This window comes from Pseudomonas sp. EB271-G4-1, from assembly GCF_058791355.1.
Window position 1 is genome coordinate 1 of the sequence record NZ_JBYTEO010000032.1, and the last position, 81,924, is coordinate 81,924.

Below are 81,924 nucleotides of genomic sequence, written 5' to 3' on the forward strand. Positions count from 1 at the left end.
GCCGAAAACTGCGTAACTCATTGTTTACCAAGGAGTTTTCCGTTTCGACTGCGCCGGAAGTGGGGCGAATTATAGGCCCCTGAAATCCGTCGTCAACCCTTTGTTACAGGTTTATTCAGATTTGAGCGTAATACGCGCAAATGCCTTCTTGCCGGCCTGGCAAACGTGGGTCGCTCCCAGTACGTATATAAAGGAGCGATCGACCACCTCGCCATCGATACGCACACCACCGGAACCGAGCAGATCACGCGCCACAGCCGAGTTCTTCACCAGGCCAGCCTTATTAAGGACGGCGGCGATCGGCATATCTTCGGCTGCAGTCAATTCGATTTCAGGCAGATCGTCCGGGAGCTCGCCATCCTTCATACGATTACCTGCCGCACGATGAGCGTTGGCCGCAGCCTCCTCACCATGGAAGCGGGCAACGATCTCTTCAGCCAGCTTGATCTTGATGTCACGCGGATTGGCGCCCGCCTCGACTTCAGAACGGAAGGCATTGATCTCATCCATGGAACGGAAGCTGAGCAGCTCGAAGTAACGCCACATCAACGCATCCGGAATGGAGACCAGCTTGCTGTACATCACTCCCGGCGCCTCCTGGATACCGACGTAGTTGCCCAGGGACTTGGACATCTTCTTCACGCCATCCAGACCTTCAAGCAGGGGCATGGTCAGAATGCACTGGGCTTCCTGACCGTAACCACGCTGCAACTCACGCCCCATCAACAGGTTGAACTTCTGATCGGTGCCGCCGAGCTCGACATCCGCGCGCAAGGCAACCGAGTCGTAACCCTGGACAAGCGGATAAAGGAACTCATGGATGGCGATCGGCTGATTGGTCGTGTAGCGCTTGTCGAAATCATCGCGCTCGAGCATGCGAGCCACAGTGTACTGCGAAGTCAGGCGGATGAAGTCGGCGGGGCCCATCTGATCCATCCAGGTGGAGTTGAATGCCACTTCAGTCCTGGCCGGATCGAGAATCTTGAACACCTGGGTCTTGTAGGTCTCGGCATTTTCGAGAACCTGCTCACGAGTCAGCGGAGGACGCGTTGCACTCTTGCCGCTCGGATCGCCAATCATCCCGGTGAAGTCGCCAATCAGGAAGATCACCTGGTGACCCAATTCCTGGAACTGGCGCAGCTTATTGATAAGCACGGTGTGGCCCAGGTGCAAATCCGGGGCGGTCGGATCGAAGCCGGCCTTGATACGTAGCGGTTGGCCACGCTTGAGTTTTTCGATCAGCTCGGACTCGACCAACAGTTCTTCCGCACCACGTTTAATCAGCGCTAGCTGCTCTTCAACCGACTTCATAACAGACCCGCAAGGCTCGAATTCAAAGGGGACCAACCATACAAGATCGCGCGTCAAATACAAAGTTCGGCCGGCACAATGACGCCAATCCGCTGACAGAGCGTCCACGGACTTGCTTCAGGGATGATTTGGTTATATTTTATACAGTTATTTCATCTTCATCATGTCATTCATCTTTTCCAATTCATCTTTTTCAAAGTCAAAACACTACTTATGACCAAAGAATCGTCTAAAGCGCCACCGCTTTACCCGAAAACCCACCTGCTCGCAGCCAGTGGCATCGCCGCCCTGCTGAGCCTGGCGCTTCTGGTATTTCCTTCCAGTGATGTAGAAGCCAAAAAGACAACCCTGAGCCTTGAACTGGAAAGCCCTGCCGAACAACTGACACAAGAACAAGACGCTGCCCACGCCGTCCAAGCCACAAATGAGCCGGTCGAGTCTCCTTTTGCACAGATCGAAGACAGCCCCCAGGAGCCGCAGGAAACTGCTCAAGCGGCTCCCGCTCCTGCAGCGGTACCTGCACCGGTTGCAGAAGAAAAGAAGGCGCCAAGTCACAGGGAAGTGATCGTCAGCAAAGGCGATACGCTCTCCACGCTGTTCGCAAAAGTCGGCCTTCCAGCCACTTCAGTGCATGACTTGCTGGCCAGCGACAAACAGGCCAAGCAGTTCAGTCAGCTCAAGCATGGGCAGAAACTCGAATTCGAACTGGGTCCGGACGGCCAGCTGACCAGCCTGCATAGCAAGGTCAGCGACCTCGAAACCATCACCCTGACCAAGAACGACAAGGGTTACAGCTTCAACCGCACGACCGCCAAACCCACCGTGCGTTCCGCCTACGTACATGGCGTGATCAACAGCTCGTTGTCACAGTCCGCTGCGCGTGCAGGCCTGTCGCATAGCCTGACCATGGACATGGCCAGCGTGTTTGGCTACGACGTCGACTTTGCCCAGGATATTCGCCAGGGCGACCAGTTCGACGTGATCTATGAACAGAAAGTGGTCAACGGCAAAGCGGTCGGCAACGGTCCGATCCTGTCCGCACGCTTCACCAACCGCGGCAAGACCTACACCGCCGTGCGCTACACCGACAAGCAAGGCAACAGCAGCTATTACACGGCTGATGGCAACAGCATGCGCAAGGCATTCATCCGCACCCCGGTGGATTTCGCCCGCATCAGCTCGAAATTCTCCATGGGCCGCAAACACCCGATCCTGAATAAGATCCGCGCCCACAAAGGCGTGGACTACGCGGCACCGCGTGGTACGCCAATCAAGGCGGCTGGTGATGGTAAAGTACTACTGGCAGGTCGCCGCGGCGGTTACGGCAACACGGTCATTCTGCAGCACGGCAATACCTACCGCACGCTGTACGGCCACATGCAAGGCTTCGCCAAAGGCGTCAAGACCGGAGGAACAGTCAAGCAAGGCCAGGTCATCGGCTACATCGGTACTACCGGCCTTTCCACTGGCCCGCATTTGCATTACGAATTCCAGGTCAATGGCGTACACGTCGATCCGCTGGGCCAGAAAGTAGCGATGGCCGATCCGATTTCCAAAGCTGAACGCGCACGCTTCCTGGCGCAGAGCCAACCACTGATGGCCCGCATGGACCAGGAAAGAGCCACCCAGCTAGCTTCGGCCAAGCGCTAGGCCATGGCGCTCTATATAGGTGTGATGTCCGGGACCAGCCTTGATGGCCTGGACATAGCGCTGATCGAGCAAGCCCCGGCGATCAGGCTGATTGCCACCCACTACATCCCGATGCCCGACTCACTGCGCGCCGAGCTGCTTGGCTTGTGCGCCAGCGGTCCGGACGAGATCGCCCGCTCCGCCATTGCCCAACAGAACTGGGTGAAACTGGCAGCGCAGGGTGTTAACGCCCTCCTTGCCCAGCAGCACCTCAAGCCTGACGACATTCGCGCGATTGGCAGTCACGGCCAGACCATTCGCCATGAACCCGCACGCGGCTTCACGGTGCAAATCGGTAATCCGGCCCTGCTGACCGAGCTGACCGGCATCACGGTGGTCAGTGATTTCCGCAGCCGCGACGTTGCCGCTGGCGGGCAAGGCGCACCGCTGGTTCCAGCCTTTCACGAAGCACTTTTTGAAGAGCAGCCTGGCAACCGCGCCGTGCTGAACGTGGGTGGTTTCAGCAACCTCAGCCTGATTGAACCCGGCAAGCCTGTCGCAGGTTTCGACTGCGGCCCGGGAAACGTGTTGCTGGACGCCTGGATTCAGCAACGGCGCGGGGACAACTTTGACCGTGATGGCCAATGGGCTGCCAGCGGCAAAGTCGAACCAGTACTGTTGAAGGCACTGCTCAGCGACCCCTTCTTTGTAACAAAGGGTCCGAAGAGTACCGGCCGCGAAGTCTTCAACCTGCCATGGCTGACCCGGCATCTGGCAGCGCTGCCAGCCTTCGCGGCCGAGGACGTCCAGGCAACGCTGCTGGAACTGACGGCATTGACCATCGTCGAATCGCTGCGCAGTGCCCAGGCCGATACTCAGGAGCTGCTGGTCTGCGGTGGGGGCGCGCACAATGCTGCACTCATGAAGCGCCTGGCCAGCCTGCTACCAGATGCGACCGTCAGCAGCACCGCCACTCACGGCGTAGACCCTGACTGGGTCGAAGCCATGGCTTTCGCCTGGTTGGCTCACTGCTGCCTGGAAGGTATCGCGGCCAATCGCCCGAGCGTCACCGGTGCCCGTGGGCTGCGCGTACTTGGCGCCATCTACCCTGCATAGTTAAATGCCGGACAGCAAAACGCCGCAGGGCCCTGAGGCCATGCGGCGTTTTGATGATTCAGATGCGCTGATCAGATCGAGAACGAAGAGCCACAGCCACAGGTGGTGGTAGCGTTCGGATTCTTGATGACGAAACGCGAGCCTTCCAGACCTTCCTGATAATCCACCTCGGCTCCTGCCAGGTACTGGAAGCTCATCGGATCGACAACCAGACTCACACCTTCGCGCTCAACGATGGTGTCGTCATCGGCCACTTCCTCATCAAAAGTGAAGCCGTACTGAAAACCTGAACAACCGCCGCCCGTAACGAATACGCGCAGCTTCAAGCGATCATTCCCCTCTTCATCGACCAGGCTCTTCACCTTGTGCGCGGCACCGTGGGTGAATTGCAAAGCCGTGGGGGTGAAGGATTCGACGCTCATGCTGACTATCTCCCGGCGTTAAGCCGTCATATTGCGTGATGACGCGCATTATCCGCTTCTCCTAGAAAAGCGGTCAACTATTGTTATGGTATATCAAGCAACCCAGTCGCTCGGCCGGAAATGCAAAAAGGCCCGTTCAACGGGCCTTTTGCTGAGTGCAATATAGCCTTACGGCAACATGCCCGCGTGGGACAAGCCCAGACGTTCGTCCAGCCCGAACAGGATGTTCATGTTCTGCACGGCCTGACCCGACGCGCCTTTGACCAGGTTGTCGATCACCGACAGCACGACCACCAGATCGCCGTCCTGAGGGCGGTGCACGGCAATACGGCACACGTTGGCGCCTCGCACGCTGCGGGTTTCCGGATGGCTGCCGGCAGGCATGACATCGACGAACGGCTCGTTCGCATAACGTTTTTCAAACAGCGCCTGCAGGTCCACCGAGCGATCCACGACGGTCGCGTAGAGCGTGGAGTGGATGCCACGGATCATCGGGGTCAGGTGCGGCACGAAGGTCAGGCTAACGTCCTTGCCCGCCGCACGACGCAAACCCTGGCGAATTTCCGGCAGGTGGCGATGCCCTTTGACTGCGTAAGCCTTCATGCTTTCCGATGTCTCGGAGTACAGCGAACCCACAGCAGCACCACGACCGGCACCGCTGACGCCGGACTTGCAGTCGGCGATCAGGCGCGAAGCATCGGCCAGGCCCGCTTCGAGCAATGGCAGGAAACCCAACTGCGTAGCGGTCGGGTAGCAACCCGGCACAGCGATCAGGCGCGCCTTCTTGATCTGCTCGCGATTGACTTCCGGCAGGCCATAGACCGCTTCATCCAACAGTTCAGGAGCACCGTGTGGCTGGCCGTACCATTTCGCCCACTCATCAGCGTCTTGCAGGCGGAAGTCCGCAGACAGGTCGATGACCTTGGTGCCGGCTGCCAGCAATTCACCCGCCAGGGCATGCGCTACGCCGTGAGGGGTGGCGAAGAACACTACGTCGCAAGCGCCCAGGGTCTTGATGTCCGGGACACTGAACGCCAGGCCGTCGTAGTGGCCTCGCAGGTTCGGGTACATGTCGGCCACGGCCAGGCCGGCCTCGGATCGGGAAGTGATCACCACCACTTCAGCTTGCGGATGTTGTGCCAACAGACGCAACAGTTCGACACCGGTGTAACCCGTGCCGCCGACGATACCGACCTTGACCATAAACCTGCCCTCAACGAACCCACTGGAAAGCCGTCGATAATAGGGCCCGTATCGTCCTGCGACAACCGGCAAGGTGACGTGCGGAGCCTCAAGCCTCTACTATCCGGTTACCGTGAACCTGGGAATAACCAAAAATGCTTTATCTGTGGCTCAAAGCTTTCCACATCATCAGCGTCGTGTGCTGGTTTGCCGGCCTGTTCTACCTGCCGCGCCTGTTCGTCTACCACGCCCAAAGCGAAGACACCATCAGCAAGGAGCGCTTCAGCATCATGGAGCGCAAGTTGTACCGGGGCATCATGGGACCGGCGATGATCGCCACGCTGATCTTCGGTGGCTGGCTCATCTACCTCAATCCAGGCATCTTCAGCCAGGGTGGCTGGATACACGCCAAACTGACCTTGGTCGTGTTGCTGATCGGCTACCACCATATGTGCGGCGCGCAGGTAAAGCGCTTTGCCCGTGGCGAAAATACCCGCAGCCATGTCTTTTATCGCTGGTTCAATGAAGTGCCGGTTCTGATATTGCTGGCGATCGTAATTCTGGTCGTCGTTCGGCCGTTCTAAATCCAATAGTTATCACTCACCGGGGTACTTCAAATGTCGCTGCCCGCTCTGCTTGAACAACGCTTGCGCTTGCCCGTAGTGGCCGCGCCGATGTTCCTGATTTCCAACCCGCAACTGGTGCTTGCCTGCTGTCGCAACGGCGTAGTGGGCAGTTTTCCAGCGCTGAATCAACGCGAGAGCAGTGGTTTCAAGGCTTGGCTGGAGGAAATCGAGGCGCAGCTGGCGACTCTGGAAAACCCTGCGCCCTACGCGGTGAACCTGATTGTGCACAACAGCAATCCGCGCTTGCAGGCGGACCTGGATATCTGCATCGAACACGAAGTGCCGATCGTGATCACCAGCCTGGGCGCCGTTAAGGAAGTAGTCGATGCGGTCCACGGCTATGGCGGCCTGGTTTTCCATGATGTGACGACCCGTCGTCATGCCGAGAAAGCCGCCGAGGCGGGTGTGGACGGGCTGATTGCCGTCGCAGCGGGTGCCGGCGGACATGCTGGCACCTGGAGCCCGTTCTCGCTGATCGCCGAAATCCGCCAGTTTTTCGACAAGACGCTACTGCTGGCCGGGTGCCTGAACCACGGCCACGAAATTCTCGCAGCACAATTGCTCGGTGCGGACCTGGCCTACTTCGGCACACGATTTATCGGTACCACTGAAAGTCACGCGCCTGACGCCTACAAAGAGATGCTGCTGACGTCCAGAGCCGCCGATATCATCCATACTCCAGCAGTGTCGGGGGTACCGGCAAGCTTCATGCGCCAAAGCCTGGAGGCCGCCGGATTCGACACGGCAGCGCTGCAAAACAAGGGAGAGGTCAATTTCGGCTCCAAACTCAAACCCATCAGCGATGAAGCCAAAGCCTGGAAAACTGTGTGGTCCGCGGGCCAGGGCGTCGGTGAAATCGATGACTTGCCAAGCGTCGAACAATTGATCGCACGTCTCGACGCCGAGTACCGCAAGGCACAGGAGCAAGCAGAGCAACTGCGCCAACACTGGCCGCGCTGAGCAACCACTCAAGCAGCGGCTGGCCATTCGTATCGATGACTTGCGACAAGGACGCCTGGGCAATGAACGAAAACCATTACAAGATCGTGTTTGACGGCACTTTGTTGCCGGGGGTTGATATCAACACGGCTAAACTCAATCTCGCTGCGCTGTACAAGAGCGACGTCAGCTCTATCGAGCGCCTGTTCAATGGTCGACCGATAGCATTAAAGAGCAACCTGTCACAAGCTGATGCACAGGCCTATCTTCAAGCCCTGAGGAACACCGGTGTCGATGCCCGGATCGAGGCGCAACCTACGATCGAGCCAGACTTGGCCGATGTTCACGATCCTGTCTCTGCAGCGCCGCCCCAGTCCCCGTATTCGCCACCCCAGGCAAGCCTCGGCGAAAGACTGCCGGAGTTCGCCGTACTCAAACCCTTCGGCGTCGAAGGTCGCATCGGGCGCCTGCGTTTTCTGGCGTGGACGATGGTGCTGAGCCTGGTGACCCTTCCCGTTGTCGGCGTGTTTGCGCTCATCGGCCTGGGTCTGGTCAGTGGCAACTCCACCACCGGACTGATCATCGGCGGCATCTTCGCCTTCTTCCTGTTCTTGGCGTTCGTGGTGATCAGTGTTCTGTTCACCATTCAGCGTTTGCACGATATAGGCTGGTCGGGCTGGCTCTGGCTCCTGAACCTGGTTCCGTTCGTAGGCAGTTTCTTCCCGCTGGTGATCATGGTCATGCCAGGCAACATCGGCGCGAACCGCTATGGCCCGCCTCCCCCGCCCAACAGCACGGCGGTCAAGGTTTTGTGCGCGTTGTGGATTGTGTTTATCGGGTTATTTACCGTCGGTGCAATGGTGGGTGGAATCTCGGCAATCCAGCAAGAGTATGAAGACACCCTCGAAAGCAGCTACCAAAGCGGCTCGATGACCACTGACGAAATCGATGTCGAAGTCGAACCGCAAGCAAATTCGCCAGCCGAGGCAGCCGAAGAAGCCCCGCCCCCTGTAGACTCTGCGAAAGAATGAACAGCGCTCCCCGCCCGTGACACCTGCGTCGCGGCGCGGAGCTGTTGCGATGGAGAATGGCATGACCCGTTACGCTCTGATCACTGGCGCTTCCAGCGGCATCGGCCTGGCGATGGCTGAAGCGCTGGCCCGGCGCGGCCGCAGCCTGATTCTGGTGGCTCGACAGCGTGATCAGCTGGAAAGCATTGCGATTGAACTGACCCAACGTTTTGGCGTGGAAGTGTTGTTCCGTGCCTGCGATCTGGGCGAGCCACTGCGCCTGTCGGGCTTCCTGCTGGAACTGGAGGAAGGTGACCGGCAAATCGACCTGCTGGTCAACTGCGCCGGCATTGGCACTTGCGGCCCGTTCCTGGCTCAAGACTGGATGACCGAACAGGATTTGATTGAAGTGAACATTCTGGCACTCACTCGCCTGTGCCATGCCATCGGTAACAGCATGGCGTTACAGGGTGGCGGTCAAATTCTGAACGTCGCTTCGGTCGCGGCGTTCCAGCCCGGGCCGTGGATGAGCACTTACTACGCGAGCAAGGCCTATGTACTGCACTTTTCCGAAGCCCTGCGCGTCGAGCTGAAAAAATGCGCGGTCAAGGTCTCGGTGCTCTGCCCCGGCCCGACTCGCACGGCGTTTTTCCGCACCGCGCAACTGAACGACGACAAACTGTCCAACAGTAAAATGCTGATGAGTCCGGAGGAAGTCGCGCTCTATACCGTGCGAGCCCTGGAGAAAAATCGCGCAATCATTATTCCGGGGCGACGCAACCGCTGGTTCGCCACCCTGCCCCGGTTCGGCTCGCGCTGGCTGATCAGGACGATCACCGGCATGGTCATCAAGGCTCACTGCCCGCGCTGAAGGTAAAACACTGGGCGGGTACACCCGGCATGGGTACACTCGGGCCAGCCCAAACAACGGAGAAAACAGCTGTGGATACTCTGTTCACCAAGATCATCAACCGGGAAATCCCGGCGAAGATCATTTACGAGGACGACCAGGTACTGGCCTTCCACGATATCGCCCCGCAGGCACCGGTGCACTTCCTGGTGGTCCCGAAGAAGCCGGTACGTACCCTAAACGACCTGACCGAGGACGACAAGGCCCTGGCTGGACACATCCTGTTCACCGCCCAGCGCCTGGCCCTGGAACTGGGTTGCGAAAAAGGTTTCCGAGTTGTCATGAACTGCAATGAAGAAGGTGGGCAGACTGTCTATCACATTCATATGCATGTACTGGGACAGCGTCAGATGCACTGGCCGCCGGGCTGATTCAATACACACTCCCGTAGGAGCCAGGCTTGCCGGCGATGACGTCATTGAGATCGCCATCGCCGGCAAGCCTGGGTCCTACAAGGCGAGCCTGCGTCGAAATGACCCAACGCAAACCTTCCCCGGCCGATTGGGTTAAACTGGCCGCCGAGATTCCTCCGGAGGTCAGCATGACTACCCAACGTCACTACTCGCCAATTGATCGCCTTCTGCTGCAAGCCGATGCCGCGATGCGGACCCTGCTGCCCTTCAGCGGCCAGCCCTACCGTCCGTCGCCGGCCATTGTACAGCCCGATGCGAAATTGAGCGATGAAGACACTCGCCACGTTGCCGGGCTGATGCGCATCAACCATACCGGTGAAGTCTGCGCCCAGGCGCTGTACCAAGGGCAGGCCCTGACTGCCAAGCTGCCGCAAGTGCGCATCGCGATGGAGCACGCCGCCGAAGAAGAAGTCGACCATCTGGCGTGGTGTGAGCAACGCATCCATCAATTGGGTAGCCACACCAGCATTCTCAATCCGCTGTTTTATGGCATGTCGTTCGGGATAGGCGCTGTTGCAGGCCTGATCAGCGACAAAGTCAGCCTGGGTTTTGTCGCAGCGACAGAAGATCAGGTGTGCAAGCACTTGAATGAACACCTGGAGCAACTGCCGGCCGAGGATGAAAAATCCCGGGCGATTCTCGAGCAGATGCGCATCGATGAAGAACAGCATGCCGAAAGCGCACTGGAGGCTGGCGGCTTTCGCTTTCCGGCACCGGTAAAGTTCGGGATGAGCTTGATGGCCAAGGTCATGACCAAGAGTACTTATCGGATCTGACCGGCTGCACCGGAAACAAAAAAGGCGACGGCCCTGAGGCAGTCGCCTTTTTTTGATCTCGATTCAACCCAGCTCGATGATCTCGTAGTCGTGGGTGATCTCTACACCTGCCGCACCGAGCATGATCGAAGCCGAGCAATATTTTTCAGCGGACAGTTCGATAGCGCGCTTGACCTGCGCTTCCTTCAGGCCACGCCCCTTGACCACAAAATGCATGTGGATCTTGGTGAAAACCTTCGGATCTTCAGTCGCACGCTCAGCTTCAAGGAACGCCTCGCAGCTCTCGACCGCCTGACGGGACTTCTTGAGGATGCTGACCACATCGAAATTGCTGCAACCGCCGACACCCAGCAGGAGCATTTCCATCGGCCGGACACCCAGGTTACGGCCGCCGGCATCGGGCGGACCGTCCATGACCACGACATGACCGCTGCCGGATTCGCCGAGGAACATGGCTTCGCCAGCCCATTGGATGCGTGCCTTCATCGCCAAGACTCCACTGTCTAAAAAAGGGTCGCCAGCTTAGCACAGGCCCCTTGGTTGACAGTGATTGGCGTCCTAGGACATAACCATCAGCGCTGTAGGTAAAATCTCGAATATTGCAAGAAGTGTCTGGTAAGCTGGCGCCAATTCGCTGGCGCTCGGCCAGCTGAGCCGCAATGTCCGCAATTCATAAAAAACCCAACACACCGTGCAGTCTTTTCGGGATACAACCATGGTTGCTATTGCCCCCACCCTCAAGATGAAAAACCTCGACAAGCTGTTGATGCATTGCCAGCGCCGTCGCTATCAGGCCAAGAGCAACATCATTTGCGCCGGTGACCGCTCGGAGACGCTGTTCTTCATCATCAAGGGTTCGGTCACCATCCTGATCGAAGACGACGACGGTCGGGAAATGATCATCGCCTACCTGAACGCCGGGGATTTTTTCGGCGAGTTGGGGCTGTTTGAGCAGGCCGGTCACGAACAGGAACGCAGCGCCTGGGTGCGGGCAAAGGCCGAATGCGAAGTAGCGGAAATCAGCTACGCGAAATTCCGCGAATTGTCGCAGCAGGACCCGGACATTCTTTACGTACTAAGCGGACAGATCGCACAACGCCTGCGCAACACCACCCGCAAGGTCGGTGACCTGGCGTTCTTCGACGTCACCGGTCGCGTCGCCCGCTGCCTGCTTGAACTGTGCAAGCAGCCAGATGCCATGACCCATCCCGATGGCATGCAGATCAAGGTGACCCGTCAGGAAATCGGACGGATCGTTGGCTGCTCCCGGGAGATGGTCGGACGTGTGCTCAAGGATCTGGAGGAGCGCAACCTGGTGGATGTCAAAGGCAAGACCATGGTGGTCTTCGGTACGCGCTGAGTTCGTAAATCTAGCCGTTGAACATGTGCCCAAGCATTCGACGGTAGAGTTCATCAAGGCGTTCCATTGCATCCGGCGCGGTGAACTTCTCATGCAAGGCGATGTGGCTTTCAGCGCGCACCCGTTGCTCCAGACCGCAGGCCTCATTAAAGCGATTGACCGCCGCGACCATCGATTCGCGCTCGTTATCCAGCAACATCGCACCATGAACCAGCCCTACTGGACGCTGACCACCTTGGCTCTGGCGCCAGCGCTGGGCAGTACCAACCATCTTGCGCCCATCCAGATTGACGTTGAAGCGGCCATCACAGAAGGCACCGTCGATTTCGCCCAGGGACGAAGTGCCCCCCAGCTCATCCAGCAACTGGCAGATCGGATCACATAGACGCCGGTAGCCGGTCTCGATACGGTTCAGATCCCCTTCGCTACGCGGTGGCGCGTAAACCAGAGCGATGTTGAGGGTTGTCGCTGATTGCGGAACGGGTTCACCACCGGTATCGCGCAACAGCACCGGCCAGCCTGCAGCGGCGGAGACTTCGCAGGCGTGTTCGAAACCTGGCAAGCGATTCAAGCGGCGCGGCATTACCAATGCCTGGTCGCTGGGCTGCCAGAACAGCAGCCCAAATTCCGCGTCGCCAGCACAGACCGAGGCCAGCAGATCCTGCTCGGCCTGAAGGCCGCCTTCGATGGTCAGAGAAACAGGTGAGGTCACAAGGTACTCCGTAAGACAAAAAGTCTGTGGTGTTTCTTATGCCGCTATCGCGAGCAGGCTCGCTCCCACAGTCGATTGTGGTTACCCTCAAACCCTGTAGGAGCAAGCTTGCTCGCGATGCTTTTCAGTCGAGAGTCGAACCGCTGACAGGAATGCCGCGCTCAGGGAAGAACAGTCGTTGCAGTTCAGTGCCCGGATTTTCGGCGCGCATGAACGCCTCGCCAACCAGGAACGCGTAGACATCGCTGATTTCCATCAACTCGACATCAGCGCGATTGAGGATGCCGCTTTCAGTGATCACCAGACGATCTCGCGGGATACGCGGCAACAGGTCGAGGGTGGTTTCCAGGCTAACCTCGAAGGTGTGCAGGTTGCGGTTGTTGATGCCGACCAGCGGCGTGTCGAGGGTTTTCAAGGCCCGCTCCAGCTCATCGCCATCGTGGACTTCCACCAGCACATCAAGGTTGACGCTTTTGGCCACGGCCGCCAGCTCGGCCATTTTCACGTCGTCCAGCGCGGAGACGATCAACAGCACGCAGTCGGCGCCAAGGGCACGGGCTTCGACGATCTGGTACGGATCGATCATGAAGTCCTTGCGAATGACCGGCAGTGTGCACGCCGCGCGGGCCTGCTGCAGGTACAGGTCAGCGCCCTGGAAATAATCAATATCGGTAAGCACCGACAGACAGGTCGCGCCGCCCTTCTCGTAGCTCTTGGCAATATCGGCAGGAACGAAGTTCTCGCGGATCACGCCTTTGCTCGGCGAAGCCTTCTTGATTTCAGCAATGACTGCAGGCTCTTTCAGCTTGGCCTGAGCCAGCAAAGCCTTGGCAAAACCACGGGGTGCATCGGCCGCCTTGGCCAGACTTTCCAGCTCGGCGAGGCTGACGCGAGCGCTACGCTCGACAACTTCCTCGGCTTTGCGCGCCAGAATGTTTTCCAAAACCGTCGGTACACTCATCCCTCATTCTCCACTTTGAATACCGCGGTAAACGCACCCAGTTCTTCGAGTTTTTCCCGAGCAAGGCCGGTGTGCAGCGCATCGTGCGCCAAGGCAACGCCTTCTTTCAGGCTGCTGGCATGGTCAGCCGCGTACAGCGCGGCACCAGCATTGAGCATGATCATCTCGGCAGCTTTCTGACCGTTTTCGGTCTTTCGCTTGCCCAGGGCGTCGCGAATCAGCTCCAGGGAGGCCGCCGGGCTTTCCACCGCCAGGCCATGCAGGCTCTGGCTTTTCATGCCCAGGTCTTCCGGTTCGACCCAATATTCAGTGATCTGATCGTTTTTCAGTTCCGCGACAAAGGTCGGTGCTGCCAGGCTGAATTCGTCCAGACCATCCTTCGAATGCACCACCAGCACATGTTTGCTGCCCAAACGCTGCAACACTTCAGCAAGCGGCCGGCACAACGCCTGGGTGAATACACCCACTACCTGATGTTTCACACCGGCCGGATTCGTAAGCGGGCCAAGCATGTTGAACAGAGTGCGCAAGCCAAGCTCCTTGCGCGGGCCGGCGGCATATTTCATGGCACTGTGATGAGTCTGGGCAAACATGAAGCCGATGCCGACGTTATCGATGCAGCGCGCCACCTGGACCGGGGTCAGGTTCAGGTAGATGCCGGCTGCCTCCAGCAAATCGGCACTGCCGCTTTTACCCGAGACCGCGCGGTTGCCGTGCTTGGCCACCGTGCAACCGGCCGCCGCGACCACAAAGGATGACGCAGTCGACACGTTGAAGATGTTGGCACCGTCACCGCCAGTACCGACCACATCGACCACGCCGTCGAGGGTCTTGAGTTCGACCGTGTCTGCCAGTTCACGCATGACCGACACCGCGCCGACGATTTCGTCGATGCTTTCGCTCTTCATGCGCATGGCCATCATGAACGCGCCGATCTGCGCGTCCGTGCATTGACCGGTCATGATTTCGCGCATCACGTCGCGCATTTCATCGGTGCTGAGGTCGAGCTGTTCGACGATACGGCCCAGGGCTGTCTTGATGTTCATGAAAGGTCCTTAGCGCGTGCCGCCGGTTTGTTTGAGGAAGTTAGCGAACAACTCGTGTCCCTGTTCGGTAAGAATCGACTCAGGGTGGAACTGCACGCCTTCGATGTTCAGGGTCTTGTGGCGCAGGCCCATGATCTCGTCGACCGAACCATCTTCCAGTTGGGTCCAGGCGGTCAGCTCGAGGCAATCAGGCAGGGTTTCGCGCTTGACGATCAATGAATGATAGCGGGTAACCGTCAGCGGCATGTTCAGGCCTTCGAAGACACCTTTGTCTTCATGGAACACCGGGCTGGTCTTGCCGTGCATGACCTGGCGCGCGCGAACCACATCGCCACCAAAGGCCTGGCCGATGGACTGATGGCCCAGGCAGACACCGAGGATCGGCAGTTTGCCGGCGAAATGCTTGATCACATCAATCGAGACGCCGGCTTCAGTTGGAGTGCAAGGACCGGGAGAAACGACGATGCGCTCAGGATTGAGGGCTTCGATTTCGGCGACGGTAAGTTCATCGTTGCGCACGACTTTGACCTGGGAGCCCAGCTCACCAAGGTATTGCACAACGTTGTAGGTAAAAGAGTCGTAGTTATCGATCATCAGCAACATGGCGTTAAGAACCTCTTGAATTCACTGACTTGATTCAGCCTTCGAATGATTTACCCGCAGCGTCCTGCACTTTGGCGGACGCTGGATTCGCGCAGCAAAGCGGTGTGTCTGACGGGTAAAGAAGGCAAAGCGGTAAAGATCCGGCCGGGCCGGCAGAAGGATTCAGGCGCGCCAACGCCAGCGGGCGTGTGCCTTGATGACTTGATCCAGGAGTTTGCTGACGATCAACACGGGGAAGGTCTCATTTATACGTCTTGGCACAGTAACTTAGCTGGGCAGAGCGTGCAATATGGGGCGATCGAAGCAAGTGAAACATTCGGCAAGTTCGCGCCGAATGGCATGAGGTTCTATAGTTTTTTGGCACTGTCGTTTACCCCACTAAAACAAGAAACAAACGGACTTGCTCATGATCAGACAGACGCTGTTTGCACCGCTTGCCGGTTGCTTGCTCGCCTTGGCTTACGCTCAGGCGATTGCGGCGCCCAATCCTTACTCCAACTTCATCGTCTTCGGTGACAGCCTCAACGATGCGGGGCAGTTTACCGACGCGGGCGGCCCTCCCGGTTCGACTCTGCGCTTCACCAACCGGGTAGGGCCGACTTATCAGGACGGCAGTGGCGAAGTCTATTCCGCCAACTCAACCCAGTTGTTCGGGGGCAGGCTTGGCTTCTCAGCGGACCAGACTGCCGCTTCGACTTCAGCCGCACGCGCCGTCCAGGGCCTGCCAGACGGTAACAACTGGGCCGTCGGCGGCTACCGCACCGACCAGATCCTCGATTCAATCACCACGTTATCCGCCACCGGCGAACGTGCACGAGCGGGCTATTTGCCGACCAACAACTTGCGCGCCGATCCGAACGCGCTGTATTACCTCTCCGGCGGCGGTAACGACTTTCTTCAGGGACGTGTGCAAAGTGGCGCCCAGGCGAATGCCGCGGCGGACCGACTGGCCAACAGCGTTCAGGTTCTGCAAACAGCCGGCGCCCGCTACATCATGGTCTGGCTGTTGCCTGACCTGGGCTTGACCCCTGCCATCAATGGCAGCCCTCTGCAGGGACCGACCTCGCAACTGAGCGCGGCCTTCAACCGGCAACTGGTCACTCGACTGGCGGGCATCGATGCCGAAATCATCCCGCTGAACATTCCACTGTTGCTGCAGGAAACCTTCGCCGATCCCGCGCGATTCGGTTTTGCCACCGGGCAGAACCTGACCGCGACTTGCTTCAGCGGCGACGGCTGCACCGAAAACGCCGCCTTTGGCATCAACAGCGCCACCCCCGACCCCAGCAAGCTGGTTTATAACGACGGGGTTCATCCGACCGAAGCCGGGCAAAAGCTGGTGTCCGACTACGCCTATTCCTTACTCGCTGCACCCTGGGAACTGACGCTGCTGCCGGAAATGGCCCACGCCACGCTACGCGCGCATCAGGATGAACTGCGTAGCCAATGGCAATCCGACTGGGAAAGCTGGCAGGCGGTCGGCCAATGGCGGGCCATTGTGGCCGGGGGCGGCCAGCACCTCGATGTGGACCATCAAAGCAGCGGCGCCGATGCCGATGGCAACGGCTACAGCTTGAACATCGGCGGCAGCTATCGCCTCAATGAAGCCTGGCGAGTAGGTGTGGCGGCAGGCTTCTATCGCCAGAACCTGGAGGCAGGCAACAACGATTCGGACTACAAACTCAACAGCTACCTGGCCACGGTATTCGCCCAGTTCCAGCAGAACCGTTGGTGGGCCGATGCCGCATTGACCGGCGGCAAGCTGGATTACGACAATCTCAAACGCAAATTTGATCTAGGCGCGGGTGAGGGTGCGGAGAAAGGCGACACCGATGGCTATCTCTGGGCCTTCAGCACACGCCTGGGCTATGACATAGCGCAGCCGGGCAGTGAGTGGCACCTGTCGCCGTTCATCAGTGCCGATTACGCCAAAGTGGAAGTCGACGGTTATTCGGAAAATACCAGTCGCTCCACGGCGCTGACCTTTGATGATCAGAAACGCGATTCGAAACGTCTCGGCGCCGGGCTTCAGGGTAAGTATCAGATCACCTCGCAGACCCAGGTGTTTGGCGAATATGCCTACGAGCGTGAGTATGAAGATGACGTACAGAAGGTGAACATCGCCCTCAATAGCTTGCCGTCACTCGATTTCACGCTTGCTGGCTATACACCGCAGAGCCACTTGAACCGCGTGAGCCTGGGCGTCAGCCACAAGTTGACGGCCGATCTGGCGCTGCGTGGCGGGTATACGTTGCGCAAGGATGATGACTATACCCAGCAAGGCATTAACGTGGGCGTTGCGCTGGACTTCTGATCAAGCAAACAGCCAACATAAAAAACGCGGCGCCTTTACGGGCGCCGCGTTTTTTTTATGCTGGTGAAGCCATTGTGGGAGCGAGCCTGCTCGCGATAGCGGTGGATCAGGCTAAATCAAAGTTGGCTGTGCCGGCTCCTTCGCGAGCAGGCTCGCTCCCACATTGTTAGTGGCGAACTCAGGCGTCCGGGGTTTGTTCCGCCAGGGCCACTGCACGGAACATCGCGCGTCGTTTGTTCAGGGTTTCTTCCCATTCCAACGCTGGCACCGAGTCGGCAACGATGCCGCCACCGGCCTGCACATGCAGCTCGCCGTTCTTGATCACCGCCGTACGGATCGCAATGGCGGTGTCCATGTTGCCGTTCCAGGCGAAGTAGCCGACGGCGCCGCCGTAGACACCGCGCTTGACCGGTTCCAATTCGTCGATGATTTCCATCGCACGAATCTTCGGTGCGCCAGACAAGGTGCCCGCCGGCAGAATCGCCCTCAGTGCGTCCATGGCCGTCAGGCCGGCCTTCAATTGGCCGGTGACGTTGGACACGATGTGCATCACGTTGGAGTAACGCTCGATGACCATTTTCTCGGTGAGTTTCACCGAACCGATTTCAGATACGCGACCCGTGTCGTTACGACCGAGGTCGATCAGCATCAGGTGCTCGGCAATTTCCTTGTCGTCCGACAGCAGGTCCTTTTCCAGTGCCACATCGGCCTCTTCGTTGGCCCCGCGTGGACGGGTGCCGGCGATCGGGCGCACGGTGATCAGATTGTCTTCGACCCGCACCAGCACTTCTGGCGAACTGCCGACAACGTGGAAGTCGCCGAAGTTGAAGAAGTACATGTAAGGCGTCGGGTTGAAGCAGCGCAGCGCTCGGTAAAGATCGATGGGGGCTGCCTTGAAGTCGATCGACATGCGCTGGGACGGCACGACCTGCATGCAGTCACCGGCCAGGATGTATTCCTTGATGGTGTCGACGGCTTTTTCGTAATCGTTCTGGGTGAAACTGGAACGGAACACCGGATCGGCTGACTGCTGCTTGCTGAAGTCCAGGCCACGGCGCGGGGTAATTGGCTGGCGGAGTTTTTCCAGCAACTCTTCCAGGCGCGTGCGGCCTTGCTCGAAGGCGTCTTCCTGGGCCGGATCGGCCAGGACGATTGCATGCATCTTGCCGGCGAGGTTATCGAACACCACCACCGCGTCGGACACCATCAGCAGAATGTCCGGCACGCCCAACGGGTCCGGGTTCGGGCATTTGCCCAGACGCTTTTCCACATAACGCACGCAGTCATAACCGAAGTAGCCCACCAGGCCGCCGTTGAAGCGCGGCAAACCGGCAATCGTCGGCACGTTGTAACGGGCCTTGAAGGTTTCGACGAAGGCCAGTGGGTCTTCTACATCGTGGCTTTCAGTCTCGACACCGTCGATGGTCACGCTGACGTGATGGTCGTGCACCCGCAGCACAGTGCGGCACGGCAGGCCGATGATCGAGTAACGACCCCACTTCTCGCCACCCTGTACGGACTCCAGCAAATAGGAGTTGGGCTCGTCGGCCAGTTTCAGGTAGATCGATAGCGGCGTATCGAAGTCGGCCAGGGTTTCGCAAGCAAGCGGGATGCGGTTATAGCCGGCAGCGGCCAAACGCAGGAATTCTTCGCGGATCATGAGGTGCCTCGTGGCTTGAGGATCAAACAGTCAGGTATGCAAACGCGCCGGACAACCGGCAAGGATCAGTCAGGCGCGCCAACGCCAGCGGGCCAGGGCCTTGATGACTTTCATCCAGAGTTTGCGAGTGACCACCACGATGGCGTTTCCAGAAGGGGGTTGGACAGCGTCGGCCAACGTTATCTCAGCGGCCGGGTCCAGGCAACCGCGAATTAGCTTGCGCAGGTCGTCGATCACCAGTGCCGGTGACTCTTCGGCAATCGGCCGGCCGTGGTTGTAGCCGTAGCTCAAGGCCACGCACTTGACCCCCGCCGCTTTCGCCGCCTGTACATCACTGCGCGAGTCGCCGACGAACAAGGATTGCGAGGCCGGGATATTGGCCATCTTCATTACGAAAAACAGCGCAGCCGGGTCGGGTTTTTTCTGTGGCAGGGTGTCGCCGCCAATGATCCACTTGAAATATCGGCCGATTTTCATCTGATCCAGCAGCGGCGCGACGAAGCGCTCCGGCTTGTTGGTAATCAGCGCCATCTCGACGCCCTGCTTTTGCAGCCATTTAAGCGTATCGCGCACACCGGGGTAGACCACGGTCAACCCATGGCTATCGGCATACGCCTGCATGAAAATCTCCAGCGCGCTGTCGGCCTCGGCGTCATCGACCTTCGAGTGGTCGATACCGCCGGCCAGGGCACGGCGCACCAGCACCGGCGCGCCATTACCCACCCATTCACGCACCGCTTCGATACCGGCCGGTGCTCGACCGAGCTTGAGCAGCATCTTGTCCACCGCCACCGCCAGGTCCGGGACCGAGTCGACCAAGGTGCCATCCAGGTCGAACATCACCAGTCGAGGCAGGGTTCCGGGAAACAGCTGCTCAAAGCCACTCATGGGCGGGCCAGCGCCAGTTCGGAACGCATTTTTTCAATCACTTCCTGGTAGTTCGGTGCATTGAAGATCGCCGAACCAGCAACGAAGGTATCAGCACCTGCCGCAGCGATTTCACGAATGTTGTTCACGTTGACGCCACCGTCGATTTCCAGGCGAATGTCACGACCCGACGCGTCGATCAGCGCCCGCGCCTCACGCAGCTTGTCGAGGGTGCCAGGGATGAACTTTTGCCCGCCAAAGCCCGGGTTGACGCTCATCAGCAGGATCATGTCGACCTTGTCCATCACGTACTTGAGCACGTCCAGCGGCGTTGCCGGGTTGAACACCAGGCCCGACTTGCAACCGCCCTCACGGATCAGTTGCAGGGAGCGGTCGATGTGCTGGGTAGCCTCCGGGTGGAAGGTGATGTAGGTCGCGCCGGCTTCGATGAAGTCACCGACGATGCGGTCCACCGGGCTGACCATCAGGTGCGCGTCGATCGGCGCGGTCACGCCGTACTTGCGCAGCGCCGAGCAGACCATCGGGCCGATGGTCAGGTTCGGCACGTAGTGGTTGTCCATGACATCGAAGTGCACGAAGTCGGCGCCGGCGGCCAGGACGTTGTCCACTTCTTCGCCCAGGCGGGCGAAGTCGGCGGAAAGAATCGACGGAGCAATTACGAAGGGCTGCATGACGCACCTTTTCTGAGCAGAATCACGATGGCGCGCATTGTATACCTCATGCTTTGGCCCGCGCACCGAAAGCGCGATGATCAGTAGGCCGCCCGGTAGATTTTCTCGATATCGACAGCACTCAACCGGCGCGGATTGTTGCGCATCAGGCGCTCGATCCCTGCTGCCTCCACGGCCATCGCCGCAATCGCATCCTCGGGAACCCCGACACTGCGCAGGCCTTGGGGGATTTCCACCGCCGCGCACAACGCGGTCATGGCCTCTACAGCTTTGTCGGCCGCTTCATTGGCGCTCAGATGAGCCGTCCTCACCCCCATGGCTTCGGCGATATCCTGCATGCGTTCAATGCAGGCCATCTTGTTCCAGGTCATGACATGGGACAGCAGCAAGGCATTGCTCACGCCATGGGCGATATTGAAGCGCCCTCCCAAGGGATACGCCAGCGCATGCACCGCACCCACCCCGGCATTACCGAATGCCATGCCCGCCATCAGGCTCGCGGTGGCCATGTCTTCACGGGCCTGCAGGTTGGACGGGTTGGCGTAGGCCTTGGGCAGCGCCTTGGCGATCAGTTTTATGGCGCCGATGGCCAGGGCGTCGGTAATCGGCGAGGCATTGACCGACAGATAGGATTCGATGGCATGCACCAGCGCATCGACGCCGCTGGCCGCCGTGACCCCGCGCGGACAAGTCAGCGTCATCTGCGGGCTTACCAATGCCACGTCCGGCAACAAGTAATCGCTGACGATGCCTTTCTTCAACTGCGCGACCTTGTCGGAAAGGATCGCCACGTTGGTGACTTCCGAACCGGTGCCGGCCGTGGTGGGGATGGCGATCAGTGGCGGGCCTTTGCGTGGCACCTGGTCAACCCCGAACAAATCTTCGAGGGCGCCGTGGTAACCGGCGTAGGCCGCCACGCTTTTAGCGATGTCGATGGCACTCCCACCGCCCAGGCCAATCAAGCCGTCATGCCCCCCATCGCGATAAACCCGCATGCAGTCTTCGACGATGGCGATTTCCGGGTCCGGCAACACCCGGTCAAAAATCTCATAAGTGCGCCCCCCAAGCTGGGCCAGCGCCAGCTCTACCGTGCCGGACTTGACCAAGGCAGCGTCGGTGACGATCAGCGGGTGGTCGATGTCCAGGCGCATCAGCTCGACGGACAACTGCTCGATGGCCGCTGCGCCGGTGATCAGTTTGTGGGCGATCTTGAAGGAGGAAAGACTCATGTGCGCAGCCTCTTATGGATGTGGGAGCTGGGCACAAGAGTAGCTGGGGTTTGGGGGTTGGCTGATATTCAGGTAGTGAATGAACCATGCTCGCGAATCAGCACAAAAACAACGGTGGGAGCGAGCCTGCTCGCGAAGACGGCTGAGTGCTCGACATTTGAGTCGACTGACACTCCGCTTTCGCGAGCAGGCTCGCTCCCACAGTGGATCGGTGTGAAGTTTTAGACCTGCGCAGTACGCAGTTTCTCGCTGCGCCCACGCAGCCACTCCAGGGTCAGGAGCAGGATCACCGAGAAGGCGATCAGCAGCGTCGCGGCGGCGGCGATGGTCGGGCTGAGGTTTTCGCGGATACCGCTGAACATCTGCCGTGGCAAAGTCGCTTGCTCGGGGCCGGCGAGGAACAGCGTCACCACCACCTCATCGAAGGAAGTGGCGAAGGCAAACAAAGCACCGGAAATCACCCCGGGCGCAATCAACGGCAAAGTCACCCGACGGAACGCCGTCAGCGGCGAAGCGCCGAGGCTGGCCGCCGCGCGCACCAGGTTCTGGTTAAACCCTTGCAAAGTCGCCGACACGGTGATGATCACGAACGGCACGCCCAACACCGCATGCACCACAATCAGCGAAAAGAAGCTGTTGCCCAGGCCCAACGGCGCAAAGAACAGATAGCTGGCCACACCAATGATCACCACGGGCACCACCATCGGCGAAATGACCAGCGCCATCACCAGCGGTTTACCGGGGAAGTCGCCACGGGTCAGGCCGATGGCCGCCAGCGTACCGAACACCATGGCCAGCACCGTAGCGGCCGGCGCGACGATGATGCTGTTCTTCAGGGCGCGCATCCATTCCGCCGAGGCGAAAAAGTCGTGATACCACTGCAGCGAGAAGCCTTGCAGCGGGTACACCAGGAAACTGCCGGAGTTGAACGACAGCGGGATGATCACCAGCACCGGCAGGATCAGGAACAACAGAATCAAGCCGCAGAGAATCCGCAAGCTGTAGAACCACACCCGCTCGATGGGCGACATATAAGGACTCAGCATTTCATTCTCCCCTTAGCTCAGGCGCAGGCGACTGGCGCCCACCAGCCAGCTGTAAATCAGATAAAGCACCACGGTCGCCAGGAGCAACAGGCCACCGAGTGCGGTCGCCATGCCCCAGTTGATGCTGGTGTTGGTGTAGAAGGCGACGAAGTAGCTGACCATCTGATCGTTCGGGCTGCCCAGCAACGCCGGGGTGATGTAGTAGCCGATGGCGAGGATGAACACCAACAGGCAACCGGCGCCGACACCGGCATAGGTTTGCGGGAAGTACACCCGCCAGAAGCTGGCGAATGGATGGCACCCCAGGGAAATCGCCGCACGCATGTAGGTCGGCGAGATGCCTTTCATCACGCTGTAGATCGGCAGGATCATGAACGGCAGCAGGATGTGCACCATCGAGATGTAGACACCGACGCGGTTGAACACCAGCTCCAGCGGCTTATCAATGATGCCCATGGCCATCAGGCCGCTGTTGATCAAGCCACCCGATTGCAGCAATACGATCCACGCGGCAACCCGAACCAGGATCGAGGTCCAGAACGGTAGCAGCACCAGAATCATCAGCAGGTTGCTCTGGCGCGATGGCAGGTTCGCCAACAGGTAAGCCAGGGGATACGCGAGTACCAGGCAGATCACGGTGATGATCAGGCCCATCCAGAAAGTGCGGGCAAAGATGTCGAGGTAGATCGCCTGGTCCGGTGTGGCCGGGGCAATTTCGCCGAGGTCGTCGATGCGGTGATCGACCGCGGCCAGCAGATAGTACGGCGTAATGTTGCTGGTATTGCGGCGTACGGCTTGCCAGTAGGCCGGGTCACCCCAGCGCTCGTCGAGACCTTCCAGCGCTTCTTTATAAGAGGCCGGTTCAGCGGCGAACGGCAAGGCGCGGGCGGTTTTGGTCAGCAGGCTACGATAGCCGGCCAACTCCATGTTCAAGCGCTTGGACAAATCGCCCAGGGTCTGATTCTTGCGCGCTTCGGCGAGGTCTTCGCTGGCCGCCTTGTAGACCGGTTCGGCAGGCAGGCCTCGGCCGTCCCAACTGGCGATGGCCGCCACGGTGCGCGGCATGCCACCGACCACTTCCGGGTTACCCACGCTTTTGTAGAGCAGCGCCACGATTGGCACCAGGAACACCAGCAACAGGAACAGCACCAGCGGCGCGATCAACGCCTGGGCCTTCCAGCGGTTGACCCGCTCGGCGTGCTTGAGCCGCTGCTTCAAGGTGGGGTCAGTGCCCGCGTTCACGGGAACGGCGATAGCCATGGCGTACTCCGGAAATCTTTGGATGGGCGGCATCAAACAGCGCGATGCCGCATTACATCAATGTTCTTGAACCATTCACTGGCCCCTGTAGGAGCTGGCGCAGCCTGCGATCTTTTGGCGGCTTAGAGACCGCTGAAGATCAAAAGATCGCAGCCTTCGGCAGCTCCTACAGCATAAGCCCGCGCTGCGGTCTTACTTCGCAGCCCAGGAATTGAAGCGCTGTTCCAGTTGCTCGCCGTTGTCAGCCCAGAAGCTGACGTCGATCTGTACCTGGTTGGCGATGTTTTCCGGGGTGGTCGGCATGTCCTTCAGGACATCCTTGGCCAGCAACGGTACGGCCTGGGTATTGGCCGGGCCGTAGGCGATGTTTTCCGAGTAGGTCTTCTGCTGCTGTGGTTGTACCGAGAAGGCGATGAATTTCTTCGCCGCTTCCGCACGCTTGGCATCCAGACCTTTTGGGATGGCCCATGCGTCGAAGTCGTAGATACCGCCGTTCCACACCACTTTCAGGTTGCTTTCTTTCTGCACGGCGGCGATGCGGCCGTTGTAGGCCGAGCTCATGACCACGTCACCGGAAGCGAGGTATTGCGGCGGTTGTGCGCCAGCTTCCCACCACTGGATGTTGGGCTTGAGTTCGTCGAGTTTCTTGAACGCGCGATCCTGTCCATCTTTACCGGCCAGCACTTTGTAGACGTCTTTTGGCGCAACGCCGTCAGCCATCAGTGCGAACTCCAGGGTGTACTTGGCGCCTTTACGCAGGCCTCGCTTGCCTGGGAATTGCTTGGTGTCCCAGAAATCCGCCCAGCTGGTCGGCGCGGTCTTCAGTTTGTCGGCGTTGTAGGCCAACACGGTCGACCACACGAAGAAACCTACGCCGCATGGCTGGATAGCGCCTTTGACGTAGTCCTCGGTCTTGCCGAACAGGGCCGGGTCGAGTTGCTCGAACATGTCTTCGTCGCAACCACGGGACAGTTCTGGTGATTCGACTTCTACCAGATCCCAGGACACGCTCTTGGTGTCGACCATGGCCTTGACCTTGGCCATCTCACCGTTGTATTCGCCCGCCACGATCTTGCCGTTGCCTGCCGCTTCCCACGGTGCGTAGAAGGCTTTGACCTGCGCCGCCTTGTTCGCCCCGCCAAAGGACACCACGGTCAGGTCCGGGCCAGCTGCCATTGCGCTTGCTGCCCCCATCATGCCCAGTGCCAGAGCGGTGAATTTCAGGGATCTCAACATTTATTGTTCTCTCCACGTGCAGGGTTTGTGTTGTTGAAGCCGGGGCGATCAGTTCGCCTCTAGAATGGGATCGAGCGCGCGAACGTGTTCGACCTGCCAGCCAAGCGGAACCACGTCACCGACCGCGAGCGCAGGATCGAGCTCGGCAATCGGTTGTTTCACGAAGAAGTCGGTCTTGCCACAGACCTCCAGGCGAACCCGGACGTGGTCGCCCAGATAGATGAATTCCGCTACCCGTCCCGAGAAGCGGTTGATGCAAGACTCGCTGGAGCCATTGAGACTCACGCGTTCCGGGCGAATGGACAAGGTCACCGGTTCACCGGTCTTGCCGACGTTCACCGCCAGGGCTTCAACTTTTTCACCACGGCCCAGTTCGACCACGCAACGGTCGCCGGTCTGGCTGTGCAGACGGCCGTTAAGACGGTTGTTTTCGCCAATGAAGTTGGCGACGAAGGTGTTTTTCGGCTCTTCATACAACGTACGTGGAGGCGCGATCTGCTGGATCTCGCCCTGATGGAAAACGGCCACACGATCGGACATGGTCAGGGCTTCGCCCTGGTCGTGGGTCACGTAGACCACGGTCACACCCAGACGCTGGTGCAGGTGCTTGATTTCCATCTGCATGTGTTCGCGCAACTGTTTATCCAGTGCGCCGAGGGGTTCGTCCATCAGCACCAGTTGCGGCTCGAACACCAGTGCGCGGGCCAGCGCCACGCGCTGCTGCTGGCCACCGGACAGTTGTGCCGGATAACGCTGGGCAAAGGCATCGAGCTGCACCATGCTCAGGACTTTCTTGACCTTATCGCTGACGTCGCTTTTGTTCAGCCCGCGCACAGTCAGAGGGAACGCCAGGTTCTCGGCAACCGTCATGTGCGGGAACAACGCATAGTTCTGGAAGACCATGCCGATGTCACGCTTGTGCGGCGGCACGTTGTTGATGGCGCGTCCGGCCAGCAGGATCTCACCTGCTGTCGGAGTTTCGAAACCGGCGAGCATCATCAGGCTGGTGGTTTTGCCGGAGCCTGAGGGGCCGAGCAAGGTGAGGAATTCGCCTTTGCGAATGTCCACGTTGAGGTCCTTGACGATCAGGTTCTCGCCATCGTAGCTCTTCTGCACTCCACGAAAGCTGACCAGAACATCATTGGCCCCTGCGCTTGAATCGACCTGGCTCATACCCACACCTTTGTTGTTGATGACTGCTGTGGACTAAGCCTAGTGGACGCTGGGACCTGCGCAAATCGGGGGGCAAGAGAGAATCGCCTCAGCCATATGGAAGGCTGGGGGTAGGGATTGCCCTACAAGGATGGCGCGCTTTGGCAAGCGCAGCGGCGAGCGGTGAGCTGCACGCCGCAAGAACGAGCAATAGCGGTTGATCAGGCATGTCGCAAATGGACATGGCGACGCGCGCAGGGGGTGGGGGTGTTTTTCAGAGGAGCTTGTGTTCCATCGCGTACTTCACCAGCTCCGCCAGCGAGGTGATATTGAGTTTCTGCATCAACCGCGCCTTGTGGGTACTGATGGTTTTGCTACTCAACGCCAGTTGCTGGGCAATGTCGTTGACGTTGGCGCCCTGGGCCAGGCGTTCGAACACCGAAAACTCACGCTCCGAGAGCAGTGAGTGCAGCGGCCGCGAATCGGTCAGGCCGACTTCGAAGACCATTCGGTCGGCCAGGTCCGGATCGATATAGCGCCCTCCCGCTGCCACCCGGCGGATGGCCGTCAGCAACAGCGCCGGATCACTGTCCTTGGTGGCATAGCCTGCCGCACCGACTTTCAAGGCCCGTGCCGCCATTTGTGCCTCGTCATGCATCGACAACACCAGGATCACCGGCGGATTGTTCAAGGCACGGATCCGCGGGATCGCCTCAAGGCCGTTGACACCCGGCATGGAGATATCCAGCAGCACCACTTCGCAGGGCACATGCCGCAAGGTTTCGAGCAGCTGTTCGCCATTGCTCGCCTCCCCCACCACCAGCAGGTCCTTGGCCAGGCCGATCAATTGCTTGATGCCTTCGCGGACAATGGTGTGGTCTTCGGCAACCAGTACACGGATCACTTACGTCTCCTTATCCAAGGGTACTCGCACAGTCAGGGTCGTGCCCTCACCCGGCTCACTCTCAAGGGACAGTTGCCCGCCCATGATCAACACCCGCTCGCGCATGCCGACCAACCCAAAGGATGTTGGCCTGCCGCTTTCGGCGACAAATCCTACGCCATCATCGCTGACGGTCAGGCACAACTCGTCGCCTTCAAGAGTAAGTGTCAGTTCGACAGTATGCGCCTGGGCGTGGCGCATGACATTGGTCAGCGCTTCCTGAAGTATACGAAACAGGCCGATGGCCTTGGCATCACTGAGCACGGGCAAGTTTTCCGGCACCTGTACCAGGCACGGAATCTGCGTACGCGCCTCAAACCGGCGTGCCTGCCATTCGATGGCCGAGGCTATCCCGGCATCGAGGATCGGTGGCCGCAACGCCGTCGCCACATCGCGTACCAGCTGGAACAGCTGTGCGATCAAACGCTTCATGCTGTTCAGGCGCTCGTTCAATCCGGGGTCGAGTTGCGCATAAGCCAGCTCGCACATGGACGTTTCCAGCTTGAGCACCGTCAACATCTGGCCCAATTCGTCGTGAACTTCCCGGGCAATGCGCGCCTTCTCCTCTTCGCGCACGCTTTCAAGGTGCGCCGACAATTCGCGCAGTTGCTCACGCGAGCTCGCCAGTTCCAGTTCGATGCGCTTGCTCTCGCTGATGTCCCAGACAATGCCATCCCAAACGTAGGCGCCGCCCTCGAGTCGACGGGTTATCGCCTTGATTTCCGCCCAGCGTTGTTCCCCCTGACGCGTAAGGATCCGCCCTTGCCAGGACCAGTCGCTGTCAGTGTCCAGCGCACGATCCTGGGTCTGGTGATAGCTGGCCTTGTCGTCCGGATGCACCAGGCTGCGCAGGCCTTTGTCACGATGGGCCAGGGTCGCTGGCGAGTAACCCACCAGGCTCTCGCTGCCCTCACTGATGTAGGCAAAGTCGATCTGGCCGGTCACCGGCGCCCGTTCCAGGCGAAAGACCAGGCCCGGCACATTCGCCGCGATCCCTTGCAAGCGTGCTTCACTTTCCTGCAACGCCGCCAGGGCGCGACGACGTTCAGTGACATCGGTCAGGTAGACCACCAGGTACTCGCCATCGCGAAAGCGCAAAAAACTCAGGGAGACATCGGCCGGCAGGATGCTGCCATCGGCCCGCAGGCAATTGGATTCAAAACTTTGCGGCGCGTCGTCGCTGGCCCTGGCGCGCTTCCACAGGTTCAACCAGCGATCCATGTGCAGTTCGGGTTCGAACTCGATCAATGGCCGGTCGATAATCCCTCCGGGCGGATAGCCCAGCATGGTTTCGGCAGCGCGGTTGGCGTAGCGCACGTGGCTGTCCCAATTCACCCAGAGAATGCCGACGGTACTCTGGTCGATGGAAAACTGCGTGAGCCGCAGGGCCTCTTCACTGGCGGCACGCAGGGCAATGTCTGCCTGCGCCGCCGCCAGTCGTTGCTCCAGACTGTGCTGCTGGCGTCGTTGCCAGAACACGATGGCCATGGCGCTGAGCGCCAGTACCAACAGCAGCAGGCAGAGGTTTTGCCAGAATCCCGGGGATTCGGTGAGCCGCGGGTACTTGGGTTGCAGCCACTGGTTGTGCAGCGCCTCCAGGTCCTTCGCCGGGATCGCCCGCAGCGCGCTTTCGACAATGCCGGCCAGCTCCGGCAGGTCGCGACGCGTGGCCACCCGCAGCAGCTGTGGCAAGCCGATATCACCGACCACCACCAGCCCGGAGAACTCCGGTTCAACGGACAATCGCCCCAATTGTGCCTCGTCGACCACCGCGTAGGCGGCTTGCTGGCTTAGCAACAGTTGCAAGGCCTGGCGTTCGGCCGGTACACCCTGCAGGTTCAAATGCGGATAGTTTCCACGCAGGTAGTCGGCGGTGGCACTGGGCATGCGCACGGCGACGCGGGTTTGGCTGTCGAGTTTTTCCAGCTCAACCGCCCCAGTGCTTTTCTGGTCGCTGACCACCAGCTGTGGCACCCGCATGTACGGATCGGAAAACTGCCAGAGGCGCAGGCCGCCAGGGGTCTGGGTCAGCCCCGGGGCGAGATCGATTTCGCCGGCGCGAGCGGCCGCCTCCAATTGCTCGAGATCGGGAAAGTTGCGCCAGCTCAGTTCGACCTTGAGCGACTTGGCCAGCCACTTCATCAGCTCGACATTGACCCCGGACAGGCGCTGCAAGCGGCGGTCGTACTGGGCGTAGGGCGCTTGCAACACCAGTCCCACCCGCAAATCGCCCTGCTGCGCCAACCACTGTTGCTGGCCTGCCGACAATGGCGCGACATGCGCCGGTGGCGCTACCGCCGCCCAGCCCATCAAGGGCAACCACAAACAGCCGATAACCCACAGGCAGCGAAAACGCATCATCGAACTCTCACACACTGACAAAGACTGACCAACCCATTAGGCTGCCGGAATAACTTCTGGCCTGGAATATCCAATGCTCCCTGTCTACCGCCTGGCACTGCCAGCATTGTGCCTGTCGCTGGTCCTGCCATGGGCTTTTTCCGTTGAAGCAGCCGACCCGACGCCTGCCGCGGCAGAAACCCCCTCCGAAACAAAACCACTCGAACGCCAGCCGTTGCCTGAGCGTAGTCAGGAAGAAGCCATTGCACTGGAGCGAAAAATTCCGCGCCAGGAACAACAGCAATTGCAAGCAGGCTCCGATACGTTCCTGGCCCTGTGGAAGGCGGCCAATACCGCCGACCCCAAAGGTGCGGTCATTATCATTCCTGGCGCTGGCGAAACCGTTGACTGGCCGCAAGCAATCGGCCCGCTGCGCCGCCAATTACCGGATGCCCAATGGAGCAGCCTGAGTATCACCCTGCCTGATTTGCAAAGCGAAGCCATGACGCCGCGCGGGGTGCAAGCCACTCCAGCAGCCAAAGCGCCAGACGTCGGCAGCAAAGACTCGACCACCGCAGCGCCCATCGAACAGGCCGCGGGCGGCGAAGCCGAGGTGGCGGACAAGGCCGTCGCCGAAACGCCTGACGAGCAGAGCAAGGCTGACGCCGAGCGAATCTTCGCCCGCATCGACGCAGCCATCGCTTTTGCTGAACAGCAAAGTGCTCGCAGCATGGTGCTGCTGGGACATGGTACGGGCGCCTATTGGGCTGCGCGGTATTTGAGCGAGAGGCAGACGGCGCAGGTCGAGCGCTTCGTCATGGTCGCCGCGCAGACACCGAACAAAGCGCTCCCTGAACTGGACGAACTCGCGCCAACCCTCAAGCTGCCCACCGTCGACTTCTTCTATATGGACAAGCCGCTGGACCGCAACGCGGCGCTGGCCCGCCTGCAGGCCAGCAAACGCCTGAAGACTTCGGCCTTCAGCCAGGTCTCGCTCAAGGCCTTGCCAGGCAATAACAAGGCACAACAGGAACAATTGGTGCGCCGGGTGCGGGGCTGGTTGAATCCACAGAATGCGTCGAACTGATGGACTGAGTCGCCCCATTCTCGGGGCGACGCAACGCTTCGCTGCTAACGAAAGTCCCGCCGTTGACGAATCAGCGTATAGGCGTTGTGCAGCTCGCGCGTCTTATCGGTGGCCTCTCGAACCTGCGACGCCGTTGCACCACTGCCGGCAATCTTGTCCGGGTGATGACGACTGAGCAGGCGTCGATAGGCGCGCTTGATCTGGGCGGGCTCACTGGTGGCAGTTACACCCAACAGCCGCAAAGCGTCCTGATAGGTTGTCACGCTGCTGACCAACGGACGATGCTGTGGCTCGTAATCGGCCGCCAACGCCCTGACCTGCCGTTCGGACCACCCCAGCCAATTACCCCACTGAAAGAGCAGCTCACGCTCGCGATTGCCCGCATGCCCATCAGCCCAAACCATCCGCCAACAAGCGCGCAAGACCCCTTCTGCCGCATAGGGTTGAGACCTTAGCCTGCGCAAATGGCCACGCAACCGGTCACTGCCCGACTTGCCACGATTGAACGCGGCAATCGCCCGGCGCTGTGCCGATTCGGACATTTCCAGGGCACGCATCTCCGCGCGAGCCTGCTGGATATGCCCCTCCACGACCCGTCCATCACACTTGGCCAGGCGTCCCAGCAACACAAACAACAACTCGTCGTTGCGCAGGACAGATCGCCCTCCGAGCTTTTCGCGCAAATGCGCCAGGCTTTGCAGGTGCAGGTGCCGATCCAGCACCTGCCCCAACAAGGCGCCAAGCATGGCACCCGGAATGCTGGCGATGGCAAACCCCACTCCGGTTCCGATCAGCGTCCCTGGCCACAGCATGTCAGCGGCTCGCTTCGATCAGGGTTTCAGCTTCGGCCAGGCGCTCGTGAGTGCCGACATCGACCCAATGCCCCCTCAGGTGTTCGCCGCTCACTAGCCCGTCTGCCATAGCCTTGCGCAATAGCGGCGCGAGCTTGAACGCTCCTGCCGAGCAGCCATCGAACAACTGTGGATGCAGCACGGCGATACCGCTGTAGGTCAGGGTTGCGGTGTCCGGCTGACCGTCCCGGACCTGGCCGTCGCTCAGGCTGAAGTCTCCGGCGAGATGATGGGGCGGGTTGTCGGCCAGCACCAGATGCGCCAGCCCGGTAATGGGTTGATGCAGCACGCTGAAGTCGTAGTCGGTCCAGATGTCACCGTTGACCACCAGGAAAGCTTCGTCACCCAACAAAGGCAAGGCGCGGAAGATTCCGCCACCGGTCTCCAGGGGTTCACCTTCGGCCGAGTAGCGAATGCTCACGCCGTAGCGCGAGCCATCGCCCAGATAGTCTTCGATCTGCTGGCCCAGCCAGGCATGATTGATCACGATCTCGGTAAAACCTGCCGCCGCCAGGGCTCGCAGGTGATACTCGATCAGCGGCACGCCACCGGCGCGCACCAGCGGCTTGGGCGTGGTCAGGGTCAAGGGACGCATGCGCTCGCCCTTGCCTGCCGCCAGAATCATCGCCTTCATGCGGTCACTCCGGCACGCAGGCTGGCCAGCAATACATCCAGCCCAGCCAGTTCAGGACGACGCGCAATCACTGCATCTATATAGGCAAAGAAGCGTGGTACATCGCCCAGGTAGCGCGGTTTGCCGTCGCGGTGGCAAATGCGGGCGAAGATACCGATCACTTTCAAGTGACGCTGCACGCCCATCAGGTCGCTGGCGCGCAGGAAGTCTTCGAAGTCTGGCTGCACCGGAATGTCCAGCGCAGCCGCTTGCTGCCAGTAATTTTCCAGCCAGCCGCGCACGCGCTCCTCGGGCCAACTGAGGAAGGCATCCTTGAACAGGCAGGTTACGTCATAGGTGACAGGACCATAGACGGCGTCCTGGAAATCCAGCACGCCCGGGTTGGGTTCGCTGAGCATCAGGTTGCGTGGCATGTAGTCGCGATGAACCAGGACCTTCGGCTGGGCCAGGGCACTGTCGATCAACAGATCGCTGACCTGCTGCCAGAGCACTTGCTGCGCCGCATCGAACTCGACGCCCAACTCATGCTTGACGTACCACTCGGGAAACAATTGCAGCTCGCGTCGCAACAGCGCCACGTCGTAACTCGGCAATGGCGCAACCATCGGCAATTGCTGGAACGCCAGTAGCGCTTGCAGGGCATCGTTGAACAAATTGTCGGCGTTTTCGCTGTCGATCACGTCCAGGTAGGTCTGGTTGCCCAGGTCATTGAGCAAAAGAAATCCGCGCTCAAGGTCTTCGGCGTAGATTTTCGGCACATTTATCCCGGATTTCGCCAGCAGAAAAGCGATATCCACGAAAGGCTTGCAGTTTTCCTGGGGCGGAGGTGCGTCCATCACGATCAAGCTATGACCTGCACCCTCCCACCGAAAATAGCGCCGAAAACTCGCGTCGCTACTTGCCGCAGTCAACGTGGCCGGGGGTACGGCACCCCATCCATGTTGTGCAAAAAGAATTGCCAATTGCTCATCGAGCCAAACTTTCAGGTGTTGCAAACGTATATCTTGGTCAGGCATTGCAAGGGTCTCCGACGGCGCTAGCCGTCAAGCGGGTCATGCTTTATTATCCAGCATCTTTTTCAGACCATCGAGAGGCGTGCGGCCCACACCGCGGGCAGATGGCACGCAGGAAGCCCGGACTATTAAGATGGCATTGAAATCCCCCGCGTTTCGTAAAAAATTTCCGTTGTTGATGACCGGCAGTTTGCTGGCTCTGCAACCCTTGGCCAGCCCTTTCGTGGTCGCCGCGGAACAGTATGACTGCTCGGTCTCCGCTTCGGGTGCCTGGAATTGTGCGCCAAAATCGCCGGCGGCTGCATTGCCACCGCGTCCAGTCCACGAGGGCAGCGCAGTCTCCGCCACCGGCGAGTCACCCGCCGAAACGGGCGCCAGCGAAGACACGGGGGCCAAACCTGCACTGGTCACCGAATCCAAAGGCCGTGGCCTGAAGTCGCGTAGCGCAGACTACAGCCACCTCGACTGGGTTCCGCGCGAGCAGCTCACTGCAGCACAATTGGCCGAAACCGGTCCTTACTGCTCTGGTTCCTATATCGAACCGATTCGTCCTGGCATGAATGACAAGACGAATAAAAGTGACGCCCCGACCTTTGTCGGCGCCAAAGCCTCCCGCTACAAGCAGGATGAGCAGGTCGCCAGCCTGGCCGGTGACGTGGTCATGCGCCAGGGCAGCATGCAGGTCGAAGCCGATGAAGCCAACCTTTACCAGGCCGAGAGCCGTGGCGAGCTGAGCGGCAACGTGCGCATTCGCGACAACGGTGCACTGATCGTAGGTGACCACGCCGACGTGCAGCTCGATACCGGTGAAGCCAAGATCGACAACGCCGAATACGTGATGCACAAATCGCGTATCCGCGGTAACGCGCTGTACGCCAAGCGTGCCGAGAACGCGATCATCCGCCTCAAGGATGGCACGTACACCACGTGCGAACCGAACAGCAACGCCTGGCAACTCAAGGGTAACAACATCACCTTGAACCCGGCGACCGGCTTCGGTACCGCGACCAACGTGACACTGCGGGTCAAGGACATTCCGGTCCTGTACACGCCGTATATCTACTTCCCGATCGACGACCGCCGTCAATCCGGCTTCCTGCCGCCGACCATCGGCACCGGCACCGATACCGGTTTCCTTCTGGTTACGCCGTACTACTTCAACCTGGCTCCAAACTACGATGCCACGTTGTACCCACGCTACATGAGCGATCGCGGCCTGTTGATGGAAGGCGAATTCCGCTACCTGACCAAGTCCAGCGAAGGTCAGTTCGGCGCGGCGTACCTCAATGATGAGAACGACGATCGTAAGCTGCAGACCGATTACGATAAAACCCGCTACATGTACAACTGGCAGCACAAGGGTGGTCTTGATTCGCGTGTCCTGACCCAGGTCGATTACACCAAGATCAGCGACCCTTATTACTTCCAGGATCTGCAGACCGACCAGATTGGCGTGAAGAGCGCCGACTACGTCAACCAGCAGGGTGCTGTTACCTACCGCGGCGACAGTTACACCGCCCGCGTGAATGCCCAGGCCTATCAACTGGCGACTGTGTCGAACATCACCCCGTATGACCGTTTGCCGCAGATCACCTTCAACGGTGCGCTACCGGATCGTCCAGGTGGTCTGAATTTCACCTATGACACTGAGCTTGTGCGGTTCGATCGGGATTTGAAGAACGGCGACTACACCGATGAAGACGGCAATGTTGAGCCGCGCCTCGACCAAAACGTTCAAGGCCTGGCCCGTGCCAATGGCGATCGCCTCAACCTTGCGCCAGCGGTCAGCTTCCCGATGGAGGCGAGCTACGGCTTCCTGACGCCTAAACTCAAGTACCAGTACACGCAGTACCAACTGGACCTGGACAGCATCGGCAAAAGCCAGATTGCCGCGCAGAGTGCAGAACAGGACCGGCTCAATGGCACGTTCGACAGCAACCAGAACCGTGGTGTGCCAATCGCCAGCATCGACAGCGGCCTGTATTTCGATCGCAAGACCAACTGGTTTGGCAAGAACTATAACCAGACCCTCGAACCACGCCTGTTCTACCTCTACGTACCCGAGAAGGACCAGGAAGACATTCCGGTATTCGACACCAGCGAATACACCTTCAGCTATGCATCGCTGTTCCGTGACAACCGTTTCTCTGGCTCCGATCGTGTCGGCGACGAGAACAAACTGTCCCTGGGCGTGACCAGTCGCTGGATCGAAGAAAACGGCTTCGAACGCCAACGCATCAGCGTCGGCCAGGCCCTCTACTTCAAGGACCGCGAAGTCCAGCTGCCGGGCATCGATGCAAAAACCCGCGAAGATGCGCACTCTGACGTCTCTCCTTATGCGCTGGAGTACGAATACCGCTGGAACCGCGACTGGCGGACCACGGCCGACTACAACTGGGACCCGGACAGCCGCAGCCCTCGTTCGGGCAGCGCGATGTTCCACTACCAGCCTGAGGACAACCCGAACAAGGTCATCAACGCCGGCTATCGCTATCGCAATGACCAGGTTCGTTACGACCAGAACTCCGGTACATGGCAGGTCGGCGGCGGTGACTATGGCACCCCGGGCCAACCTGGCTACGTGAAGGACTACTACAAGATCGAACAGCACGACTTCTCGGTGATCTGGCCTGTCGTGCCGCAATGGAACGTCATCAGCCGCTGGCAGTACGACTACAACCGCAACCGTACCCTGGAAGCCTTCGGTGGCTTCGAGTACGACAACTGCTGCTGGAAACTGCGCCTGATCAACCGTTACTGGGTCGATTATGACGAAACCAGTCAAGACGCCCCGGAAAACGAAAAAGGCGACCATGGCGTCTTCCTCCAAATTGTTCTGAAGGGACTCGGCGGCCTCACTGGCTCCAAAGTAGAGAGTTTCCTCGACAAAGGCATCCAAGGTTATCGTGAACGTGAAGACCAAGCTTTCTGATTGTCTGCGCCCGCTGTTGCTGGGCGCGCTGTTCCTGGGTACCGCGGCCAACGCCGCGGTACAGTCCATCGATAAAGTGGTGGCCATTGTCGACAACGACGTGGTCATGCAGAGCCAACTGGACCAACGGGTCCATGAAGTCCAGCAAACCATCGCCAAGCGCGGCACCGCCGTGCCACCGGCCAGCGTATTGGAGCAACAGGTGCTTGAGCGCCTGATCGTCGAGAACCTGCAACTGCAGATCGGCGAGCGCTCCGGCATCCGCATTACCGATGAAGAACTGAACCAGGCCGTCGGCACGATTGCCCAGCGCAACAACATGTCGGTCGAGCAGTTCCGCGCCGCCCTGACGCGTGACGGCCTGTCCTACGACGACGCACGTGACCAGATTCGCCGCGAAATGGTCATCAGCCGTGTGCGTCAGCGCCGCGTTGCCGAACGCATCCAGGTCTCCGAACAGGAAGTGAAGAACTTCCTGGCCTCGGATCTTGGCAAAATGCAGCTGTCCGAAGAATTCCGCCTGGCCAACATCCTGATTCCTACGCCGGAAAGCGCCAACTCCGACGCCATCCAGAATGCCGCCAAGCAGGCCGACGCGGTTTACCAGCAGCTCAAGCAAGGCGCTGACTTCGGTCAGCTGGCAATCGCCAAGTCCGCCAGCGAAACCGCACTGGAAGGTGGCGACATGGGCTGGCGTAAAGCCGCTCAACTGCCGCCACCCTTCGATCGCCTGCTGAGCACCATGGCTGTGGGCGACATCACCCAACCGATGCGCACGCCGGGGGGCTTCATCATCCTGAAGATCACCGACAAGCGTGGCGGTGAGGCGCAAGTGCGTGACGAAGTGCACGTACGCCACATCCTGGTCAAACCAAGCCCAATCCGTGACGAAGCAAAGACCAAGGCCCTGGCCGAGTCGCTCTACGCCCGCATCGAAGCAGGCGAAGATTTCGGCGAACTGGCGAAAAGCTTCTCGGAAGATCCGGGTTCCGCCCTCAATGGCGGCGACCTGAACTGGATCGACCCGAATGTACTGGTTCCGGAGTTCCGCGAAGTGATGGCCAAGACCCCGCAAGGTCAGCTGTCCAAGCCATTCCAGACCCAATACGGCTGGCACGTGCTGGAAGTCCTTGGTCGTCGCGCCACCGACAGCACGACCCAGGCTCGCGAACAGCAAGCAATGACCGTGCTGCGTAATCGCAAGTACGACGAAGAGCTGCAAACCTGGCTGCGTCAGATCCGTGACGAAGCGTATGTGGAAATCAAACTCCCTGGCGCCGACCAGGCAGCACAGTGAAACCCAAGCGTTTCGCGCTGACACCCGGCGAACCGGCCGGCATAGGTCCCGACCTGTGCCTGCTGCTCGCCGCGCACGCCCAGCCACACCCCCTGATAGCCATTACCAGCCGCGACCTGCTCCTTGAGCGGGCCGCGCAGTTGGGCGTGGCTGTCGATGTGCTGCCCGTCACGCCGGACAACTGGCCGGATGCTCCCGCTCCCGCCAACAGCCTGTATGTGTGGGATACACCGCTCAATGCCAAGGTGGTCGCCGGGCAACTGGACAAGGCCAACGCCGCTTTCGTCCTGGAAACCCTCACCCGCGCTGGCCAGGGCTGCCTGGACGGGCATTTTGCCGGCATGATCACCGCTCCGGTGCACAAAGGCGTAATCAATGAATCCGGTATCGCTTTTTCCGGGCACACGGAATTCCTCGCCGACCTGACCCATACCGCGCAAGTGGTCATGATGCTCGCCACCCGTGGTCTGCGCGTGGCGCTGGTCACCACCCACCTGCCGCTGCGCGAGATTGCCGATGCGATCACGCCGGAGCGTCTGGAGCGGGTGACGCGAATCCTGCACACCGACCTGAAAGAAAAATTCGGCATCGCCCAGCCACGCATCCTGGTCTGTGGGCTCAACCCCCATGCCGGTGAAGGCGGACACCTGGGCCATGAAGAAATCGATATCATCGAACCCACACTAGAGCGCCTTCGCGGCGAAGGCATGGACCTACGCGGCCCGCTGCCCGCCGACACTCTGTTTACCCCCAAATATCTGGAGCACTGCGATGCAGTGCTGGCGATGTACCACGACCAGGGCCTGCCTGTGCTGAAATACAAAGGCTTTGGCGCAGCAGTCAATGTGACTCTCGGCTTGCCGATCATCCGCACCTCGGTCGACCACGGCACCGCCCTGGACCTGGCCGGTAGCGGCAAGATCGACACCGGCAGCCTGCAAGTCGCCCTGGAAACCGCCTACCAGATGGCCGAGACCCGTTTATGACCGAGCAATACCAACACAAGGCGCGCAAGCGCTTTGGCCAGAACTTTCTGCACGACGCCGGCGTTATCGACCGCATCCTGCGCTCCATCCATGCCAAGGCCGAAGACCGCCTCCTGGAAATCGGCCCCGGCCAGGGCGCGCTGACCCAGGGCCTGCTCAGCAGCGGCGCCCAGCTCGACGTGGTGGAACTGGACAAGGACCTGATCCCGATCCTCAACCAGCAGTTCGCTGGCAAGAGCAACTTCAACCTGCATCAGGGTGATGCGCTGAAGTTCGATTTCACCAGTTTGAATGCGGCACCTGGCAGCCTGCGCGTAGTCGGCAACCTGCCATATAACATCTCTACACCGCTGATTTTCCACCTGCTGCACAACGCCCACCTGATTCGCGACATGCACTTCATGCTGCAAAAAGAAGTGGTCGAGCGTCTGGCGGCAGGGCCTGGCGGCGGTGATTGGGGCCGGCTGTCGATCATGGTCCAGTACCACTGCCGGGTCGAGCATCTGTTTAACGTAGGTCCTGGCGCGTTCAACCCGCCACCAAAAGTCGACTCGGCCATCGTGCGCCTGGTGCCCCATGCAGTACTGCCGCACCCGGCCAAGGATCACCGCCTGCTTGAGCGCGTAGTGCGCGAGGCTTTCAACCAGCGCCGCAAGACCCTGCGCAACACCCTCAAGCTACTGCTGAGCAACGCCGAAATCGAAGCCGCTGGCGTCGATGGCAGCTTGCGTCCCGAGCAGCTCGATCTGGCGGCGTTCGTACGCCTTGCTGACAAGCTCAGCGAACAAGTCCTACAGAAAGCCGCGGACGCCTGACAGAACTGAAGCGTTATCGGGTAGGACACCAGCGCCCATGTCTGGTTTACTATCCGATACCTGGCCTAGACTGACTTATCAGCTACGTCCCGCGTTCCGCTTCGTTTTTAAGGCCCTTTGCATGTCCGATCCTCGTTATCAGGTCGACGTCAGCGTCGTCACCCGCTATCTGGCAGAACAATCGCAACCCGAGCAAGAGCGTTTTGCCTTCGCGTACACCATCACCGTGCGAAATAACGGCCTGCTACCGGCCCAACTGTTGTCACGGCATTGGGTCATCACCGATGGCGATGGGCATGTCGAGGAAGTTCGCGGTGAGGGCGTAGTTGGCCAGCAACCGCTGATCGAACCGGGTAAGAGCCATACCTACAGCAGCGGCACTGTCATGACATCCAAGGTCGGCACCATGCAAGGCACCTACGAGATGCGCGCCGACGACGGTAAACATTTCGAGGCCATCATCGCCCCATTCCGCCTGGCGGTCCCCGGAGCCTTGCACTGATGGCAACCTATGCCGTCGGCGACCTGCAAGGCTGCCTCGATGCCTTGCAATGCCTGCTCAAGAAGGTTGCCTTCGACCCGGCAACAGATCGTCTGTGGCTGGTAGGCGACCTGGTCAACCGCGGCCCGCAGTCGCTGGAAACCCTGCGCTTCCTCTATAGCATCCGTCACTCACTGGTGTGCGTACTCGGCAACCACGACCTGCACCTGCTGGCAGCCGGCAAGAATATCGAGCGCCTGAAGAAAGCCGACACCCTGCGCGAGATTATCGAAGCCCCGGATAGCGCCGAGTTGCTGGAATGGCTGCGCCAGCAAAAACTCATGCACTACGACGAGCAGCGCAACGTGGCGATGGTACATGCTGGCATTCCGCCACAATGGTCGCTGCGCAAAGCATTGAAATACGCCGCCGAAGTCGAGACGGCCCTGCGCGATGACAACCTGCTGCCGCCTTACCTCGATGGCATGTACGGTAACGATCCGGCGAAATGGGACAGCGACCTCAAGGGCGTCACGCGCCTGCGGGTGATTACCAACTATTTCACGCGCATGCGCTTCTGTACGGCCGAGGGCAAACTCGACCTCAAGAGCAAGGAAGGTCTGGGCACGGCACCTGCAGGCTTCAAGCCGTGGTTCCAGCACAAGGAACGCAAGACCAGGGACGTGAAGATCATCTTCGGGCACTGGGCAGCACTGGAAGGCAAGATCCAGGAGCCGGGCATCTCGGCCCTCGACACTGGCTGTGTCTGGGGCGGTGCCCTGACCCTGATGAATGTCGACACGGGTGAACGCCTGGCCTGCAAATGCGACGAACACGGCCATACCGCAGAGCCGCCAGTCGCCCCACAGATTTCCGAACCATCGCCAGCCAGCGCCCCGCGCTAGACTGCACTTTCTGCCGAGCCACAGGAGCCCGCCATGAGCGAATTCAAACGTATCCCCCCGGAACAGGCCCAGGCCCTGCGCGAACAGGGCGCAGTGGTGGTCGACGTCCGTGACCCTGCAACCTTCGCCGCCCTGCACATCAGCGGCTCGAAGCATCTGGACAACCACTCCCTGCACGCCTTCATCCAGGGTGCTGATCTGGACGCACCTACCGTGGTGGTTTGTTATCACGGCAACTCCAGCCAGGGTGCCGCCGCCTACCTGATCAGCCAGGGTTTTTCCGACGTCTACAGCATGGACGGCGGATTCGAGCTATGGCGTACGACTTTTCCTTCAGAAACAGCGCAAGGCACCACCGAATAATTTTTTTGTCATGCGCAAGGCCCCGCCCCCTGCGGGCTAGCGCGGTGGCAGACGAACGGTCTGCCACAACTAATTACGTATCTCGCCTTTACCTCCCAAATTCCCAACTATCCTTAAGCGCAGGCCATCCAAAACAGGGGAGAGCCGGTACACCGGCGCACGGGTCATCGGGAGTAGCTTTCGGGGTAGTCAGCTCCGAAAGAGTTCTGGGGGGTAAACAGCGACCGCCTGTTCGGTTGCTGCCAGCATCGACTGAGTGATCCGGCGTCGGCTCCACGTATCGAGCGAGGTGACGTCATGAGTATCTTTAGCCACTTCCAACAACGTTTCGAGTCCACACGCCAGGAAGAACTCTCTCTGCAAGAGTATCTGGAGTTGTGCAAAAAGGACCGTAGCGCCTACGTTTCCGCAGCCGAGCGTCTGTTGCTGGCCATCGGTGAACCGGAGCTGCTCGACACCTCGACCAACTCGAGGCTGTCGCGAATCTTCTCCAACAAGGTAATCCGTCGCTACCCGGCCTTTGAGGACTTCCACGGGATGGAAGAATGCATCGACCAGATCGTGTCGTATTTCCGCCATGCCGCCCAAGGCCTGGAAGAGAAGAAACAGATCCTTTACCTGCTCGGCCCCGTCGGCGGCGGTAAGTCGTCCCTGGCCGAAAAACTCAAACAACTGATGGAAAAAGTGCCCTTCTACGCGATCAAGGGCTCGCCAGTATTCGAATCGCCCCTGGGTCTGTTCAACGCCACTGAAGATGGTGCGATCCTCGAGGAAGACTTCGGCATCCCACGGCGCTACCTCAACACCATCATGTCGCCATGGGCCACCAAGCGCCTGGCCGAATTCGGCGGCGACATCAGCCAGTTCCGCGTGGTCAAGCTCTATCCGTCGATCCTGAATCAGATCGCCGTGGCCAAGACCGAGCCGGGAGATGAAAACAACCAGGACATCTCGGCACTGGTGGGCAAGGTCGATATCCGCAAACTGGAAGAATTCCCGCAGAACGACGCCGACGCCTACAGCTATTCGGGCGCACTGTGCCGGGCCAACCAGGGCCTGATGGAGTTCGTCGAAATGTTCAAGGCCCCGATCAAGGTACTGCACCCCTTGCTGACGGCCACCCAGGAAGGCAACTACAACAGCACCGAAGGCCTCGGGGCGATTCCGTTTACCGGGATCCTGCTGGCCCACTCCAACGAATCGGAATGGCATACCTTCCGTAACAACAAGAACAACGAAGCGTTCATCGACCGGATCTACATCGTCAAGGTGCCGTACTGCCTGCGGGTCAGCGACGAAGTGAAGATCTACGACAAGTTGCTGTTCAACAGCTCGCTGGCCAAGGCCCATTGCGCGCCCGACACCTTGAAAATGCTCGCCCAGTTCACCGTGTTGTCACGCCTGAAGGAGCCGGAAAACTCCAACATCTACTCCAAGATGCGTGTGTATGACGGCGAAAACCTCAAGGACACCGATCCGAAGGCCAAGTCGATCCAGGAATATCGTGACAACGCCGGCGTCGATGAAGGCATGAACGGCCTGTCCACCCGCTTCGCGTTCAAGATCCTTTCCAAGGTCTTCAACTTCGATCCCCACGAAATCGCTGCCAACCCGGTGCACCTGCTCTACGTGCTGGAGCAACAGATCGAACAGGAACAGTTCCAGGCCGAAACCCGCGAACGCTACCTGCGCTTCCTCAAGGAGTACCTGGCACCGCGGTACATCGAATTTATCGGCAAGGAGATCCAGACCGCCTACCTCGAGTCCTACAGCGAGTACGGCCAGAACATCTTCGATCGTTATGTGCTGTACGCGGATTTCTGGATTCAGGACCAGGAGTACCGAGACCCGGAAACCGGCGAGATCCTCAACCGCGTAGCATTGAACGAAGAGTTGGAGAAAATCGAAAAACCGGCCGGCATCAGCAATCCGAAGGATTTCCGCAACGAAATCGTCAACTTCGTGCTGCGTGCCCGTGCCAACAACAACGGCAAGAACCCGACCTGGCTCAGCTACGAAAAACTGCGGGTGGTCATCGAGAAGAAAATGTTCTCCAACACCGAAGACCTGCTGCCAGTTATCAGCTTCAACGCCAAGGCCAGCAAAGAGGACCAGCAGAAACACAACGACTTCGTCACACGGATGGTCGAGCGGGGTTACACCGACAAACAGGTACGGCTGCTGTCCGAGTGGTACCTGCGGGTCAGAAAATCACAATAACCCGCTGCCGGTCAGACCGGTTGTCGTCAGCCAGAGACCTGTGCGTGCTTTTTCTGATACACAGGCCTCTGGAAGGTGTTCGAAAGTCGGTAGCGAGTTCAGGCAGCATCCAAAGCGCTTGGGGGAGCGTTGAATATCCCCTGGCTCTCGGTCCGATGCTGCATCACCGCTCGCCCCTTTCAGGACAGCTTCTAAGGAGCAGTCATGAGCTATGTGATCGACCGACGTCTCAATGGCAAGAACAAGAGCACGGTAAACCGCCAACGATTTCTGCGGCGTTACCGTGATCACATCAAAAAGGCTGTCGAAGAGGCGGTCAGCCGGCGCTCCATTACCGATATGGAACACGGCGAGCAAATCAGTATCCCGGGGCGCGACATCGACGAACCGGTGCTTCACCATGGTCGCGGTGGCAAACAGACCATCGTGCACCCGGGCAACAAGGAATTCACCAGCGGCGAACACATTGCCCGCCCACCAGGGGGTGGAGGCGGCAGAGGCCCTGGCAAGGCTGGTAACTCGGGCGAAGGGATGGACGAATTCGTCTTCCAGATCACCCAGGAAGAATTCCTCGAATTCATGTTCGAAGACTTGGAGCTGCCGAACCTGGTCAAGCGCAACCTGACCGGCACCGACACCTTCAAGACAGTGCGCGCGGGGATCAGCAACGAGGGCAACCCGTCGCGGATCAACATCATCCGCACATTGCGCTCAGCCCATGCACGGCGAATCGCCCTCTCGGGCAGCAGCCGGGCGAAACTGCGCGAAGCCAAGGAAGAACTCCTGCGACTCAAGCAGGAAGAGCCTGACAATTTCGGCGATATACAGGAACTTGAGGCAGAAATCGAAAAACTCAGCGCCCGCATTCACCGCGTGCCGTTTCTCGACACCTTCGACCTCAAGTACAACTTGCTGATCAAACAACCCAACCCCAGCTCGAAGGCGGTGATGTTTTGCCTCATGGACGTTTCCGGCTCCATGACCCAGGCGACCAAGGACATCGCCAAGCGCTTCTTCATCCTGCTGTACCTGTTTCTCAAGCGTAACTACGACAAGATTGACGTGGTATTCATTCGCCACCACACCAGCGCTCGCGAAGTGGACGAGGAAGAGTTTTTCTACTCCCGCGAAACCGGCGGGACCATTGTGTCCAGCGCCTTGAAGCTGATGCAGGAGATCATGGCCGAGCGCTATCCGGCCAACGAATGGAACATCTACGCCGCCCAGGCTTCCGACGGCGACAACTGGAACGACGACTCGCCGATTTGCCGCGACATTCTCATCAACCAGATCATGCCATTCGTGCAGTACTACACTTACGTTGAGATCACTCCACGGGAACACCAGGCCCTGTGGTTCGAGTACGAGCGTATCGCCGAAGCCTTTTCCGACACTTTCGCCCAGCAACAACTGGTCTCGGCCGGGGATATCTATCCGGTCTTCCGTGAACTCTTCCAGCGCAGGTTAGTGACATGACCGCCAAAGAGCTGAAGCGCCAACCCATATCCACCGGATCGGAGTGGACGTTCGAGCTGATCCAGGCGTACGACCGTGAAATAAGTCGTATTGCAGCTCGCTACGCGCTCGATACGTACCCTAACCAGATCGAAGTGATCACCGCCGAACAGATGATGGACGCCTACGCCTCCGTCGGCATGCCGCTGGGCTATCACCACTGGTCCTATGGCAAACACTTCCTCAGTACGGAAAAGTCCTATACCCGCGGCCAGATGGGGCTGGCCTATGAAATCGTGATCAACTCCGACCCCTGCATTGCCTACCTCATGGAGGAAAACACCATCTGCATGCAGGCGCTGGTGGTGGCGCATGCGTGCTACGGGCATAACAGCTTTTTCAAGGGCAATTACCTGTTCCGCACCTGGACCGATGCCAGCTCGATCATCGACTACCTGGTGTTCGCCAAGCAGTACATCATGCAGTGTGAAGAGCGCCATGGCATCGATGCGGTTGAAGACTTGCTCGACTCCTGCCACGCGCTGATGAACTACGGGGTGGACCGCTACAAACGCCCCTATCCTATTTCCGCGGAGGAAGAACGGCGTCGGCAAAAGGACCGGGAAGAACATCTGCAGAAGCAGATCAACGATCTGTGGCGCACCATACCCAAGGGCGCGGACAAGTACAGCGACAAGGACAACGCGCGCTTCCCCGCCGAACCGCAGGAAAACATCCTGTACTTCATCGAAAAACATGCACCGCTGCTGGAGCCGTGGCAGCGGGAAATTGTGCGGATCGTACGCAAGATCGCCCAGTATTTTTATCCACAGCGCCAGACCCAGGTCATGAACGAAGGCTGGGCGACATTCTGGCACTACACCCTGATGAACGACCTGTACGACGAAGGCCTGGTGACCGACGGTTTCATGATGGAGTTCCTGACATCACACACCAGCGTGGTCTTCCAGCCTGGCTTCGACAGCCCCTACTACAGTGGCATCAACCCTTACGCCTTGGGCTTTGCCATGTACCGCGATATCCGTCGCATGTGTGAAGAACCTACTGAAGAGGATTACCGCTGGTTCCCTGACATTGCCGGCACCGACTGGCTCGCGGCCATCAAGTTCGCCATGAGCAGCTTCAAGGATGAGAGCTTCATCCTGCAGTACCTTTCACCCAAAGTGATTCGCGACTTGAAATTGTTCAGCATTCTCGATGACGACCAGAAGGACGACCTGCTGGTGCCAGCCATTCACGACGAAGGCGGTTATCGCATCATCCGTGAAACCCTGGCGGCACAGTACAACCTTGGCAATCGCGAACCCAACGTGCAGATCTACAGCATCGACAGGCGCGGCGATCGCTCCCTGACCCTGCGCCACCAACAACACGACCGTAAACCCCTGGGAGAGTCCACCGAGGAAGTGCTCAAGCATCTGCACCGTCTCTGGGGTTTCGATATTCATCTGGAAACCCTGCAAGGTGACCAGGTCATGAAAACCCACCATGTGCCACCTAAGGGGGAACACAGCGAAGGCGATTACGGACGGCTGGACCTGGCCGTCATCCATTTGTGATCCTGGTTGTGCCTCCGAACGCTCGACGTAAAGGTTATCCTGTCGAGCTAACGGAGGTTTTTCATGCGGATTTATAAAGTTGGCGGTGCCGTACGTGATCGCTTGCTCGGCATAGCAGTCACCGACATCGACCGCGTCGTGGTCGGTGCGACCACTGAAGAAATGCTCGCCAAGGGTTTTCGCCCGGTAGGCGCTGATTTTCCGGTGTTTCTTCACCCGAAAACCGGCGAGGAATATGCCCTTGCCCGGACCGAACGCAAAAGCGGGCGTGGTTACGGCGGGTTCACGTTCCACGCCAGCCCTGACGTGACACTGGAAGAAGACCTGATTCGCCGCGACCTGACGATCAATGCGATGGCCGAAGACGATGAACAGAACCTGACCGACCCCTATCACGGCCAGCGCGATCTCGAGGCTAGAATACTTCGCCACGTTTCCCCCGCGTTCGCCGAAGATCCCCTCAGGGTTTTGCGCGTTGCCCGTTTCGCGGCACGCTACGCGGAGCTTGGGTTCACTGTCGCCACCGAAACCCTCGAACTGATGCGCCAACTCAGTGAGTCTGGCGAACTCCAGGCGCTGACGGCGGAGCGCAGCTGGAAAGAAATCTCCCGCGCCCTCATGGAAAATCAGCCACAGGTGTTTATCGAGGTGTTGCGCGCCTGCGGTGCGCTCAAAGTGCTGATGCCGGAAGTCGACGCGCTGTTCGGTGTACCGCAGCCCGCGATACACCATCCGGAAATCGACACCGGCGCCCACACCCTGAGCGTGCTTCAGCAAGCGGCACACCATAAACAACCGCTGACCGTACGCTGGGCCTGCCTGCTGCATGACCTGGGTAAAGGGCTGACGCCAGAGGAGCAATGGCCTCGCCATATCGCCCATGAGTCCAAGGGGCTGAAGCTGATCAAGGCGGTCAACGAACGCTTCAAGGCGCCAAGGGATTGCCAGGAGTTGGCGCTACTGGTGGGCGAATATCACACCCACGGGCATCGCGCGCTGGAGCTGAAGGCATCTACTTTACTCGAGCTACTGCAGAGCTTTGACGTTTACCGTCGACCGCAGCGGTTCGAGGAATTTATTGCCGCGTGCGAAATGGATGCACGCGGACGCAAGGGACTGGAGGAGAGAAGTTATCCACAGGCGGACTATTTGCGCGGGGCGGCGACGACAGCGCGCAGCGTTGCGGTTCAGCCTTTGCTGGAGCAGGGATTTAAAGGGCCTGAATTGGGTGAGGCGATCAAGCGAGAGCGGCTCAAGGCATTGAAAGCTTACAAAGAGGCGTCGTCCTGAAAGACTTCGCGAGCAGGCTCGCCCCCACAAGTGTTGCGCTGAACCCTGTGGGAGCGAGCCTGCTCGCGAAGGCGTCAGTTAAATCACAACAAATTCAAAGGTGTCAGTTGCTCACCGCGCCATTCGAAAGCCACGGGTGCCAACACCTGATCAATCTGCGATTCAGCCCACAACTCGGCGAAACTTTTACCTACGCCCGGGTGCACGCGATCCGGAGCAATCAGCGACAGCGGCCACAACACAAAGGCATTTTTAAGAATTTCCGCCCTCGGCAGCACCAGGCCATCGAAGTTGCCCACCAAATCACCGAACAGTAAAACGTCGATATCCAGGGGCAAACCTCGGCGATCTGGTGCGTAACGCCCATTATCCGCTTCGATGAACTTCAGCCGGCGATCCAATTCCATCAGCGGCAAGTCGGTATAAGCCGACACCACGAAATTGAAAAACGGCCCGCTCTTGATCCCCACCGGCTGGCTTTCGAAGACCGCCGAGCAACGCATATCCACGAGAAAGCCCGCCAGGGCGTCCAAGCCGGCCTGCAAATGGGTTTCGCGCTCGATGTTGCTGCCGAGCCCGAGATACACCTGAGTCAGCGACATCCGCGCTCGATCTCCACACCCACGCCACCTGTAGCAGCAGGAACCGCACCTGGCTTGGTCAGTTTGAGACGCATCCAGGTAATCTTGAATTCGCTCATCAGTGCTTCAACCAGGCGCTCGGCAAAGGTCTCGACCAGTTGAAACTGTGCCTGTTCGGCAAAGGCCTGGATACGCGACGAAACGCTCGCATAATCAAGCGCCAGGGACAGGTCATCGCCAGCGGCGGCTGGACGATTGTCCCAAGCGAAACTCAGGTCAAGCCGCAAGCACTGTCGGATGCCTCGCTCCCAGTCATAGGCACCGATCACGGTGTCGACTTCCAGGCCCTCGATAAACACTCTGTCCAAGCACTTTTCTCCGCTACACGACAAGGGCGCAATGCGCCGTTAGAATCAGGGCGTCCTCGCCCGGAATAGTTAGCATGTTTTGGTTACTGGCGATCCTCGCCTACCTGCTCGGCTCGCTGTCCTTCGCCATCTTGCTCAGCCGCCTGACCGGTAACCCCGATCCGCGAATGAGTGGTTCGGGCAATGCTGGCGCCACCAACATGTTGCGCCTGGCCGGCAAGAAACTCGCCATCCTGACCCTGCTCGGCGACTTCTGCAAAGGCCTGCTGCCTGTACTGGTCGCCAGTGCCGCCGGCCTGTCACTGCAGGATCAGGCCTGGGTCGGCGTTTGCGCCGTCATCGGTCACCTGTTCCCGCTTTACTTCCGCTTTCGCGGTGGCAAGGGTGTCGCCACCGCTGCCGGCATGTTGCTGGGGTTATACCCGCCTGCAGCCTTGATGGCGGTCTGTGCCTGGCTGCTGACGTTCTACCTGACCCGCACCAGCTCGCTGGCCGCCTTGATCGCCACGCCCTTGACCCTGCCACTGCTGGCCTGGCAAGAACCGGCAGCACTGCTGCCCATGTGCGCCCTGACCGGCATGATCGTCTGGCGCCACCGGGGCAATCTACGCGACCTGTTTGCGGGGCGCGAACGGCATTTTTAGCAGCCCGGCATGAGTACGCTTCATCACAGGGGCGACAACTGCTCCATCGGCCACCGCGCCTGCACACTGATCGCCAGGCTTTCCTGCTGACCAGCCTTCAGGCGTTGGCAGCCCGCAAACGCAATCATGGCGCCATTATCGGTACAGAACTGCGCACGGGCGTAAAAAACATCGCCCTTCATGTCGCCTAGCATCTTTTCCAGGGAAGAGCGCAACGCCTTGTTGGCACTGACGCCCCCAGCGATCACCAGGCGCTTCATGCCAGCCGCTTTCAGGGCACGCTTGCACTTGATGGTCAAAGTCTCCACCACGGCCTGCTGGAACGCCAGCGAGATGTCGCAACGGGCTTGCTCACCGTCGTCCCCGGCACTCACACACTGCTGCCAGGTGTTCAGGGCGAAGGTTTTCAAGCCGCTGAAACTGAAGTCCAGGCCAGGGCGGTCGCACATCGGACGCGGAAAGACGAAACGCCCTGCAACGCCTTGCTCTGCCAGCCGAGCGATTTCCGGCCCACCCGGATAATGGAGCCCCATCATCTTCGCGGTTTTGTCGAACGCTTCGCCCGCGGCATCGTCCAGGGTCTCACCCAGAAGCGTGTATTGGCCGATCCCGTCGACCTGAACCAACTGCGTATGGCCGCCCGACACCAACAAAGCGACGAACGGGAATTCCGGCGGTTGCGACTCCAACATCGGTGCCAGCAAGTGACCTTCCATGTGATGCACGCCGAGCGCCGGAATGCCCCAGGCAAAGGCCAGTGCCTGAGCGCAGGAAGCACCCACCAGCAAGGCACCGACAAGGCCAGGGCCCGCGGTATAAGCGATGGCGTCGATCTCGGTTGGCACACAGTCGGCTTCGGCCAGGACCTGACGAATCAAGGGCAGCATGCGCTTGACGTGATCACGCGAGGCCAGTTCCGGCACTACGCCACCATACGCACGGTGCAGGTCGATCTGGCTGAACAGCGCGTCGGCCAGCAGGCCTCGTTCACTGTCGTAGAGTGCGACACCAGTTTCGTCGCAAGAGGTTTCTAATCCCAGTACTAGCATGGGTTTGCGCCTTGTTTAGGCTGAATTCGAAGGCGCGCATAATAGTCGTCGCGTGATGCCCCGACCAGCGGTTTTCGATCAGAGGCTTTGCATTCCGTGCGATGAGGGGTTAACATCCGCAACCCTTAAAAACCGACGTCTTCAAGTGCTCTTTTGCCGCGAGGATGTTGACCCCGGTAATGAATGAAGGTAGCTCTGGATGCCAGCCGTCAAAGTAAAAGAGAACGAACCCTTCGACGTAGCTCTGCGTCGTTTCAAGCGCTCCTGCGAAAAAGCCGGTGTACTGGCTGAAGTTCGTAGCCGCGAATTTTACGAGAAGCCAACTTCTGAGCGTAAGCGCAAAGCAGCAGCCGCTGTTAAGCGTCACGCCAAGAAAGTTCAGCGCGAACAGCGCCGCGCCGTTCGTCTGTACTAATACACAGACGATCGTAGCAAGCTTCTGCCAAGCCCGGCTCTGAGCCGGGCTTATGGCATTTGCGTAAAACGCTTGATGCTTCACCGTCGAAGCCGCAGATGCGACTGAGACAAATCTGCTTCACCGCGTCAGACCTGGCTCTTTTGCCAGCGGTGCACGTCTTTTCTGACGAGCCTTTCAAGGCTACTGACGAGCACACCCACTGATTCCTCTCACGACGATCAGCCCAAGGCACCTGTTTGCGTGCCGAATTACGAGCTATCCGAGACCATTGACTGGTCGCAGCCGGATTCAGCGTAACATTTTCAAATAGTCGAATACTGATGAGCAGTAACGTCAGTGGATTTTCGACAGATACACTTCCCGACAGCGATCATGCAGGCGATACCGGTCGAGCCGCACACTTTGCGCGCCTCAAGTAATGACCCGCGCTCAGCTACCCTTCGCTTCGGTTCCTTTTCAGCGCAGATGACGAGAACGCCATGGCCGGGCTAATTCCCCAGAGCTTCATTGACGACCTTCTGAACCGCACCGACATCGTCGACGTGGTCAGCTCGCGCCTGCAATTGAAAAAGGCCGGAAAAAACCATACGGCCTGCTGCCCGTTCCACAAAGAGAAAACCCCCTCTTTCAGCGTGAGCCCCGACAAGCAGTTCTATTACTGCTTCGGCTGCGGCGCTGGCGGCAATGCCCTGGGCTTCATCATGGACCACGACAACCTGGATTTCCCCCAGGCTGTCGAGGAACTGGCCAAAGCCGCCGGAATGGAAGTCCCCCGCGAAGAAAGTGGGCGCTCGCACAAACCGCGGCAGCCAACCGACTCGCCGCTGTACCCACTGCTCACAGCCGCCGCCGATTTCTATCGCGCCGCCCTGAAAAGTCATCCGGCACGCAAAGCCGCCGTGGACTACCTCAAAGGTCGCGGGCTGACCGGTGAAATCGCCCGGGACTTCGGCCTGGGCTTTGCGCCACCTGGGTGGGACAACCTGTTCAAGCACTTGAGCAGCGATACCCTGCAACAAAAAGCCATGATTGATGCCGGCCTGCTGATCGAGAACGCCGAAACCGGCAAACGCTACGACCGCTTTCGTGACCGCGTGATGTTCCCGATCCGCGACAGTCGCGGGCGTATCATCGCGTTTGGTGGCCGGGTGCTGGGCGACGACAAACCCAAGTACCTCAATTCACCGGAAACTCCGGTCTTCCATAAAGGCCAGGAACTCTACGGCCTGTACGAAGCGCGCAAGAACAATCGCAACCTCGACGAAATCATCGTCGTCGAGGGCTACATGGACGTCATCGCCCTCGCCCAGCAAGGCTTGCGCAATGCCGTCGCGACCCTGGGCACCGCCACCAGCGAAGAGCACATGAAACGACTGTTTCGAGTCGTGCCCAGCGTGCTGTTCTGTTTCGACGGCGACCAGGCCGGCCGCAATGCGGCCTGGCGCGCACTGGAAGCGACACTGACAAGCCTGCAGGACGGTCGCCGCGCGCGATTCCTGTTCCTGCCCGAGGGTGAAGACCCGGACACCCTGGTCCGCTCCGAAGGCACCGACGCCTTTCGCGCACGGATCAACCAGCACGCGCAGCCGCTGGCCGATTACTTCTTCCAACAACTGACCGAAGAGGCCGACCCTCGCTCGCTCGAAGGCAAGGCCCACATGGCCACCCTCGCCGCACCGCTGATCGACAAGGTCCCCGGCGCCAACCTGCGCACCCTGATGCGCCAGCGGCTGCTGGAAATCACCGGACTGAGCGGCGAGGCGGTGAGCCAACTGGTACACAGCGCGCCTCAGGACGCGCCACCGGCCTATGACCCTGGCATGGATTACGATGCCATGCCGGACTACTCCGACTTCCACCAACCCCAGGAGGCCTACACGCCCCAGCAGGAGTGGACGCCGAAGAAATCCGGGGCCGGCGGCAAGAAATGGGACAAGAAACCCTGGAGCAAGAACGGCAAGCGCGGTGATCGCGACGAGCCTTACGCCCCACGCAAGCCAGTCGCAGTGGAAGCCCCGACGCTTATCGCTTTGCGCACACTGATTCACCACCCGCAACTGGCCAAAAAAGTTGAGAGTGCCGATCACTTTGCCAACGAGAGCAACACGTACGCTCAGGTACTAATCGCCCTGATCGAGGCTGTGCAGAAAAATCCTGGGCTAAACTCTATTCAGTTGATGGCCCGCTGGCACGGCACAGAGCAAGGACGCCTATTGAGAGCCCTCGCAGAAAAGGAATGGCTAATTGACGGCGATAACCTTGAACAACAGTTTTTAGACACCATTACTAGGTTATCCGCGGGCCAGCACACGCAGACCCTCGATGACCTCATCAAGAAAGCAAGGCAGCCGGGATTGTCGGCTGAAGAGCAAATTCAGATAGCTAAACAGATGCGCGACCTCTTAAAACAGAATGTTTCCGCATCAAACCCGACCTCAACTGGCGCGTGAGGTCATAGCTCAGGTATAATCCTCGGCTTGTTTTTTGCCCGCCAAGACCTTCAGTGGATAGGGTGTTATGTCCGGAAAAGCGCAACAGCAGTCTCGTATTATTGAGTTGATCAAACTGGGTCGTGAGCAGAAGTATCTGACTTACGCCGAGGTCAACGACCACCTGCCCGAGGATATTTCAGATCCAGAGCAGGTGGAAGACATCATCCGCATGATTAACGACATGGGGATCCCCGTACACGAGAGTGCTCCGGATGCGGACGCCCTTATGTTGGCCGACGCCGATACCGACGAGGCCGCTGCGGAAGAAGCCGCCGCCGCGTTGGCAGCGGTGGAGACCGATATCGGTCGCACCACTGACCCAGTGCGCATGTACATGCGCGAAATGGGTACGGTCGAGCTCCTCACGCGTGAAGGCGAAATTGAAATCGCCAAGCGTATTGAAGAGGGTATCCGTGAAGTGATGAGCGCAATCGCGCACTTCCCTGGCACGGTTGATCATATTCTCTCCGAATACACTCGCGTTACCACCGAAGGTGGCCGCCTGTCCGACGTCCTGAGCGGTTATATCGACCCGGACGACGGTATTGCGCCGCCTGCTGCGGAGGTTCCGCCGCCGATCGACACCAAGACCGCGAAAGCGGATGACGATTCCGACGACGATGACGCCGAAGCTTCCGATGACGAAGAAGAAGCCGAAAGCGGTCCGGATCCCATCATCGCCGCCCAGCGCTTTGGTGCTGTCGCCGATCAGATGGAAATCACCCGCAAGGCGCTGAAAAAGCACGGTCGCCACAACAAGCTGGCGATTGCCGAGCTGTTGGCCCTGTCCGACCTGTTCATGCCGATCAAACTGGTTCCGAAGCAATTCGAAGGCCTGGTCGAGCGTGTGCGCAGTGCCCTGGATCGTCTGCGCCAGCAAGAGCGTGCAATCATGCAGCTCTGCGTTCGTGATGCACGCATGCCGCGTGCCGACTTCCTGCGCCAGTTCCCGGGCAACGAAGTCGACGAAAGCTGGAGCGATGCACTGGCCAAAGGCAAAAGCAAATACGCTGAAGCCATCGGTCGCGTGCAGCCGGATATCATTCGTTGCCAGCAGAAGCTGACCGCGCTGGAAACCGAAACCGGTTTGACGATCGCCGAGATCAAGGACATCAACCGTCGCATGTCGATCGGTGAGGCCAAGGCCCGCCGCGCGAAGAAAGAGATGGTCGAAGCGAACTTGCGTCTGGTGATCTCCATCGCCAAGAAGTACACCAACCGTGGCCTGCAGTTCCTCGACCTGATCCAGGAAGGCAACATCGGCCTGATGAAAGCGGTAGACAAGTTCGAATACCGCCGCGGCTACAAATTCTCGACTTATGCCACCTGGTGGATCCGTCAGGCGATCACTCGCTCGATCGCCGACCAGGCCCGCACCATCCGTATTCCGGTGCACATGATCGAGACGATCAACAAGCTCAACCGCATTTCCCGCCAGATGTTGCAGGAAATGGGTCGCGAACCGACCCCGGAAGAGCTGGGTGAACGCATGGAAATGCCTGAGGACAAGATCCGCAAGGTATTGAAGATTGCAAAAGAGCCGATCTCCATGGAAACCCCGATCGGTGATGACGAAGACTCCCATCTGGGTGACTTCATCGAAGACTCGACCATGCAGTCGCCAATCGATGTTGCAACCGTTGAGAGCCTTAAGGAAGCGACTCGCGAAGTGCTGTCCGGCCTTACTGCCCGTGAAGCCAAGGTACTGCGCATGCGCTTCGGTATCGACATGAATACCGACCACACCCTCGAGGAAGTTGGTAAGCAGTTCGACGTTACCCGCGAACGGATTCGTCAGATCGAAGCCAAGGCGTTGCGCAAGCTGCGCCATCCGACGAGAAGCGAGCATCTGCGCTCCTTCCTCGACGAGTGATACCAGAACCCCCGGCCCAGGCCGGGGGTTTTGTTTTTGCAGATAATTCCCCCGCTCCACCCCACCCGCCGATTTGCCCGTCTACACTCGAAACATTCCCCGAGCCATAACGAGACCGTTATGCCCAGACTGCCGACCGTGTGTTTTTTGCTGTCGCTGATGACCTGGACCGCAACGGCTGGCGCGCTGACTCTCACTGACGAAGAACGTAGCTGGCTGGCGGCCCATCCGGACCTGCGCCTGGGTGTCGATGCATCCTGGCCGCCCTTTGAGTTTCGCGACGACCAGGGGCGTTACCAGGGCCTTGCTGCAGACTATATCGACCGTATTCGCCAGCGGCTGGCCATCAAGCTCACGCCCATTGAGCCCGTGAGCTGGACGGTGGTACTGGACCAGGCCAAGCAAGGCAAGCTGGACCTTTTGCCGGGCATCATGTCGACCCCGGAACGCCAGGCCTACCTGTCATTCACCCGTCCCTACCTGGACTTCCCGATCGTCATCCTGGCGCACGTCGGAGGCGCCCAACCGCGCAAACTCAAAGACCTGTACGGGCTAAAAATCGCCGTAGTGGAAAACTACGCACCTCACGAACTGTTGCGCACCCACCATCCCGATTTGAACCTGGTGGCGATGCCCAATGTCAGCTCCGCTTTACAGGCGCTGGCTACCGATGAAGTAGACGCCGTGGTAGGCGATCTCGCTTCCAGCGTCTGGAGTCTGCGCCAGCTCAAACTCGACGGGCTGTACGTCAGCGGCGAAACCCCCTACCGCTACCAGTTGGCAATGGGTGTACCCCGTGACAACAAAATGCTGGTCGGCATTCTGGATAAAGTCCTCGCCGACATGACACCTGCTGAAATCAGTTCGATCCAGGAACATTGGGTCGGCAACGTACTGGATCATCGAACATTCTGGTCCGATCTATTGGTCTACGGCTTGCCTGGGCTACTTTTACTGATCGCCGTGCTCGCCGCCGTGATCCGCGTCAACCGCCGCTTGAGCTCGGAAATCGCCCGCAGGGTCAACCTGGAGCAGGAACTGCGCAGCAGCGAATACCACTACCGCGGGCTGGTGGAAAGCCTTTCGGCCATCGCCTGGGAAGCGCGGATGAGCGACTTCACCTACAGCTACGTGTCGCCCCACGCCGAAGACCTGCTCGGTTACCCCTTGTCGCATTGGCTGATCCCAGGCTTCTGGCGCAACATCATCCACCCCGCCGACCTCACCCGCGCGCAGAGTTTCTGCGACCACGAAGTGTTGGCCGGGCGTGACCACACTCTCGATTACCGGGTCATCACCGCTGACGGTCGTTGCATCTGGGTCCGCGACATCGTCAGCCTGATCGAACACGGTCATGAGCCGGTGATGCGCGGCTTGATGATCGACATCAGCGAGACCAAACGCACCGAAGAAGCACTGCGCTTGTCTGAACAGAAGTTTGCCTCGGTGTTCCAGCAGTGCCCAGACATCCTGGTGATCGCACGCCTGAGTGACGGTTGCCTGCTGGAGGTCAACGATGCGTTCGAAGAACAGATCGGCCTAAAGGCCGAAGACGTAATCGGCCAGACTGCCACCGACTTGAACATCTGGGGTATTCCGGGTGTCGGGCCCGGGCTGCTGCAGCGCTTGCAGGCCGGCAGCATTCGAAACCTGGAGATGCCCTTTCGTCGCAGCAATGGCCAGGTGTTCACCGGCCTGATCTCGGCCGAGCCCTTCGACCTCGATACCACCCCGGCGCTGGTCGTCGTGGTGCGAGACATCACCCAGCTCAAGGAAACCCAGCAACAACTGCAAACCTCCGAAGAAAAGTTCGCCAAGGCCTTCCACGCCTCCCCCGACGGCTTGCTGCTGTCGCGCCAGAGCGATGGCCTGCTGTTGGAGGTCAACGAGGGGTTCAGCCGCATTACCGGCTTCAACAGCGCGATGTCGGTGGATCGCTCGGCCCTTGACCTGGGGATCTGGGTCAACCTCAACGAGCGCAAACAAATGCTCGACCTGTTGCACCGGGATGGTTTCGTCCGCGATTTCAGCTGCCATATCCGCCGCAGCGATGGGCAGATCCGCCTCTGCGAAGTCTCCAGCCGTCCGCTACCGATCGGTGACGACGACTGCATGCTGACCATCGCCCGGGACATCACCGAACGCCACCTGATGCAGGAAAAACTGCAGCAGGCCGCGACGGTATTCGAGAGCACCGCAGAGGGCGTGTTGATCACCGATACCCAGCAGCACATCAGTGCGGTCAACCGCGCCTTTACCGAAATCACCGGCTACAGCGAAAGCGAAGCACTGGGGCACACCCCGCGCCTGCTTGCCTCGGGCCTGCATGACAGTGCGTTCTACGCGGCCATGTGGCATCAACTGACCGACGAGGGTCATTGGCAAGGCGAGATTTCCAACCGACGCAAAAATGGCGAACTCTATCCCAGCTGGTTGACCATTAGCGCCGTACGAAATCGTAACAACTTCATCACGCACTTCGTGGCTGTGTTCGCCGACATCTCCAGCCTCAAGCACGCCCAGGCCAAACTGGACTACCAGGCTCACCACGACCCGCTGACCGGTCTGCCAAACCGCACGTTGTTCGAAAGTCGCCTGCTCAACGCGCTCAATCACCAGAAGGAAAACGGCGGTCAGGGCGCAGTGCTGTTCCTGGATCTGGACCGTTTCAAACACATCAATGACAGCCTCGGTCACCCGGTCGGCGATCTTTTGCTCAAGGGTATTGCCGTGCGTCTCAAGGAGCAGTTGCGAGACATCGACACTGTCGCACGCCTGGGCGGCGACGAATTCATCATCCTGCTCCCGGGCCTGCAGCAACCCAGCGACGCCGACAACATCGCCACCAAGCTGCTCAATTGCTTTACCGCGCCGTTCCAGGCGGGTGAGCATGAGTTTTTCATCAGCTCCAGCATCGGCACCAGCCTCTACCCCAAGGACGGCAGTGACGTGGCCACGCTGATCAAAAACGCCGACGCGGCGATGTACCGCTCCAAGGCCAAAGGCCGTAACCGCGTAGAAAGCTACACCTGCGACCTCACCGCTCAAGCCAGCGAGCGTGTGGCGCTGGAGCACGAACTGCGACGCGCCATCGAGCGCAATGAACTGCACCTGTGCTACCAACCCAAGATCAGCCTCGACGACTATCGCCTGGTGGGGGCCGAAGCGCTGATTCGCTGGCGTCATCCGACCTTCGGCGAAGTGCCGCCCGAACACTTCATCTCACTTGCCGAAGAAAACGGCATGATCCTGCAGATAGGCGACTGGGTACTCGAGACCGCCTGCCGGCAGATGTTCGAATGGAACCAGATGTACGAAGGCCTCGGCCCACTGTCGGTCAACCTCGCCGGTGCCCAGCTGCGCCAACCGAATCTTTTGGGGCGAATCGAACAACTGCTCAAGGACAACCGCCTCAATCCCGGTTGCCTGCAACTGGAGATCACCGAAAACTTCATCATGAGCCAGGCCGAAGAAGCGCTCGCCGTGCTGCACCAACTCAAGCATCTGGGTGTGCAATTGGCGATCGACGACTTCGGCACCGGGTACTCCTCGCTGAGTTACCTCAAGCGCCTGCCGCTGGACATACTCAAAATCGACCAGTCCTTCGTCCGCGGCTTGCCGGACGACCCCCACGACGCCGCTATCGTGCGCGCCATTATCGCGCTCGGTCGAAGCATGCAATTCACGGTCATCGCCGAAGGCGTCGAAACCCAGGCGCAGCAGCAATTCCTGGCTGCCGAAGGCTGTGAGCAGATCCAAGGCTACATCGTCAGCCTGCCCCTGCCCCCTGACGAATTCGCCGCGACGTTTCTTCGTACAGCAGTAATGGATTTTTCGGATAGCACAGCCGCGAAACCATCGCTATAATCCGCGACCAATGGGGCCTATAGCTCAGTTGGTTAGAGCAGAGGACTCATAATCCTTTGGTCCACGGTTCAAGTCCGTGTGGGCCCACCAATAGAATCAACAACTTAGGTCAACCATTGCGGTTGGCCTTTTTTGTTTCTGACGTCTTTGTAAGCACTTTGTAATCAACCAGCGTGAAAATCCATTTCAGAGGCCTGGCCGGATGGTCACGCGTGATCAAGTCAGACCCGCGGCCAGCGCATTTGTCAGCAAGTCTTGCCCATAGCAACAAACAGACGGCTCACTGCCACTTTAACGCCCCCGTGGCACTCCCATTACCGCCGCGCCGACACATTCAGCGGGCGGATAACCGGCACGGCAGGGAGCGAATCGACGGTGGCAGGCGATACATGTGTCGACAGCTGCCAAATTGCTTCCAGTGACGACAGACCGCAGCCGGGCGATTCTGTTGAAAAAGTCGGCTTCGATTTCCACCGAAGAAAAGTACGCGTCTAAGGTTTAAATCTGTGCGTTACGCACGAGATTCATGGCTCAGGTTTTACGTAGCAACCTGCAAAATTGGCATTTTCAGCACTCAATGCATTGGCAGTCAGCCCAGGCCGACTTTCTCAACAGCTCGGTCAGCAACTGCTAGTCAGTAGACATTGTTCCCTCTGAGAGGCAGCTAATAGCACTGTGACGCGTTGCTAGATATGCTGGTACGAAACTCAGGCTTAAGATGCCTAGCAAGGATGAGAAATTGAAGCTCAGCGACCTAATCCCAGAACGTCTGATGGTAAGCACAAGCATCGGTGACCTCTACGTTCGTCACTTATCAGCCGGCGATCTGAGAAAACTTGCCGGAATTGAGAAAGAGCAAAATCTAGAAATTACTGGCAATAAAACCCTTCAACTCTTAGTTTCAAGAAATAGTGATAAATCGATTCGGGATGGGCTCAGCGATGAGGATTTTTCTGCGCTGAATGAAACCGATCGTGCATTATTAATTTCTGCAGCGCATAAAAAGTGTGACTTTATTGCACCGGCGACTCCAATAAGCATTAGTGACTTTGGAGCCGCAGTCCGGGCGGCATTTCAGAAGAGCGCTGATAGCTCTAGGAAAATTTCCGAGAGCTTTGCATCAGCATTGAATCCAAATACCTTATCCCAGTACAAGGCGAGTCTGGAAGGTATCAGCAACGTGACAGAAAAAATTCGCCAAAGCATCACTTCTAGTCACATTCACGAGAACTTTCGCACTTCAAACTCCGTAGTAGCTGAACTAAATTTGCCCAACCGTTTTGATTTTTCGACGATGCCCGCAAACAAAGCAGCCAAGGCGACAGAAAAGTCCGCTGAAACTTTGGAAAAAATGTCTATCCTATTATTGGAAATGGCAAGCTCCATCGGTACAGCGACCGAAATATTTACGGAAAAAGTCGTCCCGGAAGTTTTTAACCACCTCGAACAAAGTCAAAAATCTGCAACTCGTACGCTGACTATAACTGTTGCAGGTTTGATTTTCTCCGCTCTGGTATCGGCAGGCCTAACTTTATGGCAGGTGCAGCTATCCAAAAAAAGTGGCGAAGAGTCAGGCAATCAGGCTAAGGAAGCTATTGCTACGCTTCAACACCAATTAGAAGAAACAAAGAGTGCACAGGATAGGCTCTCAAGCGAATTTGCCATTCAGCGCCAACAGAACGCAGAGCTTAATGCTCGTTTAATCGCAGCCCTGAAAAACATGCCAGCACCAGTAGTAAAAATCATCCAGCCGCCATCTCCAGCAATATCGAAAACGAAGGTCAAGAACAGTCAGACTAAATAAACCACTATTAACATCTTGCTGATCCCCGCTCTAGTAAATTATCGTCGGTCGGCTACTAATGCATTACAGCACATTACGGACTTAGACTTTCACGATGTGATTGAGGCCCCGGAGCTTTGTAGGAACGATCTGCGATCTATTCTTCCGTGGGCCGTGTGGGTGGACTAATTGCTTTCCCAGGTCGAAAAGTCGAGCGTCACTAGCGGTAACGGTTCAAGCGCTACTATCGCTGCGAAGTCCTCGACCCGCCCCCACCACTCATTGATTTCAAGCGCAGGCTGATTACCGAATTTGAGCCAGTAGCCAGCGGGGACTGACTGCTTTGAGTTGATGGGAGATAAAACTGCTACTGCTAGAAGACCGAAAATAATTCGATCGCTTAACCGAACCATCCCGCGCTTGATCTCCATCCGAGTAACTTGTGCTGGGCCTGCTGCGTTGGGGACGAGCTCAAATCCCTCCGGTAGTTCATCCCCGTGCCCGTGACTGCACCGATGAATTCCATACACAACATCAGCCAAATCAGGTTTTCCGCCGGGTGCTTTCGGATTTTTTACAACAACTGGAAAACGGGTATTGACCAAGTCTACCCCGGGAGCTCCCATTGGGCCGAGAACTGCGTAGTTAGCTCTCAGCAATCGGGTGAAAGCAGCAGCATCTCCTAATGTTGGATAGGCTTTCTTCGCAGTGCCATTCACTGCATTGCAAGCATGAATCATTGCTGCTTCGACTTCGCCCAAGTCCCAATCAAGAAGCGCCTTACGTACTGAATCGCCGACTTTCATTCGTACATCTCTCGCGTTGAATACGATGCCTCGACTCTAGCAGCTGTCCGGAATGGCTGCTTCGGGCAAAGGACTCTATACCTTTGGCGTAGCATTGAAATCGGGGAATAGGTTAGAAGGTAGAGCTTCAAGCAGGCATGCTCCTAAGACTTCGCTGTTCACCCGAGCAGATTGCGGGCAAGGTACTCACCCCCCACCTCCGAGCCTCGAAGACATCTCAATCTGGCGCGAGGCGATCAAAAAGCGGTCTAATCCCTGCCAGCATGCAAGCTGGATTGAAATTGATCACAACATCGCACTGAACATAACAAGATAAGGACCAAACACAATGACACGGAAGGCAATCGGTTCTTGGCAGGATGTGACTCTAGAGGATCTGTTTTTTGCGTTCAGGAAAGCCAAGGCTGATTGCTTTTTTGAGCGCTCCATCTGCATTGCCAGCCAGTTTGCCGAGTTTGAGCAGGACTTGGCATGTAAACTGACCTCCTTGCTCGTCTGCCTGCAAGCCGAGCAGACGGCTGAGCTTCTGATACAGCACCTTGGGCAAACTCGGGTAGTAGCCAAGAAACTGAGTACGGCTTCAAAGCCGCCGAAGAAGGGCGCCGCACCTGACGGCCACGGCTTTTTCTCTGATCCTACCCGTGCTTTTGATCGCTTGTGTGCCTCTCATAAGCTGACGCCAGAGTTTCGGTTGGTTGGCGATTTTCCAGTCGAAATGCATGTCTTGTCGGCGCTGTGGATTAACCTGGTCGGTCACAAGTTTGACGCGGTTCTGTCAAAATCAGCCTACGGTTCACGTCTTCGCCGTTATCGACCAGAGCCGGGCAGCCCCAAAGGCAGCGTGGGGAAGTACCACCTGGAAGCGGTCGGCTCCTTCCAGCCTTACTTCGACCCTTACAAGGATTGGCGCAGTCGGGGCCTGAAGGCTTTGCGCACCGAGCTGGAAGCGGGCAACTCGGTGGTTGCCGTTTCGATGGACCTGACCAGCTATTACCATCGGGTGGATCCTTCCTTTGTGGCCGATAGCCGCTTCCTTGCTGAGTGTGGCATTGAGCTGTCGGAATGGGAGCTCGACTTCACCAAGGCGTTCACTGCCCTGCTGGTGCAGTGGTCCAAAAGTGTCGCGACCCAGATGCACGCGCTGGGTTGCAGCAAACGAGAGGTCACGGTGGGTGGCCTGCCCATTGGCTTGTCCATCTCGCGTGTGGTAGCCAACGCCCTGTTGGTTGGCCTGGACCGAGACATCGAACACGGCCTGACGCCGGTATATTACGGACGTTATGTGGATGACCTGTTTCTGGTACTGCGCGACCCCGGCGATCTGGTGTCCGCCGAGAATTTGATGGCTTACTTTGCTGCACGCACACGGTGCTTTCCGCCCCCCCCTGCGATCGAGAACGGCGAGATCTTCTTGAGCCTGCCCGGAGGGTTTCAGGGCAAGACCAAGTTGCTACTGCAACAAAGTAAGCAGAAGTCCTTTTTCCTGCAGGGGCAAGGTGGTATCGACTTGCTGAGCAATATCGAGTCGCAAATTCGCAGTGTTTCCAGCGAGCGCAGACTGATGCCGTCACCGGATCGCCTGGAGTCAATGGCCTCTGCCAAGGTACTTACGGCTGCTGGCCACGCAGCCGAAGAGGCCGATACTTTGCGACGGGCAGACGGCTTGTCCGTGCGTCGACTGGGTTGGTCTGTGCAACTACGGGCGGTCGAAACCCTGGCCCGCGATCTGCGAGAAGACGATTGGCAACAGGAGCGCAAACAGTTCTATGCGTTTGCACATAACCATATCCTGCGTCCCGACAAAATCCTTGACCACTTGGACTATCTACCACGCTTGCTTTCTCTGGCCGTTGCGCTCATGGACTGGCCAGATGCGCGGCGATTGATTGAGTCAACCATAGGCGCCCTCAGCGCGCTGGAAGCCAAAACAGAGACCATGGTGGTCAAGGTAAACGGGGCTGAAGCCAACAAGAATACGAGAAATCTGTGGAAGAACCTTCGGCAGACAACGTTGGACTTGGCGCTAGATGCCGTTCTTCGAGCGCTGCGTTGGAGTCACAGTAAGGGCGAAGTGCGGCCGCTCGGCGACACCGCACTTGCTGTCTGCGAGCTGGTCGGCCTTGGAAATGACGTTGAGGCCATTGCCATGCAGGCACTCATGCTGCGTGAAACCGACTGGGCGAAAACCTCCTACAAAGATCATTTACGCCACCACGCGAAACGTCAGCGCCCTGCTATTCAACAAGAGCAGCTCCTGCACCGTCTTTATCCGCACGAAGCTGACCTGCGCGAATTCCTGGACAAGTCGATCAATGCGGGCAACGGCACTGGCGCCCCGCGTGTTTCTTCGCGTTGTATTAATACGACAGGCGATGCCTTGGCGCCATCGCTGTTGCCTTATCTGCTGCCCACCCGACCCTACACCACGCAGGAAGTGTCATTGTTCCTGCCGGATGAGTGCGTCTTCGACGGGCTGAGCAAAGCGCCGGCACGAGCGTGGGCAAGATATGTCCGGGCGGTGCGGGGGGTATGGGTGTGGGGTTCGTTGGTTCAGTCCGACCACGAACCCAATGCTCAAGATGGGGGTGCGGATGGAGAAGTCCCAGGTGCACCTCGCATCGCACGAATTGGGGTGAAAAAAGCAACATCAAAAGTGAGTTTGGGTATCAGCAGTCTGCTGACCACCGACGATAGCTTCAGCGCAGGGGCGAGTGGCCGGCCCGACCTGTCTCGTGGCCGTTACCAGCGCATCGAACGGCTGGTCAATCAAGCCATTGACGCTTATCCACGACCAACACACTTGCTGTTGCCTGAATTGGCCTTGCCTGAGCGCTGGATCGATACCGTATCCCGGTTGCTCCAGGATGCCGGAATCAGCCTGATCGCCGGGCTCGATTATCACCGGGGCGCTCCTCCAGATGTCCACAGCGAGGCGGTGCTGGTGCTTTCTGATGATCGCCTTGGGTTCCAGTCTTCTGTGCAGATTCGACAAGCGAAGTCCCTGCCCGCTGCGGGTGAGGAGGAAACCTTGTTACGTTTGTTTGGACTGCAATGGCCGGCGCACTTGGCCGGCGAACGCAAGCCCGTGTACAACCACAGCGGTTTTTGCTTTGGTGTACTGGTCTGCTCCGAACTGCAGAACATTGCGCATCGTCAGCAGTTCCAGGGCAATGTGGATTGCATGATGGTACTTTCCTGGAATCAGGATCTTGAGACGTTTGCCGCTTTGGTCGAGTCGGCGAGCCTAGATGTTCATGCGCACATCGCCCTTGTGAACAATAGGCGGTATGGCGACAGCCGGGTAAGAAGCCCCGCCAAGAAAGAATACATGCGCGATGCCTGCAGACTCCGCGGCGGGCAAAATGAGCATGTGGTGGTCGTCGAACTAGATATTGCCAACTTTCGGGCTTTCCAAAGTCGCGAAAAACGCTGGCCACATGAGGATGACCCATACAAACCCGTGCCCGAGGGATATGCCATTGCTAAGTTCCGCAAAGTGGCTCCCAAGTGAGGCGCATAGGGCCGCTTCCCCAGTGGTATTTAAACCGCACTCTGAGGACTGCTAAGCCTGGAGAACATCAGCTCGCTTTGACCTGCAGATGCGAACGACAGCAATGGGAATAAATAAAGCTCGCCTGAGCGACCATACCAAATGGTCTTGAGTGATCAAATTAGAACTGCGGCCCAGTGCATTGGCCGTTGAGCAACTGGCCATAACAGGTCGCTTGGGGTTGAGCTGCGCCAGTGCTGCCATGACACACACCATTGACCACCGCGCCGATGCAATCCTGTGCGCGGTATACCGGCTGGCCATACTGCTGCATCTGCATTTGCTGCTGCATAGGCGCTACTTGTTGCTGCTGCACAGGTGTTGTTTGTCGCGGCAGATCGAGAGAGTCGACCCATTGCAAATAATCACGACGGGCATCAACAAGCTCGGCGCAGCCTGTCGTCGATATCAGCGCCAACAGTAACGGCATAATTTTGTGCATATCGACTCCACATCGCTTATAGGTTCCGGATCGACGGACCCAGCCTCTACATTTTGATGGCTGCCACGATGACTTGCTTGACCTGGATCACCATTAAAAATTGCCGCGCCTGCCGACCCGACCAATGACCGTCAGCACCAGTTCGAAAGCAACTTGCTGCACCGATGCTCCAGAACTTTGCAGGTACCTCCCCCCCCGACTTTCTCCCTTTAATCCCTTTGCAACCCACTGATTTATCTGGCGTTATGTGATCTGCTAAATTTTTTAAACGCACCCCGCTCATACCCACTGTTACCGATCACATACCTGCCAGTTCCCCACACTGCCCGCAAAGGCCCGCACTAGAGCGCGTCACAGTGGATATGACATTCGAACACCTCAGACTGATAAGCTAAATCCAGCCAACACCCCGCACCCCCTCTAAATTGCAGCTTTCACGCCTTACCCCGAAAACATCTCGTAGCTATTCTTTTTTCCAACGGCCCCGTTTTACCCATAAAAATACGCACTTTGACCGGGCAAACACAGCTACAGGCGCGCAGACCATCTAGCACACGCTTCAGCAGTCTCAGGAAAATTAGAGCGAATCAAAAAACAAGTTGAAGCGCCGTGCCAAATCCAAACCCTCAACGCCTGCCACACCAACACCATGCCAGTGCTCCAGCGCCTGCCGCTTCAGCACCGACAGATCACCCTGCACATAGGTTTCGGTCAGCCCCGGCATCGCATGGTTCAGCAACTGCTCGGCAATTACATAATTGACATTCAGATGCTGCCATCCGGCCCGTGCGAGTTTGCGCAGGTCGTGGCTTGACCAGTCACCCGCGCTCAGACCAGCAATCGCCAACGATGCCCCCGGCCCCGTCACCGCGTGACCGTGACCACCTGGAAACAGATATACGCTCGGCTTGCTGGATTGCCGATCCTTGTACCAACGCAGCACAGCCACCACAGTCGGTGTCAGCGGCAGCTCAAGCCGCGTTCGCGTCTTGGTCAGCTCAGCCGGAATGACCCACCAGCCAGCATCCAAATCAAAATGGTCCCAGCGCGCCTGCCGCGTCTCGCCGACCCGCGTACCGTGACAGAGCATCAACAGCGCCAACAGACAAGGCCCTGGTGACTTCAGCAGGCGCTGTGCCAGCAGATCCATCACCCGACCAACGTCACGCGGAAACAACCGTGCCCCCTTCGGCCTTATGCGGCCCAACCCGAAATCCGTGAACCGGACGTCAGCCAGTGGATTGGCGTTCAGCAGCCCCAGACGCTTGGATGTGCGAAACGCCGCGTTCAATACCCGATAGGCATTGCACACCGTGGCCGGGGCTACCAACTCTTGCATCGGTTGAATCAATAGCTGATCAAGTGTGGCCGCGTTCAACTGATCCACCGGCATACCCACCAGCCGTGGGAGAAGCCAATTCTTGGCAAGCGACCGGCAACTGGCCTTGCGCGCCTTCGATACCGTGGCCGTGTTCAAATGTCGCTCCAGATACCACGACACCACGTCAGCCACCGTATACAGAGCGCGCAGCCTGGCGTCAGGTTGAACACCGCCAGCCCGCAGTAACATCAGCGACGACATCCGCGCCTCCATCTCCTTGCAGCCGCAGCTCGGCCACTCCGCCGCCTTCTGCCACTTGCCTGCATGCACCGTGTACCACACACCCCGGCGCCGATCTTTGAGAAAACGAAACCTCAAATCCGGGTAGCGCTGGTCACGAAGGTCGCGGACGTATTCATCTTTAGCCTCAGCCCTGATCGCCGCATCACTGAATTCGATATACCGCGTCTCACCCATCGCACACCTCCGCAGAGAATGACCACCAGATCGATCTCGATCACCACGACGAAGTCGCCATCGATCTCCATGTCGAAGCCTTCGATCAGCAGGTAAAGCCACGCGCCAACATCACTTCCGCCACACACAGGACACCGTGCCAACCTTCCAGCAGACAGCACAAGCGACCGTTAAACTCACGCCTCAACGCCTCTACCTGCTCAGCCGTTGCGCCCCGACTGGCGTACTCGCACAAGCGCTCCGCTCGCCATTCAGCCGCACCCAGCTCAGGACACAGGCGCATGACCATTGCGTGTAGGGTTCCTAGATTGAAGAACTCGCGCAGCACCTCGCGAACCCTGGCGTTAGCCTCAGCCTTGCCCAGTGATCCGCCCCTACGTCCCACGAACAAGCGATCACCCTGACCAGCAGAGCAGCGTCGATATCGCTTAAGCAGCACCACGAAAGGCGCTGTCAGCGGCATCGCCTCGTCTCCGACCCGCCAGACACCGGCCTGCAAGTCGAAATCAGACCAGTACGCTAGCAGCAGTACCGGCACCGGCTGGCCGTAACCGAGCGCCATCAGGCCGACCACCACTGCCACAGGATCACTGTCGAATCCATCCAGAAGATCCCCAATCACCGTCCTAGCCCATTCAGAGCAAGCTGTCATACACACCCCCAAAGTTCACGGCCCCCCCCCCCGGTCGTCGTTGACAGCAGATCAACCAGGCATGTCAGGACTTGATGCTTCTCCCCAAGCCCTCGACCCCGCAAGCGGGGCCCCACTCGGGCTAAGATCAAAGTCAATGATCTTTCGATCATCAGGCAGAGCGAGAGCAAGAGCGGGGGCGAGGGCTAAATCAGGAATCAGTGAATCAGTGAATCAGTGAATCAGTGAATCAGTGAATCGGTGAATCGGTGAATCAGTGAATCAGGGCGTTATCTAAAGGTGGATTAACGTTATCTAACGGTGGATTAACGTGGACCTTCCGCTTCTTCCCCGTGACGCAACCGTTCTTTTTGCGTTCATGGACAGTTAATTCACCATGCCTGTCTGGCAGCGCGCCGTCCTTTTCAGTGCCATGTGGGCTCTGATGTTTGGCGAAGTTCAACACCTCAATGATTGCCCAACCGGCGACGGTAAATCGCTCGATAAATCCCGCCTGCACCAGCGCCGCAAGCCCCTGCTCAACTGGGTAGTCATCACAGGGAAACAGTTCCATCTTGATCCGCTTTGGCCGGTCCTCGATGCGCCCCTCGCGGTCGGCAAGACACCACAGACCGATGAAAAGTAGACGGTCAAAGGCCGCAAGTTCGGCCAACATCTCGTTCTTGAAGAAACCGGGCTTAATGTTGCGAGCACGCGCCATAGCTCAGCCCTTCCCGTGACAATGGCTGGAGCTATGCCAAACACCAGAGCCGCCAGGGCGTAGCGAACCCCAGCAACCATGCGCACCATCGAAAAAATACCATCCACTGTCATAACCTGGCGGGTCGCCGGGAATGTGAAGCCAATGAATCTGACCATCAGGCACCGGCACCCAATCCAGCGGCCCGTAATGAGCCTCTAAAGCGTCTTTGAAATTCATAATGGCAACCCTCGATTTTTTATCGAAGGCCAGACCGAGTGCGACAATCAGCCTGCCTGCCACTGCGTTACTCAGTGATCGGCATAACCGGACGCGCCTACGTCCGGCTTTTTTATGCGGCTGATTTAGATGGGCGAGCTATGTCCAGCAGTGCGCGAATTTCAGCAGTTGGCCAAGCAAGACGGCCACCAATGCGAACACACTTCACCGGCCCATCATTGCGAATGGCCCAGTTACGCAGGGTTTGCTGTTTGCGGTTGAGGAAGTGCGCGGCTTCGGCCGTTGTCAACGTTGGACGGTCGATTGCATCCAAGGTTTGAAAGGTGTCCATATGCTGCTCCCGATGGCTAGCCGGTTTGTCCGGCTCTCGGGTTCATCATTATCCGCACCAAAACATTCAGGTCCACAAGGTAGCGGACAAGTACCCTGGGGTATGTGTCCGCTACCTGTTTGACAAGTACCCTGGGTTATGGGCCGTTATGATTTTTCCTTCAAGCCCTGCTTGATTCGTCTGCCTTGTCGCTGAAGACTGGCCAAATTTTTGTCATTAGGACCTGCACTGGCTAACTTTTGCATCACTGCTTCGTCCTTGAAGATCCGATCGATAGACTTACCTTGCCAACTTCGATACGCCCGAAGCGCTTTCAGCAATTTCTCCCCGTCCTTCGAAAAAATCAGCGTATCCATTAGCGCCTGCATACCTACGCTGTCTTCCTGGTTAACAACCTCACCGCCGAGCAATTGCTCACAGACCGACTCATACAACACCGACAAACCCTCGATTGACCACGAAGGCAAATAGCGTTCATCTAACTTTCCTTCACTCCTAAGTGACAACGGCAACTCGACACCGACTAAATCATCTTCCTGCCGTACCATCATCACGATGGTTTGTTCTTCGTTAGTCATTGCACAACCCTCATGCGCTGGCCATCACTGATCGAGACGGGCAGCCCTGCCTGCTCCAACATCCACGCTTCGAAACGCTCATGATGAAGGCGCAGCAGGTCCAACGGGCGCACCTTGTAATGCCGTTCTTGGGTTGCACTTGGCTTGTGGCCACCGATCTGCGCAATGACTCCTGACGGCAATTCAAGCCACTCAGACAGGCTCACAAACGAACGGCGCAGGTCATGCGGTGTCACCGACACACCGGCAACAGCACAGGCTCGGTCGAGCGCGTGATTGGCTTCGGATATGCGCCCGGTCGCGCTGGCAGGGCTTGAGAATACCCATTGATTACGCCGTGGCAGATCACTTAGCAGGCGTTCGACATAGGGCGTCATCGGAATTGTCCGGGTGCCGTCACGGCCACCCTTGCTGGCATCCTTGTCGCGGATGGTCAGGCTGTGCCACTTCCAATCAATGTCCGACCACTTCAAGGCCAGCAGTTCGCCTGGGCGCGAACCAACGAGCAGCAGCGTTTGTAGGTAGGCACTGATAACGGGGTTGTCGATGCCACGCACGGCAGCAAACCATGCTGGTAGTTGCTCCTTCAGCAGGCAGCCCTGCTTTGCCTCGGCACGCCCCAAACGATCCTTGGCGCGCTTGGTGATGGCCTGATCGCCAGCCACCACGGCCCGATACTTTGGCTCATCAGCGGCCCAGCGCAGGAATGCCTTGAGGCAACGCATGGCCAGCCTTGCTCTAGTTGGCCTTGTTGCGCCTTCCTGTGCTGCCCAACGCTCCAGCGCCTCGCCACTCAGCGCCGACAACGGCAGCCCCATCAGAGAATGTAACGGACCGGCGACCGTTTCACCGGCACCGCGCTTGCGCTTTTCGCCACCGGCCTTGGCCAGATTCACATGGTCTTGGTAATGAGCATCGCCCCAGTGCGAACGACGGTCGGCAAGGTAGTCGACCCAACCATCGGCCAGCGTGACAATCTCCAGGCGGGCATGCTCAACCGCAGCAGCGGCAGCGGCCTCGTTGTCTTTCTTCATTTGCCGGGGATCGCGACCTTGATCCAGCTCGGCCTGGAACGTGCGCGCGACCTTCTCGGCATCGCCGATGCTCTTACCCGGCCAATCACCAATGGTGATCCGAACAACCTTACCCAAGTAGCGGCCTTGCCAGATGAACGCCTTCTTGCCCGCAGTCACGCGGACAGCCAACCCAGCCTGATCGGCGCTCCAGTAGAAATCCTGACCACCGACAGCGGCTGGCGGCATCAGGTCATTGATACGCTTCACCGTCAGCCCGAATCGCTTCTTCTGCCCCATAACACCCCCGAATCTTTGTAAGCACTTTGTAAGCATCCAGCCAGGATAGATCGGTAAATAGATCAACAAAGACGAATGGCAACGCCCTGTTAATACTGGGCATTAAGCCATATTCTATCAACGTTTCGGGGTATTTTGGGATAGCCACTTTGCAGGACTCATAATCCTTTGGTCCACGGTTCAAGTCCGTGTGGGCCCACCAAACAAGAAAGCCGCGCAATGCGCGGCTTTTGCGTTTCTGAAGGGTCCGATTGAGCGGCGACGAACTTCAAGGACTATCGGCGGCTCATCTATTAAATACACGCTCCGACCTTTCGGGGCCTCCAATTGTCATTGACGGAATGGCTTGCACTGCCCGCAGCCGCTCCAACGTTGGCCCGGTGTACACAACCTCATACGTATCCGCCGCCCGTCCCCACTGCTCCACGATAACCATGCCGTCAACCAAGACCGCTGCCAATTCGGCAATGATCCCAGACAGTTCTTCCACGATGTCTTGAGTTCGCTGCCACACGCGATCCGTCAGCATTTTAAGCTCAGCCGTTATACGCTCGGATGAAGCCGGATCGGTCTCGGGGTAGAGGATATTGCGCAACAGGTGCTGCAACTCCCGGATCTTTGCGTAATCCTGATGTGCGCCCTGCTCGCCTTTAAGGATGGCTGTCGCTTTCAACCTGTCGACGCGCTGCCCGGCTGATTTTTTTAAAGGCAGGGTCTGCGCCATCGCGCCAGCCAGGAGGACCATCATCCGGGCCTCCAGATGTTGCTTCATGGCGTCTATCGACGGAATGGACCGCACCAGGCTGATGGACGCCCCGCCTTGGTGCCGCAAGTCCATGGTCACCGTCAGGTTCACGCTGCCCGTGGCAAAACCCAAGGCACGGGCCACGACGTAGTGGCCCATTTCGTGATGTGCGATCTGCCAGGCGTGATCCCTTACAGCGGGCGGCAACTTCTTCGTCATGACCTGTCCCCTCGCGCCACGGCCTCAATTGAGCGTTCCTTTACGATTTGTCATACATCACAGACCCAATGGGGGTCCAGGGTCAATCATCAAAACCCGAATCGAACCACCGTTCGCCAGATGTTCTCCAGCAGCCCCTTGGCACCTTCACAAACCTCTCCGCGATCCAGCGCCACGGAAAAATCAATGATAGGCAAGTGGACCCCGCCGTGTATGTCAGACACGACCTGAAATGGCGTTGCTTTTTTCCCTCCCAATTAGCACCCACGAAAAAGCCGCGACATTGCGCGGCTTTTTCGTGGGCGGGTTCAGTCAGCTTGCCTGAATTGCCGAGTTATCGTTCTTCGCGGGCAAGCCTCGCTCCTACGGTTTGTGAGAATGGACACGTTACCTATGGCAATGCATAGGCAATCACATAATCACCACGGTCCGGCGACTGACGTGCACCGCCAACGGTGAGCAGGATGTACTGCTTGCCCGTTTTCGGCGAGACATAGGTCATCGGGCCGGACTGGCTGCCCACCGGCAACCGCGCCTTCCAGATTTCCTTGCCGTTGCCGGTATCGAAGGCGCGCAGGTAGAAGTCCTGGGTGCCGGCGAAGAACAGCAGGCCCGACTGGGTGGCGAGCGAGGCGCCCAGGGTCGGCATGCCGATCGGGATCGGCAGGTGCATGCGGATGCCCAGTGGGCCGGTGTCCTGTACGGTGCCGACCGGTACCTGCCACATCAGTTTGTGGGTCTTGAGGTCGATGGCGGACATGGTGCCGAACGGTGGTTTCTGGCACGGAATACCGACCGCCGAAAGGAAACGCTCACGCATGGCGCCGAACGGCGTGCCTTCCTGGGGTACCACGCCCATTTCGATGCCACTGGCCCCGGCTTTGATCTTGTCGCGCGGGATCATGTAGTTGGCCAGGCCCAGGCGCATGTCGTTGACGAACATGTAGTTCGTGTTCGGGTCGACCGAGACGCTGCCCCAGTTCATCCCGCCCAGCGAGCCCGGGAATTGCAGGGCGCGATCCATGCCTGGCGGGGTGTAGACGCCTTCATGACGCATGCCTTTGAACTGGATGCGGCACATCAACTGGTCAAACGGAGTGGCTCCCCACATGTCGGACTCGGTCAGGGTCTTGTTGCCGATTGACGGCATGTCCACCGAGAACGGCTGGGTCGGCGAGTAGCGTTCGCCAGGCACATTGCCCTGCGGCACTGGACGCTCTTCGACCCGCGCTATTGGCACGCCGGTTTCGCGGTTGAGCAGGAAAATCTCCCCCTGCTTGGTCACTTGCGCCAAGGCCGGCTGGGTGCCGCCCTTGTCGTCCGGCACGTCATACAACAGCGGCTGTGCAGGCAGGTCGAAGTCCCACAGATCGTTGTGGGTGGTCTGGAAGTGCCAGCGCACCTGACCGGTTTTCACATCGAGGGCAACGATGGACGAGTTCCATTTGTTGTCCATGTCGGTCCGCTGGCCGCCGAAGAAGTCCGGTGTCGCGTTGCCGGTTGGCAGGTAGACAAGACCGAGCTTGGCGTCATAGGACATCGCCGACCAGACGTTCGGCGTACCCCGGGTGTAGGTCTCGCCGGCCGGTGGGCGTTTGGTGGTGTTCGGGTTTCCCGGATCCCACGCCCACACCAACTCGCCGCTGCGCACGTCGTAGGCACGGACCACACCTGGCGGCTCGCCAGTGGAGTAATTATCGGCGACACGGCCACCGACGATCACCACCTCCCCTGCGACCAACGGGGTCGAGGTCTGCTGGTAGTAACCCGGTTTGACTTCACCCATGTCGGTGGTCAGGTCGACGGTGCCCTGGTTGCCGAACTCTTCGCACGGCTTGCCGGTTTCGGCATTGATGGCGATCAGGCGAGCATCGCCGGTCGGCAGGAACAGACGTTTCGTACAAGCGCTTGGCTGCTCGGCTACAGGCGCAGCGCCAGCATCGAAGTAACCCAGGCCACGGCAACGCTGCCAGTTGGGCGCGGTGCCTTGCGGGTCGAACTTCCAGCGCTGGGCGCCAGTGTCGGCGTCCAGGGCGAAAACCTTGCCGTACGCGGTGCAGGTGTAGACCGTGTCACCGATCTGCAACGGAGTGTTCTGGTCTTCGGCACCGGCGCCGGTACTTTGCGGGATATCGCCGGTGCGGAAGGTCCAGGCCACCTGCAATTTGTCGATGTTGCCTTTGTTGATCTGGTCCAGCGCGGCGAAGCGGTTGCCGGCGGTGGTATTGCCCCAGTGCGCCCAGTCCTTCTGTTCGGTACCTGGTACCACCGGCGTGACGGCCGGTTCAGTGGTGGCCTTGACCACCGGGGTCGGTACGAACATGTAGGCCAGCGTCGCGACGACACCGACACCCAGCAGCCCGGCCAGGCCATAGGCGCCTCGACCTGCGGTTGCGCCGGAAGCGCGCACCAGCGCCGGATAAATCAATGCGACGACCAGGCCGATGACGGCAAAGGTCAGCACGCGCGAGACCAATGGCCAATATTCGAGACCGGCATCCCACACGGCCCAAACGGCCGTGAGGATCAGCGCCAGGCCATAAAGCCACGCCCCCAGCGGTCTACGCCGGGCAATCATCAGCCCCGAGACCAGCATCGCCAGGCCCATCAGCAGGAAATACCAGCTGCCACCGAGGGTGATCAGATACCCGCCGCCACCAGCCAAACCGAGTCCGATCAGTGCAATCAGGACACCCAGCCCCGTCAGCAGCCATTTGCTGCCGCCGGCAGCCCCAGAATTATTCATGTCGGAATTTTTCCCCATTTGTGACAAGGGCGGAATAGTGTACTACCTAGTTACTTATGGCAATTTGTCGCAGGCACAAATGTCATGAACGGTATTGAGGCTAGTCCAGATATCCGTCGCGAGCGCTGCGCGGGATGTGCCTGTAACATGCCTGGACATTGATTCCATGCCGCTGGAGACCGCCCTTGCCTGACACTCGCCCGCCCGTTCTCGACGAAATCGACCGTCAGCTGATTGCCGCCCTGCAGATCAACGCCCGCGAGAGCGTGGCCATGCTCGCCCGGCAATTGGGCATCGCCCGGACCACCGTCACCTCGCGCCTGGCTCGGCTGGAAAAGGCCAAGGTCATTACCGGTTATGGCGTACGGCTTGGCCAGCGCGTGGTGGATGGTGGGTTGCAGGCGTATGTGGGGATTACCGTACAGCCTCGCTCCGGCAAGGAAGTGTTGCGGCGCTTGAGTGCGATGGGCCAGGTGCAGCAGCTGTGTGCGGTAAGTGGCGAATTTGATTATGTCGCTTGGTTGCGCAGCGATTCGCCAGAGCAGCTGGACCAACTGCTGGATCAGATTGGCAGTGTCGATGGGGTGGAAAAGACAACGACGTCGATCATCTTGAGCAGCAAGATCGATCGGGGGCAGCCGGTTTGAAAACTATCCAATGTGGGAGCTGCGGTGGACAGTATGCACAGAACCATCGTCATACTGATCAGTAATCTGGCAAAACGACGACACTTTGCGTCTTATTAACGTGTTCTACGCTCTCTAGAATGGCTGGCATCTTTTCCTATACTCAGATGCGCACTCCGCGTCGGGTCGACAGCAAGGTCAGCCATGAACAAGAACAATCGCCATCCTGCAGACGGTAAAAAACCAGTCACCATTTTCGGTCCGGACTTTCCTTTCGCCTTCGACGACTGGATCGAACACCCGGCTGGCCTGGGCAGCATTCCCGAACACCATCACGGTGCCGAAGTGGCGATCGTCGGTGCCGGTATCGCCGGGCTGGTAGCCGCGTACGAACTGATGAAGCTCGGCCTCAAGCCGGTGGTCTATGAGGCCTCGAAGCTGGGTGGCCGCCTGCGCTCCCAAGCATTCAATGGCACCGACGGCATCGTCGCGGAACTGGGTGGCATGCGTTTTCCAGTGTCATCCACTGCGTTCTATCACTACGTCGACAAGCTGAATCTTGAAACCAAACCCTTCCCCAACCCGCTGACACCAGCCTCAGGCAGTACTGTCATCGATCTGGAAGGCAAGACCCATTACGCACAGAAACTGGCGGATCTTCCTGCCCTGTTCCAGGAAGTCGCCGACGCCTGGGCCGACGCCCTGGAAGCGGGCTCGCAGTTCTCCGATATCCAGCAGGCCATCCGCGACCGCGACGTCCCGCGACTCAAGGAGCTGTGGAACACCCTCGTGCCACTGTGGGACGACCGCACTTTCTACGATTTCGTTGCCACCTCCAAAGCCTTCGCCAAACTGTCGTTCCATCACCGCGAAGTGTTCGGCCAGGTTGGTTTCGGTACCGGTGGCTGGGACTCTGACTTCCCCAACTCGATGCTGGAAATCTTCCGCGTGGTGATGACCAACTGCGACGATCACCAGCATCTGGTGGTCGGTGGCGTGGAACAAGTGCCACAGGGCATCTGGCGCCATGTCCCGGAGCGCTGCGTGCACTGGCCGCAAGGTACCAGCCTCAAGTCATTGCACAGCGGTGCGCCACGTTCCGGCGTGAAGAAAATCGCCCACGCGCCGGACGGCCGCTTTGCGGTCACCGACAACAACGGCGATACCCGCGAATACGCGGCGGTGCTGACCACCTGCCAGAGCTGGCTTTTGACCACCCAGATCGAATGCGATGAAACCCTGTTCTCGCAAAAGATGTGGATGGCCCTGGACCGCACCCGCTACATGCAGTCGTCGAAAACCTTCGTGATGGTCGACCGCCCGTTCTGGAAGGATAAAGACCCGGAAACCGGTCGCGACCTGATGAGCATGACCCTCACCGATCGCCTGACCCGCGGCACCTACCTGTTCGATAACGGCGACGACAAGCCCGGGGTGATATGCCTGTCGTATTCGTGGATGAGCGACGCCTTGAAAATGCTCCCTCACCCGGTGGAAAAACGCGTGAAACTGGCGTTGGATGCTCTGAAGAAGATCTACCCGAAAGTGGACATCGCCGCGCGAATCATCGGCGATCCGATCACCGTGTCCTGGGAAGCCGACCCGCACTTCCTCGGTGCCTTCAAGGGCGCCCTGCCCGGCCACTATCGCTACAACCAGCGCATGTACGCGCACTTCATGCAGGACGACATGCCGGCCGAACAGCGCGGAATTTTCATCGCCGGCGACGACGTTTCATGGACGCCGGCCTGGGTTGAAGGTGCAGTGCAGACCTCGCTCAATGCGGTGTGGGGCATCATGAAACACTTCGGCGGTGCAACTCACGCCGAGAATCCGGGTCCAGGAGATGTGTTCAACGAGATCGGTCCGATCGCCCTGCCCGAGTAAGAGGAGTCCGAAATGCGCGTAGCCCTTTACCAATGTCCACCGTTGCCCCTGGATGTCGCCGGCAACCTTCAGCGCCTGCATCAGCTGGCACTGGAAGCAAAGGGCGCCGACTTGCTGGTATTGCCGGAGATGTTCCTGACCGGCTACAACATCGGCGTCGATGCCGTCAGTGTGTTGGCGGAAGTGTACAACGGTGAATCGGCGCAACAGATTGCGCGCATTGCCAAGGCCACCGGGATCGCCATCTTGTATGGCTATCCCGAACGCACCGGGGACGGACAGATCTACAACGCCGTGCAATTGATCGACGCCAATGGCGAGCGTCTGTGCAATTACCGCAAGACGCACCTGTTCGGTGACCTCGACCGATCGATGTTCAGCGCCGGCACGGACGACTTCCCGATCGTGGAACTCAACGGCTGGAAGCTCGGGTTCCTGATCTGCTACGACCTCGAGTTTCCGGAAAATACCCGGCGCCTGGCCCTGGCTGGCGCCGAGCTGATCCTGGTACCGACCGCCAACATGACCCCGTTCGACTTCATCGCTGATGTCACCGTACGTGCCCGGGCCTACGAAAATCAGTGCTACGTGGCTTATGCCAACTATTGCGGGCACGAAGGCGATATCCAGTACTGCGGCCAAAGCAGCGTCGCCGCACCGGACGGCAGCCGCATCGCCCAGGCGGGACTCGATGAAGCACTGATTGTCGGGGAGCTGGATCGTCAGTTGATGCTCGACTCGCGCGCCGCCAATCGCTACCTGAACGATCGCCGCCCCGAGCTTTACGGCGCGCTGAACAAGCGCTGAGCCACCGTTATCCGCTAGCATTGGCACTTCTCTGTTCTGGAAGTGCTCATGCCTGCGCTGAATCACCCTCGCCCCCACACTGAAACCCTGGCCAACGGCTTGCGGGTGACGCTGCGTCATGCCCCGGATTTGAAGCGCTGCGCGGGGGCGTTGCGAGTTGCCGCCGGCAGCCATGATGTGCCGTTGGCCTGGCCTGGACTGGCGCACTTTCTTGAACACCTGATGTTTCTCGGCACCGAGCGCTTTGCCGCCGATCGAGGGCTGATGGCTTTCGTCCAGCGCCATGGCGGCCAAGTGAATGCGCAAACCTGCGAGCGCACCACCGATTACTTTTTCGAGCTGCCTACCCAGGCGTTTGCCGAGGGTCTTGAGCGGCTGGCAGACATGCTCGCCCATCCCCGGATGGACCTGGACGACCAGCACCGGGAACGGGAAGTGCTCCACGCGGAATTCATCGCCTGGTCGCAAGATGCCGCGGCGCAACAGCAACTGGCCCTGCTGGACGGGCTTAGCGACGCGCATCCGTTGCGCGGTTTTCATGCCGGCAACCGCGACAGCCTGGCGGTGCCGCAACCTGAATTCCAGCAGGCCCTGCAGGATTATTACCAGCGTTATTACCAGACCGGACAAATGACCTTGAGCCTTGTCGGCCCCCAGAGCCTTGATGAGTTGAGGCTGCTGGCCGAAGCATTCGGCAACGTCATTGCCAAGGGCGAGAAGGTTGCGCAACAAGCGCCTACACCGCTGATGGCTGGGGCAGACAACCGTTATCAACAGACCGGCGAGCACCGGCTGGACCTGCTGTTTGCCCTTGAAGCATTACCCGACTCATCGCCCGAAGCACTGGACTTTCTGTGCCATTGGCTGAATTGCGCGAAACCTGGTGGGCTGTTGGCCGAACTGCGCAAACAGGGCCGGGCTGAACATCTCAAGGCACGCTCCTTGTATCAGTTCGCTGGACAAGCCCTGTTGCACATTGAGTTCACGCTGCCTGCCAATGCACCGGCGACCGGGATTGGCGAGCAATTGCAGGACTGGCTGGGCTTTTTCGCCCGACAGGATTGGCGCGGGTTACGCGAGGAATATGCGGCGTTGCGCAAGCGCCAGCAAGGTGTCAGCAGTGCCTTGCAACTGGCCCGACAGGACAGCGAAGAGCGCGAGACAGGGTTATCCGAAGTCGGAGTGACCGCCCTCAAGGCGATCCTGGAAATAATCGGTGCTGTGGATAACTTCACCGGCCCGTGGCAACTGCCCGCGCCCAATCCGTTCCTGCAAAGCGAAGCAGCAGCACCCAATGCCGGCTTGATTCGCGGACAAACCAGCGCCCACCGGGGCCTGCGTACCTTTGCCCAAGACCGCTCACGTAGCCGCCGCGAACGTTCGCCAATGCAATTCAGCCAGGCGCTGCCGGATAACACCGCGCAAGGCGCGGTGTATCTGCGCTGGTGCCTTGAGGCGGCCCCCGGCGCCAGCCTTCAATCGCGTCTGGAAGACAACCTGCAAGCGTTGCGCGAAGACGCAGGTCAGGCCGGCGTGGACTTTTCCTTCGGTGCATCGGGCAATCAATGGCTGTTGAAAATGACCGGCCTGCAAGCACCGATGCCCAGCATCCTCGAACACGCTTTAAGCCTGCTGACCCAACCTGAGGCAGCACTATCACAGCAATCACCAGCCCGCCCCGCGTTGATGCCGATTCGACAGCTACTCAAGGTGCTGCCCGATCACTGCCTTGAGCCTACGCCCGAATCGGACAACCTGGCACAACTGTGGGCGAGTGCTCGCTGGACAGGCCTGGCGAGCGGTTTTTCTACCCAGACTCAATCGGCCATGGGGCTGGTGTTGAGCCGCGTGCCGGGTACTGCGGATACGCAACAGGCACCCACACCGTCAATTCATGCGCAGCACTTGTGGAGCACTATAGAGACCGACTCCAGCGAACACGCACTGTTGCTGTTCTGTCCGACCGCCACCCATGAACTGGCCGACGAAGCCGCCTGGCGTCTGCTCGCCCATCTCTGTCAGACGCCTTTCTATCAGCGCCTGCGGGTAGAGTTGCAGTTGGGCTACGCAGTGTTCAGTGCCCTGCGCCAGATTCACGGGCAGACCGGGATGCTGTTAGGAGTGCAATCGCCGAACGTTGTCGCTGCAGAGCTCGTGCAGCACATCGAACAATTCCTCAGCGCATTGCCGGCGTTGGTGCAGGCACTCGACGAGAATGCCTTCATCGCCCAACGCCAAGCCCTGGCAGATCAGTTTTCCAGCGCCGCCCTGACGACAATCCAGGCCGCGGAAATGCTCTGGCAGGGCAAACTGGCGGGCCGCCCGTCGGATTATCTGATGCAGTTGCCCCAGGCCATTCTCCTGACCGATCGCGCCGCACTACTGGCCGCAGTTGAGCGATTGATCCAGGCCGACGGTGGCTGGCGCTGCCTGGCGAACACCCCTGCACCCGGCGCACCTTGGCAAGCGATAAAATGATCATTGCCTAGACTGTAAGGAGCTTTTTCAAAGTTTCATGGGCAATCCCTGTGAAATTTTGAGTAACATAGCAGCCTAACTATTTGGAACATCTCTAACCGGAGGTGGACTATACATATAGATAGCGCTGTCCAACCTTACCTGAAGGAGTTCAACTGATGGCCTGGACCAAACCAGCTTACACCGACCTGCGTATCGGCTTTGAAGTCACCATGTACTTCGCCAGCCGCTGATCTCTGCCCTGGCAGAAATGTAGTTCAACGCCTCGGTTTATCCCGAGGCGTTTTATTTTCAGCGTTGAAATGATGGAGCATCCATGTTCGTCCAGATCCTAGGTTCCGCCGCCGGCGGCGGTTTTCCTCAGTGGAACTGCAATTGCGAAAACTGCGCAGGTTTTCGCAATGGCAGCCTGCGGGCCAAGGCACGCACCCAATCGTCCATCGCGATTTCCGATAACGGCGTGAATTGGGTGCTGTGCAACACCTCCCCGGACATCCGTGCCCAGCTCCAGAGCTTCGCGCCCATGCAACCGGGGCGCGCACTGCGCGATACCGGGATCAGCGCGATCATCCTGATGGACAGCCAGATCGACCACACCACCGGCCTGCTCATGTTGCGCGAAGGTTGCCCGCACCAGGTCTGGTGCACCGACATGGTCCATGAGGACTTGAGTACCGGATTCCCGCTATTCAACATGCTGACCCACTGGAACGGCGGCCTGAGCTGGAACCGCATCGAACTCGACCAGAGCTTCAGCATCCCGGCCTGCCCGAACCTGCGCTTCACCCCGCTGCCACTGCGCAGCGCCGCGCCGCCCTACTCGCCGCATCGCTTCGACCCGCATCCAGGCGACAATATCGGCCTGATCGTCGAAGACCTCAATACCGGTGGCAAGCTGTTCTATGCGCCGGGGCTGGGCAAGGTCGATGCGCCGCTGCTGGAAATCATGGCCGCCAGCGACTGCCTGTTGGTGGACGGCACGCTGTGGGACGACGACGAAATGCAGCGCCGTGGTGTCGGCACCCGCACCGGCCGGGAGATGGGCCACCTGGCGCAGAACGGGCCTGGCGGCATGCTTGAAGTGCTGGAGCAACTGCCCAAACAGCGCAAGGTGCTTATCCACATCAACAACACAAACCCGATTCTCGACGAAGATTCGCCGCAACGGGCGGAGCTGGAGCGGCGCCAGGTTGAAGTGGCGTATGACGGCATGAGTATTGTGCTGTAACGGAGGGCCCCTTCGCGAGCAGGCTCGCTCCCACAGGGGGAAGGCGATCTACTGTGGGAG

The 81,924-nt window shown here is 58.9% G+C and carries 69 protein-coding genes and 2 tRNA genes; 37 read left to right on the plus strand and 34 right to left on the minus strand.

Going from position 1 to position 81,924, the window contains the following annotated elements; translation table 11 throughout:
* Positions 1-111: 111 nt before the first annotated feature.
* A complete protein-coding gene (gene tyrS / locus AC3WWR_RS17090) occupies positions 112-1,311 on the minus strand; it encodes a tyrosine--tRNA ligase (protein ID WP_020798780.1) in 1,200 nt (399 codons plus the stop codon).
* A gap of 213 nt (positions 1,312-1,524) precedes the next feature.
* Here tyrS and AC3WWR_RS17095 point away from each other — a divergent pair, with 213 nt between their 5' ends.
* Together AC3WWR_RS17095 and AC3WWR_RS17100 are read left to right on the plus strand one after the other, a co-directional pair.
* The gene (locus AC3WWR_RS17095) at positions 1,525-2,961 is read left to right on the plus strand and encodes a peptidoglycan DD-metalloendopeptidase family protein (RefSeq protein ID WP_033038769.1); all 1,437 of its coding nucleotides are present in this window, start codon (positions 1,525-1,527) and stop codon (positions 2,959-2,961) included.
* 3 nt (positions 2,962-2,964) lie between these two features.
* A complete protein-coding gene (locus AC3WWR_RS17100; protein ID WP_033038772.1) occupies positions 2,965-4,056 on the plus strand; it encodes an anhydro-N-acetylmuramic acid kinase in 1,092 nt (363 codons plus the stop codon).
* Between the two features lie 71 nt (positions 4,057-4,127).
* Here AC3WWR_RS17100 and erpA read toward each other — a convergent pair whose 3' ends face one another.
* Both erpA and argC read right to left on the minus strand, forming a co-directional pair.
* Positions 4,128-4,478 (minus strand): iron-sulfur cluster insertion protein ErpA, encoded by a 351-nt coding sequence (gene erpA, locus AC3WWR_RS17105; protein WP_007906865.1) that lies wholly within the window; start codon positions 4,476-4,478, stop codon positions 4,128-4,130.
* A gap of 168 nt (positions 4,479-4,646) precedes the next feature.
* Complete coding sequence (gene argC / locus AC3WWR_RS17110; protein WP_492598906.1) at positions 4,647-5,681, minus strand: N-acetyl-gamma-glutamyl-phosphate reductase; 1,035 nt, start codon at positions 5,679-5,681, stop codon at positions 4,647-4,649.
* Between the two features lie 134 nt (positions 5,682-5,815).
* Between argC and hemJ the strand changes: the two genes are divergently transcribed.
* The 6 genes from hemJ to coq7 all read left to right on the plus strand — a co-directional run bounded on the left by hemJ (position 5,816) and on the right by coq7 (position 10,334).
* A complete protein-coding gene (gene hemJ / locus AC3WWR_RS17115) occupies positions 5,816-6,244 on the plus strand; it encodes a protoporphyrinogen oxidase HemJ (protein WP_020798784.1) in 429 nt (142 codons plus the stop codon).
* Between the two features lie 33 nt (positions 6,245-6,277).
* Positions 6,278-7,246, plus strand: coding sequence for an NAD(P)H-dependent flavin oxidoreductase (locus AC3WWR_RS17120; RefSeq protein WP_083349807.1), 969 nt, complete (start codon positions 6,278-6,280; stop codon positions 7,244-7,246).
* 62 nt (positions 7,247-7,308) lie between these two features.
* The gene (locus AC3WWR_RS17125; protein ID WP_492598907.1) at positions 7,309-8,256 is read left to right on the plus strand and encodes a DUF805 domain-containing protein; all 948 of its coding nucleotides are present in this window, start codon (positions 7,309-7,311) and stop codon (positions 8,254-8,256) included.
* A gap of 61 nt (positions 8,257-8,317) precedes the next feature.
* Complete coding sequence (locus AC3WWR_RS17130; RefSeq protein ID WP_033038784.1) at positions 8,318-9,106, plus strand: SDR family NAD(P)-dependent oxidoreductase; 789 nt, start codon at positions 8,318-8,320, stop codon at positions 9,104-9,106.
* A gap of 71 nt (positions 9,107-9,177) precedes the next feature.
* Complete coding sequence (locus tag AC3WWR_RS17135) at positions 9,178-9,516, plus strand: histidine triad nucleotide-binding protein (protein ID WP_007986008.1); 339 nt, start codon at positions 9,178-9,180, stop codon at positions 9,514-9,516.
* A 170-nt stretch (positions 9,517-9,686) separates the two neighbouring features.
* On the plus strand, positions 9,687-10,334 hold the full coding sequence (gene coq7, locus AC3WWR_RS17140; RefSeq protein WP_008061601.1) for a 2-polyprenyl-3-methyl-6-methoxy-1,4-benzoquinone monooxygenase: 648 nt from the start codon (positions 9,687-9,689) through the stop codon (positions 10,332-10,334).
* 63 nt (positions 10,335-10,397) lie between these two features.
* Here the strand turns inward: coq7 and AC3WWR_RS17145 are convergent, their stop codons facing one another.
* Positions 10,398-10,820: an OsmC family protein gene (locus tag AC3WWR_RS17145; protein WP_008061600.1), complete on the minus strand. Its 423-nt coding sequence runs from the start codon at positions 10,818-10,820 to the stop codon at positions 10,398-10,400.
* Between the two features lie 229 nt (positions 10,821-11,049).
* Here AC3WWR_RS17145 and crp point away from each other — a divergent pair, with 229 nt between their 5' ends.
* Positions 11,050-11,694, plus strand: a complete 645-nt coding sequence (gene crp / locus AC3WWR_RS17150) for a cAMP-activated global transcriptional regulator CRP (protein WP_110754851.1) — start codon at positions 11,050-11,052, stop codon at positions 11,692-11,694.
* A 10-nt stretch (positions 11,695-11,704) separates the two neighbouring features.
* Here crp and AC3WWR_RS17155 read toward each other — a convergent pair whose 3' ends face one another.
* The 4 genes from AC3WWR_RS17155 to AC3WWR_RS17170 all read right to left on the minus strand — a co-directional run bounded on the left by AC3WWR_RS17155 (position 11,705) and on the right by AC3WWR_RS17170 (position 15,016).
* Positions 11,705-12,406, minus strand: a complete 702-nt coding sequence (locus tag AC3WWR_RS17155; protein WP_492598908.1) for a lipoate--protein ligase family protein — start codon at positions 12,404-12,406, stop codon at positions 11,705-11,707.
* A gap of 124 nt (positions 12,407-12,530) precedes the next feature.
* Positions 12,531-13,367 carry an indole-3-glycerol phosphate synthase TrpC gene (gene trpC / locus AC3WWR_RS17160; protein WP_020798791.1) on the minus strand — a complete coding sequence of 279 codons (837 nt, stop codon included), beginning with the start codon at positions 13,365-13,367 and terminating at the stop codon, positions 12,531-12,533.
* Entirely contained in the window at positions 13,364-14,413 is a 1,050-nt protein-coding gene (gene trpD / locus AC3WWR_RS17165) for an anthranilate phosphoribosyltransferase (protein WP_020798792.1), read from the minus strand. Before trpD ends, trpC begins: the two co-directional genes overlap by 4 nt.
* Before the next feature lie 9 nt (positions 14,414-14,422).
* The gene (locus tag AC3WWR_RS17170) at positions 14,423-15,016 is read right to left on the minus strand and encodes an aminodeoxychorismate/anthranilate synthase component II (protein WP_020798793.1); all 594 of its coding nucleotides are present in this window, start codon (positions 15,014-15,016) and stop codon (positions 14,423-14,425) included.
* Positions 15,017-15,422: 406 nt separating this feature from the next.
* Here AC3WWR_RS17170 and estP point away from each other — a divergent pair, with 406 nt between their 5' ends.
* Positions 15,423-17,330: an esterase EstP gene (estP, locus tag AC3WWR_RS17175; protein WP_492598909.1), complete on the plus strand. Its 1,908-nt coding sequence runs from the start codon at positions 15,423-15,425 to the stop codon at positions 17,328-17,330.
* Between the two features lie 178 nt (positions 17,331-17,508).
* Here the strand turns inward: estP and trpE are convergent, their stop codons facing one another.
* The 10 genes from trpE to AC3WWR_RS17225 form a co-directional block, all read right to left on the minus strand.
* Positions 17,509-18,990: an anthranilate synthase component I gene (trpE, locus tag AC3WWR_RS17180; protein WP_020798795.1), complete on the minus strand. Its 1,482-nt coding sequence runs from the start codon at positions 18,988-18,990 to the stop codon at positions 17,509-17,511.
* Between the two features lie 69 nt (positions 18,991-19,059).
* The gene (locus AC3WWR_RS17185; RefSeq protein ID WP_033044298.1) at positions 19,060-19,878 is read right to left on the minus strand and encodes a phosphoglycolate phosphatase; all 819 of its coding nucleotides are present in this window, start codon (positions 19,876-19,878) and stop codon (positions 19,060-19,062) included.
* Complete coding sequence (gene rpe, locus AC3WWR_RS17190) at positions 19,875-20,549, minus strand: ribulose-phosphate 3-epimerase (RefSeq protein WP_033044299.1); 675 nt, start codon at positions 20,547-20,549, stop codon at positions 19,875-19,877. The genes AC3WWR_RS17185 and rpe overlap by 4 nt, the downstream gene beginning before the upstream one ends.
* Before the next feature lie 80 nt (positions 20,550-20,629).
* On the minus strand, positions 20,630-21,778 hold the full coding sequence (locus AC3WWR_RS17195) for an iron-containing alcohol dehydrogenase (RefSeq protein WP_151143548.1): 1,149 nt from the start codon (positions 21,776-21,778) through the stop codon (positions 20,630-20,632).
* A gap of 221 nt (positions 21,779-21,999) precedes the next feature.
* Complete coding sequence (locus tag AC3WWR_RS17200; protein WP_008061581.1) at positions 22,000-22,824, minus strand: ABC transporter permease; 825 nt, start codon at positions 22,822-22,824, stop codon at positions 22,000-22,002.
* A gap of 12 nt (positions 22,825-22,836) precedes the next feature.
* On the minus strand, positions 22,837-24,084 hold the full coding sequence (locus AC3WWR_RS17205) for an ABC transporter permease (protein ID WP_033045294.1): 1,248 nt from the start codon (positions 24,082-24,084) through the stop codon (positions 22,837-22,839).
* 192 nt (positions 24,085-24,276) lie between these two features.
* A complete protein-coding gene (locus AC3WWR_RS17210; RefSeq protein ID WP_020798800.1) occupies positions 24,277-25,320 on the minus strand; it encodes an ABC transporter substrate-binding protein in 1,044 nt (347 codons plus the stop codon).
* A gap of 48 nt (positions 25,321-25,368) precedes the next feature.
* A complete protein-coding gene (locus AC3WWR_RS17215; RefSeq protein ID WP_151143551.1) occupies positions 25,369-26,493 on the minus strand; it encodes an ABC transporter ATP-binding protein in 1,125 nt (374 codons plus the stop codon).
* Positions 26,494-26,746: 253 nt separating this feature from the next.
* Positions 26,747-27,376, minus strand: coding sequence for a response regulator (locus AC3WWR_RS17220; protein WP_020798801.1), 630 nt, complete (start codon positions 27,374-27,376; stop codon positions 26,747-26,749).
* The gene (locus tag AC3WWR_RS17225) at positions 27,377-29,776 is read right to left on the minus strand and encodes a PAS domain-containing sensor histidine kinase (RefSeq protein ID WP_033045296.1); all 2,400 of its coding nucleotides are present in this window, start codon (positions 29,774-29,776) and stop codon (positions 27,377-27,379) included. It lies immediately after the preceding gene.
* Between the two features lie 73 nt (positions 29,777-29,849).
* Between AC3WWR_RS17225 and AC3WWR_RS17230 the strand changes: the two genes are divergently transcribed.
* A complete protein-coding gene (locus AC3WWR_RS17230) occupies positions 29,850-30,842 on the plus strand; it encodes an alpha/beta hydrolase family protein (protein WP_033045298.1) in 993 nt (330 codons plus the stop codon).
* 44 nt (positions 30,843-30,886) lie between these two features.
* On the opposite strand, the gene AC3WWR_RS17235 is transcribed toward AC3WWR_RS17230, so the two are convergent.
* Genes AC3WWR_RS17235 through AC3WWR_RS17245 form a run of 3 tightly spaced genes read right to left on the minus strand, consistent with a single transcriptional unit; the run spans position 30,887 to position 33,343 of the window.
* On the minus strand, positions 30,887-31,654 hold the full coding sequence (locus AC3WWR_RS17235; protein ID WP_020798804.1) for a TerB family tellurite resistance protein: 768 nt from the start codon (positions 31,652-31,654) through the stop codon (positions 30,887-30,889).
* 1 nt (position 31,655) lies between these two features.
* Positions 31,656-32,327, minus strand: coding sequence for an N-acetylmuramate alpha-1-phosphate uridylyltransferase MurU (murU, locus tag AC3WWR_RS17240; protein WP_020798805.1), 672 nt, complete (start codon positions 32,325-32,327; stop codon positions 31,656-31,658).
* Positions 32,324-33,343: an aminoglycoside phosphotransferase family protein gene (locus AC3WWR_RS17245; protein ID WP_454866323.1), complete on the minus strand. Its 1,020-nt coding sequence runs from the start codon at positions 33,341-33,343 to the stop codon at positions 32,324-32,326. The genes murU and AC3WWR_RS17245 overlap by 4 nt, the downstream gene beginning before the upstream one ends.
* Before the next feature lie 130 nt (positions 33,344-33,473).
* Between AC3WWR_RS17245 and AC3WWR_RS17250 the strand changes: the two genes are divergently transcribed.
* From AC3WWR_RS17250 to AC3WWR_RS17300, 11 genes are all read left to right on the plus strand, one after another.
* A complete protein-coding gene (locus AC3WWR_RS17250) occupies positions 33,474-36,272 on the plus strand; it encodes an LPS-assembly protein LptD (protein ID WP_083349812.1) in 2,799 nt (932 codons plus the stop codon).
* Entirely contained in the window at positions 36,253-37,569 is a 1,317-nt protein-coding gene (gene surA, locus AC3WWR_RS17255) for a peptidylprolyl isomerase SurA (RefSeq protein ID WP_020798808.1), read from the plus strand. Before AC3WWR_RS17250 ends, surA begins: the two co-directional genes overlap by 20 nt.
* A complete protein-coding gene (gene pdxA / locus AC3WWR_RS17260; protein WP_020798809.1) occupies positions 37,566-38,555 on the plus strand; it encodes a 4-hydroxythreonine-4-phosphate dehydrogenase PdxA in 990 nt (329 codons plus the stop codon). The genes surA and pdxA overlap by 4 nt, the downstream gene beginning before the upstream one ends.
* Entirely contained in the window at positions 38,552-39,370 is an 819-nt protein-coding gene (gene rsmA / locus AC3WWR_RS17265) for a 16S rRNA (adenine(1518)-N(6)/adenine(1519)-N(6))-dimethyltransferase RsmA (RefSeq protein ID WP_008061562.1), read from the plus strand. The genes pdxA and rsmA overlap by 4 nt, the downstream gene beginning before the upstream one ends.
* A 121-nt stretch (positions 39,371-39,491) precedes the next feature.
* On the plus strand, positions 39,492-39,872 hold the full coding sequence (apaG, locus tag AC3WWR_RS17270; protein WP_168759031.1) for a Co2+/Mg2+ efflux protein ApaG: 381 nt from the start codon (positions 39,492-39,494) through the stop codon (positions 39,870-39,872).
* Positions 39,872-40,756, plus strand: coding sequence for a symmetrical bis(5'-nucleosyl)-tetraphosphatase (locus AC3WWR_RS17275; RefSeq protein WP_020798812.1), 885 nt, complete (start codon positions 39,872-39,874; stop codon positions 40,754-40,756). The genes apaG and AC3WWR_RS17275 overlap by 1 nt, the downstream gene beginning before the upstream one ends.
* A 33-nt stretch (positions 40,757-40,789) precedes the next feature.
* A complete protein-coding gene (gene glpE, locus AC3WWR_RS17280; RefSeq protein WP_033045301.1) occupies positions 40,790-41,119 on the plus strand; it encodes a thiosulfate sulfurtransferase GlpE in 330 nt (109 codons plus the stop codon).
* Positions 41,120-41,416: 297 nt separating this feature from the next.
* Complete coding sequence (locus AC3WWR_RS17285) at positions 41,417-43,339, plus strand: PrkA family serine protein kinase (RefSeq protein WP_020798814.1); 1,923 nt, start codon at positions 41,417-41,419, stop codon at positions 43,337-43,339.
* 204 nt (positions 43,340-43,543) lie between these two features.
* Complete coding sequence (locus AC3WWR_RS17290; RefSeq protein ID WP_020798816.1) at positions 43,544-44,815, plus strand: YeaH/YhbH family protein; 1,272 nt, start codon at positions 43,544-43,546, stop codon at positions 44,813-44,815.
* Positions 44,812-46,374: a SpoVR family protein gene (locus AC3WWR_RS17295; protein WP_020798817.1), complete on the plus strand. Its 1,563-nt coding sequence runs from the start codon at positions 44,812-44,814 to the stop codon at positions 46,372-46,374. Before AC3WWR_RS17290 ends, AC3WWR_RS17295 begins: the two co-directional genes overlap by 4 nt.
* A gap of 63 nt (positions 46,375-46,437) precedes the next feature.
* A complete protein-coding gene (locus AC3WWR_RS17300; RefSeq protein ID WP_033045302.1) occupies positions 46,438-47,664 on the plus strand; it encodes a multifunctional CCA addition/repair protein in 1,227 nt (408 codons plus the stop codon).
* An 83-nt stretch (positions 47,665-47,747) separates the two neighbouring features.
* Here AC3WWR_RS17300 and folK read toward each other — a convergent pair whose 3' ends face one another.
* Both folK and folB read right to left on the minus strand, forming a co-directional pair.
* Positions 47,748-48,266, minus strand: coding sequence for a 2-amino-4-hydroxy-6-hydroxymethyldihydropteridine diphosphokinase (gene folK, locus AC3WWR_RS17305; protein ID WP_033043884.1), 519 nt, complete (start codon positions 48,264-48,266; stop codon positions 47,748-47,750).
* Positions 48,257-48,613, minus strand: a complete 357-nt coding sequence (gene folB / locus AC3WWR_RS17310; protein WP_033043882.1) for a dihydroneopterin aldolase — start codon at positions 48,611-48,613, stop codon at positions 48,257-48,259. The genes folK and folB overlap by 10 nt, the downstream gene beginning before the upstream one ends.
* Positions 48,614-48,687: 74 nt before the next feature.
* Here folB and plsY point away from each other — a divergent pair, with 74 nt between their 5' ends.
* A complete protein-coding gene (gene plsY, locus AC3WWR_RS17315; RefSeq protein ID WP_033043881.1) occupies positions 48,688-49,257 on the plus strand; it encodes a glycerol-3-phosphate 1-O-acyltransferase PlsY in 570 nt (189 codons plus the stop codon).
* Between the two features lie 23 nt (positions 49,258-49,280).
* Here the strand turns inward: plsY and tsaD are convergent, their stop codons facing one another.
* Positions 49,281-50,306, minus strand: a complete 1,026-nt coding sequence (gene tsaD / locus AC3WWR_RS17320) for a tRNA (adenosine(37)-N6)-threonylcarbamoyltransferase complex transferase subunit TsaD (RefSeq protein WP_020798822.1) — start codon at positions 50,304-50,306, stop codon at positions 49,281-49,283.
* Between the two features lie 199 nt (positions 50,307-50,505).
* Here tsaD and rpsU point away from each other — a divergent pair, with 199 nt between their 5' ends.
* From rpsU to AC3WWR_RS17350, 6 genes are all read left to right on the plus strand, one after another.
* Positions 50,506-50,721, plus strand: coding sequence for a 30S ribosomal protein S21 (gene rpsU, locus AC3WWR_RS17325; protein ID WP_002551877.1), 216 nt, complete (start codon positions 50,506-50,508; stop codon positions 50,719-50,721).
* A 482-nt stretch (positions 50,722-51,203) separates the two neighbouring features.
* Entirely contained in the window at positions 51,204-53,174 is a 1,971-nt protein-coding gene (dnaG, locus tag AC3WWR_RS17330; RefSeq protein ID WP_033043880.1) for a DNA primase, read from the plus strand.
* A gap of 67 nt (positions 53,175-53,241) precedes the next feature.
* Positions 53,242-55,089 (plus strand): RNA polymerase sigma factor RpoD, encoded by a 1,848-nt coding sequence (rpoD, locus tag AC3WWR_RS17335; RefSeq protein ID WP_020798824.1) that lies wholly within the window; start codon positions 53,242-53,244, stop codon positions 55,087-55,089.
* Positions 55,090-55,209: 120 nt separating this feature from the next.
* The gene (locus AC3WWR_RS17340) at positions 55,210-58,956 is read left to right on the plus strand and encodes a bifunctional diguanylate cyclase/phosphodiesterase (protein ID WP_020798825.1); all 3,747 of its coding nucleotides are present in this window, start codon (positions 55,210-55,212) and stop codon (positions 58,954-58,956) included.
* Positions 58,957-58,969: 13 nt separating this feature from the next.
* Positions 58,970-59,046: transfer RNA gene (locus AC3WWR_RS17345), tRNA-Ile, on the plus strand.
* A gap of 649 nt (positions 59,047-59,695) precedes the next feature.
* Entirely contained in the window at positions 59,696-60,760 is a 1,065-nt protein-coding gene (locus AC3WWR_RS17350) for a hypothetical protein (RefSeq protein ID WP_492598910.1), read from the plus strand.
* Between the two features lie 164 nt (positions 60,761-60,924).
* On the opposite strand, the gene AC3WWR_RS17355 is transcribed toward AC3WWR_RS17350, so the two are convergent.
* Positions 60,925-61,545, minus strand: coding sequence for a hypothetical protein (locus AC3WWR_RS17355; protein ID WP_492598911.1), 621 nt, complete (start codon positions 61,543-61,545; stop codon positions 60,925-60,927).
* Positions 61,546-61,873: 328 nt separating this feature from the next.
* On the opposite strand from AC3WWR_RS17355, the gene AC3WWR_RS17360 reads away from it, so the two are divergent.
* Entirely contained in the window at positions 61,874-65,056 is a 3,183-nt protein-coding gene (locus AC3WWR_RS17360; RefSeq protein WP_492598912.1) for a hypothetical protein, read from the plus strand.
* A 160-nt stretch (positions 65,057-65,216) separates the two neighbouring features.
* Here the strand turns inward: AC3WWR_RS17360 and AC3WWR_RS17365 are convergent, their stop codons facing one another.
* The 7 genes from AC3WWR_RS17365 to AC3WWR_RS17395 all read right to left on the minus strand — a co-directional run bounded on the left by AC3WWR_RS17365 (position 65,217) and on the right by AC3WWR_RS17395 (position 71,197).
* A complete protein-coding gene (locus AC3WWR_RS17365) occupies positions 65,217-65,537 on the minus strand; it encodes a hypothetical protein (protein WP_492598913.1) in 321 nt (106 codons plus the stop codon).
* 577 nt (positions 65,538-66,114) lie between these two features.
* On the minus strand, positions 66,115-67,335 hold the full coding sequence (locus AC3WWR_RS17370) for a tyrosine-type recombinase/integrase (protein WP_492598914.1): 1,221 nt from the start codon (positions 67,333-67,335) through the stop codon (positions 66,115-66,117).
* A gap of 85 nt (positions 67,336-67,420) precedes the next feature.
* Positions 67,421-67,957, minus strand: coding sequence for a site-specific integrase (locus AC3WWR_RS17375; RefSeq protein WP_492598915.1), 537 nt, complete (start codon positions 67,955-67,957; stop codon positions 67,421-67,423).
* A 283-nt stretch (positions 67,958-68,240) separates the two neighbouring features.
* Positions 68,241-68,687 carry a hypothetical protein gene (locus tag AC3WWR_RS17380; RefSeq protein WP_492598916.1) on the minus strand — a complete coding sequence of 149 codons (447 nt, stop codon included), beginning with the start codon at positions 68,685-68,687 and terminating at the stop codon, positions 68,241-68,243.
* 331 nt (positions 68,688-69,018) lie between these two features.
* On the minus strand, positions 69,019-69,237 hold the full coding sequence (locus AC3WWR_RS17385; protein ID WP_492598917.1) for a helix-turn-helix transcriptional regulator: 219 nt from the start codon (positions 69,235-69,237) through the stop codon (positions 69,019-69,021).
* A gap of 146 nt (positions 69,238-69,383) precedes the next feature.
* Positions 69,384-69,815: a hypothetical protein gene (locus AC3WWR_RS17390; protein ID WP_492598918.1), complete on the minus strand. Its 432-nt coding sequence runs from the start codon at positions 69,813-69,815 to the stop codon at positions 69,384-69,386.
* Complete coding sequence (locus AC3WWR_RS17395; protein WP_492598919.1) at positions 69,812-71,197, minus strand: tyrosine-type recombinase/integrase; 1,386 nt, start codon at positions 71,195-71,197, stop codon at positions 69,812-69,814. The genes AC3WWR_RS17390 and AC3WWR_RS17395 overlap by 4 nt, the downstream gene beginning before the upstream one ends.
* A 58-nt stretch (positions 71,198-71,255) precedes the next feature.
* Here AC3WWR_RS17395 and AC3WWR_RS17400 point away from each other — a divergent pair.
* A tRNA-Leu gene (locus tag AC3WWR_RS17400) sits at positions 71,256-71,330 on the plus strand.
* 84 nt (positions 71,331-71,414) lie between these two features.
* Here AC3WWR_RS17400 and AC3WWR_RS17405 read toward each other — a convergent pair.
* Both AC3WWR_RS17405 and AC3WWR_RS17410 read right to left on the minus strand, forming a co-directional pair.
* The gene (locus AC3WWR_RS17405) at positions 71,415-72,092 is read right to left on the minus strand and encodes a zinc metalloprotease (protein WP_042955514.1); all 678 of its coding nucleotides are present in this window, start codon (positions 72,090-72,092) and stop codon (positions 71,415-71,417) included.
* Positions 72,093-72,483: 391 nt separating this feature from the next.
* Positions 72,484-74,838 carry a glucose/quinate/shikimate family membrane-bound PQQ-dependent dehydrogenase gene (locus AC3WWR_RS17410; RefSeq protein WP_020798841.1) on the minus strand — a complete coding sequence of 785 codons (2,355 nt, stop codon included), beginning with the start codon at positions 74,836-74,838 and terminating at the stop codon, positions 72,484-72,486.
* Between the two features lie 185 nt (positions 74,839-75,023).
* On the opposite strand from AC3WWR_RS17410, the gene AC3WWR_RS17415 reads away from it, so the two are divergent.
* From AC3WWR_RS17415 to pqqB, 6 genes are all read left to right on the plus strand, one after another.
* Positions 75,024-75,485, plus strand: a complete 462-nt coding sequence (locus tag AC3WWR_RS17415) for an Lrp/AsnC family transcriptional regulator (protein WP_008061529.1) — start codon at positions 75,024-75,026, stop codon at positions 75,483-75,485.
* A 183-nt stretch (positions 75,486-75,668) separates the two neighbouring features.
* On the plus strand, positions 75,669-77,351 hold the full coding sequence (locus tag AC3WWR_RS17420) for a flavin monoamine oxidase family protein (RefSeq protein WP_020798843.1): 1,683 nt from the start codon (positions 75,669-75,671) through the stop codon (positions 77,349-77,351).
* Between the two features lie 12 nt (positions 77,352-77,363).
* Positions 77,364-78,158, plus strand: coding sequence for a carbon-nitrogen hydrolase family protein (locus AC3WWR_RS17425; RefSeq protein ID WP_083349825.1), 795 nt, complete (start codon positions 77,364-77,366; stop codon positions 78,156-78,158).
* 48 nt (positions 78,159-78,206) lie between these two features.
* Positions 78,207-80,636, plus strand: coding sequence for a pyrroloquinoline quinone biosynthesis protein PqqF (pqqF, locus tag AC3WWR_RS17430; RefSeq protein WP_492598920.1), 2,430 nt, complete (start codon positions 78,207-78,209; stop codon positions 80,634-80,636).
* A 158-nt stretch (positions 80,637-80,794) separates the two neighbouring features.
* Positions 80,795-80,869, plus strand: a complete 75-nt coding sequence (gene pqqA / locus AC3WWR_RS17435) for a pyrroloquinoline quinone precursor peptide PqqA (RefSeq protein WP_003444522.1) — start codon at positions 80,795-80,797, stop codon at positions 80,867-80,869.
* 83 nt (positions 80,870-80,952) lie between these two features.
* A complete protein-coding gene (gene pqqB, locus AC3WWR_RS17440; RefSeq protein WP_020798846.1) occupies positions 80,953-81,864 on the plus strand; it encodes a pyrroloquinoline quinone biosynthesis protein PqqB in 912 nt (303 codons plus the stop codon).
* The last annotated feature ends 60 nt before the right edge of the window (positions 81,865-81,924 follow it).

Excerpts from the sequence above, each read along its gene's own strand:
- tyrS (WP_020798780.1), bottom strand. The coding sequence starts at position 1,311 with ATGAAGTCGGTTGAAGAGCAGCTAGCGCTGATTAAACGTGGTGCGGAA.
- AC3WWR_RS17095 (WP_033038769.1), top strand. The coding sequence starts at position 1,525 with ATGACCAAAGAATCGTCTAAAGCGCCACCGCTTTACCCGAAAACCCAC.
- AC3WWR_RS17100 (WP_033038772.1), top strand. The coding sequence starts at position 2,965 with ATGGCGCTCTATATAGGTGTGATGTCCGGGACCAGCCTTGATGGCCTG.
- erpA (WP_007906865.1), bottom strand. The coding sequence starts at position 4,478 with ATGAGCGTCGAATCCTTCACCCCCACGGCTTTGCAATTCACCCACGGT.
- argC (WP_492598906.1), bottom strand. The coding sequence starts at position 5,681 with ATGGTCAAGGTCGGTATCGTCGGCGGCACGGGTTACACCGGTGTCGAA.
- hemJ (WP_020798784.1), top strand. The coding sequence starts at position 5,816 with ATGCTTTATCTGTGGCTCAAAGCTTTCCACATCATCAGCGTCGTGTGC.
- AC3WWR_RS17120 (WP_083349807.1), top strand. The coding sequence starts at position 6,278 with ATGTCGCTGCCCGCTCTGCTTGAACAACGCTTGCGCTTGCCCGTAGTG.
- AC3WWR_RS17125 (WP_492598907.1), top strand. The coding sequence starts at position 7,309 with ATGAACGAAAACCATTACAAGATCGTGTTTGACGGCACTTTGTTGCCG.
- AC3WWR_RS17130 (WP_033038784.1), top strand. The coding sequence starts at position 8,318 with ATGACCCGTTACGCTCTGATCACTGGCGCTTCCAGCGGCATCGGCCTG.
- coq7 (WP_008061601.1), top strand. The coding sequence starts at position 9,687 with ATGACTACCCAACGTCACTACTCGCCAATTGATCGCCTTCTGCTGCAA.
- AC3WWR_RS17145 (WP_008061600.1), bottom strand. The coding sequence starts at position 10,820 with ATGAAGGCACGCATCCAATGGGCTGGCGAAGCCATGTTCCTCGGCGAA.
- crp (WP_110754851.1), top strand. The coding sequence starts at position 11,050 with ATGGTTGCTATTGCCCCCACCCTCAAGATGAAAAACCTCGACAAGCTG.
- trpC (WP_020798791.1), bottom strand. The coding sequence starts at position 13,367 with ATGAGTGTACCGACGGTTTTGGAAAACATTCTGGCGCGCAAAGCCGAG.
- trpD (WP_020798792.1), bottom strand. The coding sequence starts at position 14,413 with ATGAACATCAAGACAGCCCTGGGCCGTATCGTCGAACAGCTCGACCTC.
- AC3WWR_RS17170 (WP_020798793.1), bottom strand. The coding sequence starts at position 15,016 with ATGTTGCTGATGATCGATAACTACGACTCTTTTACCTACAACGTTGTG.
- estP (WP_492598909.1), top strand. The coding sequence starts at position 15,423 with ATGATCAGACAGACGCTGTTTGCACCGCTTGCCGGTTGCTTGCTCGCC.
- trpE (WP_020798795.1), bottom strand. The coding sequence starts at position 18,990 with ATGATCCGCGAAGAATTCCTGCGTTTGGCCGCTGCCGGCTATAACCGC.
- AC3WWR_RS17185 (WP_033044298.1), bottom strand. The coding sequence starts at position 19,878 with ATGAGTGGCTTTGAGCAGCTGTTTCCCGGAACCCTGCCTCGACTGGTG.
- rpe (WP_033044299.1), bottom strand. The coding sequence starts at position 20,549 with ATGCAGCCCTTCGTAATTGCTCCGTCGATTCTTTCCGCCGACTTCGCC.
- AC3WWR_RS17195 (WP_151143548.1), bottom strand. The coding sequence starts at position 21,778 with ATGAGTCTTTCCTCCTTCAAGATCGCCCACAAACTGATCACCGGCGCA.
- AC3WWR_RS17200 (WP_008061581.1), bottom strand. The coding sequence starts at position 22,824 with ATGCTGAGTCCTTATATGTCGCCCATCGAGCGGGTGTGGTTCTACAGC.
- AC3WWR_RS17205 (WP_033045294.1), bottom strand. The coding sequence starts at position 24,084 with ATGGCTATCGCCGTTCCCGTGAACGCGGGCACTGACCCCACCTTGAAG.
- AC3WWR_RS17210 (WP_020798800.1), bottom strand. The coding sequence starts at position 25,320 with ATGTTGAGATCCCTGAAATTCACCGCTCTGGCACTGGGCATGATGGGG.
- AC3WWR_RS17215 (WP_151143551.1), bottom strand. The coding sequence starts at position 26,493 with ATGAGCCAGGTCGATTCAAGCGCAGGGGCCAATGATGTTCTGGTCAGC.
- AC3WWR_RS17225 (WP_033045296.1), bottom strand. The coding sequence starts at position 29,776 with ATGATGCGTTTTCGCTGCCTGTGGGTTATCGGCTGTTTGTGGTTGCCC.
- AC3WWR_RS17230 (WP_033045298.1), top strand. The coding sequence starts at position 29,850 with ATGCTCCCTGTCTACCGCCTGGCACTGCCAGCATTGTGCCTGTCGCTG.
- AC3WWR_RS17235 (WP_020798804.1), bottom strand. The coding sequence starts at position 31,654 with ATGCTGTGGCCAGGGACGCTGATCGGAACCGGAGTGGGGTTTGCCATC.
- murU (WP_020798805.1), bottom strand. The coding sequence starts at position 32,327 with ATGAAGGCGATGATTCTGGCGGCAGGCAAGGGCGAGCGCATGCGTCCC.
- AC3WWR_RS17245 (WP_454866323.1), bottom strand. The coding sequence starts at position 33,343 with ATGCCTGACCAAGATATACGTTTGCAACACCTGAAAGTTTGGCTCGAT.
- AC3WWR_RS17250 (WP_083349812.1), top strand. The coding sequence starts at position 33,474 with ATGGCATTGAAATCCCCCGCGTTTCGTAAAAAATTTCCGTTGTTGATG.
- rsmA (WP_008061562.1), top strand. The coding sequence starts at position 38,552 with ATGACCGAGCAATACCAACACAAGGCGCGCAAGCGCTTTGGCCAGAAC.
- apaG (WP_168759031.1), top strand. The coding sequence starts at position 39,492 with ATGTCCGATCCTCGTTATCAGGTCGACGTCAGCGTCGTCACCCGCTAT.
- AC3WWR_RS17275 (WP_020798812.1), top strand. The coding sequence starts at position 39,872 with ATGGCAACCTATGCCGTCGGCGACCTGCAAGGCTGCCTCGATGCCTTG.
- glpE (WP_033045301.1), top strand. The coding sequence starts at position 40,790 with ATGAGCGAATTCAAACGTATCCCCCCGGAACAGGCCCAGGCCCTGCGC.
- AC3WWR_RS17285 (WP_020798814.1), top strand. The coding sequence starts at position 41,417 with ATGAGTATCTTTAGCCACTTCCAACAACGTTTCGAGTCCACACGCCAG.
- AC3WWR_RS17290 (WP_020798816.1), top strand. The coding sequence starts at position 43,544 with ATGAGCTATGTGATCGACCGACGTCTCAATGGCAAGAACAAGAGCACG.
- AC3WWR_RS17295 (WP_020798817.1), top strand. The coding sequence starts at position 44,812 with ATGACCGCCAAAGAGCTGAAGCGCCAACCCATATCCACCGGATCGGAG.
- AC3WWR_RS17300 (WP_033045302.1), top strand. The coding sequence starts at position 46,438 with ATGCGGATTTATAAAGTTGGCGGTGCCGTACGTGATCGCTTGCTCGGC.
- folK (WP_033043884.1), bottom strand. The coding sequence starts at position 48,266 with ATGTCGCTGACTCAGGTGTATCTCGGGCTCGGCAGCAACATCGAGCGC.
- plsY (WP_033043881.1), top strand. The coding sequence starts at position 48,688 with ATGTTTTGGTTACTGGCGATCCTCGCCTACCTGCTCGGCTCGCTGTCC.
- tsaD (WP_020798822.1), bottom strand. The coding sequence starts at position 50,306 with ATGCTAGTACTGGGATTAGAAACCTCTTGCGACGAAACTGGTGTCGCA.
- rpsU (WP_002551877.1), top strand. The coding sequence starts at position 50,506 with ATGCCAGCCGTCAAAGTAAAAGAGAACGAACCCTTCGACGTAGCTCTG.
- dnaG (WP_033043880.1), top strand. The coding sequence starts at position 51,204 with ATGGCCGGGCTAATTCCCCAGAGCTTCATTGACGACCTTCTGAACCGC.
- rpoD (WP_020798824.1), top strand. The coding sequence starts at position 53,242 with ATGTCCGGAAAAGCGCAACAGCAGTCTCGTATTATTGAGTTGATCAAA.
- AC3WWR_RS17340 (WP_020798825.1), top strand. The coding sequence starts at position 55,210 with ATGCCCAGACTGCCGACCGTGTGTTTTTTGCTGTCGCTGATGACCTGG.
- AC3WWR_RS17355 (WP_492598911.1), bottom strand. The coding sequence starts at position 61,545 with ATGAAAGTCGGCGATTCAGTACGTAAGGCGCTTCTTGATTGGGACTTG.
- AC3WWR_RS17360 (WP_492598912.1), top strand. The coding sequence starts at position 61,874 with ATGACACGGAAGGCAATCGGTTCTTGGCAGGATGTGACTCTAGAGGAT.
- AC3WWR_RS17365 (WP_492598913.1), bottom strand. The coding sequence starts at position 65,537 with ATGCACAAAATTATGCCGTTACTGTTGGCGCTGATATCGACGACAGGC.
- AC3WWR_RS17370 (WP_492598914.1), bottom strand. The coding sequence starts at position 67,335 with ATGGGTGAGACGCGGTATATCGAATTCAGTGATGCGGCGATCAGGGCT.
- AC3WWR_RS17380 (WP_492598916.1), bottom strand. The coding sequence starts at position 68,687 with ATGGCGCGTGCTCGCAACATTAAGCCCGGTTTCTTCAAGAACGAGATG.
- AC3WWR_RS17385 (WP_492598917.1), bottom strand. The coding sequence starts at position 69,237 with ATGGACACCTTTCAAACCTTGGATGCAATCGACCGTCCAACGTTGACA.
- AC3WWR_RS17390 (WP_492598918.1), bottom strand. The coding sequence starts at position 69,815 with ATGACTAACGAAGAACAAACCATCGTGATGATGGTACGGCAGGAAGAT.
- AC3WWR_RS17405 (WP_042955514.1), bottom strand. The coding sequence starts at position 72,092 with ATGACGAAGAAGTTGCCGCCCGCTGTAAGGGATCACGCCTGGCAGATC.
- AC3WWR_RS17410 (WP_020798841.1), bottom strand. The coding sequence starts at position 74,838 with ATGAATAATTCTGGGGCTGCCGGCGGCAGCAAATGGCTGCTGACGGGG.
- AC3WWR_RS17420 (WP_020798843.1), top strand. The coding sequence starts at position 75,669 with ATGAACAAGAACAATCGCCATCCTGCAGACGGTAAAAAACCAGTCACC.
- AC3WWR_RS17425 (WP_083349825.1), top strand. The coding sequence starts at position 77,364 with ATGCGCGTAGCCCTTTACCAATGTCCACCGTTGCCCCTGGATGTCGCC.
- pqqF (WP_492598920.1), top strand. The coding sequence starts at position 78,207 with ATGCCTGCGCTGAATCACCCTCGCCCCCACACTGAAACCCTGGCCAAC.
- pqqB (WP_020798846.1), top strand. The coding sequence starts at position 80,953 with ATGTTCGTCCAGATCCTAGGTTCCGCCGCCGGCGGCGGTTTTCCTCAG.